Annotated in this window: 96 protein-coding genes, 1 tRNA gene and 1 pseudogene; 51 read left to right on the plus strand and 47 right to left on the minus strand. The window is 64.7% G+C overall.

Features of this window, described 5'->3' with window-relative positions; translation table 11 throughout:
* Positions 1-72: 72 nt before the first annotated feature.
* Positions 73-849: pseudogene (locus tag ACQR10_RS19700) on the plus strand (B12-binding domain-containing radical SAM protein); the annotation flags it as partial.
* Between the two features lies 1 nt (position 850).
* Complete coding sequence (gene bchJ, locus ACQR10_RS19705) at positions 851-1,492, plus strand: bacteriochlorophyll 4-vinyl reductase (protein ID WP_316218900.1); 642 nt, start codon at positions 851-853, stop codon at positions 1,490-1,492.
* A gap of 48 nt (positions 1,493-1,540) precedes the next feature.
* On the opposite strand, the gene ACQR10_RS19710 is transcribed toward bchJ, so the two are convergent.
* Complete coding sequence (locus tag ACQR10_RS19710; RefSeq protein WP_316183325.1) at positions 1,541-2,461, minus strand: LysR family transcriptional regulator; 921 nt, start codon at positions 2,459-2,461, stop codon at positions 1,541-1,543.
* 146 nt (positions 2,462-2,607) lie between these two features.
* Between ACQR10_RS19710 and ACQR10_RS19715 the strand changes: the two genes are divergently transcribed.
* The 9 genes from ACQR10_RS19715 (at position 2,608) to ACQR10_RS19755 (ending at position 12,384) form a co-directional block, all read left to right on the plus strand.
* The gene (locus ACQR10_RS19715) at positions 2,608-3,663 is read left to right on the plus strand and encodes a class 1 fructose-bisphosphatase (protein WP_315803475.1); all 1,056 of its coding nucleotides are present in this window, start codon (positions 2,608-2,610) and stop codon (positions 3,661-3,663) included.
* A 35-nt stretch (positions 3,664-3,698) separates the two neighbouring features.
* Positions 3,699-4,574 (plus strand): phosphoribulokinase, encoded by an 876-nt coding sequence (locus ACQR10_RS19720; protein WP_315803476.1) that lies wholly within the window; start codon positions 3,699-3,701, stop codon positions 4,572-4,574.
* Positions 4,571-6,598, plus strand: coding sequence for a transketolase (gene tkt / locus ACQR10_RS19725; RefSeq protein WP_316218901.1), 2,028 nt, complete (start codon positions 4,571-4,573; stop codon positions 6,596-6,598). The genes ACQR10_RS19720 and tkt overlap by 4 nt, the downstream gene beginning before the upstream one ends.
* Positions 6,599-6,642: 44 nt before the next feature.
* A complete protein-coding gene (fba, locus tag ACQR10_RS19730) occupies positions 6,643-7,725 on the plus strand; it encodes a class II fructose-bisphosphate aldolase (protein WP_315803478.1) in 1,083 nt (360 codons plus the stop codon).
* 36 nt (positions 7,726-7,761) lie between these two features.
* Complete coding sequence (locus tag ACQR10_RS19735) at positions 7,762-9,222, plus strand: form I ribulose bisphosphate carboxylase large subunit (RefSeq protein WP_316218903.1); 1,461 nt, start codon at positions 7,762-7,764, stop codon at positions 9,220-9,222.
* A 75-nt stretch (positions 9,223-9,297) separates the two neighbouring features.
* A complete protein-coding gene (locus tag ACQR10_RS19740) occupies positions 9,298-9,717 on the plus strand; it encodes a ribulose bisphosphate carboxylase small subunit (RefSeq protein ID WP_316183328.1) in 420 nt (139 codons plus the stop codon).
* A 162-nt stretch (positions 9,718-9,879) separates the two neighbouring features.
* Positions 9,880-10,824, plus strand: a complete 945-nt coding sequence (cbbX, locus tag ACQR10_RS19745; protein WP_315803503.1) for a CbbX protein — start codon at positions 9,880-9,882, stop codon at positions 10,822-10,824.
* Entirely contained in the window at positions 10,821-11,543 is a 723-nt protein-coding gene (locus ACQR10_RS19750) for an HAD-IA family hydrolase (protein ID WP_316218904.1), read from the plus strand. Before cbbX ends, ACQR10_RS19750 begins: the two co-directional genes overlap by 4 nt.
* Positions 11,544-11,691: 148 nt before the next feature.
* Positions 11,692-12,384: a TetR/AcrR family transcriptional regulator gene (locus tag ACQR10_RS19755; RefSeq protein WP_315803482.1), complete on the plus strand. Its 693-nt coding sequence runs from the start codon at positions 11,692-11,694 to the stop codon at positions 12,382-12,384.
* 9 nt (positions 12,385-12,393) lie between these two features.
* Here ACQR10_RS19755 and ACQR10_RS19760 read toward each other — a convergent pair whose 3' ends face one another.
* Positions 12,394-12,981: a PepSY domain-containing protein gene (locus ACQR10_RS19760; RefSeq protein WP_315803483.1), complete on the minus strand. Its 588-nt coding sequence runs from the start codon at positions 12,979-12,981 to the stop codon at positions 12,394-12,396.
* A gap of 591 nt (positions 12,982-13,572) precedes the next feature.
* Between ACQR10_RS19760 and ACQR10_RS19765 the strand changes: the two genes are divergently transcribed.
* The gene (locus ACQR10_RS19765; protein ID WP_316218905.1) at positions 13,573-14,388 is read left to right on the plus strand and encodes a lytic murein transglycosylase; all 816 of its coding nucleotides are present in this window, start codon (positions 13,573-13,575) and stop codon (positions 14,386-14,388) included.
* A gap of 95 nt (positions 14,389-14,483) precedes the next feature.
* Here ACQR10_RS19765 and katG read toward each other — a convergent pair whose 3' ends face one another.
* Positions 14,484-16,661, minus strand: a complete 2,178-nt coding sequence (katG, locus tag ACQR10_RS19770) for a catalase/peroxidase HPI (RefSeq protein ID WP_316218906.1) — start codon at positions 16,659-16,661, stop codon at positions 14,484-14,486.
* Positions 16,662-16,890: 229 nt separating this feature from the next.
* On the opposite strand from katG, the gene ACQR10_RS19775 reads away from it, so the two are divergent.
* The 7 genes from ACQR10_RS19775 (at position 16,891) to ACQR10_RS19805 (ending at position 24,041) form a co-directional block, all read left to right on the plus strand.
* Positions 16,891-17,820: a hydrogen peroxide-inducible genes activator gene (locus ACQR10_RS19775; protein WP_315803486.1), complete on the plus strand. Its 930-nt coding sequence runs from the start codon at positions 16,891-16,893 to the stop codon at positions 17,818-17,820.
* 390 nt (positions 17,821-18,210) lie between these two features.
* Entirely contained in the window at positions 18,211-18,537 is a 327-nt protein-coding gene (locus ACQR10_RS19780) for a hypothetical protein (protein WP_315803487.1), read from the plus strand.
* A 657-nt stretch (positions 18,538-19,194) separates the two neighbouring features.
* A complete protein-coding gene (locus tag ACQR10_RS19785) occupies positions 19,195-20,397 on the plus strand; it encodes a C39 family peptidase (RefSeq protein ID WP_316217685.1) in 1,203 nt (400 codons plus the stop codon).
* Between the two features lie 20 nt (positions 20,398-20,417).
* Entirely contained in the window at positions 20,418-21,866 is a 1,449-nt protein-coding gene (locus ACQR10_RS19790) for a radical SAM/SPASM domain-containing protein (RefSeq protein WP_316217684.1), read from the plus strand.
* Between the two features lie 23 nt (positions 21,867-21,889).
* Positions 21,890-22,138, plus strand: coding sequence for a hypothetical protein (locus ACQR10_RS19795; RefSeq protein WP_315805369.1), 249 nt, complete (start codon positions 21,890-21,892; stop codon positions 22,136-22,138).
* A 287-nt stretch (positions 22,139-22,425) separates the two neighbouring features.
* Entirely contained in the window at positions 22,426-22,992 is a 567-nt protein-coding gene (locus ACQR10_RS19800; RefSeq protein WP_316217683.1) for an HPF/RaiA family ribosome-associated protein, read from the plus strand.
* Between the two features lie 56 nt (positions 22,993-23,048).
* A complete protein-coding gene (locus tag ACQR10_RS19805) occupies positions 23,049-24,041 on the plus strand; it encodes a ribose-phosphate diphosphokinase (RefSeq protein WP_316217681.1) in 993 nt (330 codons plus the stop codon).
* 10 nt (positions 24,042-24,051) lie between these two features.
* Here ACQR10_RS19805 and ACQR10_RS19810 read toward each other — a convergent pair whose 3' ends face one another.
* Entirely contained in the window at positions 24,052-24,990 is a 939-nt protein-coding gene (locus tag ACQR10_RS19810; protein WP_434848697.1) for a hypothetical protein, read from the minus strand.
* Positions 24,991-25,231: 241 nt separating this feature from the next.
* On the opposite strand from ACQR10_RS19810, the gene ACQR10_RS19815 reads away from it, so the two are divergent.
* The gene (locus ACQR10_RS19815) at positions 25,232-25,894 is read left to right on the plus strand and encodes a phosphoribosyltransferase (RefSeq protein WP_316217679.1); all 663 of its coding nucleotides are present in this window, start codon (positions 25,232-25,234) and stop codon (positions 25,892-25,894) included.
* A 12-nt stretch (positions 25,895-25,906) separates the two neighbouring features.
* On the opposite strand, the gene ACQR10_RS19820 is transcribed toward ACQR10_RS19815, so the two are convergent.
* Complete coding sequence (locus ACQR10_RS19820) at positions 25,907-26,269, minus strand: ChaB family protein (protein WP_410051442.1); 363 nt, start codon at positions 26,267-26,269, stop codon at positions 25,907-25,909.
* A gap of 20 nt (positions 26,270-26,289) precedes the next feature.
* On the opposite strand from ACQR10_RS19820, the gene ACQR10_RS19825 reads away from it, so the two are divergent.
* The 4 genes from ACQR10_RS19825 to ACQR10_RS19840 all read left to right on the plus strand — a co-directional run bounded on the left by ACQR10_RS19825 (position 26,290) and on the right by ACQR10_RS19840 (position 30,332).
* Positions 26,290-27,633 carry a nicotinate phosphoribosyltransferase gene (locus ACQR10_RS19825; protein WP_316217678.1) on the plus strand — a complete coding sequence of 448 codons (1,344 nt, stop codon included), beginning with the start codon at positions 26,290-26,292 and terminating at the stop codon, positions 27,631-27,633.
* Between the two features lie 67 nt (positions 27,634-27,700).
* Positions 27,701-29,416 carry a DNA polymerase/3'-5' exonuclease PolX gene (polX, locus tag ACQR10_RS19830; protein WP_434912048.1) on the plus strand — a complete coding sequence of 572 codons (1,716 nt, stop codon included), beginning with the start codon at positions 27,701-27,703 and terminating at the stop codon, positions 29,414-29,416.
* A 75-nt stretch (positions 29,417-29,491) separates the two neighbouring features.
* Positions 29,492-29,821, plus strand: coding sequence for a hypothetical protein (locus tag ACQR10_RS19835; RefSeq protein WP_315805376.1), 330 nt, complete (start codon positions 29,492-29,494; stop codon positions 29,819-29,821).
* Positions 29,822-29,984: 163 nt separating this feature from the next.
* Complete coding sequence (locus ACQR10_RS19840; RefSeq protein WP_315805377.1) at positions 29,985-30,332, plus strand: c-type cytochrome; 348 nt, start codon at positions 29,985-29,987, stop codon at positions 30,330-30,332.
* Positions 30,333-30,505: 173 nt separating this feature from the next.
* Here ACQR10_RS19840 and ACQR10_RS19845 read toward each other — a convergent pair whose 3' ends face one another.
* From ACQR10_RS19845 to mobA, 8 genes are all read right to left on the minus strand, one after another.
* Positions 30,506-30,931: a DUF2267 domain-containing protein gene (locus ACQR10_RS19845; protein WP_315805378.1), complete on the minus strand. Its 426-nt coding sequence runs from the start codon at positions 30,929-30,931 to the stop codon at positions 30,506-30,508.
* Between the two features lie 109 nt (positions 30,932-31,040).
* The gene (locus ACQR10_RS19850) at positions 31,041-31,895 is read right to left on the minus strand and encodes a universal stress protein (RefSeq protein ID WP_316217676.1); all 855 of its coding nucleotides are present in this window, start codon (positions 31,893-31,895) and stop codon (positions 31,041-31,043) included.
* 152 nt (positions 31,896-32,047) lie between these two features.
* Entirely contained in the window at positions 32,048-33,670 is a 1,623-nt protein-coding gene (groL, locus tag ACQR10_RS19855) for a chaperonin GroEL (protein ID WP_316217675.1), read from the minus strand.
* 717 nt (positions 33,671-34,387) lie between these two features.
* Positions 34,388-34,463 (minus strand) — tRNA-Ile (locus ACQR10_RS19860).
* Positions 34,464-34,639: 176 nt separating this feature from the next.
* Positions 34,640-35,611: a Bug family tripartite tricarboxylate transporter substrate binding protein gene (locus ACQR10_RS19865; protein WP_316217674.1), complete on the minus strand. Its 972-nt coding sequence runs from the start codon at positions 35,609-35,611 to the stop codon at positions 34,640-34,642.
* Positions 35,612-35,694: 83 nt separating this feature from the next.
* The gene (locus tag ACQR10_RS19870; RefSeq protein ID WP_316177696.1) at positions 35,695-36,906 is read right to left on the minus strand and encodes an ABC transporter substrate-binding protein; all 1,212 of its coding nucleotides are present in this window, start codon (positions 36,904-36,906) and stop codon (positions 35,695-35,697) included.
* 186 nt (positions 36,907-37,092) lie between these two features.
* Positions 37,093-37,683: a cation transporter gene (locus ACQR10_RS19875; protein ID WP_316177697.1), complete on the minus strand. Its 591-nt coding sequence runs from the start codon at positions 37,681-37,683 to the stop codon at positions 37,093-37,095.
* A 9-nt stretch (positions 37,684-37,692) separates the two neighbouring features.
* Positions 37,693-38,322: a molybdenum cofactor guanylyltransferase MobA gene (gene mobA / locus ACQR10_RS19880; protein WP_315805411.1), complete on the minus strand. Its 630-nt coding sequence runs from the start codon at positions 38,320-38,322 to the stop codon at positions 37,693-37,695.
* Between the two features lie 241 nt (positions 38,323-38,563).
* Between mobA and mobB the strand changes: the two genes are divergently transcribed.
* The 4 genes from mobB to ACQR10_RS19900 all read left to right on the plus strand — a co-directional run bounded on the left by mobB (position 38,564) and on the right by ACQR10_RS19900 (position 42,259).
* Positions 38,564-39,097, plus strand: a complete 534-nt coding sequence (gene mobB / locus ACQR10_RS19885) for a molybdopterin-guanine dinucleotide biosynthesis protein B (protein WP_316177702.1) — start codon at positions 38,564-38,566, stop codon at positions 39,095-39,097.
* A gap of 116 nt (positions 39,098-39,213) precedes the next feature.
* Complete coding sequence (locus ACQR10_RS19890; protein WP_315805442.1) at positions 39,214-39,453, plus strand: sulfurtransferase TusA family protein; 240 nt, start codon at positions 39,214-39,216, stop codon at positions 39,451-39,453.
* A gap of 732 nt (positions 39,454-40,185) precedes the next feature.
* Positions 40,186-41,841, plus strand: a complete 1,656-nt coding sequence (locus ACQR10_RS19895; RefSeq protein ID WP_315805413.1) for an OFA family MFS transporter — start codon at positions 40,186-40,188, stop codon at positions 41,839-41,841.
* 166 nt (positions 41,842-42,007) lie between these two features.
* Entirely contained in the window at positions 42,008-42,259 is a 252-nt protein-coding gene (locus ACQR10_RS19900; protein WP_434885733.1) for a hypothetical protein, read from the plus strand.
* Between the two features lie 25 nt (positions 42,260-42,284).
* Here ACQR10_RS19900 and dapA read toward each other — a convergent pair whose 3' ends face one another.
* From dapA to ACQR10_RS19920, 4 genes are all read right to left on the minus strand, one after another.
* Complete coding sequence (gene dapA, locus ACQR10_RS19905; protein WP_316177706.1) at positions 42,285-43,235, minus strand: 4-hydroxy-tetrahydrodipicolinate synthase; 951 nt, start codon at positions 43,233-43,235, stop codon at positions 42,285-42,287.
* Positions 43,232-43,507, minus strand: coding sequence for a hypothetical protein (locus ACQR10_RS19910; RefSeq protein WP_316177708.1), 276 nt, complete (start codon positions 43,505-43,507; stop codon positions 43,232-43,234). Before ACQR10_RS19910 ends, dapA begins: the two co-directional genes overlap by 4 nt.
* Before the next feature lie 136 nt (positions 43,508-43,643).
* Positions 43,644-43,928, minus strand: coding sequence for a hypothetical protein (locus ACQR10_RS19915; RefSeq protein ID WP_316177710.1), 285 nt, complete (start codon positions 43,926-43,928; stop codon positions 43,644-43,646).
* An 18-nt stretch (positions 43,929-43,946) separates the two neighbouring features.
* Positions 43,947-44,387 (minus strand): hypothetical protein, encoded by a 441-nt coding sequence (locus ACQR10_RS19920; RefSeq protein WP_316177712.1) that lies wholly within the window; start codon positions 44,385-44,387, stop codon positions 43,947-43,949.
* Positions 44,388-44,684: 297 nt separating this feature from the next.
* Here ACQR10_RS19920 and ACQR10_RS19925 point away from each other — a divergent pair, with 297 nt between their 5' ends.
* From ACQR10_RS19925 to ACQR10_RS19960, 8 genes are all read left to right on the plus strand, one after another.
* Entirely contained in the window at positions 44,685-44,840 is a 156-nt protein-coding gene (locus ACQR10_RS19925) for a hypothetical protein (RefSeq protein ID WP_316177714.1), read from the plus strand.
* Positions 44,841-44,850: 10 nt separating this feature from the next.
* Positions 44,851-44,940 carry a K(+)-transporting ATPase subunit F gene (locus ACQR10_RS19930; RefSeq protein ID WP_042340291.1) on the plus strand — a complete coding sequence of 30 codons (90 nt, stop codon included), beginning with the start codon at positions 44,851-44,853 and terminating at the stop codon, positions 44,938-44,940.
* A gap of 34 nt (positions 44,941-44,974) precedes the next feature.
* Positions 44,975-46,678 carry a potassium-transporting ATPase subunit KdpA gene (gene kdpA, locus ACQR10_RS19935; protein ID WP_316217673.1) on the plus strand — a complete coding sequence of 568 codons (1,704 nt, stop codon included), beginning with the start codon at positions 44,975-44,977 and terminating at the stop codon, positions 46,676-46,678.
* Positions 46,679-46,694: 16 nt separating this feature from the next.
* Entirely contained in the window at positions 46,695-48,815 is a 2,121-nt protein-coding gene (gene kdpB / locus ACQR10_RS19940) for a potassium-transporting ATPase subunit KdpB (protein WP_316217672.1), read from the plus strand.
* 114 nt (positions 48,816-48,929) lie between these two features.
* Positions 48,930-49,532 carry a K(+)-transporting ATPase subunit C gene (locus tag ACQR10_RS19945; protein WP_315805419.1) on the plus strand — a complete coding sequence of 201 codons (603 nt, stop codon included), beginning with the start codon at positions 48,930-48,932 and terminating at the stop codon, positions 49,530-49,532.
* A gap of 55 nt (positions 49,533-49,587) precedes the next feature.
* On the plus strand, positions 49,588-52,305 hold the full coding sequence (locus tag ACQR10_RS19950; RefSeq protein WP_316217671.1) for a sensor histidine kinase KdpD: 2,718 nt from the start codon (positions 49,588-49,590) through the stop codon (positions 52,303-52,305).
* Entirely contained in the window at positions 52,302-52,991 is a 690-nt protein-coding gene (locus ACQR10_RS19955; protein WP_316177718.1) for a response regulator transcription factor, read from the plus strand. Before ACQR10_RS19950 ends, ACQR10_RS19955 begins: the two co-directional genes overlap by 4 nt.
* 84 nt (positions 52,992-53,075) lie before the next feature.
* Positions 53,076-53,366 (plus strand): DUF6496 domain-containing protein, encoded by a 291-nt coding sequence (locus tag ACQR10_RS19960; RefSeq protein WP_315805422.1) that lies wholly within the window; start codon positions 53,076-53,078, stop codon positions 53,364-53,366.
* Between the two features lie 238 nt (positions 53,367-53,604).
* Here the strand turns inward: ACQR10_RS19960 and ACQR10_RS19965 are convergent, their stop codons facing one another.
* Positions 53,605-54,483: a Ku protein gene (locus ACQR10_RS19965; RefSeq protein WP_316217670.1), complete on the minus strand. Its 879-nt coding sequence runs from the start codon at positions 54,481-54,483 to the stop codon at positions 53,605-53,607.
* A 666-nt stretch (positions 54,484-55,149) separates the two neighbouring features.
* Here ACQR10_RS19965 and ligD point away from each other — a divergent pair.
* Positions 55,150-57,846, plus strand: a complete 2,697-nt coding sequence (gene ligD / locus ACQR10_RS19970) for a DNA ligase D (RefSeq protein WP_316217669.1) — start codon at positions 55,150-55,152, stop codon at positions 57,844-57,846.
* Between the two features lie 48 nt (positions 57,847-57,894).
* Here ligD and ACQR10_RS19975 read toward each other — a convergent pair whose 3' ends face one another.
* Positions 57,895-58,059, minus strand: a complete 165-nt coding sequence (locus ACQR10_RS19975) for a DUF3309 family protein (protein WP_006614022.1) — start codon at positions 58,057-58,059, stop codon at positions 57,895-57,897.
* A 170-nt stretch (positions 58,060-58,229) separates the two neighbouring features.
* On the opposite strand from ACQR10_RS19975, the gene ACQR10_RS19980 reads away from it, so the two are divergent.
* Complete coding sequence (locus ACQR10_RS19980) at positions 58,230-58,541, plus strand: polyhydroxyalkanoic acid system family protein (protein WP_315717996.1); 312 nt, start codon at positions 58,230-58,232, stop codon at positions 58,539-58,541.
* Here the strand turns inward: ACQR10_RS19980 and treY are convergent, their stop codons facing one another.
* The 5 genes from treY to treS are packed head-to-tail and all read right to left on the minus strand — an operon-like array spanning position 58,542 to position 70,629.
* The gene (gene treY / locus ACQR10_RS19985) at positions 58,542-61,343 is read right to left on the minus strand and encodes a malto-oligosyltrehalose synthase (protein ID WP_316217667.1); all 2,802 of its coding nucleotides are present in this window, start codon (positions 61,341-61,343) and stop codon (positions 58,542-58,544) included. It lies immediately after the preceding gene.
* Between the two features lie 2 nt (positions 61,344-61,345).
* Positions 61,346-63,112 (minus strand): malto-oligosyltrehalose trehalohydrolase, encoded by a 1,767-nt coding sequence (gene treZ, locus ACQR10_RS19990; protein ID WP_434863834.1) that lies wholly within the window; start codon positions 63,110-63,112, stop codon positions 61,346-61,348.
* On the minus strand, positions 63,109-65,184 hold the full coding sequence (gene glgX / locus ACQR10_RS19995; RefSeq protein WP_316217665.1) for a glycogen debranching protein GlgX: 2,076 nt from the start codon (positions 65,182-65,184) through the stop codon (positions 63,109-63,111). Before glgX ends, treZ begins: the two co-directional genes overlap by 4 nt.
* A 4-nt stretch (positions 65,185-65,188) precedes the next feature.
* Positions 65,189-67,327: a 1,4-alpha-glucan branching protein GlgB gene (gene glgB / locus ACQR10_RS20000; RefSeq protein WP_316217664.1), complete on the minus strand. Its 2,139-nt coding sequence runs from the start codon at positions 67,325-67,327 to the stop codon at positions 65,189-65,191.
* Entirely contained in the window at positions 67,324-70,629 is a 3,306-nt protein-coding gene (gene treS / locus ACQR10_RS20005; RefSeq protein ID WP_316217663.1) for a maltose alpha-D-glucosyltransferase, read from the minus strand. Before treS ends, glgB begins: the two co-directional genes overlap by 4 nt.
* 354 nt (positions 70,630-70,983) lie before the next feature.
* Here treS and malQ point away from each other — a divergent pair, with 354 nt between their 5' ends.
* Together malQ and ACQR10_RS20015 are read left to right on the plus strand one after the other, a co-directional pair.
* Positions 70,984-72,936 (plus strand): 4-alpha-glucanotransferase, encoded by a 1,953-nt coding sequence (gene malQ / locus ACQR10_RS20010; protein WP_434912049.1) that lies wholly within the window; start codon positions 70,984-70,986, stop codon positions 72,934-72,936.
* 39 nt (positions 72,937-72,975) lie between these two features.
* On the plus strand, positions 72,976-74,787 hold the full coding sequence (locus ACQR10_RS20015) for a glycoside hydrolase family 15 protein (protein WP_316217661.1): 1,812 nt from the start codon (positions 72,976-72,978) through the stop codon (positions 74,785-74,787).
* A gap of 23 nt (positions 74,788-74,810) precedes the next feature.
* Here ACQR10_RS20015 and ACQR10_RS20020 read toward each other — a convergent pair whose 3' ends face one another.
* From ACQR10_RS20020 to ACQR10_RS20045, 6 genes are read right to left on the minus strand one after another with little or no spacing between them, the layout of a single operon-like run.
* Complete coding sequence (locus ACQR10_RS20020) at positions 74,811-75,623, minus strand: HAD family hydrolase (RefSeq protein WP_316217659.1); 813 nt, start codon at positions 75,621-75,623, stop codon at positions 74,811-74,813.
* 19 nt (positions 75,624-75,642) lie between these two features.
* Positions 75,643-76,173 (minus strand): gluconokinase, encoded by a 531-nt coding sequence (locus ACQR10_RS20025; protein ID WP_316217658.1) that lies wholly within the window; start codon positions 76,171-76,173, stop codon positions 75,643-75,645.
* Entirely contained in the window at positions 76,160-76,909 is a 750-nt protein-coding gene (gene pgl, locus ACQR10_RS20030; RefSeq protein WP_316177740.1) for a 6-phosphogluconolactonase, read from the minus strand. Before pgl ends, ACQR10_RS20025 begins: the two co-directional genes overlap by 14 nt.
* Positions 76,910-76,911: 2 nt before the next feature.
* Complete coding sequence (gene zwf, locus ACQR10_RS20035) at positions 76,912-78,435, minus strand: glucose-6-phosphate dehydrogenase (RefSeq protein WP_315805434.1); 1,524 nt, start codon at positions 78,433-78,435, stop codon at positions 76,912-76,914.
* Complete coding sequence (gene gnd, locus ACQR10_RS20040) at positions 78,432-79,469, minus strand: phosphogluconate dehydrogenase (NAD(+)-dependent, decarboxylating) (protein ID WP_316217657.1); 1,038 nt, start codon at positions 79,467-79,469, stop codon at positions 78,432-78,434. The genes zwf and gnd overlap by 4 nt, the downstream gene beginning before the upstream one ends.
* Before the next feature lie 14 nt (positions 79,470-79,483).
* Complete coding sequence (locus tag ACQR10_RS20045) at positions 79,484-82,330, minus strand: bifunctional transaldolase/phosoglucose isomerase (RefSeq protein ID WP_316217656.1); 2,847 nt, start codon at positions 82,328-82,330, stop codon at positions 79,484-79,486.
* Between the two features lie 1,165 nt (positions 82,331-83,495).
* Between ACQR10_RS20045 and ACQR10_RS20050 the strand changes: the two genes are divergently transcribed.
* The 3 genes from ACQR10_RS20050 to ACQR10_RS20060 all read left to right on the plus strand — a co-directional run bounded on the left by ACQR10_RS20050 (position 83,496) and on the right by ACQR10_RS20060 (position 88,476).
* Positions 83,496-85,439 carry a PrkA family serine protein kinase gene (locus tag ACQR10_RS20050; protein ID WP_315805437.1) on the plus strand — a complete coding sequence of 648 codons (1,944 nt, stop codon included), beginning with the start codon at positions 83,496-83,498 and terminating at the stop codon, positions 85,437-85,439.
* A gap of 224 nt (positions 85,440-85,663) precedes the next feature.
* On the plus strand, positions 85,664-86,941 hold the full coding sequence (locus ACQR10_RS20055; protein WP_316217655.1) for a YeaH/YhbH family protein: 1,278 nt from the start codon (positions 85,664-85,666) through the stop codon (positions 86,939-86,941).
* Positions 86,938-88,476 carry a SpoVR family protein gene (locus tag ACQR10_RS20060; protein WP_315805439.1) on the plus strand — a complete coding sequence of 513 codons (1,539 nt, stop codon included), beginning with the start codon at positions 86,938-86,940 and terminating at the stop codon, positions 88,474-88,476. The genes ACQR10_RS20055 and ACQR10_RS20060 overlap by 4 nt, the downstream gene beginning before the upstream one ends.
* Before the next feature lie 29 nt (positions 88,477-88,505).
* On the opposite strand, the gene ACQR10_RS20065 is transcribed toward ACQR10_RS20060, so the two are convergent.
* A complete protein-coding gene (locus ACQR10_RS20065; RefSeq protein ID WP_316217688.1) occupies positions 88,506-88,916 on the minus strand; it encodes a VOC family protein in 411 nt (136 codons plus the stop codon).
* 277 nt (positions 88,917-89,193) lie between these two features.
* Here ACQR10_RS20065 and ACQR10_RS20070 point away from each other — a divergent pair, with 277 nt between their 5' ends.
* A complete protein-coding gene (locus tag ACQR10_RS20070; protein ID WP_316178439.1) occupies positions 89,194-90,459 on the plus strand; it encodes a TMEM143 family protein in 1,266 nt (421 codons plus the stop codon).
* A gap of 207 nt (positions 90,460-90,666) precedes the next feature.
* Here ACQR10_RS20070 and ACQR10_RS20075 read toward each other — a convergent pair whose 3' ends face one another.
* From ACQR10_RS20075 to pqqA, 10 genes are all read right to left on the minus strand, one after another.
* Positions 90,667-91,722 carry a 2-oxoacid:ferredoxin oxidoreductase subunit beta gene (locus ACQR10_RS20075; RefSeq protein WP_315805807.1) on the minus strand — a complete coding sequence of 352 codons (1,056 nt, stop codon included), beginning with the start codon at positions 91,720-91,722 and terminating at the stop codon, positions 90,667-90,669.
* Between the two features lie 196 nt (positions 91,723-91,918).
* Positions 91,919-93,769 carry a 2-oxoacid:acceptor oxidoreductase subunit alpha gene (locus tag ACQR10_RS20080; RefSeq protein WP_316217654.1) on the minus strand — a complete coding sequence of 617 codons (1,851 nt, stop codon included), beginning with the start codon at positions 93,767-93,769 and terminating at the stop codon, positions 91,919-91,921.
* Positions 93,739-95,538 carry an FAD-dependent oxidoreductase gene (locus ACQR10_RS20085; protein WP_316177756.1) on the minus strand — a complete coding sequence of 600 codons (1,800 nt, stop codon included), beginning with the start codon at positions 95,536-95,538 and terminating at the stop codon, positions 93,739-93,741. The genes ACQR10_RS20080 and ACQR10_RS20085 overlap by 31 nt, the downstream gene beginning before the upstream one ends.
* A gap of 460 nt (positions 95,539-95,998) precedes the next feature.
* Positions 95,999-96,667: a DUF4286 family protein gene (locus ACQR10_RS20090; protein ID WP_316177758.1), complete on the minus strand. Its 669-nt coding sequence runs from the start codon at positions 96,665-96,667 to the stop codon at positions 95,999-96,001.
* A gap of 151 nt (positions 96,668-96,818) precedes the next feature.
* On the minus strand, positions 96,819-97,808 hold the full coding sequence (pip, locus tag ACQR10_RS20095; RefSeq protein ID WP_315805803.1) for a prolyl aminopeptidase: 990 nt from the start codon (positions 97,806-97,808) through the stop codon (positions 96,819-96,821).
* Positions 97,801-98,994 (minus strand): pyrroloquinoline quinone biosynthesis protein PqqE, encoded by a 1,194-nt coding sequence (gene pqqE / locus ACQR10_RS20100; protein ID WP_316217653.1) that lies wholly within the window; start codon positions 98,992-98,994, stop codon positions 97,801-97,803. Before pqqE ends, pip begins: the two co-directional genes overlap by 8 nt.
* Positions 98,991-99,299, minus strand: a complete 309-nt coding sequence (gene pqqD, locus ACQR10_RS20105) for a pyrroloquinoline quinone biosynthesis peptide chaperone PqqD (protein ID WP_315805801.1) — start codon at positions 99,297-99,299, stop codon at positions 98,991-98,993. Before pqqD ends, pqqE begins: the two co-directional genes overlap by 4 nt.
* Positions 99,300-99,600: 301 nt before the next feature.
* On the minus strand, positions 99,601-100,356 hold the full coding sequence (pqqC, locus tag ACQR10_RS20110; RefSeq protein ID WP_409998002.1) for a pyrroloquinoline-quinone synthase PqqC: 756 nt from the start codon (positions 100,354-100,356) through the stop codon (positions 99,601-99,603).
* Between the two features lie 20 nt (positions 100,357-100,376).
* Positions 100,377-101,306 carry a pyrroloquinoline quinone biosynthesis protein PqqB gene (gene pqqB, locus ACQR10_RS20115; protein ID WP_316217652.1) on the minus strand — a complete coding sequence of 310 codons (930 nt, stop codon included), beginning with the start codon at positions 101,304-101,306 and terminating at the stop codon, positions 100,377-100,379.
* 215 nt (positions 101,307-101,521) lie between these two features.
* Positions 101,522-101,602: a pyrroloquinoline quinone precursor peptide PqqA gene (gene pqqA, locus ACQR10_RS20120; protein WP_012029362.1), complete on the minus strand. Its 81-nt coding sequence runs from the start codon at positions 101,600-101,602 to the stop codon at positions 101,522-101,524.
* 305 nt (positions 101,603-101,907) lie between these two features.
* On the opposite strand from pqqA, the gene ACQR10_RS20125 reads away from it, so the two are divergent.
* The gene (locus ACQR10_RS20125) at positions 101,908-102,165 is read left to right on the plus strand and encodes a DUF6894 family protein (protein ID WP_172111173.1); all 258 of its coding nucleotides are present in this window, start codon (positions 101,908-101,910) and stop codon (positions 102,163-102,165) included.
* A gap of 54 nt (positions 102,166-102,219) precedes the next feature.
* On the opposite strand, the gene ACQR10_RS20130 is transcribed toward ACQR10_RS20125, so the two are convergent.
* The 3 genes from ACQR10_RS20130 to ACQR10_RS20140 all read right to left on the minus strand — a co-directional run bounded on the left by ACQR10_RS20130 (position 102,220) and on the right by ACQR10_RS20140 (position 105,346).
* The gene (locus ACQR10_RS20130) at positions 102,220-102,654 is read right to left on the minus strand and encodes a group III truncated hemoglobin (RefSeq protein WP_316217651.1); all 435 of its coding nucleotides are present in this window, start codon (positions 102,652-102,654) and stop codon (positions 102,220-102,222) included.
* A gap of 218 nt (positions 102,655-102,872) precedes the next feature.
* Positions 102,873-103,976, minus strand: a complete 1,104-nt coding sequence (locus ACQR10_RS20135; protein ID WP_316217650.1) for a lactonase family protein — start codon at positions 103,974-103,976, stop codon at positions 102,873-102,875.
* A gap of 215 nt (positions 103,977-104,191) precedes the next feature.
* Positions 104,192-105,346 carry an IS4 family transposase gene (locus tag ACQR10_RS20140; protein ID WP_315800429.1) on the minus strand — a complete coding sequence of 385 codons (1,155 nt, stop codon included), beginning with the start codon at positions 105,344-105,346 and terminating at the stop codon, positions 104,192-104,194.
* 305 nt (positions 105,347-105,651) lie between these two features.
* On the opposite strand from ACQR10_RS20140, the gene ACQR10_RS20145 reads away from it, so the two are divergent.
* From ACQR10_RS20145 to ACQR10_RS20160, 4 genes are all read left to right on the plus strand, one after another.
* On the plus strand, positions 105,652-107,046 hold the full coding sequence (locus tag ACQR10_RS20145; protein WP_316217649.1) for an amidase family protein: 1,395 nt from the start codon (positions 105,652-105,654) through the stop codon (positions 107,044-107,046).
* Positions 107,046-107,522: a glutathione peroxidase gene (locus ACQR10_RS20150; RefSeq protein WP_316217648.1), complete on the plus strand. Its 477-nt coding sequence runs from the start codon at positions 107,046-107,048 to the stop codon at positions 107,520-107,522. The genes ACQR10_RS20145 and ACQR10_RS20150 overlap by 1 nt, the downstream gene beginning before the upstream one ends.
* Positions 107,519-107,767: a DUF3297 family protein gene (locus ACQR10_RS20155; RefSeq protein ID WP_009029378.1), complete on the plus strand. Its 249-nt coding sequence runs from the start codon at positions 107,519-107,521 to the stop codon at positions 107,765-107,767. Before ACQR10_RS20150 ends, ACQR10_RS20155 begins: the two co-directional genes overlap by 4 nt.
* A 402-nt stretch (positions 107,768-108,169) precedes the next feature.
* The gene (locus tag ACQR10_RS20160; RefSeq protein ID WP_316217647.1) at positions 108,170-109,222 is read left to right on the plus strand and encodes a hypothetical protein; all 1,053 of its coding nucleotides are present in this window, start codon (positions 108,170-108,172) and stop codon (positions 109,220-109,222) included.
* Between the two features lie 159 nt (positions 109,223-109,381).
* Here ACQR10_RS20160 and ACQR10_RS20165 read toward each other — a convergent pair whose 3' ends face one another.
* Complete coding sequence (locus ACQR10_RS20165) at positions 109,382-110,014, minus strand: hypothetical protein (protein WP_316177776.1); 633 nt, start codon at positions 110,012-110,014, stop codon at positions 109,382-109,384.
* A 423-nt stretch (positions 110,015-110,437) separates the two neighbouring features.
* Between ACQR10_RS20165 and ACQR10_RS20170 the strand changes: the two genes are divergently transcribed.
* On the plus strand, positions 110,438-110,848 hold the full coding sequence (locus ACQR10_RS20170) for an SRPBCC family protein (protein ID WP_316177778.1): 411 nt from the start codon (positions 110,438-110,440) through the stop codon (positions 110,846-110,848).
* 942 nt (positions 110,849-111,790) lie between these two features.
* Here ACQR10_RS20170 and ACQR10_RS20175 read toward each other — a convergent pair.
* Positions 111,791-113,140 (minus strand): malonyl-CoA decarboxylase, encoded by a 1,350-nt coding sequence (locus ACQR10_RS20175; RefSeq protein WP_316177779.1) that lies wholly within the window; start codon positions 113,138-113,140, stop codon positions 111,791-111,793.
* A 126-nt stretch (positions 113,141-113,266) separates the two neighbouring features.
* Entirely contained in the window at positions 113,267-114,073 is an 807-nt protein-coding gene (locus ACQR10_RS20180) for an AraC family transcriptional regulator (protein WP_316217646.1), read from the minus strand.
* 62 nt (positions 114,074-114,135) lie between these two features.
* Between ACQR10_RS20180 and ACQR10_RS20185 the strand changes: the two genes are divergently transcribed.
* Positions 114,136-115,329: an MFS transporter gene (locus ACQR10_RS20185; protein WP_316217645.1), complete on the plus strand. Its 1,194-nt coding sequence runs from the start codon at positions 114,136-114,138 to the stop codon at positions 115,327-115,329.
* Positions 115,330-115,343: the final 14 nt, after the last annotated feature.

Raw genomic sequence — 115,343 nt, forward strand, 5'->3', positions numbered from 1 at the left:
CCCTCTTGCTGCCACAGGTCATCCTCGGAATGCCTGTCACTGAGATTATCGTGTCTCACTTGAGGGGTGCAGTCCACCCGCGTCACCGACATCCTGCGCGACGAGGCGCTGCTGCCGCTGTATCGCAAGGCCGGCCTGATCCACGTCTCGCTCGGTACGGAAGCCGCCGCACAGATGAAGCTCGACCGCTTCAACAAGGAGACCACGGTCGCGCAGAACAAGAAGGCGATCCAGCTCTTGCGCGACGCCGGCATCGTCGTCGAGGCGCAGTTCATCGTCGGCCTCGAGAACGAGACCCGCGAGACCCTGGAAGAGACCTACCAGATGGCGCGCGACTGGAGGCCGGACCTCGCCAACTGGGCGATGTACACGCCGTGGCCATTCTCCGACCTGTTCCGCGACCTCGGCGACAAGGTCGAGATCTTCGACTACGAGAAGTACAATTTCGTCACCCCGATCATGAAGCCGGACGCGATGGACCGTGGCGAGCTGCTCGACGGCGTCATGAACAACTACCGCCGCTTCTACATGCACAAGGCGCTGTTCTCTTATCCCTGGGCCGGCTCCGGCGAGCGGCGCCGCTATCTGCTCGGCTGCCTCAAGGCGTTCCTCAAGTCCGGCTTCGAGCGCAAATTCTACGACCTCGGTCGCGTCAACTATTGGGGCCCGCAATCCAAGGGCAAGGTCGATTTCGGCTTCGATAGGTCGCGCAAGCGCGCCGAGCCCGGCAAGGTCGAGTGGAAGACGAGCCATAATCGCAAGCTGACCGGACCGCAGCAGGCGCAACTGATGGCCTGCGGCGGCGGCACCGAGCAGATGAGCGACGAGGCCGAGACGCCGGTGCATTGACATGCACGGCACGCGCGCCCAGCCCAATCTGCTACTGCGCGCTGCCGCTGCGTCTGGTCACGCCCCGGGCCGTATCGGCCCCAACGCGATCATCCAGACCGCCGAGGCCCTACGCCTGCTGCGGGGGGAGGACAGTGCGCGCCGCGTGTTCGCGGCCGCGCGGCTCGATTTCTATCTGAGCAGTCCGCCCGCCGAGATGGTCGATGAGGCCGAGGTCATGCGGCTTCATGACGCGCTTCGCACCGTGCTCGATGACGAGACCGCGCGTGCCGTCAGCACCAGGGCAGGGCGGCTGACCGGCGCCTATCTGCTTGCGCATCGCATCCCCGGCGCGGCGCAACGTGTGCTCCGGCTGCTGCCGGCCCGGCTCGCGAGCCGCGCGCTGACGCGGGCGATATCCGCGCATGCCTGGACGTTTGCCGGGACCGGCACCTTCACCGCACGCCCGGGCCGGCCCACCATCTACCAGATCAGCCATTGTCCGCTGTGCCGCGGCCATCACGGCGATCACGCCATCTGCGACTTCTACGCTGCGACCTTCGAGACGCTGTTCGCAACGCTCGTGCACCCCGACGCCCATGCGCGTGAGATCGCCTGCGAAGCCTGGGGTGACGAGGCCTGCCGGTTCGAGATCGATTGGTGAGACGGCGCCATGCGAGACGCGACGCCGCCTTGGCATCGGGTGCGGCGCTCAGCTCGGCAGAAATCGCGCGCCTTCCTTGCCGAGGAAGTCCAGCATCGCCTGCGCCGGCGGCAGCAGCAGCTTGTCGGCACGCCGCACCGCGTGCCACTGCCGGATGATCGGCAGGCCCGCGACCTTCAACGTGACCAGCCGCCCCTCGCTGAGCTCATGGGCGACCGTGTGCTGCGAGATGAAGGCGATGCCGAGGCCGGCGATGACGGCCTGCTTGATGGTCTCGTTGCTGTCCATCTCCATGCTGGTCTTTGGTTTCAGACCATGCTTCTCGAAGAATGTCTCCATCAGCAGACGGGTGCCCGATCCCGGCTCCCGGGTGATGAACACCTCGCCGGCGAGATCCCCGGCCGCGATCCGCTTGCGGCGCGCCAGCCGGTGGTTGGCCGGGGCGATGATGACGTGCGGGTGCTTGCCGAAGGGCCGCATATCCACGGGAACGTCGGCCGGTGGCCGGCCCATGATGGCAATGTCGAGATCATAGCCGCGCAGCGCCTCGCGCAGGCTGTCGCGGTTGCCGATCCGCAAGGTGACGTCGATCTTGGGGAAGCGCCGCGAAAATTCCGCGATCGCAAACGGCACGAAATATTTCGCGGTGCTGACCGCGCCGATCGCCACGCGGCCACCGCTGCGTCCGGCGAGAATGTCGAGCGCCTGCTCGCAATCCTGCAAGGCGGCCTCGACGCGTTCGGCCAGCGCCAGCACGCTGCGCCCGGCCTCGGTCAGGATCATGCCGTCGGTGGTGCGCTGGATCAGCGGCAGCCCGGCGAGCTCCTGAAGATTGCGGATCTGCAGGGTGACGGCAGGCTGCGTGAGGTTCAAACGGCCGGCCGCTGACGTCACCGACCCCGAGTTTTGCACGGCGGCCAGCGCCCGAAGCTGGCGGATGGTGAGATCGCGCGAGAAATGCCGGCTCATGGAACCCTCGATCAGATCGTTCACATAAGGAAAACTTTGGTCTATCCAAAGATATTGAAATTTCCCTAATTAGGCAAATCGAGTGTTGATAGCAGCGCGGCACGACGCATTCGTGCGGCTTCATCAAGTTCCCGGCAGAGGATCTGATGGCGAGGGAGTGGCCCATGGATCACCAGATGGATCATCATCAGACATTGCAGGCACATCTGGCGGCGCAGGGTGCCGACGCCGATTGCGCCGCGGTTATCGCGGCTCTGGCCGGGGCGGCGCGCGAGCTCGCGCGGCAGATCGCGGTCGCGCCGCTGTCCGGCGTCGACGAAGGCGCTGCCACCGTGAACGCCGACGGCGACGTCCAGAAGGCGCTCGACATCGTCGCCGACAACCTGATGCGGGATGCGCTGCGCCGGGCTCCAGTCGCCGGCATCCTGTCCGAAGAGGGCGACCGGCCGGAAACGGTCAATGCTGCTGCCCCACTTTGCGTGGCGATCGATCCGCTCGACGGCTCGTCGAACCTGCAGAACAACATCTCCGTCGGCACCATCTTCTCGATCCGCCCGCGGGGGCGCGACGTGCTCTCCAGCTTCTTCGAGCCCGGCACGGCACAGCTTGCCGCCGGCTTCTTCGTCTATGGACCGCAGACCTGCCTGGTGCTCGCGATCGACCATCGCGTCGATCTCTACGTCCTGCATCCGACCTTGCACGAGTTCATGCTCGCCAAGTCCGGGATCCGCATCCCGCAGGATACGCCGGAGTTCGCCATCAACGCGTCGAACCGCCGGCACTGGAGCGGGACCGTGCGCAACTATGTCGACGAATGCCTGTCGGGCGCCGCCGGCCCGCGCGGCCGCGACTTCAACATGCGCTGGATCGCCTCGCTGGTCGCCGAGGCCTATCGTATCCTGATGCGCGGCGGCGTGTTCCTCTATCCGGCCGACTCCCGCCCGGGCTATCGCGAGGGCCGGCTGCGGCTGGTCTACGAAGCGCATCCGATGGCGCTGATCATGGAATGGGCCGGCGGCTCGGCCTCGAGCGGCCGCGCGCGCATCCTCGAACTGTCGGCGCGCTCGCCGCATCAGCGCGCGCCGCTGATCATGGGCGACGTCCGCCTCGTCCGCGACGTCGACCAACTGCATGAGGGCATCGAGCCGCTGTTCGAAACCAGCGATGCGCCCCTGTTCGCGCGGCGCGGCCTGTTCCGCTGAGCCTGCCTGCCGAACGCGCCTTCCGGAGAAAGTTCATGTCACGTCGTCATCCCATCATCTCGATCACCGGCTCGTCGGGCGCCGGCACCACGTCGGTCAAGAAGACCTTCGAGAACATCTTCCGCCGCGAGAACGTCAAGGCGGCCTATATCGAGGGCGATGCCTTCCATCGCTACAATCGCGAGGAGATGCGCCGCAAGATGGTCGAGGAGGCCGAGCTCGGCAACAAGCACTTCAGCCATTTCAGCCCCGACACCAATCTGTTCGAGGAGCTCGAGAAGACCTTCCGCGACTACTCCGAGACCGGCACCGGCATGACGCGCCACTACGTCCACGACGAGGAGGAGGCGCGGCTCTACGACACGAGGCCCGGCAACTTCACCGAGTGGAGCCGGCTGCCGGAGGACTCCGACCTGCTGTTCTACGAAGGCCTGCACGGCGCGGTCGTCACCGAGAAGGTCAACATCGCGCAGCACGCCGATCTGAAGATCGGCGTTGTTCCGGTGATGAACCTGGAGTGGATCCAGAAGCTGCACCGCGACCGCGCGTCGCGCGGCTACACGACCGAGGCGGTCACCGACACGATCCTGCGCCGCATGCCAGACTACGTGAACTACATCATCCCGCAGTTCTCGGAGACCGACATCAACTTCCAGCGTGTGCCGACGGTCGACACCTCGAACCCGTTCGTTGCCCGCTGGATCCCGACGCCCGATGAATCGATGGTCGTGATCCGGCTGAAGAACCCGCGCGGCATCGACTTTCCCTATCTGCTCTCGATGATCCCGCAGAGCTTCATGTCGCGCGCCAATTCGATCGTGATCCACGGCGCCAAGCTCGATCTCGCGATGCAGCTCATTCTCACCCCCATGATCATGCAACTGATGGACCGAAAGAGGCGCACGCTATGACCGCCAACGCCGTGCAGACGCTGGCTCCGAAAGCCGATCCCAGCCATGCCGAGATGGCGAACGCCATCCGCTTCCTCGCGATCGACGCCGTCGAAAAGGCGAAATCGGGTCATCCAGGCATGCCGATGGGCATGGCCGACGTGGCAACCGTCCTTTTCTCGCGCTTCATGAAATTCGATCCCGCCGATCCGGCCTGGCCCGATCGCGACCGCTTCGTGCTGTCGGCCGGTCACGGCTCGATGCTGCTCTATGCGCTGCTGCATCTGACCGGCTACGAGGCCGTCACGATCGATGAGCTGAAGCGGTTCCGGCAATGGAGCGCCAAGACGCCGGGCCATCCGGAGTATGGCCACACGCCCGGCGTCGAGACCACCACCGGTCCGCTCGGGCAGGGCATCGCGACGGCGGTCGGCATGGCGCTCGCCGAGCGCCTGATGAACGCGCGCTATGGCGACGATCTGGTCGATCACTACACCTACGTGATCGCCGGCGACGGCTGCCTGATGGAGGGCATCAGCCACGAGGCGATCTCGCTCGCGGGTCATCTCAAGCTGAATCGCTTGATCGTGTTGTTCGACGACAACCGCATCTCGATCGACGGCTCGACCGATCTCGCCTGCTCGGATGATCAGCTCGGACGCTTCGCCGCGTCGGGCTGGGCGACGTCCCGCATCGACGGCCATGATCCCGAAGCCATCGAGGCTGCGATCGCTGCGGCGCGGCAGAGCAACCGCCCCAGCATGATCGCGTGCCGGACCACGATCGGCTTCGGCTCACCCGGACGGCAGGGCTCGGAGAAGGCGCATGGCGCGCCGCTCGGGCCGGAAGAGGTCGAAAAGACCCGCGCGGCACTGCACTGGCCGCACCGTCCGTTCGAGGTCCCGGCCGACGTGCTGGTGAGCTGGCGCGAGATCGGTGCGCGCGGCCGCAGCGTGCGCCAGGCCTGGAAGGAGCGTGCGCGCAGGCTGTGCACCGCGGACCGCTCGCCCTGCCATGACGCGCTGAACAGGAAGCTGCCGGCCGCCTATGCCGAGCGCATGGCGCAGTTCATCGCACAGCTCACGGCCGAGCGGCCGAAGATCGCCACCCGCCAGGCGTCGCAGAACGTCATCGATGTCATCGCGACGGTGCTGCCGAACCTGCTCGGCGGCTCGGCGGACCTGACCCACTCCAACCTGACCAAGGCGAAGACGCACAAATCCGTCACACCGGCCGCGATGGATGGCAACTACATCCACTATGGTGTGCGCGAACACGCGATGGCTGCGGCCATGAACGGCATCGCGCTGCATGGCGGCTTCATTCCCTATGGCGGCACCTTCCTTGCCTTTGCCGACTACAGCCGGCCGGCGATTCGCCTGGCCGCGCTGATGGGCATCCGCGTCATTCACGTGATGACGCACGATTCCATCGGCCTCGGCGAGGACGGCCCGACGCATCAGCCGGTCGAGCATGTCGCGAGCCTGCGCGCCATTCCGAACCTCCTGGTATTCCGCCCGGCCGACGCGGTCGAGACGGCGGAAGCCTGGGACTGCGCGCTGCGTGCGGAGGCCTCGCCGTCGGTGCTGTGCCTGTCGCGGCAGGGGCTGCCGGCGTTCCGTACCGAAGCATCTGATCAAAACAAGGTGGCGCTCGGCGCCTACGTGGTCGTCGAGCCCGAGGCTGGGCGCGACGTGACCTTGATTGCGACCGGCTCGGAGGTGGCGATCGCGCTGGAGGCGGCCAAGCTGCTGGCGGTCGAAGGCGTCCAGGCGGCCGTGGTGTCGGCCCCCTGCTTCGAGCTGTTCCGCAAGCAGTCCGCCGAGTATCGCGCCGAGGTGCTCGGCGCTGCGCCACGCATCGGAGTCGAAGCCGCGATCGAGGGTGACTGGGCGCGCTGGCTCGGCGATGCCGGCGAGTTCGTCGGCATGCACGGCTTCGGCGCCTCGGCGCCGGCCGAGGTGCTGTACCGCGAATTCGGCATCACGCCTGCGGCGGTCGCCGATGCGGCGATGCGCAACATCATCCGGGCGCGGGCGTCCTGAGCCGCGCCACCTTACAGAACATCGAAACAGGGACGGAGACCAACATGGCGCGGATCACGCTCAGACAATTGCTGGACCATGCGGCCGAGCGCGGCTACGGCGTGCCGGCGTTCAACATCAACAACATGGAGCAGGGGCTCGCGATCATGGAGGCGGCCGCGGCGGTCGATGCCCCCGTGATCATCCAGGCCTCGCGCGGCGCGCGCACCTATGCCGGCGACATCATGCTGTCGAAGATGATCGACGCGCTGGAGGAGATGTATCCGCAGATCCCGCTCTGCCTGCATCAGGACCACGGCAACGACGAGGCGACCTGCGCCACCGCGATCAAATACGGATTCACGTCCGTGATGATGGACGGCTCGCTCAAGGCCGATGCCAAGACGGCCGCCGACTACGACTACAACGTCGACATCACGCGCCGCGTGACCGACATGGCGCATTGGGTCGGTGCCTCGGTCGAGGGCGAGCTCGGCGTGCTGGGCTCGCTCGAGCATGGCGGCGGCGAGCAGGAGGACGGCCACGGCCTCGAAGGCAAGGTCAGCCGCGACCAACTGCTGACCGATCCCGACCAGGCGGTCGATTTCGTCCGCGCCACCAAGGTCGATGCGCTGGCGATCGCGATGGGCACCTCGCATGGCGCCTACAAGTTCTCGCGCAAGCCGGATGGCGAGATCCTCGCCATGAACGTCATCGAGGAGATCCATCGCCGGCTGCCGAACACGCATCTCGTCATGCACGGCTCGTCCTCGGTGCCGCAGAGCCTGCAGGACATGTTCAACCAGTTCGGCGGCGAGATGCCGCAGACCTGGGGCGTGCCGGTCGAGGAGATCGTGCGTGGCATCCGCCACGGCGTCCGCAAGGTCAACATCGACACCGACTGCCGGCTGGCGATGACCGCGATCTTCCGCAAGGTCGGCGCGTCGTCGAAGGTCGAGTTTGATCCGCGCAAGTTCCTGAAGCCGGCGATGGACTCGATGCGTGATCTCTGCCGCGAGCGGTTCGAGCAGTTCGGCGCCGCCGGCAACGCATCGAAGATCAAGGTGCTGCCGCTGTCGGAGATGGCCAAGCGCTACCGCTCGGGCGCGCTCGATCCGCGAATTGGGGGAATGACCGAAGCTGCGTGACGTGAACAGCCACAACGAAACAGCCAGGAGGAACACATGAACGACCAATCGATTACCGTCCGCGGCAAGGATCGCTACAAGTCCGGCGTGATGGAATACAAGAAGATGGGCTATTGGGAGCCGTCCTACCAGCCCAAGGACACCGATGTCATCGCGCTGTTCCGCGTCACGCCGCAGGATGGCGTCGACCCGGTCGAGGCGTGCGCTGCCGTCGCCGGTGAGTCCTCGACCGCGACCTGGACCGTGGTGTGGACCGACCGCCTGACCGCCGCCGAGAAGTATCGCGCCAAGTGCTACCGGGTCGAGCCGGTGCCGGGCTCGCCGGGCAGCTATTTCGCCTACATCGCCTATGATCTCGACCTGTTCGAGCCGGGCTCGATCGCCAACCTGACGGCCTCGATCATCGGCAACGTGTTCGGCTTCAAGCCGCTGAAGGCGCTGCGGCTCGAAGACATGCGGCTGCCCGTGGCCTATGTGAAGACGTTCCAGGGGCCGGCGACCGGCATCGTCGTCGAGCGCGAGCGGCTCGACAAGTTCGGCCGTCCCTTGCTCGGCGCCACCGTCAAGCCGAAGCTCGGCCTGTCCGGCCGCAACTACGGTCGCGTGGTCTACGAGGCGCTGAAGGGCGGACTCGACTTCACCAAGGACGACGAGAACATCAACTCGCAGCCCTTCATGCATTGGCGCGAGCGCTTCCTGTATTGCATGGAGGCGGTCAACAAGGCGCAGGCGGCGACCGGCGAGATCAAGGGCACCTACCTCAACGTGACAGCGGCGACGATGGAGGACATGTATGAGCGCGCCGAGTTCGCCAAGGAGCTCGGCTCCACCATCGTCATGATCGACCTCGTGATCGGCTACACCGCGATCCAGTCGATGGCGAAATGGGCACGCCGGAATGATATGATCCTGCATCTGCATCGCGCCGGACACTCGACCTACACGCGGCAGCGCTCGCACGGCGTGTCGTTCCGCGTCATCGCCAAGTGGATGCGGCTCGCCGGCGTCGACCACATCCATGCCGGCACCGTGGTCGGCAAGCTCGAGGGCGATCCCAACACGACCCGCGGCTACTACGACATCTGCCGCGAGGACTTCAACCCGATGCGGCTGGAGCATGGCGTGTTCTTCGACCAGAACTGGGCGAGCCTGAACAAGCTGATGCCCGTGGCCTCCGGCGGCATCCATGCCGGCCAGATGCACCAGTTGCTCGACCTGCTCGGCGAGGACGTCGTGCTGCAGTTCGGCGGCGGCACCATCGGCCATCCCCGCGGCATCGCCGCCGGTGCGACTGCCAACCGCGTCGCGCTGGAGGCGATGATCCTCGCCCGCAACGAGGGCCGCGACTACGTGCATGAAGGTCCTGAGATCCTGGCCAAGGCGGCACAGACCTGCACGCCGCTGCGCGAGGCGCTGGAGATCTGGAAGGACGTCACCTTCAACTACGAATCGACGGACTCGCCGGACTTCGTGCCGACCGTCACCCCTGCCGCTTGAACCACGTTCGATGCGTCGCCGTGCTGCGGGCCGGACATCGGCTCGCCCGGCAGCACAACATCAGGAGATTTCAACATGCGCGTGACCCAGGGTTGCTTTTCTTTCCTGCCCGATCTGACCGACGAGCAGATCACGGCCCAGATCCAGTACTGCCTCGAGAAGAACTGGGCAGTGAACATCGAGTTCACCGACGATCCGCATCCCCGCAACACCTATTGGGAGATGTGGGGCCTGCCGATGTTCGACCTGCGCGACGCCGCCGGCATCATGCGCGAGCTGTCCGAGTGCCGGAAGATCTACGGCGACCGCTACATCCGCATCTCGGCCTTCGACTCCAGCCATGGCTGGGAGTCGATCCGGCTGTCCTTCATCGTCAACCGGCCGCAGAACGAGCCGGGTTTCCGGCTCGACCGCCAGGAAACCGTCGGACGCAATCTGCGTTACTCGACGCGGTCCTATGCGGCCGAGCGCCCTGAAGGCGAGCGCTACTCATAAGAATACCGCGCTGAAGTCCCATCCCATCGGGGAGGGGACTTCAGCGCCGGCTCTGCCGCATTGATCAAGTCCGATTCGACGGCGTCCCCTGCTTGCCGGAGTTCGCGGGAGGATCTGCCGCCAGCGTGTGCGAACTTCGGCCAAGCGGAGCACCAGCCCATGATGCAGGCCACGCAGGCGGATGCCGACAAGGCCACGCCGGTCGACACCGTCGACCTGCGCCGCGAGTTCGAGAGCGTCGACATCGCACCCGTGCTGGAGCAGCTCGACCGCGAGCTGGTCGGGCTCACCCCGGTCAAGACGCGAATCCGCGAAATCGCCTCGCTGCTGATGATGGAGCGGATCCGCCGCAAGATGGGGCTGGCGACGACGTTTCCGACCCTGCACATGTCGTTCACCGGCAATCCCGGGACCGGCAAGACCACGGTCGCGCTGCGCATGGCCGGCATCCTGCATCGGCTGGGGTTCGTCCGTCGCGGCCACGTCATCAGCGTGACCCGCGACGATCTCGTCGGCCAATATATCGGCCACACCGCGCCAAAGACCAAGGAGGTGCTGAAGAAGGCGATGGGGGGCGTCCTCTTCATCGACGAGGCCTATTATCTCTACCGTCCCGAGAACGAGCGCGACTACGGCCAGGAGTCGATCGAGATCCTGCTGCAGATCATGGAGTCGCAGCGCGAGGACCTCGTGGTCATTCTTGCCGGCTATGCCGACCGGATGGAGAAGTTCTTCCAGAGCAATCCCGGCTTCCGCTCGCGCATCGCCCACCACATCGACTTCCCCGACTATTCGGAAGCCGAGCTGCTGACGATCTCCGAGATGATGCTGGAGGGGCAGAACTACCGCTTCACGCCGGAGGCCCGCGCCGCCTTCGAGAAGTATATCGCCGTCCGGCGCACCCAGCCCTTGTTCTCCAACGCGCGCTCGATCCGCAACGCGCTGGATCGGATCCGCCTGCGCCAGGCCAACCGGCTGGTGTCGCGGCTCGACCGCGTGCTGACGTCCGATGACGTGATGTCGATCGAAGCCAGCGACGTGCTGGCAAGCCGCGTGTTCGCCAAGGGGGCCGACGCGGGAGACGGCAGGGTGGAGGCGCAATCATGAGTCTGGCTCTGGTGAGGAACGCGCCGCTCGACGACCTCCGGCGCCGCATCGCCGACGCCGGCGCACTGATCTTCGACGTCGACGGCACGATGGCCGAGACCGAGGAGATCCATCGCGAGGCCTTCAATGAGGCGTTCGTCGCGGTGGGCATCGACTGGCACTGGGGCCGCCGCATCTACAAGGAGCTGCTGCGTGTCACCGGTGGCAAGGAGCGCGTCCGTGCGTTCGACCAGATGCGGCGCACGGGTCCGCCGCTCAGCGACGCCGTCGTTGCCCGGCTTCATCGCATCAAGACGGAGCGGTTTGCCGCGCTGATGGCCGACAAGGGCTGCCCGTTGCGCCCGGGCGTTCAAGCCTTGCTGGAGGCTGCCTCGGCCCGCGGGCAGCGGCTCGCGATCGCGACGACGACCACGCGCGGCAATATCGATGCCCTGTTGGCGCCCGTGCTGGGCGCCGACTGGGAGGCAGGATTTGCCGCCGTCGTGGCGGCCGACGATGTCGCGCGCAAGAAGCCCGCACCGGATGTCTACCTGGAGGTCTTGTCGCAGCTCGATCTACCCGCGGCCAGTTGCATCGCGATCGAGGACTCCGGTAACGGGTTGATGGCTGCGAGCCGCGCCGGCGTTCCCGTGCTGATCACGCGCAGCCTCTACTTTCACGACGACACGTTCGACGGTGCGCTCGCCGTGCTCGATGACCTCGGGGAGTTTGTTGCCTGAGGTATTTTGAGGTGTTTGTGGTGATACGTTGCCGATTATGTACGCCACCATGCGCATAGCCGCGTGGCGTGGTCGTTCTATTGCCGTCTCGACAAGAACGTGTAATCCCTTGACGACATGTCTTCATGTCGAGTCGAGGTCGTTGAGTATGGCCCGCACGCAGGCCAAATTGAAACGTACGGACGTTGCCCGCACGGAAGCGTTTCGCGGGCGGGTGGGACGGCCGCCGAAGGCGCTCGCTGGAAACATCGAGGAGCGTATTCTGGACGCTGCGCGCGCGGTGTTTCTCGAGCGTGGCTTCGACGGTGCCAGCATCGACGAGATCGCTGAACGCGCTCCCGCCAGCAAGCCGACGATTTATGCCCGATACACCGGCAAGGCCGCCTTGTTTGCCGCCGTCGTCGCGCGCTCCATCAACGACGTGATGAATCTGGGATCCTACACGCCGGTGGCCGGCACCGCACAGGAGAAACTGGTCGGACTTGCCATCGCCATCGTCGATCGGGCGCTGAAGGACTCGCTGGGATTGTTACGGGTCACGATCGGGGAGGCTTACCGGTTTCCCGATCTCAGTTGTCAGTTTCATGACGTCTCGCGCAAACGGGCGGCCCATGCCGTGGCGGTGCTGCTCGGCGAGACGATCGGCGCCTCGGCCACGACCGCCCGCCGGACGCCGTCGAAGGCGTCGGCCGCCTCTGCCGAGATCTTCATCGATCTGATCGTCATGCCGGTGATCATGCGCTCGCTCATGGGCGAGAGCGAAAGGACGATCCGCAGGGAGCTGCCCGGCTTCGTCCGTGACCGGGTCAAGACGTTCCTGACGCTTCAGCCGAAGGCGTGAGCGGCGCGATCAGCGTCGCCGCAGCGATGACGGTTCGAGCGTCACCTGCTTGAGATCGTTGCCGCTGACGACGACCACGACGAAGGCGAGCTTGCCGTCCTTGTTCATCAGGCCGCCACTGATCGCCCGGCCGGCCGCCGAGCGCTCGGCGATCCGAATCGCATCCGACATCTTGAGCCGGACCGTGGTGAGGGCAGCCAGGCTGTTACGGTCGCTTTCGCTCAGTCCATCCACGGTGGAGAACAGCACGCTGTTGCGCACCTTTGCCGTGGTGCCGTCGATGTCGGATTCCCAGATCCGTCCGCTCTGCAGGGTTCGGACCTTGTAGACGGGGGCGTCGAGCCCACCTTCGAAGCTGATGTCCGCGGTCTTGGAGCCCGGATGAATCCTCTCGGCGATCCGCAGCGCCTGGTGCAGTGACACCTCCGTCCGCCGGAACTTGTCGAGCTCGCGATCGATCGTCTCCTGACTCAGAGCCGGATCGGTGGAGACTTGTGGATCCCTCTCGGTCTGCATGCCGCTGCCGGTCCCGCCGACGGCGTGCGCCAGGGGAGTCCACGACAGCAGGATCACGCTCAAAAGAATGATTCGTTTCATGACGGCCTGCTGTCTCCGATCTCGGTCGGTGCTTGTAGAGCATTCCCTTGGGAAACGGTTGCGGTAAAACGAAACTGTATCGTTTTATAATGACGGCCGGGGGACCTGTCAAGGTTGGCTCCCCCGGGAGGTGTCTGGATCCAGAAGGGACCCATTCCTGCGCGGCTCTCGAGGCCGCGGACGAGCGGAGCGGAGATCGTCGTCGAGGCCGACGATCTCGACGCTGGTGACTCACCCGTCCATGCGCGAACGCGCCCGCGCGTCTCACGCCGCTCTCGCTAAACGAAACCGTATAATAATGCCGGGCGGGCCGAACTCCGATGCGGCCGCAGCCGGCATCGCGATTTCAGAAGGTGATCGTTGGAACCCGCATGGCGATCGGTTCCGCCAGCGGTGCTGGTGCGCACACAGGCGATGGTCGACGCTCGTTCATCTGCGGCTAATTCCCGCCCGGCTATGATTTTCTTCCATTTCCGATAGGTTGTCGCCGTTGCAAACCGGGGCAGCCGATATGACCGCCGCCAGCGGCATCCGATGTCCCGCAGGATAATGGTGCGAGCCGCATCGGCGGACGCGACCAGAGGAGTCTGAATGAGCAAACGCCGGGCCATGATCACCTTCACGTTCACCGCCGCGACGCTGCTCGCTGCCTGCGGCGGCGTTGCGCAGGCGGCACAGTGCGGCTCGTCGCCGGCGGGGTTCGAGGCGTGGAAGCGCGAGTTCAGCGAGGAGGCGAGGGCGAAGGGCGTCGGCGGCGCCGCGATATCCGCGCTGATGCAGACCAACTACGCCTCGGCGACGATCGCGGCCGATCGTGGCCAGCGTAGCTTCTCGCTGTCGCTCGATCAGTTCCTCGTCAAGCGCGGCGCTGCTGCGATCGTCGCGCGCGGGCGCCAGCTCAAGCAGTCGCAGGCCGCGATGTTCGCCTCGATCGAGCAGCGCTACGGCGTGCCGCCCGGACCGCTGATCGCGATCTGGGGCATGGAGAGCGCGTTCGGCAGCCAGCGCGGCAATCAGCACATGCTGTCCTCGATCGCGACGCTCGCCTATGATTGCCGCCGTCCGGAGTTCTTCACCGACCAGCTCTATGCCGCGCTCAAGCTGGTCGACCGCGGCATTCTGTCTGGCAACACCCGCGGCTCGATGCATGGCGAGGTCGGGCAGACCCAGTTCATGCCGAAGAACATCCTGGCCTATGGCGTCGGCAATCTCGACGTCGCCGCCAATGCGCTCGCCTCGACGGCGAACTTCCTGCGTGCCAATGGCTGGAAGGCGGGCGCCGGATATCAGCCGGGCGAGCCGAACTTCGCAGCCATCGAGGCCTGGAACGCCGCCGGCGTCTATCAGAAGGCGATCGCGCTGATGGGCCGCCAGATCGACGGCGGCGGCTCGGCCGCGGCGCGCTGACAGGCCCGCGACTGATAAGCCTGTTCCATCAAAAAAGCGGCGCTTCATCGCTGAAGCGCCGCTTCTCTGTATGAGCAGTCAGTCGGCGTCTCGCCTCAGGCCTTCAGCTCGAACCGGTCGAGGTTCATCACCTTGGTCCAGGCGGCGACGAAGTCCTTGACGAACTTCTGCTTGGCATCCGAGCTCGCATAGACCTCGGCCAGCGCGCGCAGTTGCGAGTGCGAGCCGAAGATGAGGTCGGCGCGGGTGGCCGTCCACTTGATCGCGCCGGTCTTGCGGTCGCGGCCCTCGAAGGTGTGCTCGCCCTGATCGACCGGACGCCAGGCCACGCTCATGTCGAGCAGGTTGGCGAAGAAGTCGTTGGAGAGCGTCTCGGTCTGCGCGGTGAACACGCCATGCTTGGAGCCGTTGGCGTTGGCGCCGAGCACGCGCAGGCCGCCGACCAGCACGGTCATCTCCGGCGCGGTCAGGGTGAGCAGTTGCGCCTTGTCGACCAGCAGCTCCTCGCCGGACAGCCACTGCTTGCCGCTGAGATAGTTGCGGAAGCCGTCATGGGTCGGTTCGAGCACCGCAAACGATTCGACGTCGGTCTGCTCCTGCGAGGCGTCGGTGCGGCCCGGCGCGAACGGCACCGTCACCTCGACGCCGGCCTTCTTGGCGGCCGCCTCGACACCGGCATTGCCGGCCAGCACGATCAGGTCGGCGAGCGACACCTTCTTGCCGCCGGCCTGCGCGTTGAACTCCTTCTGGATGCCCTCGAGCGTCGAGAGCACCTTGGCAAGCTCGGCCGGGTTGTTGACCGCCCAGTCCTTCTGCGGGGCCAGACGAATGCGCGCGCCATTGGCGCCGCCGCGCTTGTCCGAGCCGCGGAAGGTCGAGGCCGAAGCCCAGGCGGTCGAGACCAGCTGAGAGACCGACAGGCCCGAGGCGAGGATCTTTGCCTTCAGCGACGCGACGTCCCTGTCATCCACGAGCGGATGATCGACGGCCGGCACCGGATCCTGCCAGATCAGGTCTTCCTTCGGCACCAGCGGGCCGAGGTAGCGCACCTTCGGGCCCATGTCGCGATGGGTCAGCTTGAACCAGGCGCGGGCGAAGGCGTCGGCGAACTGATCCGGATTCTCCATGAAGCGGCGCGAGATCTTCTCGTAGTCCGGATCGAAGCGCAGCGCGAGGTCGGTGGTCAGCATCGACGGCGCGTGGCGCTTGGACTTGTCGTGTGCGTCCGGCACCGTGTTGGCGCCGGCGCCGTGCTTCGGCTTCCACTGGTGCGCGCCGGCCGGGCTCTTGGTCAGCTCCCATTCATAGCCGAACAGATTCCAGAAGAAGTTGTTGCTCCACTTGGTCGGCGTCGTCGTCCAGATCACCTCGAGGCCGGAGGTGATGGTGTCGCCGCCTTTGCCCGAGCCGTATTTGCTGGCCCAGCCGAGACCCTGCTGCGCGATGTCGGCGCCCTCAGGCTCCGCCCCGACCAGCGACGCGTCACCCGCGCCGTGGGTCTTGCCGAAGGTATGACCGCCGGCGATCAGCGCCACCGTCTCTTCGTCGTTCATCGCCATGCGGGCGAAGGTCTCGCGGATGTCGCGCGCGGCCGCCAGCGGGTCGGGGTTGCCGTTCGGGCCTTCCGGGTTGACGTAGATCAGGCCCATCTGCACGGCAGCGAGCGAGCCCGCGAGCTGACGGTCGCCGCTGTAGCGCTCGTCGGCGAGCCACTTGCCTTCGGGACCCCAATAGATGTCCTGCTCCGGCTCCCAGGTGTCGGCGCGGCCGCCGCCGAAGCCGAAGGTCTTGAAGCCCATCGATTCCAGCGCGACGTTGCCGGTCAGCACGAACAGGTCGGCCCAGGAGATCTTCTGGCCGTATTTCTGCTTGATCGGCCATAGCAGGCGGCGGGCCTTGTCGAGGTTGGCGTTGTCGGGCCAGCTGTTCAGCGGCGCAAAGCGCTGCTGACCGGTGCCGGCGCCGCCGCGGCCGTCGCCGATGCGATAGGTTCCGGCGGCATGCCAGGCCATGCGGATGAACAGCGGACCATAATGACCGAAGTCCGCCGGCCACCATTCCTGCGAATCGGTCATGAGCGCGTGCAGGTCCTTGATCACCGCGTCGAGATCGAGGCTCTTGAATTCCTTGGAGTAGTCGAACGTCTCGCCGAGCGGATCGGACAGGTTCGAGTGCTGATGCAGGACCGACAGATTGAGCTGGTTCGGCCACCAATCCTTGTTCGAAAATCCCTTCAAGCCGCCCGAAAACGGGCACTTGCTGACGTCATCCATGTTTGCCTCCTGACGTGATCGTCATGGTTCCCCCTGGGGTGGGAGCCGGGACCCTACGCGGCTACTTCGATCAGGGGAAATTGAGATTGATGATCATAACGATAAGATTATCTGATGAACGCGGTGTGACGCCCGTCCAAACGCAAAACGATGCCAGACGTTGGCGACACACCTCAGGCTTGTAGTCAGGGAAAATTGACTTCGCGTCGATGAGCGATAAGATAATCTGATGATACATCTGACGATGCGGCAGCTTCGCTATTTCGACGCGCTGGCGCGTCTGGGGCATTTCGGCCGCGCCGCCGAGGCCTGTGCGATCTCGCAGCCGGCGCTGTCGATGCAGATCAAGGAGATGGAGGAGGCGCTCGGCGGCGTGCTGCTGGAGCGCAACGCCCGTCAGGTCGTGCTGACCCGGTTCGGCGAGCAGCTCGCCGAACGCGTCCGCGAGATCCTGCGCTCGGTCGACGAGCTCGGCGACTTCGCCCGCGCCTCGCGCGACAAGCTCACCGGCCGGCTGCGGCTCGGCATGATCCCGACTGTCGCGCCTTATCTGTTGCCCAAGGTGATCGGGAACTTGACGCGCAAGCATCCCGAGATCGACATCCACGTCCGCGAGTCCAAGACGCCGACCTTGATCGAGGAACTGGTCGAGGGCCGCCTCGATGCGGCGATCGTCGCGCTGCCGGTCTCGGAGCCCTCGCTGACCGAGGTCGCGCTGTTCGCGGAGAACTTCCTGCTGGTGCGGCCGCCGGAATATGAAGGCGCTGACGTGCCGAGCAGCGAGATGCTGCGCGAGATGCGGCTGCTGTTGCTGGAGGAAGGGCACTGCTTCCGCGACCAGGCGCTGTCGTTCTGCAACATGCAGGCGCCGCGCGAGATGCTCGATGCCTCCTCGCTGTCGACCCTGGTGCAGATGGTCGGCGCCGGCATGGGCGTGACGTTGATTCCGGAGATGGCGGTCGGCGTCGAGACGCGCTCGGCGTCGGTGTCGCTGGCGCGCTTCGCCGATCCGCAGCCGCAGCGCACGGTCGGCATGGTCTGGCGCAAGACCAGCCCGCTCGCCAAGCAACTGATGCAGATTTCCGAGATCGTCGGCAGCGCGGCCGAGGGTCTGCGCAAGCAGGCCGCGGCAGCGCAGGGCCGCAAGCGGCGCGGCTGAGCACCGCGCGTGACGACGCTGGCTGACGCCATCCCTGCTGCGTCCCGCCCGCGCCGTGTAGGAACGACCCGTCGTCGTGGCCCGTCACGTGCGGCTTTCCATGGCATAAGTCTTGTATCGATCTCCGCGAGCGGTCGAACGTCCGACGCGCACGCGGGGTGGCGATGCCGCCGGATCGTGATCTCGGTCGGTTGGCTCGCCGCTCGCGCCGATTGCTGATCGAGGCTGCGCACCTGGAGAACGGTCCATGCCTGAGCCGCTTCGACATGAGGGCCTCCGTCATTGCGGGGAGCGACGCGACGAGGCAACCCAGAGTCACGCGATGGTTCTGGCTTGCTTCGCTGCGCTCGCAAGGAGAGAGCTCGTTCGGGGATGTGGCGAGGAGGTCGGGTGAAAATTGACGAGCGTGATGATGGCGTCCTGGCCTTTGTCGACACTGACGGCCGCATCTGGGCGCAATGTGCGCGTCCCTCTCAATATGCCGCCGACACCGACTACGTGATTGAAGGCCCGCTGAGCGGCTTTATCTACGAGGAGGGGACGTTCACGCCGGACAGCGAACAGGCGTTTCGCGCCTGGCTCGACGACCGCTTGATCAGCGACGGGATATTCCATGTCAAGGACAAGGAGACGGCGCTGTCCTTGTGTCGGCGGATCGCGGTGGCCGCGCGCGACATCCTGACCGACCGGTCGGCCTCGTCCCGTTGCCCGCGCTGATCTCTTGATCTTCCGGTAATAATAATTCTATTGCGTAATTTCAGAAATTGTGCTTATCTGTGCGTACCCCGCCTCGAGCAGAGGGACGTACGCGTCGTCACGATACGTTGAGGTGGGCTGCGATGGACGTGACGGCTGCGCCAGACGAGCGCGGTTGGCACGGACGGCGAAGTCGTGTGGTCCTGGCCTCTCGACGCTGAGGTCAAGTCTGCGGTGGTTGCCTGACGGCACGCGCGGGCGATGGGGGCAAGAAAGCCGATCCCCAGGGAGAGCACGAAGGACACCGTAAAGCCATCGCGCGGGGAAGGCCGGGTCTGTCCGGCTGTACCTGTGGTACCTGCCGCCTGCATTCTTTTGAGCAGGCGGGCCACGGGCCTCAGCCGAGGTCCGGCCTTCCCCGCGCCCTCTCGTTTCAGGGCGACATGACGAATGCATCACCTGGGCGTTGCGCGCCGCGGGAGCGTGAGATCGTGTCTCGCCGGAGGATCTGCGTGGCATGATGGATTGTCGACCCATCCGGTCGCGTCCGCCATGAGGCGAATCTGAAACAGCCATCGAGAGCGCAAGGAAATGATGACTCTATTTTGATTTGAATCAAATCATACATTCTACTTGTGATTTCAAATATCCGAGCGGTTAGACGGCGGGGGAGGCGAGATGGCGACCATTCCAGTTGAGCAGGCACGCTCGGTTGCGATGTTCCACGCCGCTTCGAAAAGCGCTCCGGATATCGCCGATCGACAAATGGCGCGGTTTTTCGGCTCGGACCTCGATCCAAACCCGATCATTATTTTTGATCTGACCGGCTCGCCGGCATTCTATGATTTCAGCTTCTATCAACAGGCTCAACTCGTCGGCGTCATCAGGTGCACGGCGGACACGAGGCTGCAATCCGCAGCCTGGGCGTTCGAGCCGCCGTCGCGGCAGCTGTCCGACACGAACGCACTCAAGATCGCGACGGAAGCGATGAACAAGATCGCACCGGACGCAACCCTCGTCAGCCATTCCTTCGTCGCATATTCGTACGCAAAGATCGGCGTTCGCGTTTCCTACGTCAAGGATGGTCACCCCGCATCGTTCATCGTCGACTACTATGATCGATCGGTTCTCACGCAGACCGATCTCGCTCCGAGTCCGCCGCCAGTCGATTTGCTGGATAGCATCGACGGGCTCATTCCCCACTCGATCTTGGACTCTCAGAAGCTCGGTTTTCTCGACGTGTCGGAGCCAGAGCCGCTACGTGGCCAGAGCGAGCGAGAGATGATTCGCAGCATCGTGTCTGGGATTCTGCCGGAAAGCGGTGATCTGCCGGACATCAAGTTTGACGATTCCGACTATAAGACGCTGCAGGCCTACTTTGCCGCGACGCCGCCGGCGATCGCATCCTCGATCCTGCCGGTTCCTCTCTTTGCGCAGATTACGCCTGTCTATTGCGCGGTCGCATCCGCGCAGATGATCCTGGCGTATTTCGGATTCGCGGCGACACCCGAGCAAATTGCCGAACAGATGAAGCCTGGCCCCAAGGGCGCCACCAACAAAGCCCAAGTCTCGGCGTATCAGTTTTTTGCGGGAGGGCGATTGGCGCCGACCTTTGATCAAGCTCCGAGTTTCGATCACGCCCTCGACGCGTTGCAGAAATTCATTCCGTTCAAGAGCGGTCTCCCGGGCCATGCGCGTGTCTGCCGCGGCTGGAAGCAATATTCCTTCGTATCGTCTCTCACCGGAAATGTGACGGGAACTGAGCACTATTTTCTGATCAATGATCCATATCCCGTGGGCGAGGGCAGCATTCGCTGGGAGAACCTCAAGAACCACAACTACGCCAATGCGATCAGCTTCAGCCGAATGGGAGGCACATGATGCCGTGTCCGGATTTGCGCGTGAGCAAGTACTGCATCTGGACGCCTGTGGACGGCGCGGTATTCGGCCTGCATGGTTACACCGGGGGCATGGTCCTCGTTTCGCAGGATCTGTTCGAGTCGTTGACCGGGAGAGGCTCCCTCGACCTGATACGTCAGAGATATCAGGACGAGTTTGATGCCTTATGGCTGCGCGGCTTCATCACGAGCCTTACCCCCTTGGAGGAGCGAGAGGCGGTGGTGGAGATCTCCAGATCCCTGCAGGCACGTCGCCGGCAACTTCATTTCGTTATCGCGCCAACCTTTGACTGCAATTTTCGCTGCAGTTACTGTTTTGAGCGGGATCTGCAGAACGACATCGATCGCCGACCAAGCCCGCTTTCGCAGATCGATCGTGCGACCAGCGATCGACCTGGTGCCGACTCCGGCGCTTGTTTCATGGGCCACGGCGACAAGGTGAGCATGTCGCGAGACGATGTCGATGCGGTGTTTGCCGGCATCGATGATCTGATCGAGCAGTCGGAGGCCAAACAATGGTCAAGGAACATCACCCTGTTCGGCGGAGAGCCGCTGTGGGTTTCCAATCTTCCGGTCATCGAACGGGCCGTCGAGCTCGGCAGCTCGCGAGGCTTCCGCTTCTCGGCGGTTACCAACGGCTATGACGTCGATCGGTTCATGGACGTCATCGGGGTCGACGCAATCCATTCACTCAACATCTCGGTCGATGGCACGCGGGCGATCCATGACAAGCAACGATTCCTGACCAACGGCGGAGGGACCTTTGACAGGATCGTGGACAATATCGATCTGGTCCTGAGGGAGCGGCCCGGCGTTCGCGTCGTTGTGCGCTTCAATTTCAGCCGCGCCAATTTCCACGAGCTCAGACCGTTGCACGAATTGTTCGGTTCGCGCGGCTTCCTGCAGAATCCGAATTTCGATCTCAATGCAAACATCATCTACGACAAGGCCAATGGTCGGAAGACACTGCGGTCCGATCGCGAGCTATTGGATATCGTGCTGGCGCAGGCGCCGAAAACGAATGTGTCGCTGGATTGCTTCAATGCGGGCGTCGCGGGCCGGATCGTGAGCGCGATCCGGAAGCGGGAAGAATTCCGGTTCTCCGGTTCTTATTGTGCGGCCAATGCGGGAATGTACATCTTCGCACCCGACGGCGGCCTCTACAAATGTTGGGAAGACATTGGCGCAGCTCGCTCGCTGGTCGGCAGCTATCGAGAGCGGCCGGTGGTGCTCAATGGCAGAGACGATCAGTGGAAGGGGCGCCAACTTGAAGGCATGGCAAAATGCCAGTCATGCCGTTTTGCGCTCATCTGTAGCGGCGGGTGCGCCCAGCATGCTCACCAGCAGATTGGAAGCATGAACGATAAATACTGCGACAATTTCGACAAGCGATATGCCGTTTCGGTGGCCAAGGTTGGCGACGAGATTCGTAAACTGGTCGTATGTGCGTAGCAAGGTGGAGAGAGGATCAAGTCATGTCTGACATCAAGATGCCCGAAGACAAGCTGGACGTCTTCAAGCTGATGACGACCCAGCACATCAAGGTTCTGAACCAGAAGGGAGCGAACCTGAAATACGAGAAGCTGACGGTCGGCCAGCTTCTCGAGATGCTCGGCTTCAAGCGACCGGAAGCCGGGGCAGCCGATGCGATCTCGGTCGACGAGGAGCCCGAGGGTTGGCTTTGCGGAGCCGACAGCGTCTGCGGCTTGAACAAGTCCGCGTGAGGGGCTCCGGCGAAGCCAATCGTCGGACCGCATGATCGGCAGCCATCACCTCGGCCAGGCGCGCGTCATTGCATCTGGCCGCGGTGTGCTGCGCGAAACACTGGCGGATCCGGAAGAAGTGCGATCGTTGGCGGAAGCTTGGACGGTGACACGGCCCTGCCAATACAGGTGGTCACGCTTGAGCGGTTCTGTGGCCGCAACATTCTTGCTTAAGGCAGGTTGATCTCGCTCAAAGCTGCTCCTCGCGCCCGTGGTCCAATAAGTTTGACACGGGAGAGGAGCCGGAAATGCAAACACCAGTTCAAATTGAATTTGAAGGGATCCGCGTGTCCGCTGAAATCCGGGCTGCCGTCGAGCAACATGTCGCGGAACTGGAGAGTCGCTTTGGCCGGATCACTGCGGCTCGCATCATGGTCAAAGGTCCGGGCGGTCATCACCAAACCGGCGGTCAATATCTGGTGAGCGTTCGGCTGGCGCTGCCTGACGGTCGGGAGGTCCACGTTGGACGTACCCCGAAGCTGGATGAACGGTACGACGACTTGACCTTCGCCATGGACAACGCATTCAAACGCGCGCGTCGACAACTGCAGGACCGGGCGCGACTGATGCGTGGCGACGTCAAGACGCACGAGCCTCAACCCATCGGAACCGTTGCGCGTATCGATCCAAGCGGCCAGTTCGGCTTTCTGGAAGCCGCGGACGGCCACGAAGTCTATTTCAACTGCAATAGCGTCGTTGAGGGTGGATCAAGCATCGTGCCCGGCGCCCGCGTCAGCTACGTTGAGGAGATCGGAGAGAAGGGACCGCAGGCGAGCACGGTCAGAATGCTCGGGAAACATGGGCTGCGGGCTTAGCTCGGCGGCTGAGCGGGGACGCGGACGACGGGCAGGTTTGACGTTGGAGGTAACCGATGATTGGTGATCGCCTGCGCTTGTTCTGTCTTCATGGCACGGAGGTGCTTGGCGAAAAAGTTGCTCATGCGCTTGGATGCCGTCTCGCCGCTGTCGAAGAACGCAGCTTCGAGGACGGCGAACACAAGGTGCGGCCGCTGGAGGTTGTCGCCGGCTGCGACGTCTACGTTCTGCATAGCCTCCATGGCGGTCCTGACGAGAGTCCGAACGACAAGCTGTGCCGGCTGCTGTTCCTCGTCGGGGCATTGAAGGATGCCGGTGCCGCGCGGGTGACGGCGGTCACACCGTATCTGTGCTATGCTCGAAAAGATCGTCGCACCAAGGCCAATGACCCGGTCACGATCCGTTATCTTGCGACCATGTTCGAGGCTATCGGTGTTGACGCGGTGGTGACCCTCGAAGTTCACAACGAGGCCGCGTTCGAGAACGCGTTCCGTTGCCCATCGGTAGCGTTGAGCACGGCGCCGCTCTTGATCGGCAGGATCAGGGCGATCGCAGCTGATCGGCCGATTGCCGTGGTTTCGCCGGATCTCGGAGGCGGCAAGCGAGCGGACCTGCTTCGCGAGGTTCTTGGGAAGGCGCTCGGCCGTCCGATCGGCAAGGCGTTCGTGGAGAAGCATCGCAGCTCCGGTGTCGTCTCGGGCGATTTGTTCGCCGGGGAGGTGGCGAACTCGCTGTGCGTGATCGTGGACGATCTCATCAGCAGCGGTGGAACCCTGGTGCGGGCGGCGAAGGCGGCCCGTGCCCATGGAGCCGAAGAGGTAATAGCTTGCGTCGCGCACGGCCTGTTCATGCCAGGCGCGGCAACGACGCTGGCCGATCCTGCGATCGACCGCATCATTGCGACCGACAGCGTGCCGCCGTTCAGGCTTCCGCCGGGCGCGGTTCGCGACAAGCTCGAGATCGTCTCGGCGGCGCCCCTTCTCGGAGAGACCATTCGTCGGCTGCACCACAACGAGCCGCTGACGGAGCTGCTTCCGTATCAGGATTGATCCCTGCAATTCAAATTCTGGCTCTCGCCGTGAGCTGCCGCTCGAGCTGCGCTGCGTCCGCCTTGGCAAGTTTGAGATAGGTGCGCGTCAGCCGCGGCCATTTTTCCGGCGTCCGTGGATGGGCGTCGGCGAGATGAGCGATGGATAGCCTGGCGCGGAGCATGGCCCGGCCAATCCGATAGAACAAGAACAGTCCGCTGGCCGGGTCATCATTGAGCTGGACGGCCAGATGCCGCCGAAGCCTCTCAGCGACCCACAGTCCTCCCAATCGGGCGCATTCCAAGTGCAGGAAGGCAATTTCGTCCAGAGCATCCGATGTCCGCAAGCAGGCATTGAACTCCAGGCAATCGATGATGGGGAAGGGAGGGCTCAACCAGATATGTTCCGGCCGCAGATCGCCATGGCCGTCAAGGACGTGCCGGTGATGCACCCGCTGCGCCAGCAGCTCGGTCCGCTGCCGCAGGAAACGGCATTGCAGGTCGGCAATGCGCTCGATGGTGCCGCGGGGCAGGTCGAAGGCCGGCTCGAGCAAACCTCGCCGATCCGCAAGAACTGCCTTTTGCAGGGTCACCATGTAGCTCTCCGGATTGATCATGATCCGGCGCGCATGCGAATAGAAGCGGCTCAAACGACTGGCCAAGCCATCGATCTGGCCCTGGGAGACCTTGCGATCGCGAAGCCCGGCTTCGAGCGTTCGGCCTTCATCGAGCCGGCGCATGACGACGAGCCAATCAACGATGTGTCCGCCGCCTCCGATGGCGTAGCCACCCGGCGCAGCCGTCAGCGGCACTACGCCGTGATAGACATCGGGCGCCAGCCTTCGGTTCAGCGAAACCTCAGCGCGGCAGGCGTCTGCGCGGCGCTCAAGGCTGGAGAAATCGAGATATGGAAAATGAACCGGCTTCTTGAGCTTGTAGACGCGCTCGTCAACCATGAAGACCCAGGACATGTGGGTCTCCCGCGTGATCACGGCGTGGGGCGTCGGGACATAGCTGTCCGGCCGGCTGAGAAACGCCACCTTGCGAGCAAGAGCTGTCGCGCTGCTATTCTCAGCGTCATCGTCCCAGGGTTCATTCTTCCATCCGGGCATATGATGCCTATCGCCAATCGCGGCTGTCGGCAGCTTGATACGGATCAATAGCAGTGGCTGTCCGGCTCATATCCTGCGCCTCTTCCGCGTGAGGTCTGCCATGCTGTTCCAGAACCGAACCGATGCCGGCCGGCAACTCGCCGAGGCGCTGCTCAAATACAAGGGGCGGCACCCGGTCGTTCTTGCGCTGCCACGGGGCGGCGTGCCGGTTGCGGCGGAAGTCGCAGCAGCCCTCGATGCGCCACTCGATCTGCTGCTGGTCCGCAAGATCGGGCTGCCGGGGCAGCCGGAGCTCGCAATGGGTGCCATCGCGGATGGGGAGGGCATGACCACCATTCGTAACCAGGACGTGATCGAGCTGTCCGGCGTCACTTCAGAAGAGTTTGAGGTCGTCTGCAAAAAGGAACGTGCTGAGATCGAACGGCGTCGCGAGCGCTATCTGGGCGATCGGGCTCGTGCCGAAGTCAAGGGGCAGGTCGCGATCATCGTCGATGACGGCGTTGCGACAGGGGCAACCACGCTTGCTGCCATAAAGGCTGTTCGGAAGCAGGAACCGAAAGAGCTCGTGCTTGCGGTCCCGGTCGCGCCGCTGGACACCATCAGGAAATTGCATGCGGAAGTCGATGCGGTCGTCTGTCTGCATGAGCCTCAGGAGTTTGGCGCGATCGGCTATTTCTATCGCGACTTTCATCAGGTCGGCGACGACGAGGTGATTGCCACTTTGAGACAGTTTCCATCAAACAGATCCATGCCCGCTTCCTGACGAGCCGGCGGTCTAATGATCGTGGGGCAGCGGTTCCCAGCGGTCGCCGACCTTCACGTAGGATCGCTTCACCGCCGCCCAGGCTATGCGGTGAGCAATCTCCTCCTGCCGTTCGTCTTCCGCATGGGAGGCAAAGGCGTGGTTGAACGCTTCGCGATAAATGTCCTGCGCGTGCGATGGGAGGTGAGCGCGAACAGGAGGGGGAAGATCGATATTTGTGCGATAGGGCATGGCTGGTGCCTCGGACGTAAACTGCCGCGCCTTGCTCGGGACGCCGCGGCGTTTCCACCAGAAAGGATAGACGCAACTTGCTTCCGCCTCTTGACCGGCGTCAAACAGGAAATGCGTATAAATCGACAGGATGACCGACGTCATGTGAGCGCCGAGGAACATCGATGGACCCGTCACCGAGCGCGCTGCTAACCGATCTGTATCAGATGACCATGATCGAGGCGTATCTTGAATCGGGCCAGACTGATACAGCCGTGTTTGAGTTCTTTGTACGCAAGCTGCCGCCGCAGCGCAGCTTCCTGATGGCGGCCGGACTGGAGCAGGCGCTCGACTTCCTGCAAAACATGCGGTTCTCGCAAGACGAACTCGGCTGGCTTGAGCGAACTGACAGGTTCAGCAAGTCGTTGATCGACTATCTCGCCAATTTCCGCTTCACCGGCGAGGTCCACGCGATGCCGGAAGGCACCGTGTTCTTTGGCAATGAACCGATCCTTAGGGTTACAGCTCCTTTGCCGGAGGCGCAGCTTGTCGAGACGCGCCTGATCAACATCCTGCATTTTCAGACACTGATTGCCTCCAAGGCCGCGCGCATGGTCTTACTCGCGCCAGACAAGCTCCTGATCGACTTCGGCTTGCGTCGCGCCCATGGTGCCGAGGCAGGGCTGCTGGCTGCCCGCGCGAGCTATGTCGCGGGATTTTCCGGCACGGCAACCCTCCTGGCCGAGAAGTCATTCGGCATTCCGACCTATGGAACCATGGCGCATTCGTTCGTTCAATCCTTTGATGACGAAGCTGCAGCATTCGAAGCGTTTGCGCGCGCCCGGCCGAAGAATCTCGTCCTGCTGATCGACACTTATGACACCGAGGCGGCCGCGAGGAAGGTCGTCATGCTGGCGCCCCGATTGAAGGAGCTTGGAATTGCCGTCAGCGCCGTGCGGATTGACAGCGGGGATCTGTCTGCGCTCGCCAGGAACGTGCGCTGCATTCTGGATGCCGGCGGACTCCATGACACCGGCATCTTTGTCAGTGGCGGAATAGAGGAGGGCACCCTGATTGCCTTCGCTCGGGACGCGGCGCCGATCGACGGTATCGGCATCGGCACGGGCCTCGTCACGTCGTCCGATGCGCCGGCACTCGACTGTGCCTATAAGCTGCAGGAGTATGCGGGCTTGCCGCGCCGCAAGCGCTCGACGGGAAAGGCCACCTGGCCCGGCCGCAAGCAGGTTTGGCGCCGGTATGACAGCGATGGCCGTATGCTCGCCGACATTCTTTCGACCGAGGAGGACCAACAGGAGGGGGAAGCGCTGATCCAAGCTGTGATGCTCGGCGGACGCCCTGTCGGCTCTCGACCATCACTTCACGACATCCGGGCTCACGCGCGCCGGCAACTGGATCAACTGCCTCCGGAGCTGAAAGCCTCCAAATCGGTTGCGCCCTATCCGGTTCAGATTTCAAGCCGTCTTGAACAGCTGGCAGCTGTCGCCGACCGGATAGGCTCGCGTCCCTGAATTCTGATCTGCATCAAGGGAAACAGCTCGATCCGTCTCTAGCCTGTCGAGCGACGGAGGTGCATCGATGCCGGTACAGAATGCCGAAATTGCAGAGATGTTCGACCAGACCGCCGAACTTCTCGAGATCAAGGGCGGCAATCCGTTTCGTTCGCGGGCCTATCGCAATGCTGCGCGGGTGATCGAGCGCCTTCCCAAGAACATCACCAACCTCTTGAAGGCGGGCGAGGATCTTTCCGAGCTGCCAGGTATCGGCAAGGATCTGGCAGGAAAGATCGAAACGATCGTCGCGACCCATCATTTCGATGTGCTGGACAAACTCAAGCGTGAACTGCCCGGCGATCTCGGTGAGATCGCGGCGCTCCCGGGCTTGGGTCCGAAGCGCGTCAAACTGCTCTACGACAAGCTGGGCGTGCGGTCACTCGAGGACCTCAGGCGCGCGGTGAAGTCGGGTCGGCTGAGAGAGCTTCGAGGCTTCGGTGCCAAGAGCGAGGAAAAGCTCGCCGCGGCGCTGGCCAAGCCTCGCGCCGAGAGGCGCTTCAGATTATCCGAGGCCGAAGCCGAAGCGGAAGCACTCCTCAGCCATCTGAGGCCGAACGCGAGCAACGGACGGGTGATCGTCGCCGGAAGCTACCGCCGCAGGCGCGACACCGTCGGCGATCTTGATATCCTGATGGTGGCGCGTGACGGCCACGCCGCCGGCGAGAGACTCTCTCGATATGACAATGTCGCTGATGTGCTTGCTCATGGCGATACGCGGACGGCGGTGGTGCTGCGCTCCGGGCTGCACGTCGACCTGCGCGTTGTTCCTGAGGCAAGCTACGGCGCCGCGCTGATGTATTTCACCGGATCCAAGGCGCACAACATCTCCTTGCGCGGACTCGCTAACGACCACGGCTGGAAGCTGAACGAATACGGCCTCTTCGCCGGTAAACGGCGCATCGCCGGAGCAACCGAGGAGGAGATCTACGGCAAGCTCCGGCTGCCCCTGATTCCGCCCGAGATGCGCGAGGATCGCGGCGAGATCGCGCTCGCAAAGGCAAAAAAGCTCCCGAAACTGATTACGCTGTCCGATATTCGAGGCGACCTGCACGTCCATTCCAAATGGACCGACGGCACCGCCGCGATCGCCGAGATGGCGGCTGCCGCCAAGGCAAGGGGCTATGCCTATATGGCTCTGACCGACCATAGCCAACACGTCACTGTCGCCCATGGTCTCGATGCCGGACGTCTGTCGCGTCAGATCGACGAGATCGATCGTTTGAACGACCGGCTGGATGGCTTTACGGTGCTGAAAGGTGCTGAAGTCGATATTCTGGCGGATGGACGGCTTGATCTGCCCGACAAGATCCTATCGCGGCTCGATCTGGTCGTTGCTTCCGTTCACTACAAATTCGAGCTCTCGCGCAAGATGCAGACCGAGCGCATCATCCGGGCGATGGACAATCGCCATGTCTCGATTATCGGTCATCCGACCGGACGGTTGATCGGGGACCGCGAGCCTTACGAGATCGACATGGAAGCCGTCATTGCGGCGGCGCGCGAGCGCGGCTGTCATCTCGAACTCAACGCCGACCCGGACCGGCTCGATCTCAACGATATCCATGCTCATGCCGCCAAGTCCGCGGGCGTCAAGCTGGCAATCTCGACGGACGCACATTCGACGGCTGGATTCGCCAACATGCGTTTCGGCGTCGATCAGGCGCGCCGAGGCTGGCTCGAAGCAGCGGACGTCATCAACACCCGACCCTTGTCGCGGGCGAAGAAGATGCTGAAGCGCTAGCCGCATTGTTTGATCCTTCGCAACGTTGCGCACGCGATGTTGCGTTCTGTTAGGTAACAGCGCAGGAGGAATGAAATGAGCTTCGAGAAGAAGATTGGCACGGTTGCGACCGCGGCTGTCCTGACCCTTGCGCTGCTTGCACCCACGGGGGCCGACGCTCGCAACGGGCGCGTTGCCGCAGGAATCGTCGGCGGCCTGGCTGCCGGCGCACTGTTCGGTGCGGCCCTCAGCGGCGGCTATTGGGGGCCGTATCCCTATTACGGCTATCCGGGGCCAGTCTATTACGACCCACCGGCACCGTATTGGGGGCCAGGTCCGTTTTGGGGACCGTACGGATACGGCGACTGCCATGTCCGGGCGGTCCGGCACAGGCGGCACGTGCACTACGTGCGGGTCTGCTATTGAATTCGCTTGCACTCGAGCAACGTGCAGGGCTGTCATGTTGCTGCGTCTCATGCGGACGAAGGACACGTGATTGGCTGTCGCGTGCTGGATGACGTGCAACGGGCGACGGTATGCGGATCGGTCAAGCCGGGCCAGTGCCGATCACTTGCGGAGAGTCGGACGCATGTCAGGGCGTTTCAAGGTTCGGGCTCTGGGCCTCCTGGTCGGGCTGCTCTCGTGTTGGCCGACAAACGTGGACGCCGCGAACCTCAGCAAGGCAGCGCAACGAGGCAGGGCCATCCTGCAGGAAAAATGCGGGCGCTGTCATGCGATCAGATCGGTTGGCGAAAGCCCGCTCGAGAATGCTCCGCCGATGCGCGATATCTACGCCCGGTTCAATCGGCGCGAGTTGCAGGCGGAGCTGTCGGAAGGCATGGTGTCGAGGCACAGGGATATGCCGCAAATTGAATTTTCCGACGAGGACGTTTACGCGATCATGAGCTACCTCTACGTTCTTGCAGTCAGGAAATGAATGCTCGTTGCCCAGGAAAGTGCTGATCCCTGCACATCGAAGTTCACGTGGTCGGGCTGCGTGGGTCCATTCGACGGTCTGACGGCATCGCCACTGGTCTGGCGGCACGCAGCTGGACCGGTATGAAGGCTTCCCGTCGGTGGGCGCTCGGCGGACGTGGCCAGATGCCCGGATTATGATTTCAATTCGCGGATCTGCGCCGGCAGATGGTGCATCAGTTTCTCAAATTCACCGGGATCGAGCTTCTCCCACGCGATCTCGAACACCCCGCGAATGACGCTCAGCGGCTCGATGGGAAATTGCTGGGGCAGCTCCATTGCGACGTGATCAGCAAAGTCGCTGGCATGTCGCTCCTTGGTCGGCGTTCCCGCCGCATGCCAGTTCTCGTAGTAAATCCCGCGCAGGAGGATCGGCAGCTGGGCGCCAAGCTTGGTCGCCACCTCCGGAGGTACGCGATCGCGCAACGCATGCAGAACAGCCCGGAGCGCGTTGTAGGCCTGTTGACGGCTGCCGAGTTCCAGCTGCTCCTCGATCGCCTTGAGCCAGAGATTCGTCTCCTGAATGGTGTGATCCAGCGCGGTAACACCTGTTACGCCCATGATGCGTTCTCCTAGATTGGCACATCAGAATAGCGGCATCCCGGATCGACGGCGTCACCGAAATCACGTCCATTGTCATGATCCGGTGAGCACGGATGCCGGCCTCGATTCAATGCGACAGCAGGGTCGGGATCGTCATTGTCTTCAGCATTTCACGGGTGACGCCGCCGAAAATGCCTTCCTGCAGGCGGGAATGCCCATATGCCCCCATCACCAGCATGTCGAGACTTTCGTCGGCGGCCAGGGACAGGATGGACGGCTGAATCTCGGAATGCTCCGCCGTCAGCTCAAGCAGCGTTGTCGTAAGTCCGGCACGAGCCATGTGTTCGGTCAATTTTCGCGCTGAAGCCTCGGTGGGAGCAACCTGCGCCTCATTGATCGAAATCGTGACCAGCGCTTCTGCCTGAGAGAGAAACGGTGTTGCGTCCTTGAAAGCGCGGGCGGCAAGGCGGCTTCCATCCCAGCAGATGCCGATACGGTTGGCCTTGAAAGTGCCGCGGAAAATATGCGGCACGAACAGGACGGGTCCGCCCGCCTGGAGCAGGATCTCGGTCGCAGTCCTATTGTCGTGACTGTCCTGTGTTGCGTCCGTCTGCAGGACCACCGTCAGCTCATAGAGCCTGGCCGCAGCGCCGAGCGCGGACGCGGCTTCACCGGGCAGGTCCTCGACCGAGCGGCTTGCGTGAGAGATGTTTGCATTCCGGGCTTCCGTCTCGAAAATGGCGAGTGCGGCCGCGCTGCGTTGGGCGGCGCGCTGCCGCTCCATTTCGAATATCTCTGAAGCGACGACCGCTGCGCCGGCGCCTCCATCGACCACATACGCGCTACCGGGCGAGATGTATCCGACTGCAATCGCATCGAGATGGGCGTCGAACCGGGCAGCCAACGAGACTGCGGCAGAAACGACAGGCTGCGGTGGCCGCTCGGTCGGAATGTAGACGAGAATGTCGTTGATCTTGATCATGACGACCTCCCTCCGGGACCAAATCCATACTCTCAGTCGGATGAAGCGGCATGTTGACTTGAATCAACAGTCAATGACCGGTCGTCACTCACCGGTCCCGCAAAGTTGTTGCTCCGCTCGGGGGGGCACAGCCCCGTCTTCATGGTTCAGCGTCACGCCGGCATTTCCGATTCCGCTAGCCGTTCGCGCTTTGACTCCGCGATTTCGGTCATCGTCGCCTCGGTGAGCAGGAGGATGCCGGCAACCGATACCGCGTTCTCGAGGGCTGTCCGAACGACCTTCGCGGGGTCGACAATGCCGGCCTCGACGAGATCGACATATTGCTTGCGCGCGGCGTCAAACCCGAAATTGCCGACGCCACTCAGCATGCGCGCCACGACCACGCCGCCATCCGTTGCGGAGTTCTCCGCGATCTGGCGAGCGGGGGCCTCGAGCGCGCGCTTCAAGATCTGTACACCGGTCTTTTCGTCGCCATCGCAGAGTGCTTCCTCCTTGCCGACGGCTTCGACGCATCGAAGCAAGGCAAGCCCGCCGCCTGGCACGATACCTTCTGCAACGGCCGCCTTTGTCGAACTGATGGCGTCGTCGAGCGCCTCTTTTCGTGATTTCATCTCGGCTTCAGTCGGCGCTCCGACACGGATAACGGCAACCCCGCCCGACAGCTTGGCGAGCCGCTCCTCAAGCTTCTCCTTGTCGTACTCGCTGGTCGTTTTCTCGATCTCGCGGCGAAGTTGTTGCATCCGCGCATCGATCTGGCTGCGTTCGCCTTTGCTGCCGATCAGCGTGGTGTTTTCCTTGTCGGCAACCACACGGGCGACATGCCCCAGCTGCTGCAAAGTAGCGTTTTCAAGCTTCGAACCAAGATCGTCGGAGACGACCTGGGCGCCGGTGAGGATTGCAATATCCTGCAACATGGCCTTGCGTCGCTCACCAAAGCCGGGCGCCTTGACGGCGCAGCCTTTCAGCACGCCGCGAAGCTGATTAACGATGAGCGTGGCCAACGCCTCGCCTTCGATGTCTTCGGCGATGATCAGGAGCGGTTGTGCCGATTTTGCGATCTGTTCGAGCAGCGGGATAATGTCGCGCAGAGCGCTGATCTTGTGGTCGCACAACAGGATGAGCGGCTCTTCGAGAACCGCTTCCATGCGATCGGCATCGGTCACGAAGTAGGGCGACAGGAAGCCGCGGTCGAATTTCATCCCTTCGACCACGTCGAGCGACGTTTCGATGGTCTTGGATTCCTCCACCGAGATCACTCCATCGCTTCCGACTTTCTCGAGCGCATCGGCGACCAGCGCGCCAATGGACGGATCATTATGAGCCGAGATGGTGGCGACCTGAGCTCTTTCCGCCTTTGTCCTGACGGGTCGCGCCATTGCATGGAGGGCCGCTATCGTCGCGCGGGCAGCGCGGTCGAGGCCCCGTTTCAGATCGATGGCACTGGCGCCGGCGACGACGTTCCTGACGCCGTCGGCAAGAATCGCATGTGCCAGGATCGTGGAGGTGCTTGTTCCGTCGCCAACGAGATCGCCGGTCTTCTCCGCGGCCTGACGCAGCACCTGCGCTCCGAGATTCTCCTCCGGATCCTTGAGGTCGAATTCCTTGGCGATCGTGACGCCATCGTTGCATACGATCGGGGTGCCCCAGCTCTTCTGGATCAGTACTGATTTTGATTTCGGGCCGAGCGTCACCCGCACTGCGTCCGCAAGCAGCGAGGCTCCGCGCAGGATCTTCTCGCGGGCCGCGGAATGAAACAGCACCTGCTTGTGAGGCATCAATCGCTCCTCAGAAGGACGGCTTTCATCAGACCAAAATAGAAGTGACGCCGTTTTGAACGCTTGATCCTGATCAAGGAGGAGGCACTGGTACGCCGATCGATCAGGCGCTAGGGTCGCAATGCTCGATTGAAGAGCCTTCGCAGAGGCAAAGCGCTCGGAGCACGGGATTGCGCCGAGATGGCGGACGTCCCGTTGGCGTCTGTGATCATATCCGTTTCTTGCTCGGCCTGCGCCGGAGCGGCCGTTCGGCGGTTCGAGGCAATTCTTGCTTGCGCCTGCGGCATCTTGGTGTCTCAAAGAATCCGCTGCGTTGCTGATCAGTCTCCCATCCAAGGAATGCACCGAGGCGTCCGACGACTGGCTCCGAGAACCGCTTCGAGACGGCTCGGCACGTCATACATGCAGCCGCCGCCGCACGATCACAGCAGGTCCGGTGCCGACACTCGGACGACTCTTGGCGCACATGTGGTGCTGGGGTCGCGGCGTCGCGCGTTCTCACTTTGCGGAATGGAACGGCCAGCCGGTCAAATCCGTGATGACCGGGCTCGCGACGGCCTGCCGGCCGTCAGGGCTCCCGCTGAAGGAGGGGAAGATCTCGCCGCACCCGCTGCGCCACATGGCGGCGACGTGCTCATACAGCTGCGCGCGATCCGTGGGAGGCCTCAGGCTTTCTCGGAATGTCGGTCAGCATACCCGCTAAGCCGTTGAGCTCATTGGTGGGCCCGGCAGGACTCGAACCTGCAACCAGACCGTTATGAGCGGTCGGCTCTAACCATTGAGCTACAGGCCCCCGCGACGCCGAGGTCTTGCCGGCGGCGGGCAGGAGCGGGCCTGTCCGGCGCGGCGTCGAAACCCCAACGACGGCTCGGGCTCCGTTTACAGCCTGGCCAGCCATCCGGCAATGCCGCTGCCCGATTGTTTTGGCGCGCTTCCGTCGCCGCCGGTCCGTCCAGGCGCGCCGCGACGCTAGTCCACCGAAACCCCGGCGAATTCCACCACCTTGCGCCACTTCTCGGTCTCGTCGACGACCAGCTTGCCGAACTCCGCCGGTGTCATCGCGCGCGGGATGCCGCCGGTCTCGGTGAGCCGCGCCACCAGCTTGGGGTCCTTCAGCGCCTCGCCGACGGCCTTGTTGAGGATCTCGACGATCTCGGGCGGCGTGCCCTTGGGCGCCGAGATGCCGTAGAAGCCGACCGATTCGTAGCCGGGCACGGTCTCGGCGATCGCGGGCACGTCCGGCACCGTCGGCCAGCGCTGCGGCGAGGTGACGCCGAGCGCGCGGACGCTGCCGCCGCGCGACTGTTCCAGCGCCGTCGGCAGGTTGTCGAAGATCAACTGCACCTTGTTGGAGATGATGTCGGGAAAGGCCAGCGCCGAGCCGCGATAGGGCACATGCAGCATGTCGCATTTGGTCATCGCCTTGAACAGCTCGGCCGCCATGTGCACCGAGGTGCCGTTGCCCGAGGAGGCGAAGGCGATCTTGCCCGGGTTGGCCTTGCAGTAGTCGATGAACTCCTTGACGGTCTTGGCCGGCACGTCGTTGCTCACCACCAGCATGTTGGTGAGCTGCATGATGCTGGCGACCGGCACGGTGTCGCGGATGAAGTCATAAGGCAGCTTCTTGTAGAGCGAGGTGCTGATCGCGTTGTTGGGCGCGACGAACAGCAGCGTGTAGCCGTCGGGCGGGGAGTTGATCGCGGCCGCGGCCGCGATGTTGCCGCCCGAGCCGGTGCGGTTCTCGACCACGACCTGCTGGCCCAGGTGGTCGGACAGCCACTGCGCCATGATGCGGGCGACGATGTCGACCGGCCCGCCGGGGGCGAAGCCGATCAGCCAGCGGATGGGACGGTCCGGATAGGCGGCGAGCGCCGGTCCCGGTTTGGCGGCGAGTCCCGCCGCGACGATCAGCCCGAACAGCAGCGCGCGCGCCAGCTTCATGCCCGTCTTCCCCCATTGATTGTTGTCGTTCAGCTCGCATGCGGCGGCCCGGTCGCCCCGGCCGCCGATCGTTCAATGCGCCGTCACTTCTTGATCAGCGGGCACGCGGGATCGGGCGGGCCGAACGCGTCATCGCCTTTGATGGTCGCGAGGATCTTGTAGTAGTCCCACGGATATTTGCTCTCCTCCGGCGATTTGACCTGCGCCAGCACGAGATCATGCACCATCAGATTGTCGGCGCGCAGCTTGCCGTTGCGGGCGAAGAAGTCCTCGACCGGCGTCTCACGCATCTTCGCGGCGACCGCGAGCGGATCGTCGCTGCCCGCCGCCTTGATGGCGTTGAGATAGTGCATGACGGCGGAATAGACGCCGGCCTGCCACATCGTCGGCATCCGGTTCATCTTGGCGAAATAGCGCTTCGACCATTCGCGTGTCTTGTCGTCCATGTCCCAGTAGAACGAGGTGGTGAGCAGGAGCCCCTGCGCGGCCGGCAGGCCGAGCGAATGGATGTCGGTGACCAGCGCGAGCAGCGCCGCCATCTGCTGTCCGCCCTTGAGCAGGCCGAACTCGGATGCGGTCTTGATCTCGTTCATGTTGTTCGGGGGACCTGCGGCAATGCCGATGATCTTGGCCTTGGAGGCCTGCGCCTGCAGGATGAAGGACGACAGATCGGGCGTCGCGAATGGCGGCCGCACCGCGCCCACGACCTTGCCGCCATTGGCGGTGACGACGCTCGAGGCGTCGCGCTCCAGCGAATGGCCGAAGGCGTAGTCGTCGGTGATGAAGAACCAGCTGTCGCCGCCGCGCTTGACGACCTCCTTCGCCGTGCCGGTGGCGAGCGCGCGGGTGTCGAACACCCACTGCATCGCGTAGGGCGAGCAGAACTTGCCGTGGAAATCGGCGGCGCCGGTCGACTGGGTGATGAACAGCTTCTTCTTCTCGGTGGCGATGGTCTGCACGGCGAGGCCCACCGCGGAGACCGGCACGTCGACGATGAGATCGACCTGCTCGGTGTCGTACCAGCGGCGCGCGATCGCAGCGCCGATGTCGGGCTTGAGCTGATGATCGCCGACGATGACGCTGATCGGCTTGTCCAGCACCTTGCCGCCGAAATCATCGACCGCCATCTGCGCCGCGGTGACGGATCCTTGTCCGGTCGGCGTCGAGGCCGGGCCGTTCATGTCGCTGAGCACGCCGATCTTGACGACGTTGTCGGAGATCTCGGCCTGCGCGGCGGTCGTGACCAGCAGCGCGGCTGCGGCCCACGCCGCCCGCTTCAAACAGCTGAGTTGCAATCAGTCCTCCACCGGTACCGGCGTGACGCCGTTGTTTGTTCCGGCTCTGCCGGCCGGTCCGCCTATCTGCAATCAATCCAGGGCGGCCGTCAATCATGCCGGACGGCGGAGCGGTGGAGCGGTCCTGTGCGCTGCAATGCCGCAAGGAGTGAGGTCGTCGCGCACGCGCGCGGGATGCTCGGCCGTTCAGGCCTTGGCGGTCTTTTGCTCCTCGTGCGCAGCCTCCCACACCTCGCGCGCGGCGTCCGCATTCATGAGCGCGATACCGACACCCACGATCAGGTCCGGCCAGATCGAGGGCCATACAAAGGCGGTCACGAGACCGACCGCGATGATCGCGATGTTGGCGAAGGCGTCGTTGCGTGCGGACAGGAAGGCGGCGCGGGTGAGGCTGCCCTGGTGGTCCCTGACCCGCGCCAGGATCAACGCGCAGCCGAGATTGACGATCAGCGCGCCGAGGCCGGTCACGGTGAGCGGCAGCGGTGCGGGTGCGATCGGCGTGAAGAACTTCTCGCCGGCGGTCCACAGTCCGGCGACCGCGGGCGCCAGCAGGATCAGCGCCAGCGCCTTGCCGAGCAGCGCCCGCTGCGGCGCGCTCCAGCGCAGCGCCAGCGCAATCAGGATGTTGACCGAGGCATCCTCCAGAAAGTCGACGCTGTCGGCAAACAGCGACACCGAGCCGATCGCCAGCGCCACGGCGAACTCGATGCCGAAATAGCCGAGATTGAGCGCGGCAACGACAAGCACGGCGCGGCGAACGATGGTTGTCGCGTCCATCAGGCGTCCTCAATCATCGAGAGCCGCGAGCCGCTCCGCCTCGGCGAGGTCGAGCGCGGTATTGGCATTGAAGAACGGATCCAGCGGAACCGACGGCCAGCTCACGGTCGCGACCTTGTAGCGCGCCGTGAAGCGGGTGACCTTCCGGATGTCCTCCGCGACCAAGGCGTGCCGGAGATCCTCGCGCAGCCCGACCGGCCACAGCCCGATCACCGGATGGGTCTGTCCGCCGGACGCCGCCACCGCCAGTTCGGCCTGCTCCGCCGCCCGCGCTGTCGCCAGCCGCGCGACCAGATCGCGCGGCAGGAAGGGGCAGTCGCCGGCGGCGCTCAGCATCCAACGTGCCTCCGGCATATGCGCCGCAACCCAGTCGAGCCCGGCGAGAATGCCGGCGAGCGGGCCCGGGAAGCCGGCGACGCCATCCGGCACGACGGCCAGGCCGTTGCCCGCGAAGCGCGCGGGGTCGCCGTTGGCATTGAGGATCAGCCGGCTGCACTGCGGCGCCAGCCGCGCGATCACGCGCTCCAGGATGGTGCGGCCGTCGACCATGCGCAACGGCTTGTCGCCGCCGCCCATCCGCTGCGCGCGACCGCCGGCGAGCAGCACGCCGGGGATCGAAGTCGAGGTCATGGCTGTCATCGCGGGCTCGTTACCACGACTGCTGCCAGGGCGTCAGCGTCGGCCCGCGCGCGATCCACCATTTGCGCCTGCGCGGCGGCCGTACCGGCATGCCCCTCCCTGACGAGCCCTTGCCTGGTCCGCGCGGCTGCTGGCATGACATCGCCAAGAGTCGATATGGCGTTCCACGGGGCCTTCGGGCCATCGATCGATCCCGCGCTCCTGGCTGTGCAAAAGCGCCGGGGCCTTTCTGGAGACTGCGATGAAAGTCATCGGCCTCGCCGGCTGGAGCGGCGCCGGCAAGACCACGCTGCTGACGCGGCTGATTCCTCATCTCAGGGGGCAGGGACTGCGCGTCTCGGTGATCAAGCACGCCCATCACAAGTTCGACGTCGACGTCCCGGGCAAGGATTCGTGGCGGCATCGCGAGGCCGGGGCCGAGGAGGTTCTCGTCGCGTCGGGCACGCGCTGGGCGCTGATGCACGAGCTGCGAGGCGCAAGGGAGCCGGCCCTCGCGGAGCTGCTGGCGAGATTGTCTCCCGTCGATCTGGTCGTCATCGAAGGCTACAAGGCCGGCCCGCATCGCCGCATCGAGGTGCATCGCGCAGCCAATGGCAAGCCGCTGATGTTTCCCGACGATCCGGGCATTGTCGGGCTCGTCAGCGACGGCGATGCCGAGACGGCGTTGCCGCGCGCTCATCTCGACGATATCCCGGCGGTCGCGGCACTCGTCCAATATCTGGCGATGCCGCGGGCGGACGTTCTCGCGCTGGGCGACAAACCTGGTGTTCCATGATGGAACTCGCGAGTTCGCACCCGCATCTTCTGGCATTCATGGAACCCAGTTCCGGGTTCCATGGGATGATGCGGCCCCGGTTGACGTGCCGGAACCGCTTCTCCATGGTCGCGCGCATGATGATGACGAGGCTGGATCTGACGGGCCTGAAGTGCCCATTGCCGGTGCTGAAGACCCGGAAGGCGCTGCAGACGCTCAAGGCGGGAGAGCGGCTCGAAGTGTGCTGTACCGATCCGCTCGCGGTGATCGACATCCCGAATCTGGTGCGGCAGACCGGGGATCGGGTCGAGAGCGTCGATCGCACCGAGCGCGGCATTCTGTTTCGGATCGAGAAGGCCGCAGAACCGGCCGGATGATCCGCGCGGCGACGACATCCTCTGCTGCTGGCTGCTCGAACTACGTAGTTCGCGCGATGTCTCGGCGCATCGATGTGTCAAGGGATCGTGCTGCTTCCTATCGTCGCAGGGGCGCCAACCCGAGCTCACAACAATGCCGCGTTCTCAGTCCAGGCTTGCGATGCTGTTGCCAGGCAAGGACAAGTTGTTCCTTCTTCACGTTTCCGCGAGCGCGCGCATGCGGCGTCGAGCCGTGTCCGTCGCTGATGGTCCGCACATCTCATTAGTTGATTCCATCAGGGATGGCCGTGACGCGTCGGGAAAGTAATCGAGAGCAACATGACTACAGCCGTGAGTGGCGGTCGCGTTGGTTGCACGTGAATTTGTGTGTTTGTTAGCAACACATTCGCGCTGCAGTGCGATCAATCCACCAAGATTGACCGATTATTACCATTTTACTATCGACAATTTGCCTCGGTTCTGCACCAATTGGGGCGCTTCCGCGGAGGTTGCGGGGGGCGAGTCATGCCCGCTGGGGAGCGGGCCAGGCAGAACAGCGGCACAAGCAAGAATGGTGACGGCATAACGTCTCGGGTGGGGTGTTATGCGCATCGAGGCAGTGATGAGCGTTTGTGCGTTGCAAGACTGCTCTGGTACGCGATAGCGGGCGGGGTGAGTGGGCGTATTGATTCTGATCAAGGGGACAGAACATGACGTTGTTGCGTTGGGCGAGAGTCCGTAGGGGAGGAATGCATGGCTACCATTGAAAGCGCGGGCACGCTCCCGGGCGCGCAGGCGGGGATCTTCGATCGTGAGCACACGGTCGCCAAGGCCGGGTTCAACCGCTGGCTGGTTCCTCCGGCTGCGCTGTGCATCCATCTGTGCATCGGCATGGCCTATGGCTTCTCGGTGTTCTGGCTGCCGCTGTCACGCGCGATCGGCGTGACCAAGACCCAGGCCTGTCCGGACATGTCCCTGGTGCAGGAGCTGTTCACGACGAGCTGCGACTGGAAGGTCGCGAGCCTCGGCTGGATGTACACCCTGTTCTTCGTGCTGCTCGGCGCCTCCGCGGCGATCTGGGGCGGCTGGCTCGAACGGGCCGGACCGCGCAAGGCGGGCGCCGTCGCGGCCTGCTGCTGGGGCGGCGGCCTGCTGTTCGCAGCGCTCGGCATCTACGTGCATCAGCTCTGGATGATGTGGCTCGGTGCCGGCGTCATCGGCGGCATCGGCCTCGGCCTCGGCTACATCTCGCCGGTGTCGACCCTGGTGAAATGGTTCCCGGACCGGCGCGGCATGGCGACCGGCATGGCGATCATGGGCTTCGGCGGCGGCGCGATGATCGGCGCCCCGCTCGCCAACCTGCTGATGAACTACTTCAAGACCCCGACCTCGGTCGGTGTCTGGGAGACCTTCGTCACGATGGGCGTGATCTATTTCGTGTTCATGATGATCGGCGCCTTCGCCTATCGCGTCGCTCCGGTCGGCTGGCAGCCCGAGGGCTGGACGCCGCCGGCAGTGAAGAAGGCGATGATCTCGGAGCACCATGTGCATCTCGACAACGCGCACAAGACTCCGCAGTTCTGGCTGGTCTGGTGGGTGCTCTGCTTGAACGTGTCGGCAGGCATCGGCGTGATCGGCATGGCCTCGCCGATGCTGCAGGAGATCTTCGCCGGCAAGCTGATCGGTTTGCCCGACGTCAGCTTCAACCAGCTCGACGCCACCCAGAAGGCGGCGATTGCGGGCATCGCGGCAGGCTTTGCCGGCCTGCTGTCGCTGTTCAACATTGGCGGCAGGTTCTTCTGGGCGTCGCTGTCGGACCACATCGGCCGCAAGAACACCTATTACTGCTTCTTCCTGATCGGCATCGTGCTCTATGCGCTGGCGCCGACCTTCGCAGCGATGGGTTCGAAGCTGCTGTTCGTGGCGGCCTTCGCCATCATCCTCTCGATGTATGGTGGCGGCTTCGCGACGGTCCCGGCCTATCTGGCCGACCTGTTCGGCACCCAGTTCGTGGGCGCCATCCACGGCCGTCTGCTGACGGCCTGGGCCACGGCCGGCATCATCGGTCCGGTGGTCGTCAACTACATCCGCGAGTTCCAGCTCGCCGCCGGCGTGCCGCGCGACCAGCTGTACAACACGACGATGTATATTCTCTGCGCCATGCTCCTGGCCGGCCTGATCTGCAACTTCCTGATCAAGCCCGTCGATGACAAGTGGAACATGAGCGCGGACGACGTCGCGAAGTACCAGGCGGAGCTCGCCAAGAACGAGTCGGCGATCCAGCACGGGTCGTTCGGCATCGGCAAGGGTGGCCTCGACGTCAAGGCCGGCTTGTTCTGGGCCTTCGTCGGCGTGCCGCTGGCATGGGGTGTCTGGAAGACGCTGGAAAGCGCGGTCAAGATCTTCTGATCCGAACCGGATCGGAGCGTGCGGGGCGGCCGGTTCGGCCGCCCCGTTTTTTTGGGCGACTTATGCTTTTCCTATGAGAGATGAAGTCAGCCCGTCTCGCATTCCTACGGCGAGGGGCTCCATCTTCCGCTTTGCCGGCCGGATGTCGCGCCGGCCTTGGCGGAGAATGAACATGAGCTCGGTCGAACCGTTTCGCGACGTCCGTGGCGCTTACGTCGCCTGGGCCCTGCGGCCTTCGCGCCTGATCAAGACGCTGCGCAAGACTGTCAGGGCCATCCGTGCGGCGATTGCCGTAGCCAAGCTCCGGCGCCTGCGCAACGAGTTGCTCTTCCGGCGCGGCTCTGGAGCGACGATCGAACTCGACGCCAGGCATCGGCCGCAAGCGCCTTTGCTTCTCGGCGACAAATGGGACTTCTGAGGCCTTCGGCCTGCGGATCGCCCTCTCAAAGCTGTGCTGCGTGCTTCGGAGACGTCGCGGCAGACGAGGCGCTCAGCCGCGCCATCGCTTGTCCGATCATTGTCTTCGCCGCCCCGTCAAGCTCGGTCAACGGCAAGCGCACACCGGCCGCAACAAGGCCCTGCAGGCTCAGGGCATATTTCAATGCCGCCGGCGCATCGCGATTGAACGCCTCGATCAGCGGCAGCAACCTGCCGTGCAGCCGTCGTGCCGCGCGCCAGCGCGCGCGCTGGCAGGTGGCGAACAGCACGTTGCAGAGCTCCGGCGCGACGTTGGCCGCCAGCGAGAAGCAGCCATCGCCACCAGCGGCCGCGAACGGCACCGCCGCCATATCGTCGCCCGACAACAGGCGAAAGCCGGGTGGCGTCAGTGATCGCAGATGAACGGCGCGCGCGGTATCACCGGTGCTGTCGCGCAAGCCGACGAATTGCGCCCATCGCGACAGGCGGATCAGCGTCTCGTCCGGCAGCGCGCGCCCCGTGCGCGAGGGGCAATCATGCAGGATGACCGGCAGTGTGGTTGAGTCTCCGACCGCGCGGAAGTGCGCGTAGATGCCCTCTGCCGTAGGCCGGTTGTAGTAGGGGACCACCGACATGATCGCATCGGCGCCCGCGGCCGCCGCCTGCCGGGTGTTTTGCACGGCCTGGAGCGTCGCGTTGGAGCCCGCGCCGGCAATGACGCGAACCCGATTGCAGGCCGCGGTCACAGCCGCGCGAATGACCGCTTCGCGCTCCGCTGCCGTCAGCGTGGACGCTTCACCCGCGGTCTCGCAGACCAGGATCGCACTGGCGCCGGCTTCGATCTGCCGCTCGCACAATCGGGCGAGTGCGGCGATGTCGACTGCGCCGGTCGCATCGAACGGCGTCGGAATGTCTGCGATCGTGCCGGTCAGCCATCGTGCGGCAGGTCCACGCGGCGGCGTCGGGGCGGCACTCATGCGATCGGCCGCCGGCTGCTGCCAAACAACAGTCCGACGGGCGCGAAGCGTCCGTTGGTGTCGAGCTCGATCGTGCGCGACAGCTCGACGATCGTCTCCGGATGATGGCCATTCTCGAACAGTGCATATTTCATCGCTTCGGCGCGGCTGACGAACAGGCCGCCATAGAGGCCGTTCTGCTCCTGGGCAACCCATTGGCCGCAGCTATTCCGACCGATGAGGACGAGGGCGGCAGCAGGCTTGTGACACGACGGAGGTTCGACGAGCTTCATGGACGTGGTCCTTCTGGTTCAAGCGCGCATCTCGTGAGATGACGTTGCGTTGGTTCATCGAATATCGCGGTGTACGGATAGGAATTCGAGGCGGCGGAGCGGTCGACGTCATAGGCGCCGCGTAGGCACGCGCCGGTCAGGATTCCGAGAGCTGGTTGAGTGCCATGACGCCGCAGTAGAGCGAGAGATAGCCGACCATCTCGTCCCAATGATTGAGGCTTGCGTTGAAGACGCGCTCACGGCGCAGCGTGGCGAGCACGGCACATAGGATGACGGTCATCCAGAGCAGGGCAGCGAGGCTGCGCCCGAAGCCGATGCTGCCGAACGTCGCGAACAGAACGAGGATCGCGGTTCGCAGCCCGAAGCGAAGCAATACTCTGGCCGGGGACAGCTCCACGGGCTCGCCGGCCGGGAGGATCATCGCCGCGCTCTCGTCCTCTCAGAAATTGTCGCAGCAGAGCAGGGTTGCGAGCACGGGCTCGGCGGAGCGTTCTCCGGAGACGGGCAGCGTCGGCTCGAGGCGACGCGCCTCGGCGGCTGCGTGGAGAATGGCGAGGGCGAGATCGGTGTGTCTGGCCTCGGCGCAATGGTCGAGCCAGTCCGGCAACTCGCGTCGTTGTGAGAGCGCGCAGTGCCATTCGCCGTCATCATAGGCGAGGCGGCGGAGCGACCATCGCGGCAATTGCAGCGCGATCAACTCCAGCGCGGCATCGATCCGGGCCTCCGCCTGCATCATCCGGCCGATCCGGATCCGGCGCCGTCCGCGCGCCGACAGCGGCGAGACGCCATCGTCCTCGCCGAGAAGGTCGGTCAGCAGCGCGGCTGTTTCCTGCGCGGCCTGCCGTGGCTCGGCGAAATCTCGGGGTGTCGTGACCGGCATGATGATGCTCCGTCGTGATTGAGCGACGGCCCGCACCGGGCCGTGCCAACAATCTGGCGGCAGCGGCCGTAGGAATGCGAGACGGGCGAGGCCAGGAAGAAATAAGCGGCGCATAAGCGTGCGGCGCCACCGTGGGCGCTCCCTATGCAGCGGCGCTCATCGTCGGCCGGCTTCGGCCGCGGAATGCCGCGATCTTTATGAGATTCCTATAACTTTGCCGGCGGCGCGGTCTCGAAAACCTATGGTTCCGAATGCTATCTGTGCCGATGCAACGGACCGCGGGGCGCGGATGGGGGTTTGATCCATCACAAGTTGCGCGCTCCCGCAGACCCTACGCTTTGCGCGCCTCGCGCGCATGAGGAGCACACCATGCTGGACATCCTGATGCTGGCGCTGGCCGCCGGCTTATTCGCCCTGGCGATCGGCTACACCTACGCCTGCGAGCGGCTCTAGGAGACGAGCCATGATCTTCGACTATTCGCTCGCCGGCGCGGTGTCGCTCGGCCTTCTGATCTACCTCACCTACGCGCTGTTGCGGCCCGAGCGGTTCTGACCGCCACCGTCGCACCTTCAAGGACAACATCCCCATGACCGTGATCGGCTGGATCCAGATCCTGCTCTACTGCGCCGTCATCGTCGCGCTCGCCAAGCCGCTCGGCTGGTACATGACGCGCGTCTTCAATGGCGAGCGCACCTTGCTGTCGCCGGTGCTGCGGCCGGTGGAGGCCGCGATCTACTGGATCGGCGGCGTCGACGAGCGCCGCGAGCAGCATTGGCTGACCTACACGGTCGCAATGCTGCTGTTCCATGTCGGCGGCTTCCTGATCATCTACAGCGTGATGCGGCTGCAGGCCGTGCTGCCGTTCAATCCCGCCGGACAGTCCGCGGTTGCCGAGGATCTCTCCTTCAACACCGCGATCAGCTTCCTGACCAACACCAACTGGCAGAACTACGGTGGCGAGAGCACGCTCTCTTATCTCGTCCAGATGCTCGGGCTCACGCACCAGAACTTCCTGTCGGCCGCGACGGGCATCGTGCTCGCGATCGCGCTGATCCGCGGCTTTTCACGGGCCTCGGCGCGGACCGTCGGCAATTTCTGGGTGGACGTCACGCGCTGTACCCTCTACGTGCTGCTGCCGCTCTGTATCATCTACACGCTGTTCCTGGTGTCCCAGGGCATGCCGCAGACGCTCGGGCCCTATGTCGAGGCGACCACGCTGGAAGGGGCGAAGCAGACCATCGCGGTCGGCCCGGTGGCCTCGCAGGTCGCGATCAAGATGCTCGGCACCAATGGCGGCGGCTTCTTCAATGCCAACGCCGCGCATCCGTTCGAGAACCCGACCGCGCTGTCGAACTTCATCCAGATGCTCTCGATCTTCGCGCTCGGCGCCGCCCTGACCAACGTATTCGGCCGCATGGTCGGCAACCAGCGCCAGGGCTGGGCGCTCCTCGCCGTGATGGGCGCGCTGTTCATCGCCGGCGTCGCCATCACCTACTGGGCCGAGGCCAACGGTACGACCACGCTGAACGCGCTGGGACTGACCGGCGGCAACATGGAAGGCAAGGAGGTCCGCTTCGGCATCGTCGCGTCGTCACTGTTCGCGGTGATCACGACGGCCGCCTCCTGCGGCGCGGTCAATGCCATGCATGACAGCTTCACCGCGCTTGGCGGCATGATCCCGCTGGTGAACATCGAGCTTGGCGAAATCATCGTCGGCGGTGTCGGCGCAGGCATGTACGGCATGCTGCTGTTCGTCGTGCTCGCGATCTTCGTCGCGGGCCTGATGGTCGGTCGCACGCCGGAATACGTCGGCAAGAAGATCGAGGCCCGCGAGGTCAAGATGGCGATGCTGGCGATCCTGATCCTGCCGCTGATGATCCTGGGTTGGACCGCGGTCGCCGTGGTGCTGCCCTCCGCCGTGGCGTCGATGGCCAATGCCGGCCCGCACGGCTTCACCGAGGTGCTCTATGCCTACACCTCGGCCACCGGCAACAACGGCTCGGCGTTCGCAGGCCTGACCGGCAACACCTTCTTCTACAATCTGACGCTCGCCTCTTCGATGTTCGTCGGCCGCTTCTTCATGATCATCCCGGCGATGGCGATCGCCGGCTCGCTCGCGCAGAAGAAGTCGATCCCGCCCTCGGCCGGCACGTTCCCGACCACCGGCGGCCTGTTCGTCGGCCTCGTCGTCGTCGTCATCCTGATCATCGGCGGCCTCACCTTCTTCCCGGCTCTCGCCCTCGGTCCGATCGTCGAGCATCTCGCGATGACCGCCGGCACCGTGTTCTGATTTCGGAGCGACCTCCATGGACACCATCAAACTGCAGAAGCGCTCGTCGATGTCGACGATGCTCGACCCGAAGATCGTGCTGCCGGCCATCAAGGCCGCGGTGGTCAAGCTCGACCCGCGGCTGATGATCAGGAACCCCGTGATGTTCGTGGTCGAGGTCGTCGCGGCGCTCACCACGGTAATCTTCCTGCGCGACGTCGCGACCGGCGGCGCGAATCTCGGCTTCACCTTCCAGATCATTCTCTGGCTGTGGTTCACCGTGCTGTTCGCCAATTTCGCCGAAGCCGTCGCCGAAGGCCGCGGCAAGGCGCAGGCGGATTCGCTGCGTAAGACGCGCACCGAGAGCCAGGCCAAGCTGCTGACGGGCACGAACCCGGCCGACCACACCTACAAGCTCGTGCCCGGAACCAGCCTGAAGGTCGGCGACCTCGTGCTGGTCGAGGCCGGCGACACGATCCCTTCCGATGGCGAGGTGATCGAGGGCGTCGCCTCGGTCAACGAGGCTGCGATCACCGGCGAGTCGGCCCCCGTCATCCGCGAATCCGGCGGCGACCGCTCGGCGGTGACCGGCGGCACGCAGGTGCTGTCGGACTGGATCCGCGTCAGGATCACCGCGGCCCAGGGCTCGACCTTCATCGACCGCATGATCAAGCTGGTCGAGGGAGCCGAGCGACAGAAGACGCCGAACGAGATCGCGCTCAACATCCTGCTCGCCGGCCTCACCATCATCTTCGTGTTCGCGACGGTGACGATCCCGAGCTACGCGGCCTATGCCGGCGGCTCGATTTCGGTGGTGGTGCTGGTGGCGCTGTTCGTGACCTTGATCCCGACCACGATCGGCGCGCTGCTGTCGGCGATCGGCATCGCCGGCATGGACCGCCTGGTGCGCTTCAACGTGCTGGCGATGTCCGGCCGCGCGGTCGAGGCCGCCGGCGACGTCGATACGCTGCTGCTCGACAAGACCGGCACCATCACGCTTGGCAATCGCCAGGCGACTGCGTTCCGTCCCGTTCGGGGCGTCAGCGAGCAGGAGCTGGCTGACGCGGCGCAGCTCGCCTCGCTCGCCGACGAGACGCCCGAGGGACGTTCCATCGTGGTGCTGGCAAAGGAGAAGTATGGCATCCGCGGCCGCGACATGGCCGAGCTCGGCGCCACCTTCGTGCCGTTCACGGCGCAGACCCGCATGAGCGGCGTCGATGCCGGCGGTTCCTCGGTGCGCAAGGGCGCGGTCGACGCCATCCTCAACTCCATCGGCGGCGGCGGCCCGACCCAGCCCGTCTCCGGCAACACGGCGCGCGCGGTCCAGCCGGTCGAGAGCGAGCTTGTCCGCGAGATCCGTGCAATCTCCGACGACATCGCCAAATCCGGCGGCACGCCGCTCGCGGTCGCCAGGGACGGGCGCCTGCTCGGCGTCATCCAGCTCAAGGATATCGTCAAGGGCGGCATCCGCGAACGTTTCGCCGAGCTGCGCCGGATGGGCATCCGCACCATCATGATCACCGGCGACAACCCGATGACCGCGGCGGCGATCGCCGCCGAAGCCGGCGTCGACGATTTCCTGGCGCAGGCGACCCCCGAGGACAAGCTCAAGCTGATCCGAGACGAGCAGGCCAAGGGCAAGCTGGTCGCCATGTGCGGCGACGGCACCAACGACGCGCCGGCGCTGGCGCAAGCCGATGTCGGCGTCGCCATGAACACCGGCACGCAGGCCGCGCGCGAGGCCGGCAACATGGTCGATCTCGATTCCAACCCGACCAAGCTGATCGAGGTGGTGGAGATCGGCAAGCAGCTCTTGATGACGCGCGGCGCGCTGACGACGTTCTCGATCGCCAACGACGTCGCCAAATATTTCGCGATCATCCCGGCGATGTTCCTGGCGTTCTACCCGCAGCTGAACGTGCTGAACGTCATGAACCTCGCGAGCCCGCAGAGCGCGATCCTGTCGGCGATCATCTTCAACGCGCTCGTCATCATCGCGCTGATCCCGCTGGCGCTGAAGGGCGTCGCCTACCGCGCCATCGGCGCCGGCGCGCTGCTCGGCCGCAACCTGATGATCTATGGCCTGGGCGGCATCATCATCCCCTTCATCGGCATCAAGGCAATCGACCTGATCGTGACCGCCTTGCACCTGGCTTGAACCACCACTGGCGTGATTGCGAGCGAAGCGACGCAATCCAGAGTCTCGTACACAGCCCTGGATTGCTTCGTCGCTTCGCTCCTCGCAATGACGCCGCGACACAGGAGATCTCCCATGCTCAAAGAAATCCGTCCCGCCATCCTGGTCCTGCTCGCGCTGACCTTGATCACCGGGCTGCTGTATCCGCTCGCCATGACCGTCGTCGCCGGCACCATCTTCCCGGCGCAGGCCGAAGGCAGTCTGATCACGCGCAACGGCCAGGTGATCGGCTCGGCGCTGATCGGGCAGGAATTCAAGGACGACAAATATTTCCACGGCCGTCCGTCGGCGACCTCGGCCGCCGATCCGAACGATGCGACCAAGACGGTGCCGGCGCCCTATAACGCCGCCAACTCCTCCGGCTCCAATCTCGGCCCGACCAGCAAGGCGCTGGCCGACCGCGTCAAGGAGGATGTTGACAGGCTGAAGGCGGAGAATCCTGGGCAGGCCGTGCCGGTCGATCTGGTGACGACCTCGGCGAGCGGGCTCGATCCGGACATCTCGCCGGAGGCGGCGCTGTTCCAGGTGCCGCGGGTGGCCAAGGCGCGCGGCTTGCCGGAGGCCAGCGTTCAGGGCCTGATCGCCCAGCAGACTAAGGGCCGTCTGCTCGGACTGCTCGGCGAACCCCGCGTTAACGTGCTTGCGCTCAATCTGGCGCTCGACGCTGCCAAGCCGTAGTGAGGCCTTAGAGGTCCCGGCCTTGGCGCCGAAGTTCCTCCGTCTATAATGCCGCATGGCCAGTCAACGCCGCGATCCTGACCAACGTCCCTCGCCGGAAGCCCTGCTCGAAGCGGCCCGGCGGGAGGACAGTCCTGCCGGCAAGCTCAAGATCTTCGTCGGCGCCGCCCCCGGCGTCGGCAAGACCTATGAAATGCTGTCGAGCGCGCATGCCAAGCTGAAGGCCGGCGTCGATGTCGTCATCGGCTTCGTCGAGACGCATGGCCGCGCCGAGACCGAGGCGCTGGTCCGCGGCCTGGAGGTCGTCCCGCGCAAACGTATTTCCTACAAGGACCAGATCGTCGAGGAGATGGATCTGGATGCCGTGATTGCGCGCCGCCCGAAGCTCGCCATCGTCGACGAGCTCGCGCACACCAATGCTGTCGGCAGCCGCCACCCCAAGCGCTATCTCGACGTCGAGGAGCTGCTGTCGCACGGCATCGATGTCTACACGGCGGTCAACGTCCAGCACATCGAGAGCCTCAACGACGTCGTCGCCCAGATCACCCATGTGCGCGTGCGCGAGACCGTGCCGGATTCGATCCTCGACCGCGCCGACGCCATCGAGCTGATCGACCTTACGCCCGACGACCTGATCCAGCGACTGAAGGAGGGCAAGGTCTATGTGCCCAAGCAGGCGGAGCGCGCGCTGGAGCATTATTTCTCGCCCGGCAACCTGACCGCGCTGCGCGAACTTGCGCTGCGTCGGACGGCCGAGCGCGTCGACGAGCAACTGCTCACTCACATGCAGGCCAACGCCATTGCGGGGCCCTGGGCGGCCGGCGAGCGGATCCTCGTCTGCGTGTCGGAGGATCCGCGGGCGACAGGGCTGGTGCGCTACACCAAGCGGCTCGCCGACCGTGTCCATGCGCCGTGGACCGCCGTGACCATCGAGACCCGGCGCAATCTGCAGCTCAGTGACAGGCAGCGCGACCGGCTCGCCGATACGCTGCGGTTGGCCGAGACCCTCGGCGGCGAGGCGCTGACGATTCCGGGCGTCGGCCGGCGTATCGCCGATGACCTCATCGGCTTCGCGCAGGCCAACAACGTCACCCAGATCATCATCGGCAAGTCGAGCCGCTCGCGCCTATTCGAGATCATCAGGGGCTCGGTGGTGCATGACCTGGTCAGGCGCGCCGGCAACATCAGCATCCACGTCATCGCCGGCGAGGAGGCGCCCGACACCGCGGGCAGCTCGGTGCAGACGCGGCCGCGCAGCGAGCCGCTGCAGCCGAAGCCCTATGTGATGGCGCTGCTGATCACGGCTGTCGGCCTTGGCCTCGCCGAGCTGATCCAGCCCGTCTTCGGCATCGAGAACGTCGATCTCGTGTTCCTCACGGCGGTGGTCGGCGTCGCCGCACGCTACGGCCTGGGACCGTCGCTGCTGGCGAGCCTCGCCGCCTCGCTCTGCTACAACTTCTTCTTCCTCCCGCCGCTGTATACGTTCACGATCACCGATCCGACCAACATCGGCGCGTTCTTCTTCTTCATGCTGATCGCGATCCTGGTGTCCAACGTCGCCGCGCGCGTTCGCGTTCAGGCTGACGCCGCCACCCACCGCGTCCGGACCACCGAGCAGCTCTATGCCTTCAGCCGCAAGCTTGCGGGCACCGCGACCCTCGATGACGTGCTGTGGGCCACGGCCTATCAGGCGGCGCTGATGCTGAAGGTGCGGGTCGTGCTGCTGTTGCCGCAGGACGGCAAGCTCACGGTCATGACCGGCTACCCGCCGGAGGATCAGCTCGACGACGCCGACCTCGCCGCCGCGAGCTGGGCCTGGAGCAACGACCGCGCCGCCGGCCGCGGCTCCGACACGCTGCCGGGAGCCAAGCGGCTGTTCCTGCCGATGCGCACCGGCCGCGGCCTGATCGGCGTCATCGGCATCGACGACGACCGCACCGGGCCGCTGCTGACCCCCGACCAGCGCCGGCTGCTCGACGCCCTGGTCGACCAGGGCGCCCTGGCGATCGAGCGCGTTCTGCTGGTCGAGGACATGGACAAGGTCAAGCGCACCATGGAGCAGGACCGGCTGCGTTCGGCGCTGCTCACCTCGATCTCGCACGATCTGAAGACGCCGCTCGCCTCGGTGCTCGGCGCGGCCTCGACGATGCGCGATCTCGCGGCCAGGCTGTCCGACAAGGAGAAGCTCGACCTGCTCGCCACCGTGATCGACGAATCCGAACGGCTGAATCGATTCATCGCCAACCTCCTGGACATGACCAAGCTGGAATCCGGCGCGATCGTGCCGAACGCCGCCCTCCATGACGTCGGCGAGATCGTCGGCAGCGCGCTGCGGCGTGCCGGCAAGATCCTCGCCGGTCATCATGTCTCGCTGGTACTGGCGCCCGATCTGCCGATGGTCGAGGTCGACGCGGTGCTGTTCGAGCAGGTGCTGTTCAATCTGCTCGACAACGCCGCCAAATATGCGCCTCCCGGGACCTCGATTGCGATCCGTGCGGCCCGCGACAGCAACTGGATCGTGCTCGAGATCCGTGACGAAGGCGACGGCATTCCCGCCGCGGAGGTCGAGCACGTGTTCGACAAGTTCTATCGCGTGCAGAAGGGCGACCAGGTGCGGCCCGGCACCGGACTTGGGCTTGCGATCTCGCGTGGCTTCATCGAGGCGATGCATGGCCGCATCTTCGCCGGCAACCGTACCGATCGGCGCGGTGCGGTCCTCACCATCCGCCTGCCGGTGCCGGCGCAGGCCAGACCGCTGGATACGGCCGCATGACCGGCGCTCCGATCAAGGTGCTCGTGATCGACGACGAGCCGCCGATCCGCAAGCTGCTGCGGATGGGCCTGACCACGCAGGGCTACGAGATTCTCGAGGCCTCCAACGGCAGGAACGCGCTGGAGCTGCTGAGCCAGGAGCCGGCGCTGATCATTCTCGACCTTGGCCTCCCCGACATCGACGGACTCGAGCTGCTGCGAACCATCCGTGGCCGCAACGAGGCCGTGCCGGTCGTGGTGCTGTCCAGCCGCGGCGACGAGGCGGGCAAGGTCCAGGCGCTCGATCTCGGCGCCGACGACTACATCACCAAGCCGTTCGGCATGGATGAATTGCTGGCGCGCCTGCGCGCGGCGCTGCGGCACCAGCTGCAGGTGCAGGGAGAGCGGCCGGTGTTTCGCACCGGCGACCTCTCGGTCGATCTCGTCCGCCGCATCGTCAAGGTCGGCGAGCGCGAGGTCAAGCTGTCGCCGAAGGAGTACGATCTGCTGCGCGTGCTCGTGCAGCACGCCGGCAAGGTGCTGACGCATCGCTTCCTGCTCAAGGAGCTGTGGGACGAATTGACCGACGCGCAATATCTGCGCGTCTATGTGCGCCAGCTCAGGCAGAAGATCGAGGCCGATCCCGAGCGCCCGCAATTCGTGTTGACCGAGACCGGCATCGGCTATCGCTTGCGTGCGCCGGATTAGCGCTTCTTCATGTGAGCCAGTCCCTCAAAGCGGAACCATCGCTCACCCTCGTGATTTCTGTGATATCACAGGGAGACCATGTTGATGGCACGCAAAACACGCAAATATTCCAAGGGCGCGTCCAAGGACGTCGAGCGCGCGATGAAGAAGCGCAAGGCAGGAACGTTGAAGAGCGGCGGCTCGGGCCGCAAGGTCAAGAGCCGCAAGCAGGCGATCGCGATCGGTCTGTCGGAGGCGCGCCGCGAAGGCAAGAAGGTGCCGCCGAAGAAGAGCGCCAAGTCATCGGCGAAGAAGTCCGCCAAGAAGGCGAGCAAGAAAAGCACGAAGAAGACTACCAAGAAAACGACGAAGAAGAAGTCGAAGAAGAAGAGCTGACGAGGCGATCATTCGGGCTACGATCATCGCGCACGCCATGACCCGCAGCCGTCGCAAAATTCTCCGCTGTCGTCCCGGCGAACGCCGGGACCCATAACCCCAGGGAGATGTTATTGCGCGGGATGTTGGACGAGTCTTGTCTTACAATACCCGCCGCAGAGTATGGGTCCCGGCGTTCGCCGGGACGACGGGGCGGTGGTGTGGAGGCCGCTTGCGCCACGCAGGCAGCTGCTGGCCTTCACCCCGCCTTCCTCTGCCGCGCCGCCGACCGATGCGCCTTCTTCGCGGGGCGTCGATGCGCGCTCGTCCGCCGTGACGCCGCACGCGCTGTCTTTTTTCCGCCCTTGCCCAGGCTCTGTTTCAGCGCGTCCATCAGGCTGACGACGTTGTCGGGCCGCTCCGCCGGCTCCGGCAGCTTAATCGGCTTGCCCGAGGCCTTGCGCTTGACCAGCGCCTTCAGCGCCGTCTCGTACTGGTCCTTGAACTCCGACGGCTTGAAGTGCGCGGCCTTGGTCTGCAGGATGTGGCCGGCGAGCTCCACCATGTCCTTGGTAATCTTCGGCGACTTGATGTCGTCGAAGAACTCGGTCTCGTCGCGCAGCTCGTAGGGAAAGCGCAGTGTGGTGCCGAGCATGCCCTTGCCCATCGGCTCGATGGCGATGACGTGCTCGCGGTTGGTCAGCACGATCCGCGCCAGCGCGACGCGATCCTGCTCCTTCATCGCGTCGCGAATGACCGCGAAGGCGTCGACCGCCGCCTTGCCGTCGGGAGCGATGTAATAGGGATGGTTGAGATAGCGCTGGTCGATCTCCTCGCGCGGCACGAAGCTGTCGATATCGATCGTATGGTTACTCTCGATCTGGACCGCCTCCAGCTCCTCCGGCTCGATCTCGACATACTGCCCCTTGGAGAGTTCGTAGCCGCGGCCCTTCTGCTCGCCTTCGACGATGTCGCCGGTCTCAGAGTCGACCATCTGCTGCTTGAGCCGGTTGCCGGTCTCGCGGTTGATCAGATGGAAGCGCGTCTTCTCGACCGAGGTCGACGCCGGATAGAGGACGACGGGGCAACTGACGAGCGAGAGTTTGAGCGAGCCTTTCCAGTAGGCGCGGGGGGCCATCGTGGTCTCCTTGGACAATCCGGACGAGGCTGCAACGGGCAAGCATCGGTGTGGGTTCCATGGGCCCCGGCGAGGGTCGCTTCGGGAAAAAATAATTCGCTTGACGACTTCGTAAAATCAGCATTATGGTCCGACCCATTCCGTTGCGTCGGAGGGGACGTATCGCGGTCGTCACGGACGTCGGCAGCGGAATGCGATGGGCGTGTCGGGTTGCAGCGTGATTGACGTTGCGCCGACGAACGATCTGGCACGCACGGTCAAGTCGCGCGGTCCTGGCCTCCCGACGCTGAGGTCAAGTTTGCGAGGATGCTTTGTGCATCGCGCGGATGACGGTGGCCAACAAGCCCGGCGCACCGGGGAGAACGCGAAGCAGCTGTTAAAACCGTCGCGCAGGGAGGGCCGGGATGACTCGGCTGCACCTGTGGTACCTGCCGCCTGCATTTCTTTCGCAGGCGGGCCATGGGGGCGGCGAGCTCCCGGCCTTCCCTGCGCCCTCTCATCGGCAGAGGGTGGACCATCGCAACACCCGGGCTTTCCTCAGCCGCGGGAACGCGGAACTTTGCCCGGTGTTATCAGGTGGATGCGAGCCGCGCCGGCGCCAGCGGCGGAGCCGGTTCCACGACCCTGCCGGCTTTGCTACGCTACCACTCAACACGAGGGATCACCGTGGCGCTCAGGAAGCTTTCCACCTATCGCAAGAAGCGCGATTTCGACAAGACGGCAGAGCCGTCCGGCGACGCCAAGGTCGCGCGTGCGGCGCGGCCGCGCTTCGTCATCCAGAAGCACGACGCGACGCGGCTGCACTACGATCTCAGGCTGGAGTTCGGCGGCGTGTTCAAGTCGTGGGCCGTGACCAAGGGGCCGTCGCTCGATCCGCACGACAAGCGGCTCGCGGTCGAGGTCGAGGACCACCCGCTCGACTATGGCGATTTCGAAGGTACGATCCCGGAAGGCGAGTATGGCGGCGGCACCGTCATGCTGTGGGATCGCGGCCATTGGGACAGCGAGCACCCGGAGCGCGGCTTCAAGAAGGGCGACCTCAAGTTCACCCTTGAAGGCGAGAAGCTGCATGGCAGCTGGGTGCTGGTACGGATGCGTCATGATCGCACGGGCGGCAAGCGCACCAATTGGCTGCTGATCAAGCACCGCGACGAGTTCGCCCGGGAAGGCGAGGCCAACGACATCCTGGAGGCGGACAAGTCGGTCGCCTCGGGCCGCACGATGGAGCAGATCGCGGCCGGCAAGGGCAAAGCGCCGAAGCCGTTCATGCTCGCCAAGACGCAGCGCATGAATGCCGACGCGGTGTGGCACTCCAACCGCGGCGACGGCAGTGCCTCTCCAGAGAAGGCGTCTCCCAAGAAGACGCCGAAGTCCAAGGCCGCGAAAGCGGCCGCTGCTCCGAAGACGGTCGCACCGCGAACCGTGTCGTCGCTGCCGGACTTCGTGCCGCCCGAGCTCTGTACTTCGGTCGCCCAGCCGCCGAGCGGTGAGGGCTGGGCGCATGAGATCAAGTTCGACGGCTACCGCGTGCAGATCAGGGTGGAGGACGGGAAGGCGACTTTGAAGACGCGCAAGGGCCTGGACTGGACGGCAAAGTTCGGTGCCATCGCCGAGGAAGCGGCTGAATTGCCGGACGCGATCATCGACGGCGAGATCGTCGCGCTCGACAAGGACGGCAATCCGAATTTCTCGGCGCTGCAGGCGGCGATCTCGGCGCGCGAAACCGACGAGCTGATCTTCTTTGCCTTCGACCTGATGTTCGCGGAGGAGTTCGACCTGCGCCGCCAGCCTTTGCGCGAGCGCAAGGCGCGGCTGGCGAAGCTGCTGAAGGCGCACATCAAGGGCAAGGCGCCGCGCATCCGCTATGTCGAGCACTTCGAGAGCGACGGCGAGGCCGTGCTGGAGTCGGCGCGCAAGCTGTCATTGGAGGGCATCGTCTCCAAGAAGCTGGACTCGGCCTATCATTCGGGACGGACGGAGAGCTGGACCAAAGCCAAGACCAGGCCCGGCCACGAGGTCGTCATCGGTGGCTGGAAGACCACCAACGGCAAATTCCGCTCGTTGATGGTCGGCGTCAACAAGGACGATCATCTCGCTTATGTCGGGATCGTCGGCACCGGCTTCGGCCAGGACACGGTGAAGGAGATCATGCCGGCGCTGAAGGCGGCGGCCTCCGACGAGAGCCCGTTCGGCGGCAAGAACGCGCCGCGCAAGACGCGTGAGGTGCATTGGCTGAAGCCGGAGCTGGTCGCCGAGATCGAGTTTGCGGGCTGGACCGCGGACAACAACGTCAGGCAGGCCTCGTTCAAGGGACTGCGCCAGGACAAGCCGGCCCGCGAGGTCGTTGCCGAAAAGCCCGTGGCTGCGGCCAAGGTGGCGAAACCTGTGGCGCGCGCGGCGGCCACGGCCGCGACCGTCGGCACCACGCTGCACAAGACGCCGTCACGCACGAAGGGCGCGGCGACCGTGATGGGCGTTGCGATCTCCAAGCCCGACAAGGCGCTGTGGCCGGACGCCGGCGACGGCGAGCCCGTCACCAAGCTCGATCTCGCCAACTATCTGGAAGCCGTCGGCGACTGGATGATCGATCATCTGAGGGGACGGCCGTGCTCGATCGTACGTGCGCCTGATGGCATCGGTGGCGAAAAATTCTTCCAGCGGCACGGCATGCAGGGCATGTCGGACCTGCTCGAGCTGGTCAAGGTCTCGGGCGACCGCAAACCGTATCTGCAGATCGACCGCGTCGAGGGATTGATCGCGGTCGCCCAGGTCGCCGCCGTCGAGCTGCATCCATGGAATTGCGCACCCGACGCCTATGACGTTCCGGGCCGGCTGGTGTTCGATCTCGATCCGGCGCCGAACGTCGCCTTCGAGGAGGTGATCGCGGCCGCCAAGGAGATGCGCCAGCGCCTGAAGAGCCTCGGTCTCGAGAGCTTCTGCAAGACCACGGGCGGCAAGGGTCTGCACGTGGTGACGCCGTTGCTGCACGGCGCGCGCGACGGAGTGAGCTGGCCCGAAGCGAAGGCGTTTGCGCAGGGTGTGTGCAAATGGATGGCGAACGACAGCCCGGAGCAATACCTGCTCAACATGTCGAAGAAGCTGCGCGGGGGGAAGATCTTCCTCGACTATCTGCGCAACGACCGGATGTCGACGGCGGTCGCCGTGCTGTCGCCGCGCGCCCGCGAAGGCGCCACCGTGTCCATGCCGCTGACCTGGACGCAGGTGAAGAACGGGCTCGAACCCAAGCGCTACACCATCCGCACCGTACCGGCGCTGCTGGCCAAGACCAGGGCGTGGGATGGTTATGAAGATGCCGCGGGCTCGATCAAGGCGGCCATCAAGAAGCTCGCAGAGACGTCGTAGTCGCTCGGGCAGACGTGGTGTCTGCCCGAGCCGATCGCCTCAGAAGGATCAGATACGTCCGAGCAGGACGAGGATCAGCACGATGACGATGATCAGGCCGAGACCGCCGCCGCCATAGTAGCCGGTGCCGTAGAACGGACCGCCGCCGATGCCGGAAAAGCCGCCGAGCAGGGCGATGATGAGAATGATCAGGATGATAGTTCCGATGGACATGTGCTTCCTCCAGTGCCCGGCAGCGGGGCGACAACGTGCTCTGCCTTCGCCGAGGAAACTGGTCGGAACTTCGAAAGTTCCGTGCGGGAAACAGGTAAAATTCGGAGCGTGTCTTTGCGGTCGTAACCAGCAATGACTACCTGAAGGCAGTTGTTAGTCAGGAGATCGCGATGTCAAGACCGCTTGTCGTTTCCATTCCGCATCGCCTCGGCAAGGACGAGGCCGTGCGCCGGCTCCAGGCCGGTCTCAGCCGCGCCGCGACCAGCGTTCCGGTCCTGAAGGTCGACGAAGAGCGCTGGGAGGGCGACAAGATGATCTTTCGCGTTCGCGCTCTGGGTCAAGCGGCGTCGGGCCATGTCGACGTCGCCGACGATCACGTGCGTGTCGAGGTCGTGCTGCCCTGGCTGTTGCAGCGCTTTGCCGAGGCGGCGCAGTCCGCGATCCGCAGCCGCGGCCAGCTGCTGTTGACGAAAAAGAGCTGATCAGCCCGGCGTCGATGCTGTCTGACGTCGACCAGCCGGGTGGGTTGCCGCATCGGTCCGCGCTGGGATCACTGCTGCAGGCAAATGTATGAAGACGGAGGACACCGCAAGGATGCCGTCCTGTATGTCCGCAGATGTGTAGCCGCGGGCATGAACCTCGGCTTCGAAACCATCCGGGTGGGGCCACACCCGGCCACCGTCGGTGAAGGGCGCAAAGTTGCGCGCAGTGACGACGACGACGGCGTCCCGCCCATGCCGCCGTGCGAAGGCAATGATGTGATCGGCATGACGTCCGCTCACCTCGAGCGGCTCATGGGAACCGTCGGTGAAGACCGCGGGCATCTCGTTGCGCAGCCGGAGCAGCCGCCGTGTCCAGGCGAGCTTGATGCGGCCATCCGGCCAGTGGTCCGCCAAGCGGGCCCAATCGGGACGCTCGCACTCGCGCAGCGCCCGTTCGCGCGCGGCGAAGTCCACCGGTCGGCGATTGTCGGGATCGACCATCGAGAGGTCCCAGAACTCGGTGCCCTGATAGATATCCGGCACGCCGGGCATCGTCGCCTTCAGCGTGAGCTGTGTCAGCGAGTTCAGCGCGCCGAGCAAAGCGGTCCGCCTGGAAAGCGTCTCCAACGACTGCAGGAACTCGGGCGAGCGGTCGCGATCCAGGATGCGGTCGATGAAGCTGCGCAGGCCGTTCTCATAGGCCTCGTTCGGATTGAGCCAGCTGGTCTCGTCCTTGCCCTCCCGCGCCGCCTTCAGCGCATAGGCCTGCAACCGCTCCGCAAGGCTCGGGTCGGCGCCAGTTGCGGGCCAGATGCCAACGAGCGTCTGGTACAGCATGTATTCGAACGCCGCCGAGGGCGCGCGCATCTTGCCATCGGTGATGACGTGCGGCGCGTTCAAGGTCTTCCAGCGCGCCATCGCGGACGTCCAATCGTTGGGCAACTCGGTGATGGCGGCCAGCCGCGTGCGGGCATCCTCGCCGCGCTTGGTGTCGTGGGTAGCGGTGGCGGTCATGCCGTGCGGCCAATGCCTGGCGCGATCGTGCATCAGCTTGTGGAAGTCGGCGATCGTCAGAGCATGCGCCGCCGGATCGCCGCCGACCTCGTTGAGCGCGAGCAGCCGGTGGAAGCGATAGAAGCCGGTATCCTCCAGCGACTTCGCCATCATCGGGCCGGTGAACTGCTGCACCTTCAGCGCGAAGCGGCGCACACGTGGGACGCTGTGGCTGGTGCTGCGGTCGCGCTTGATCAGATCCATGGTGAGCGTATCGCGCAGGAAGTCGAAGATCGAGCCGTCGGAGGCGAACCATTCGGCGCGGGCGCCGGCTATGGCGTGATCGATCAGCTTGCGATCGGCCTCGGTCGCCCCGGCCGCGGTGAGATAGGTGCGATAGACCGGGAAGTGAAGAACATACAGTTCGAGCGCCTGGCGCAGGCTGTCTTCCGAATAGTCGCGCGTCGAGTAGTGGCCGTTGGCGATGCGCGCCAGGAGGCGTGTCAGCACGGTGAACTCGCTGGTCAGCAGCGTTTCCAGCACGCGCCGCTTGGCCTCCTTGATGACGGGCGCGAGCTTCGGCGGCTTGTTGCTGATCTGGCGCCAGATCTCGTCCAAGGGCTCCAGGCCGTTGCCGTCGATGAGCAGCTGGGTGATGACGTTCATCCACTCGTAGCCGGTGGTGCCGTTCACGCCGGCAAAGCTCGGCAGCTTCTCGTGCTCGCAGAGAATCTTCTCGATGACGACGTAGAATGGCCCGGCCGCGGGCCCCCGAGCGTCGCGGATCAGCCGCCGCAGCCGCTGGAAATATTGTGCGGGATCGCGCAGGCCGTCGATATGGTCGAGCCGCAGACCCTGCAGCTGGCCATCCGCGATCAGCTTCTTGACCAGCCGGTGGATCGCTTCGAACGTGCCAGCATCCTCGACGCGCAGGCCGGCCAGCGTGTTGACGTCGAAGAAGCGGCGGTAGTTGATGTCGCTGGACGCAAGCCGCCAATGCCCGAGTTTGTAGTTCTGCCGTTCAAGCAGATGGTGTAGGGCCAGCGTCTGCGTCGGTCGGCCCTCGCCGGCCTGATACGCCGAGAGGCCTCGCGCGATAATGTCGCCAGCCCCGGGAATGGCCTTGAGTGCGGCCTTGAACGCCGGGGCTTCCTTGCGGTTCGGATGGCGCAGGCCGCGATAGCGCGACGCCAGGTCGAGGATCGCCTTGCCGGCCTCGCTGCTCTCCTCACCGGCCTCCTTTACGATGATGCGCAGCACCTCGCCATAGCGCTCCGGCGCGATCGGCAGGCGATGCTCGAAGTACCAGCAGGAGAACGAGCCTTCGTCCGGGTCGTAGCGCAGCTCGATCTCACCATGTTCGAGCGCATGGCCGTAGGACGTCCCGATGATCGGCAGCAGCACGCCGCCCCGGGCGCGATACGGCAATTGGTCCCAGTCGATGTCGAACGAGGCTGCATGCGGCGACGCCTGGCCCCATTCGAGCACATCGAGCCACCATGGATTGTCGTCGAAATGGACGCCGACATGGTTCGGAACGAAATCGAGGATGAGCCCGAGATCGTGCGACTTCAGCGCGGCGCTCAGCTTGGCGAAGCCGTCCTGACCGCCGAGCTCAGGATTGAGCTTGGTGTGATCCGTGATGTCGTAGCCATGCGTCGAGCCCTTGCGCGCCGTCATGAACGGCGAGGCGTAGACATGGCTGATGCCGAGCGCCTTCAGATACGGCACGACGCGCGCCGCTGCTTCGAAATTGAAGTCGGCGGTGAGCTGCAGGCGGTAGGTCGCGAGCGGAATGGCAGGAGGCATGATTATCCTCCGATGCTCCAGAACACCGACCAGGGTGGCAGGCGATCGCCCGGCGTGCCGCCCCAGATCGGCGTGCCCTCCGAGCCGCTGCGCGGCGCGGGCACCTCGTTGTCCGAAACGTTGGCGAGCAACCGCAGCGTCGCGCCGTCGCCCATCGTCCAGTGCGCAGTCAGGCAGCCATCCTCCGTCACGTCGGCCTTGCCGAAGGATGCGCCCGGCAGCCGCGGTGCCACCTCCCTGTGGCGCACGGCGAGGAGCCCGCGCACCAGCGTCAATCGCTCGCGTCCCGGCGATGCGTTGCGGGCGTCCCAATCGATGATCGCGGATCTGAACGTCTCGATGTCCAGCGGGTCCGGGACCTCGTCGCCATACTTGGCGTATGCCCACTCATATTCCTTGCGGCGCCCCTTGCGCACGGCGTGCGCGAGATCGCCCTGGAAATCGCAGAAGAACGGGAAGGGCTGCTTCGAGCCCCATTCCTCGCCCATGTACAGCATCGGCACGGTCGGTGCGAGCAAGGTGACGGCCAGCGCAGCTGCGATCCCTTCCGGCGGCGCCAGCGATTCCAGCCGGTCGCCGAACACGCGGTTGCCGATCTGGTCGTGGTTCTGCAGGAAGTTGACGAACGCCGCGGGGGCCAGATGACCGCTTGGTTCACCCCGGGCCATGCCACCCCAAAAGGCGGCCTGCTCGCCTTGATAGACAAAGCCCGAGGCGAGCGCGCGAGCAAGCCCGCGCCGCGGCGATTGTTGGTAGTCGCCGTAGTAGCCGCCGGTCTCGCCGGTCAGCATCACATGCCAGACGTGGTGATAATCATCGTTCCATTGCGCGCGAAACTTGCCCCGCGGCGGATCTTCTGCCGCGTCGAGCATGCTGGCCCGGTTATCACCGTTCTCGAGCACGAGATGGATGTGACGCCCTGTCTGCTCGACGAGCCTGCCGACGGCGGCGCTGAGATCATGCAGCATCGGGATCTCACGCTCGTTGGCGAGGATGTGGTTGACGGCATCGAAACGCAGCCCGTCGAAGCGATAGTCCGTCAGCCAATGCAGCGCGTTCTGAATCGCGAAGGCGCGCACTTCGGGGTGCCGGAAGTCGATCGCACTGCCCCACGGCGTGTGAGCGTCCGTGAAGAAGGTCGGTGCATACAGGCCGATGTAGTTTCCTTCGGGGCCGAAATGGTTGTAGACGACGTCGAGGAAGACCATCAGCCCGCGCAGATGCGCCTCGTCGATCAGTGCGCGCAGATCATCGGGACGCCCATAGACGCTGTCCGGCGCGTAGAGCAGGACGCCGTCATAGCCCCAGTTGCGGGAGCCGGCGAAGTCCGCCAGCGGCATCAGCTCGAGCGCGGTGATGCCGGTTTCGACGAGATGATCGAGCTTGTCGATCATCGCGCGGTAGGTGCCTTCCGTCGTGAAGGTGCCGACATGGCTTTCGAGGAACACGGCGTCCTGCCATGGACGGCCGCGCCATTTTTCGGAGCGCCAGGTGTAGGCGCGGTGGTCGATGATTTCGCTCGGGCCGGAGACATCCTCTGGCTGGAAATCCGAGCCGGGATCTGGAACGTCGAGCTCATCATCAATACGAAACTTGTACCGCGTGCCGGCGCCGACCCCGGCGACGTCGAGCGAATACCAACCACCATCCCCGCGCTGCATCTCATGCTTGACGTCGAGGATCAGATCGACGCGCTTGGCGGCGGGCGCCCACAGCCGGAACGTCGTGCCGTCCTGCGTGAGCCGAGGTCCGAATTGACGGCCGTTCATGACTGGCCCGCATACGCCAGCACGGAGCGGGGCGGGGCCTTGAGGTCCGTGCCCGACGCGAAGTCGATCGGCGTCTGCTGGGCTTCGGTGGTGTTCAGGACCTGTTGCCACGTCTTGTATTCGGCGAGCTTGGGCAATTTGAATCCGATCTCTTCGGGAGCCGCGTTCAGAACGATAAGGATCGGAGCCTGCTCCTGTTCCACCGGAGCGAGCACATAGGCGAGAAATCGTCCGTCAGGAAAGGTCCAGTCGGTTTGCGTCATCTCCTCCGCCGAAGGCGTCAGCCACAGCACGCCGAAGCTTCCGTCCGACCGGCGGCCGTCGAGCCAGCGGCGCGCGCGAATCTGGCCGAAGCGGCGGCGCAGCTCGGTCATGTGCGCGATGAAGTCGATGAGATCATCGCCCTCGCGGCCCATGCCGCTCCAGTCCACCCAGCCGACCTCGTTGTCCTGGCAATAGGCGTTGTTGTTGCCATGTTGCGAGTTGCCGACCTCGTCGCCTGCGAGCAGCAGCGGCAGGCCCTGCGCGAGCAACAGACAGGCGAGCTGGTTCTTGCGCGACTGCCGCCGCAGCGCTGTGATCGCCACGTCGTTGGTCGGCCCCTCATGACCGAAATTGTTGCTGAGGTTGTCGTTGGAGCCGTCGCGATTGTCCTCGCCGTTCGCCTCATTGTGCTTGCTGTTGTAGCTGAAGAGATCGGCCAGCGTGAACCCGTCATGGACGGTGACGTGATTGACGCTGGCGCGCTGGGTGCGGCCGTCATGGTTGAAGATGTCGGAAGAGCCGGTCATGCGGCTCGACACCTCGCCGATCAGGCTGCCTTCGCCGCTCCAGTAGCGACGCATGGCGCTACGATAGCGGTCGTTCCATTCGGACCATTGCGAGGGGAATGCGCCGACCTGATAGCCGCCGAGACCGACGTCCCATGGCTCTGCGACCAGTTTGACGCTCGCCAGCACCGGGTCCTGGCGGATCGCGGTCAGGAAGCCGCTGCGCCGGTCGAAGCCGTGCTTCTCGCGCGCGAGCGTGGTGGCGAGATCGAAGCGGAAGCCGTCGACGTGGCAGACTTCGACCCAATAGCGCAGCGAGTCCATCACCATCTGCAGCACGCGCGGATGGGTCAGGTTCACCGACGAGCCGCAGCCGGTGAAGTCGTCGTAGAAGCGCGGATTGTCCGGCTGCAGCCAGTAGTAGGATGCGTTGTCGATGCCGCGGTAGCACAGCGTCGGGCCGAGATGGTTGCCCTCGGCGGTGTGATTGTAGACGACGTCGAGCATGACCTCGATGCCGGCATCATGCAGCCGCGCCACCGTCGTCCGGAAGGCATCGAGCGGATTGTCCTGCGCGTAGCGCAGCTCCGGCGCGAAGAACGAGATGGTGTTGTAGCCCCAGTAGTTGACCAGCTTCTTCTCGACCAGCACGCGGTCGTCGATGAAGGCGTGGATCGGCAAGAGCTCGATCGTGGTGACGCCGAGCCGCTTCAGATGCTTGATCATCGCCGGCGACGACAGACCGCCATACGTGCCGCGCAGGTTGGGCGGCACGTCATCGCGCTTGTTGGTCAGGCCCTTGACGTGGGCCTCGTAGATGATCGTGTCCTCCCACGGGATCTGCGGCCGCATCTCGCGCCGGCCCCAGTTGAAGGTCTCGTCGATGACGACCGCCTTGGGCATGCCGCGCGCGTTGTCGCGCCGGTCGAACGAGAGATCCTCGCGCGGCGAGCCGGCGCGGTAGGCGAAATGGGCATCGCTCCAGACCAGCCGGCCGGCGAGCCGCTTGGCGTAGGGGTCGAGCAGCAGCTTGTTGGCATTGAAGCGGTGGCCGCGCTCCGGCTCGTACGGGCCGTAGACGCGGTAGCCATAGAGCTGCCCTGGCGAGACGTCGTTGAGATAGCCGTGCCAGACATCCTCCGTCCGCTCCGGCAATTCGATCCGCTCGATCTCGCGCCGGCCCTGGCTGTCGAACAGGCAGAGCTCGACCTTCTCGGCATTGGCGGAGAACAACGCAAAGTTGGTCCCCCGTCCGTCCCAGGTTGCTCCGAGGCGGGCGTGGCTCCCAGCGGCTAGGCGCATTGCGTCAGGCTTCCGGGAGGAGAAATACCGCTGCCATGGGCGGGAGGATGAGGTTGAACTGGTGTTCTTCAGAGGCATGGACCTGGCCGACATTGCCGACATTGCTGCCGCCATAATGCAGGGAGTCGGAATTGAAAGCTTCCCTCCATCTGCCGCCGAACGGCACGCGGACCCGATAATTGTAATACACGTTGGGCGAAAAGTTCACGACCACGACGCAGCGCGCGTGCTCATCGTAGCCCTTGCGCACCCAGGCGAAGACGTTGCGGTCGGAGTCGTCGGTGATCAGCCACTCGAAGCCGTCCGGCTCGCAGTCCCGCTCGTGCAGCGCCGGCACGTTGCGGTAGAGGTGGTTGAGGTCGCGGATCAGGGCCTGGATGCCGGCATATTTGGCGTCGCCGAGCAGGTGCCAGTCGAGCGAGGTATCGTGATTCCACTCGCGCTCCTGGGCGATCTCGCAGCCCATGAACAGCAGCTTCTTGCCGGGATGCCCGAACATGAAGCTGTAATACGCGCGCAGGTTGGCAAAACGCTGCCAGTCGTCGCCGGGCATCCGGCCGAGGATGGAGCGCTTGCCGTGCACCACCTCGTCATGCGACAGCGGCAGGATGAAGTTTTCCGAAAAGGCGTAGTGCAGGCCGAACAGGATCTCGCCGTGGTGATATTTGCGGTGGATCGGGTCCTTGCTGATGTAGCGCAAGGTGTCGTGCATCCAGCCCATGTTCCACTTGTAGCCGAAACCGAGCCCGCCCATGTCGACCGGGCGGGACACCTGCGGCCACGCCGTGGATTCCTCGGCAGCCGTAGTCGCCTGCGGGAAATGGCCGAACACCTCGATATTGGTCCGGCGCAGAAACTCGATGGCCTCGAGGTTCTCGCGCCCGCCATATTTGTTCGGAATCCAGCCGCCGGAGGGACGGCTGTAGTCGAGATAGAGCATCGAGGCGACGGCATCGACGCGCAGGCCGTCGACGCCGTAGCGCTCCAGCCAGAACAACGCGTTCGAGCGCAGGAAATTGGCGACTTCGGTGCGGCCGAAATTGTAGATCAGCGTGCCCCAGTCGAGATGCCGGCCCTGCATCGGGTTGGCGTGCTCGTAGAGCGCGGTGCCGTCGAAATGGCCGAGGCCGTGCGGATCATCCGGGAAATGGCCGGGCACCCAGTCGAGCCATACCGCGAGGCCCTCGCGGTGGCACGCATCGACGAGCGCACAGAAGTCCTCAGGACTGCCGAAGCGGCTGGTCGGCGCGAACAGGCCGGTCGGCTGATAGCCCCAGGAGCCGTCGAACGGATGCTCGCTGACGGGCAGGAATTCGATGTGGGTGAAGCCCATGTCGCGTGCATAGGCCGGCAGCTGCTCGGCGAGCTCGCGATAGGTCAGCCACTGGTTATTGTCCTTGCGCCGCCAGGAGCCGAGATGCACCTCATAGATCGAGACGGGCCTGTTCAGCTTGTTGATGTCATGCGGCGCCGGCCGAGGTCGCGGCAGGCTGGTCTCGTCGACCACGATCGACGCGGTCTTGGGACGCATCTCGGCCGCGAAGGCCATCGGGTCGGATTTCAGCGGCAGGTGCTCGCCCTGCGGACCGATGATGTCGAATTTGTAGTGGTCGCCGGCCCTGGCGCGGGGAATGAACAGCTCCCAATAGCCGTTGCCGCGCACGCGCATCGGGTGGCGCCGCGCATTCCAGAAGTTGAAGTCGCCGACCACGCTGACGCGGCGCGCGTTCGGCGCGAGCACGACGAAGCCGACGCCATCGACGCCGTCGATCACCATGGGATGCGCGCCGAGCTTGTCGTAGAGCCGCTCGTGGTTGCCTTCGCCGAGCAGGTGCAGGTCGAAGTCGCTCAGGATCGGCAGGAAGCGATAGGGGTCCTCGAGGTCGGTGACGTGGTCGCCGAATGTCGCCCGAAAGCGATAGCGCTGCAGCGATGGCATGGTCCCGGTGAACAGGCCGGCATCATGGATGCGCGTCAGCGGGGCGACGTCGCCGTGCTCGCCGACCACTTCGACGCGGGACGCCTCGGGCAGGAAGGCGCGCACGACAGCGCGCCCGTCGACATTGTGCTGACCGAGATAGCGAAACGGGTCGGCGTGCCGGCCCTCGATGATCGCAAACGCCTCGGGAGAAAGATGGGTCATGAGGACTCGCTGACTGATGCTGGCTCGGACAGGACGCGAAGCAGGTTGCTCAAAGCGATGCGCAACCAGTCCGGCCGGTGAGCCAGATCATATTCGAGCGCTCCGAGGGCTTTTTCCAGCATGAAAAAGTTAAGGAGCGCCTCCGCCGTATGCGGATCGTCCGGCCAGAGGCGCTGATTGGCCTTGATCTCGCGATAGCCGGCCAAAAAGGCCGTCGCGGCCTGGTCGCGCCATTCCGACAGCGCCGCGGCGATACGGCCGTGATCGTCCGGGCCCGCCCTCAGAGCGCGCTCCTGGGCGACGCGGACCGAGCAATCGATCGAGCGCAGGAAGCCTGCGATGTCGCGCGCCGGCGGCGCCTTGCGCCGACGCTCGGCGAGCGGCTGCTCCTCGTCCCCGTCGAAATCGATGATGAAGATATCGTCCTTGACGATGAGGATCTGGCCGAGATGGAAGTCGCCATGCAGCCGGATGTCGCAGCCGCCGATCTGGTGCGGAATCAGGCTGCTCAGGCGCTCCGATATCTCACCACGCCTCGCGAGCACCTGATCGGCCAGCCCTCGTTCCGGGTCCTTGAGGCGATCGCGGCGCTCGCTCAGGCCCGTCAGGACTCGGCTTGCCTGGGCGCGCAGCCGGTCGATCCAGTGATCGAGATGATCTGCGGTGGTCGGCTCCGGCGCAAAATCGGCGATGTCGTTGCGTGAGGCCAGGGCCGCATGCAGCTCTCCGGCCCGCCGTCCGGCTTGCGTCATGTAGCGCAGATAGGGCGGCAGCTCCTCGCTCTGGCGCGCGTCGCCGCTCGCGGCGAACACGCGCTGATCGTCGATGTAGCGGTCGAGATAGGCGGCGGTGACGGTCCAGCCGTCACCCTGGTTCTCGACAAAGCCATGGACGCAGCCGATCGTCTGCCGCTCACCGTCCTGGATCACTTCGACGCTGCCGAGCAGCGGCGGCACGTTGGCGAAGCCGACGGTCTCGGTCAGGAAGCGACCGACGTCGATCTCCGGATGCGATCCGGCCTCGAGCTCGCGATGGAGCTTGATGAAGAACTCGTTGTTGACGACAGCCTTGCTGCTGCAACGGTCGGTCTCGATGATGCGCACCTGTTCCGACTCGCGGATCGGCTTGTCGGGAAATCGCGACGTCGGACGGAATTCCAGTCGTATCCCGTTCTCTTCGACCACAAGTGACTGTGCAAGGTTGCGCAGCAGCAGCGCTAGAAAGATGGGATTGGTGGCGGCATCCAGCAGGGTGCCCTCGCGGGCGCCCTGGCGCACGGCGGCGAATGCCTGCGGATTATAGCGCTCGCGGTCGAAGCGGACCCACTCGATCTGCATCGGCAGCAGGTAGCGCTGCTCGTCCTTGCGCTCGGCCGACTTGAAGAAGATCAGCCACGGCCTGTTGTCGCCGATGTCACAGAACGGGATCGCGGAGGTCAACGTCGGATGGATCGCCTCAGGCGAGCGTTCGGGATACCAGCGCGTGCGCGCGAGGTGGCCGGGAAGCACGTCGCGCTCGAACAGGCTGCGGGTGCGCGCCAGCGACACCCAGGTCGAGCCGAGCGGGACGACCAGCGTCTCGAATTCCGGCACGGCGCGCTGAACGACCGGCTCGGACTTGTCGCGCTCCTTGAGCTGGAACCAGTAGAAGCCGTAGGGCGCGAGCGTGATCATGTAGGGCAGCTCGCCGATCGCGGGAAAGCGCGACCGGCCGAGCATCTCGATCGGCACGCGATCCTTGAACGGCGAAAGATCGAGCTCGGTCGCCTGTGCCGAGCGCGACAGGTTGGCGACGCAGAGGATCACCTCGTCCTTGTATTGCCGCACATAGGCCAGCACCGACCGGTTGGCCGGGCGGATGAAACTCATGGTGCCCCTGCCGAAGGCCAGCGTCGACTTGCGCACCGAGATCAGCTTCTTGGTGGCATTCAGCAGCGACGACAGGCTGCGCGACTGCGCTTCGACGTTGACCGCCTCGTAGCCGTAGACCGGGTCCATGATCATCGGTGCGTAGAGCCGTGCGGGGTCGGCACGCGAGAAGCCGCCATTGCGGTCGGGCGTCCATTGCATCGGCGTACGCACGCCGTTGCGATCGCCGAGATAGATGTTGTCGCCCATGCCGATCTCGTCGCCGTAATAGATGATCGGCGTGCCCGGAAACGACATCAGCAGCGAGTTCATCAGCTCGATCTTGCGCCGGTCATTGTCCATCAGCGGCGCGAGGCGGCGGCGAATGCCGACATTGATGCGCGCGCGCGGATCGTTGGCATAGGTCGACCACAGATAGTCGCGCTCGACATCGGTCACCATTTCGAGCGTCAGCTCGTCATGGTTGCGCAGGAACAGCGCCCATTGGCAGGTCGAGGGGATATCGGGCGTCTGGCGCAGGATGTCGGTGATCGGGAAGCGGTCTTCCTGGGCGATCGCCATGTAGAAGCGCGGCATCAGCGGGAAGTGATAGGCCATGTGGCACTCGTCGCCCTGGCCGAAATACTCCTGCACATCCTCGGGCCACTGGTTGGCCTCGGCCAGCAGCAGCTTATCCTTGGCGTAATTGTCGAGCTCGACACGCAGGCGCTTGATGATCGCATGCGTCTCCGGCAAGTTCTCGTTGTTGGTGCCGTCGCGCTCGCAGAGATAGGGAATGGCGTCGAGCCGGAAGCCGTCGACGCCGGCATCGAGCCAGCGCTTCATCACCTGGACGATCGCGTTGACCACGCGCGGATTGTCGAAGTTGAGATCCGGCTGGTGCGAGAAGAAGCGGTGCCAGTAGAACTGGCCGGCCTCGGGATCCCAGGTCCAGTTGGACTTCTCGGTATCGGTGAAGATGATTCGCGTGCCGAGATATTTCTGGTCGGTGTCGCTCCAGACGTACCAGTCGCGGGCGCTGGAGCCGGGCGGGCTGCGCCGGGCGCGCTTGAACCAGTGATGCTGGTCGGAGGTGTGGTTGACCACGAGCTCGGTGATCACCCGCAGGCCGCGCCGCTTGGCCTCCTGGATGAAGCGCTTGAACTCCTTCATGGTCCCGAAATCGGGATTGATGCTGCCGTAGTCGGCGATGTCGTAGCCGTCGTCGCGGCCGGGCGAGGGGTAGAACGGCAGCAGCCACAGTGTGGTGACGCCGAGGTCCTGCAGATAATCCAGCTTGTCCGTGAGGCCGGCGAAGTCGCCGACGCCGTCATTGTTGCTGTCGGCGAACGCCTTGACGTGCAGCTGGTAGATGATCGCGTCCTTGTACCAGAGACCGTCGCCGTCGGTCTCGGTCTGCAGGCTCGGCGAATCCAGGGATGACATCAGGTTCATGAGGCCCTCACCTAGGAGAGAGGATGATGATGCGGCTGCGATCGGAGGCGTCTCGAAAGATGTCTCGGCCTCGACAGATGCGGCTCTCCTCAAAAGAGGGCAGAATAGGGGAGAAAGCGTCTTTGAGGGCGACGCTCTCGAACGTGTGCGCAAATTTGTTCACGGTGATGCCATTGACAAGAAAACGGCGTCCCGGTTCGCTAGAAACCGAGACGACCCCCTTACAAGGCGGCAAGGCTCGTTTTGTTCCCTGGGGAACGACGGCCTTGGCGCGGCGTTAGAGGCTTATCCTCTTGCTGTCCCACAACAATTTTACGACGTACGACTTGCCGTTACGTCCAGATCGCGTGCCTAATGGATCTCTATAGCGAAGCTCATAGTCTCGGAATCCTGACAGAATTCTACGATGGTCAGGGGCAGCGTCGCGTGACCGACGAAGCGGCACTCAAGATCATCGTCGAGGCCTTTCCCAGGCCCACGCCGCATCGGCTGTTGAGCGGTGCGATCGTGATTCGGTCCGGACAGCCGGCGCGCAGCCGGCTGAACGAGGCGGCGAAGCTGCCGGTGAGGTGGACCATCAGGCATGGCGACGCCGAGATCGCGAAGGGAGACGCCGGCGAGGTCCTGGTCGAGTGGCCGGGCGATCTGCCGGTCGGCAGCTACCGCCTCGAGCTGGTGGATGCGTCGTCGTACCGCGAGGAGCTGCCGCTGCTGGTCGCACCGGCGAAGGCCTTCGCCGGCGATTTCGATCGCGTCTGGCTGCTGGCGGTCCAGCTCTACGGCATTCGATCCGGCCGCAACTGGGGCATGGGCGATTTCACCGACCTTGCCAATCTCATCACCCTGTGCGCCGAGCTCGGCGCCGATGGCGTCGGCCTCAATCCGCTGCACGCGCTGTTCGACGACCGGCCGGGCGATTTCAGCCCTTATGCGCCGAACAGCCGGTTGTTCCTGAATGCGCTCTACGTCGATGTGGAGCAGGCGCCGGGCTTTGCGAACGGGCCCGACAGCAAGGCGCTGGAGCCGCTGCGGCGGGCCGAGCTGGTGGACTACAAGGGGGTGGCGGCGTTGAAATGGCCGGCCCTGCGCGCCGCCTTCGACGCCTTCATGGCCGCGCCCGACGCCGCGGCCGCTGCGGAGTTCAAGGCCTATCGGGCCGAGCGCGGCGAGCTGCTGGCGCGCTTCTCCTGCTTCGAGGTGTTGCGGCATCGCTTCCAGAAGCCCTGGTGGGACTGGCCTGAGGAGTGGCGGCGGCCCGATGCCGCGCGCTGCGCGGCGCTGCTCAGCGGCGCCGACCGGAGGGAGGCCGAGTTCATCGCCTATGTGCAGTGGCTCGCCGAGCGACAATTGCGCCATTGCCGGGATCTCGCGCATCGGCTGGGAATGAAGGTCGGCTTGTATCTCGACGTCGCAGTCGGCGTTCAATCCGACGGCTTCGATGCCTGGAACGAGCAGGGCGCCATCTCGCGCACGCTGTCGGTCGGAGCGCCGCCCGATCCGTTGAACACGGTCGGGCAGAACTGGGGATTGGCCGGCTTCAACGCGCCGGGGCTGGCGCTGAGGAATTTCGAGCCGTTCCGGGAGATGATCAGGGCGTCGATGCGCCATGCCGGCGCGATCCGGCTCGATCACGTGCTCGGTTTGAAGCGGCTCTATCTGGTGCCGCACGGATTTCCGGCCAAGCAGGGCGCGTATGTGCAGATGCCGTTCGATGCGCTGCTCGCCGCGACCGTCATCGAGAGCGTGGCCAACGACTGCATCGTCATCGGCGAGGATCTCGGCACCGTGCCTGAAGGCTTTCGCGAGCAGATGGCCGATTGGGGACTGTGGTCCTACAAGGTGATGATCTTCGAACGCGACGACAACGGCCGCTTTCGCGACGTCGACTTCTATCCGCCGAATGCGCTGGTGACGCTGAACACCCACGACCTCTCGACCTATGCCGGCTGGCGCTCGTTCGGCGATCTCAAGACCAAACGCGGGCTCGGTATCGATCCCGGCGAAAGCGACCAGGATCGCTGGGACGCCTTGGGGCTGTGGGACGAGGTGCTCCGCCACAACGGCATTCAGGCCAACGACGTCCACTCGGCGATCGCCTTCCTGTCGCGGACACGGTCGCGGCTGCTGGTGATTTCCCTGGAGGATCTGCTGCAGGTGGTCGATCAGCCCAATATTCCCGGCACGATCGACGAGCATCCGAACTGGCGCCGCAAGATGCCGGTCAAGCTCGAGGACATCACGGGTGCGACCAGCGTCGCGGCGTTGAAGGCGGCGACCGCCGAACGGATCAGCCCGGCCGGCGTTTAGAATGCGGGGATCGAGGGGGCAATTGCACGCGGATGCCGAATGTCCTGCAGGATCGAAGACTACGCGCTGATCGGTGATTGTGAGACGGCTGCCCTCGTAAGCCGAAACGGTTCGATCGACTGGCTGTGCTGGCCGGCGTTCGATTCCGACGCCTGTTTCGCTTCCCTGCTGGGCGATCGCAGCCATGGCCGCTGGCTGATCGCGCCACGCGGCGATATCCGCTCGACGTCCCGCCGCTATCGTGGCGACAGCCTCATCCTCGAGACGCGGTACGAAACCGCGACCGGCACCGTCGAGGTGATCGATTTCATGCCGCCGCGGGGCAGCGCCTCCGACGTCGTCCGGCTGGTCCGCGGCGTCGCCGGCCGGGTCGCCATGCGGATGGAGCTGATCATCCGTTTCGGCTTCGGCATCGAGATTCCCTGGGTCAAGCGCTCCGAGGATCGCTCCGCGCTGCTTGCCATCTGCGGCCAGGACATGGCGGTGCTGCATACGCCGATCGCCACCCGCGGCGAGGACATGACCACGGTTGCGGAGTTCGAGGTCGCGGCCGGCGACACCGTGCCGTTCGTGCTGACCTACGGTCCCTCGCATCTACCGGTGCCCAAGGTGATCGATCCGCTTCAGGCGCTTGATGACACCGAGACCTTCTGGGCCGACTGGTCGCGCCGCTGCACCTATCAGGGCGAGCACCGCGAACTCGTGATGCGCTCGCTGATCACCCTGAAGGCGCTCACCTATGCGCCGACCGGCGGCATCGTCGCGGCGCCGACCACGTCGCTGCCGGAGAAGCTCGGCGGCCGGCGCAACTGGGACTATCGTTTCTGCTGGCTGCGTGACGCGACGTTCACGCTGCTCGCGCTGATGAACTCGGGCTACACCGAGGAAGCGCTGGCCTGGCACAACTGGCTGCTGCGCGCCGCCGCCGGCGCACCGGCCTATATGCAGATCATGTACGGCATCATGGGCCAGCGGCGGCTGATGGAGTGGGAGGCCGAGTGGCTGCCCGGCTACGAAGGCGCCCGGCCGGTGCGGATCGGCAACGCCGCGCACGCCCAGCTCCAGCTCGACGTCTACGGCGAGCTGATGGACGCCTTCCACCAGGCCCGCATGACCAGGCTCAAGCTGGAAGACGGCACATGGGACCTGGAATGCGCGGTGCTCGATCATCTCACCGACGTCTGGGACCAGCCCGACCACGGCATATGGGAACGCCGCGGCGACGGCCGTCACTACGTGTTTTCCAAGGTGATGACCTGGGTGGCGTTCGATCGCGCGATCAAGAGCGCGGAGAAATTCGGGTTCAAGGCGCCGCTGGAGCGCTGGCGGCGGCTGCGCGAGACCATTCATCGCGACGTCTGCGCCAAGGGTTATGACGAAAGCCTCGGCAGCTTCGTCGAGTCCTATGGCTCGCGGTTGCTCGATGCCAGCCTGCTGCTGTTGCCGGCGGTCGGCTTCCTCCCCAGCTCCGATTCGCGCATTCGCGGCACGGTGGACGCGATCGAACAGCATTTACTACGGGACGGCTTCGTGCTCCGGCACGATCCGCGCGATGTCCCTCCGGACGAGCAGCAGCCGATCGAAGGCGCGTTCCTTGCCTGCACGCTGTGGCTGGCCGACGCCCATGTCCTGGCGGGCGATACGGAAAAGGCCGAGACGCTGTTCCGCCGCGTGGTGAACATCGCCAACGATGTCGGACTGCTGGCCGAGGAGTACGACAGCGAGGCCCGGCGGCAGACCGGCAATTTTCCCCAGGCGCTGACGCATATCGCGCTGATCAACACGGCGCAGAATCTGAGCAGCGCCAGGAAGGCCAGCGACAAACCCGCAAGGCAGCGGTCGGAGGCCTGAGCTCCCGCACGTCAGCTTGCGGATCAGCCTTGCGCGTTTTCCGCCAGGATCATCTCCATGGCATTGGCAAAGCCTTCGTCCTGATTGGACGTGGTGATGCGCTTGGCTTTGCTCTTCACCTCGTCACTGGCATTGCCCATGGCGATCGACAATCCGCTCACCTCGAACATCGCGACATCATTGTGCATGTCGCCGATGGTCGCGACCTGGTCGAGCGGGATACCGAGCCGCTGAGCCATCGCGCTGACGAAGGTGCCCTTGTCATGTCCGGGCGGAGTGATGTCGAGATAGTAGCTCTGCGAGCGCACCGCTGTCGCTTCCGCGCCCAATGCCTGCTGCATCTGGCTCTCGCAGCCCGCCAGCAGCGCGAAATCGCTGCTCGCGCCGACGATCTTGCAGGCGTTCGCCAGATAGGGCGAGAAATCGCCGACGATCGTCGGCTCCGCGCGTATCGCGCGCCGCTCGTTCGGGACGTACTCACCGTCCGGATTGCGCGTCACCCAGGCGTCGTTGGTGAAGACCCAGATGTCGACGCCGGCTTGATGCAGCAGGTCGACGCAGCGTGCGGCGGCCGCGGGCGGGATCAGGCTCTGCTCGAGCGGGCGCATGGTGGCGTCGACGATTGAGCTGCCGTTGAACGGCCCCACCGGAAGGCTGATCTGCAGCGGCTCGATCAGAAAGCGCATTCCGATCGCGGGGCGGCTCGAGGTGAGCGTGAAGGCAACGCCGGATTCGTGCAGCCGCCGCGCCGCCTTCGCGGCCCGTTCGGTCAGAACCTTGTCCTTGGTCAGCAGCGTGCCGTCGACGTCGGATACGACGAGAGCGATGCGGGTCATGAGCCCTTCCTGTTTGCGGTCAGGCTCGTCCCTGACCGCTGTGAAGCTGTTGCAGGATGTCGTCCACGATCGCCGCGACCGGCGCGTCGACCGAGACCGTGATGGGATGCTCGGGGGCGCCAGGCGGTTCCAGGGTGGCGAACTGGCTGGTGAGCAGGCCCGGCGGCATGAAGTGCCCGGCGCGATGCTTCATCCGCTCGCCGATCAGCTCCTGAGTGCCTTGGAGATAGACCATGCGGACATCGTCGCGGCCGCCGACCAGGATATCGCGATAGGCCTTCTTGAGCGCCGAGCAGGCGATGATGATGTGCTGGCCCGCGCTGCGGCATTGCGCGATCTCCGTGGCAATGGCATGCAGCCAGGGCCAGCGATCCTCGTCGGTGAGCGGGTGGCCCGCGCTCATCTTGGCGACGTTCGCGGGCGGGTGAAAGCTGTCGCCATCCTCGAAGCGCCAGCCGAGGCGTTGGCCCAATGCTTGCCCGATCGTGCTCTTGCCGGAGCCGGAGACGCCCATGATAATGAGCGCATGGGGCAGGTCAGATGTCGCCACTTTGCCTCTCCGGCCAGGCCTCGCTGTCGATCAGCAGGATCGTCTCCCGAATCGAGCGGGCGCGATTGGCGGGCAGGTCTTCGCCGGCCAGCACGCGCGTCATGATCGCGCGCTTGTCGGCGCCGGCGACCTCGAACAGCATGGTTCGGCAGGAGGCGAGCGCAGGCAAGGTCAGGCTGATCCGCGGCACGAAGGGTGCGACGTGAGCCTTGTCGACGCCGACAACCCAGCGATCGGCGATATCAACAGCGGGAAAGCCGGGGAATAGCGACGCGACATGGCCGTCGGAACCGATTCCGAGCAGCACGAGGTCGAACAGCGGCCGCGCAGAGTCGAGCCGCGCGGCGCCGTAGAACGCTTCCAGCGCGCGCTGATAGTCGCAGGCACTGGCCTCCGGGTCCGATCTATCGGTCGCGATCGGGTGGATGTTGGCGGCCGGCGCGCAGGCATCGAGGAACGCGTGGCACGCCATGGTCATGTTGTGCAGGGGATCGCCGGGCGGAACATATCGTTCGTCACCGATGAACCAGTGCACGCGCGTCCAGGGAATCCGCTCGCGATACGCGTCCGTCGCCAGCAGCTGATAGAGCTGCTTCGGGCTCGATCCCCCGGTGAGGCAAACGGCTATCGTCGCCGGATTGGCATCGATCCGGGCCAGGAGATGTTCGGCCGCGACCCTCGCCATCGTCGCCCGGTCGGCGACGCGCACGAGGTTGCAGTCCTGCGGTCCGACCACGGCTAAACCAGCTTGCGCCAGCTGCGGCCGTCGCGGGCCAGCAGATCGGCCGCCGCCTCAGGTCCCTCGCTGCCGGCCGCGTAGGAATGCAGGCCATCGCGGCCGGCCTTCTTCCAGGCCTCGATGAATGGCTCGACGGCCTTCCAGCCGGCCTCGACGCTGTCGGCGCGCTGAAACAGGATGTTGTCGCCGATCATGCAGTCATAGATCAGCGTCTCGTAGCCGGTGGCGGGCTCGGCCTGGAAATAGTCCTTGTAGTTGAACTTCATCTGCACGCCGTCGGTGCGGATGGTCGGCCCCGGGATCTTGGTGTTGAACTGCAAGGTGATGCTCTGGGTCGGCTCGATGCCGATGACGAGATAGTTCTCGGCCAGGGTCTCGATCGGGGTGCAGCTGAACATCGCGAACGGCGCCTGGCGGAACTTGATCGCGACCTCGGTGCGCTTGGCGCCGAGCGCCTTGCCGGTGCGCAGATAAAACGGTACGCCGGCCCAGCGCCAATTATCGATGGTGAGCTTGAAGGCCGCGTAGGTCTCGGTGGTGCTGTCGGGGCGAACGTCCTTGCTCCTCACATAATCCGGCAGCTCGGCGTCGCCAATCATGCCGGCCGTGTACTGGCCGCGCACCGAGTTGAGCAGCGCCTCCCGTTCGCTCAATGGCTGGATCGCCGACAGCACCTCCGCCTTCTCGGAGCGGACGGTATGCGCATCGAACCGCGCCGGCGGCTCCATCGCCACCAGCGAGAGCAACTGGAAGAGATGGTTGGGGACCATGTCGCGCAGCGCGCCGGTCGCGTCGTAGAAGCTGCCGCGCGTGCCGACGCCGAGCTTCTCCTCGACGGTGATCTGAACGTGGTCGATGTGATGCCTGTTCCAGATCGGCTCGAACATGCCGTTGGCGAAGCGCAGCACCAGGATGTTCTGCACCGTCTCCTTGCCGAGGTAATGATCGATCCGGTAGATCTGGTGCTCGGTCACGAGTTGCAGCAGCGTGTCGTTCAGTTTTTTGGCCGAGGCGAGATCGGTGCCGAACGGCTTTTCCACCACAAGGCGGCGCCAAGCCTTGCCGTCCTCGCGAAGCAGCCCGACGCGCCCGAGCTGTTGCGCGATCGGCGCAAAGGCGCTCGGCGGCGTCGCCAGGTAGAACAGCCGGTTGCCGTGGGTCTCGCGCGCGGCCTCGAGCTTTTCCAGTCGCTCCTTCAACTGATCGAAGCTCTCCGGCTCCTTCGGATCGGCCTCGATCGCGGTCACGCATTGCAGGAGGCGCTGGGCGATCTCGTCCTCGATCGGACGCGTCGCATATTTGCGCAGGCCCTCCATCAGGTTGTCGCGCAGTTGCTCGCTCGACATGCCCTTGCGGGCAATGCCGACGATGCAGAACCTGTCAGGCAGCAGATGATTGGCCGCGAGATTGTAAAGCGATGGCAGAACGAGCCGATGGGTCAGATCGCCGGTCACACCGAAGATCACGAAGGCGCAGGCGTCGGGCTTCTGATGTCGCGGCTGGTGCGGATACAGCGGGGTCACGCGCGGTCGTCCCTGGGCTTGACGATCCCAGGCGCGCTCTGGCGCGCCGGATCTGGGTGCTGTTCGGGCTCCTTGTGCCCGCCGAAGCCTTCGCGCATCGCCGAGAGAATCTTCTCAGCAAAGGTGTGCTCCTGGCGCGAGCGGAAACGCGCGAACAAAGCGGCCGTCAGCACCTCGGCCGGCACGGCCTCGTCGATCGCCGCGTTCACGGTCCAGCGGCCTTCGCCGGAATCCTCGACATAGCCGGAATATTTCTCCAGGCCGGGCTGCCGCGCCAGCGCGCTGGCGGTGAGGTCGAGCAGCCAGGACGGAATGACGCTGCCGCGGCGCCACACCTCGGCGACGTCAGCGAGATCGAAGTCGAAGCGATGTGCCTCGGGCAGCGCCTCGCTGTTCGCGTTCCTGAGGATGTCGAAGCCCTCGGCATAGGCCTGCATCAGGCCATATTCGATGCCGTTGTGGATCATCTTGACGAAGTGGCCGGCGCCAGTCGGCCCGGCATGGATGTAGCCCTGCTCGACGCGCGGGTCGCGGCCGTCACGGCCCGGTGTGCGCGGGATGTCGCCGATGCCTGGCGCCAGCGTCGCGAAGATCGGATCGAGCCGGTCGACGACCGGCTTGTCGCCGCCGATCATCATGCAGTAGCCCCGGTCAAGGCCCCAGACTCCGCCGGAGGTGCCGACGTCGACATAGTGCAGACCGCGCTCCCTCAGCGCCTTGCCGCGGCGGACGTCGTCCTGCCAGAAACTGTTGCCGCCGTCGATGACGACGTCGTCTTGGCTCATCAGCTTGGTGAGCTGCTCGACGGTGGCTTCCGTGATCTTGCCGGCCGGCAGCATGATCCACGCGTGCCGCGGGGGAGCGAGCTTGCCGACGAATTCCTCAAGGCTCGCGGCGCCCACCGCACCCTCGGAGACCAGCGCAGCGACCGCCTTTGCGTCGCGATCATAGACCACGCAGGCGTGTCCCGCGCGCATCAGGCGGCGCACGATGTTGCCGCCCATCCGCCCGAGACCGATCATTCCCAATTGCATCGACGACGCCCTTCCTAGCTCAGCGCTTCACTGATCGCGCTGTCGAGCATCTTCAGGCCCGATTTCAGATTGCCCTTGAGATGGACCCGAAGAGCCCGGCGCCCGCGCTCGGTGAGCACGTCGAAATCGCCGCGCGCCTGCGCCGCCTTGATCACGCCGAAGCTCGCCTTCTGCCCGGGGATGGGCAGATCCTCGGCGTCGTCAGCCGTGATCTGGAGAAACACGCCGCTGTCCGGACCGCCCTTGTAGGCCTGGCCGGTCGAGTGCAGGAAGCGCGGACCGAACTCGGCGCAGGTGGCGAGGTGCTTGGCATCGCGCAGCCTCAGCCGGATCCGCTGTAGCGTGTCGATATTGCCGGCGTTGCGGTCGACATAGCCGAGCAGGGCGATGTAGTCGCCGGCGCCGGCGCGGCCAAGATGCGCCTTCAGCCAGGACGCGAGCGTGCCGTCGGCGCCATGCTCGCGCAGGCTCTCGGCGTTCTGAGCATCGGTGTAGAGCTCGCAGCCCTTGATCGATGCAACCGGCTGCTCCTCCGGCAGCGCGCCGCTCCGCTCGAACGCCGCCGTCAGCTCGCGGGTCTTGATCTTGGCGGCTTCGACGTCGGGCTGGTCGAACGGGTTGATGCCGAGCACGGCGCCGGCGACGGCGGTCGCCATCTCGAAGCGGAAGAATTCCTGCCCGAGCTGGTCGATCGACGTCATGACGATGCGCACGACCGGATGGCCGGCCTCCTCGAGCGCGGCGAGCTTCGCATCATGGCCGGTCACGTCGTCGCCGTCGACCTTGATATCGATGAAGAAGCGGTCGCTGCCATAAAGCTCAGGCGACGCCACCGGTTCGCCCTCGATCGGGACCAGGCCCTTGCCCTCCTTGCCCGTGGACTCCGCGATCAACTGCTCGGCCCAGGCGCCGAAATCGGCGATCTTGGGCGAGGCGAAGATCGTCACCTTGTCGCGGCCTTCGAGGCCGGCAAGACCCATTGCCAGACCGAGCTGCACGCCCGGGTTCTGGAGCGGCGGCACGTCGGGCCCGCAGGAGCGCACCATCGACAGCGCCTGCGTGATCAGCTTGCGCACGTCGATGCCCGCGGTCGCGGCCGGCACCAGGCCGAACGGCGACAGCACTGAATAGCGGCCGCCGATGCTCGGCTCGCCATGGAAGATGCGGGCGAAGCCTTGCGCCTTGGCCGCCTTCTCCAGCGACGAGCCGGGATCGGTCACGGCAATGAAGCGGTGGCCGGCCTTGTTCGGCCCGATCGCCTCGGACACACGCGCGAAGAAATAGTCCTTCATCGCGTTCGGCTCGGTGGTGCCGCCCGACTTCGAGGAGACGATGAACACCGTCCTGGTGATGTCGATCGCCTTCTCCATCGCGCGCACCTGCGCGGGATCGGTGGAGTCGAGCACGTGCAGCCTGGGGAAGCCGGCCTTGCGCGGAAAGGTCTCGGCCAGCACCTCCGGCCCGAGGCTGGAGCCACCCATGCCGAGAACCACGGCGTCGGAAAACTTCTGTCCCTTCACCCGCTGCGCATAGTCCTCATAATCGGCGATATCGGCCTTGTCAGCGCTGGTCAGCCAGCCCAGCCATTTGTGCTCGTCATGGCCGGTCCAGACCGTCGCATCCTTGTGCCAGAGCCGGCGGATCCTGGCGTCCTTGCGCCAGTCCTCGGTAGCGGAGGCGACCTTCTTCTCAAGATCAGCAGCAATGGCGATCGTCTGCTGCCCAAGTCCTGCTCCCAGCACGACGGCGCGCTTGTGCGCAACCGCGCCGTAGAGCTTGTCGGCGGCGTCCGCGAACTGCTTGACGCCGTCGACCACGAGATCCGCGGTGATGTCGTCGAGGGATATGCCGGTCTTCGCCAGATCCTCCAGGGCGGCCCGGGCGGCGTCGACGTCTTCCTCCAGACTGTCGCGCACCTCTCCGTGATCGCGGAAGGCATCCAGCGTGGCCGGCGGCACGGTGTTGACGGTGTTCGGTCCGATCAGCTCCTCGACATAGAGGACGTCGCGGTAATCCTTGTTCTTGGTGCCGGTGGAGGCCCAGAGCAGTCGTTGCGGCTTGGCGCCGTGCGCGGCCAGCCGCTCCCAGCGCGCGCCGGCGAACAGCCGCTTGTAGTCCTGATACGCCATCTTGGCGTTGGCGATGGCGATCCTGCCCTTGAGCGCGGCCAGCCGCTCCTTCTCCGAGGGATCGTTGGCCTGGGCGATCTTCGCGTCGAGCTGCTTGTCGACCACGCTGTCGATGCGGCTGACGAAGAACGACGCCACGCTGGCAACATGCGACGGATCACCGCCGGCGGCGACATAGGCTTCGAGGCCGGCAATGTAGGCTTCGGCGACCTGCCGGTAGACTTCTTGCGAAAACAGCAAGGTGATGTTGACGCTGATGCCCTTGGCGATCAGGTGCTGGATGGCCGGCAGGCAGGCGTCGGTCGCCGGCACCTTGATCATCAGATTCCTGCGGTCGACCGCCTTCCAGAGCTGCTCTGCCTCGGAAATGGTGCCCTTGCTGTCCATCGCCAGATAGGGCGAGACTTCGAGGCTGACGAAGCCGTCATTGCCATCGAAGTGGTCGTAGACGGGCCGCAACACGTCGGCGGCATTCTGGATGTCCTCGACGGCGACGGCCTCGAACAGCTGCGTCGGCGATCGATCGCCGTTCTTCAGCGCCGCGGCGATCGGCGCGTCATATTCATCGGAGCTGCCGATCGCCTTCTCGAAAATCGCGGGATTCGAGGTGACGCCCTTGACGCCATCCTCATCGATCAGCCGCTTGAGGTCGCCCCTGGCGACGAAGCCGCGTGCGAGGAAATCGAGCCAGACCGCCTGGCCGTGTTCTTCGAGAGCTTTGACCGGATTCATGATGCCTATCTATGTGCGTCGGCTTGCTTTTTCGGGTTCCCGCCTGGCGGCCTGCCAGGTCGTGGACCTCACATGAACAACTATGCGCCAGCCCACAGGAGAACGCCATTCATAATGGATTGATCCCTCTGGAATCCCAAGAGCTTCGTACCGGGTGCGACGTGCCGGCGGCGTGCGCTCGGCGGGAGACTTGCAGGCACTCTGAAGCAGGCACTCTGAAGCAGGCAGTCTGAAGCCTGCGGCCGGCCGTACGACCAAGGCGGGGGAAAGGCCCGCCAAGCGCGGCCGGTGTTCGGCTCGCGTCGGTCTCTGCGACTCCCGCGCCGGAGGTCTCCCATCGTGGGCGAGCAAATGCCGTCGATCAAACCTTCTCCGCCTTGCAATGCTGGAAAGGGGCCACATGTGTTCTGGGTAATGGTGCCTCACGTCACAGATCAAGGCGAGCGTGTTGCGATTGTCGCCTCGGCTGCGCCTCGTGATTGGCGGATAACCCATGATGCTTTCTGCTTGCAGACATTCGGTGGCGAGCCGCACCCTGATCATGGCAATGATCAGCATCGAGTGATCCGTCCGGCTTCGGCGGTGCGTTGCGTCACGACATTCGGTTCTAGCGGTGAACATGTGTGCGGATGGCGCTGTGAGATGCGCGCGTTCATCGCTCGCTGGGTCATGATGACATCGTATGAGCGCTGGCCGACGCGCTTGCAGCTTGGCTGTGTCTGTTTGACCAGCCGTGGCTGGCGCGCATCACGTCGCGCCACGAATGAGACATTCGCTGCCTGGCGCAGATGCGCGACGATTGGCGTTCACTCGCGGTTCACTTCCGGAAGGGAGACTGATTGCGGAGCTGTCACGCCACCAGTTCACGCGGCTTCACAACACCTTGTGCGGCGCAGGAAGACTACGGTGCCGGGGTATTGCGGATGTTGCGAAGCAGAGACAATGAGGTACAAATGGGGAGAGTCGGCCGGCTTTTGCCGAACTATTGAGCGAAGTGCATGTTGATAGGGCATATGCTGCATGCACTTTGCGTTGCGGAAAAGGACGAAGACGGTGCCCAATGGGGGCTAGCGCGCTTCACTCTGAGTCGGTTCGGGATCAGCAGGAACGTACTTAGATCTCGGCCCGTTGCAGCAGTGCGGCGGAACCTACGTGGAGAGGGATCATGTACAACGATTCGTTGTTCAACGCGTTCGCAAGGTCGTTCGAGGCACGCAGCCAGACCGACATGTCGATGCAGGAATATCTAGAATCGTGTCGAACCGACCCGATGCGATACGCGAACGCCGCTGAACGACTACTAGCTGCGATCGGTGAGCCTCAGATGATCGACACGGCCAAGGACCCACGCCTTGGCCGTATTTTTTTGAACCGGACGGTTCGGCTGTATCCCGCGTTCGCCGGCTTCTATGGCATGGAAGACACGATCGAGCGCATCGTCGGCTTCTTCCGCCACGCCGCGCAAGGTCTCGAAGAGCGCAAGCAGATCCTCTATCTGCTCGGACCGGTCGGCGGCGGCAAGTCGTCGCTCGCCGAACGGCTGAAGCAGTTGATGGAAGCTCATCCGATCTACGTGCTCAAGGCCGGTGATGAGCTGAGCCCGGTCTTCGAATCGCCGCTCGGCCTGTTCGATCCCGACACGCTGGGCCCGATGCTCGAGGAGAAATACGGCATTCCGCGCCGCCGTCTATCCGGTTTGATGAGCCCGTGGTGCTACAAGCGACTCGAGGCCTTCGGCGGCGACATCTCGCAGTTCCGCGTCGCCAAGATCCAGCCGTCGCGGCTGCGGCAGATCGCGATCGCCAAGACCGAACCGGGCGACGAGAACAACCAGGACATCTCCTCGCTGGTCGGCAAGGTCGATATCCGCAAGCTCGAAACCTACGCCCAGAACGATCCCGACGCCTACTCCTATTCGGGCGGCCTCAACCGCGCCAACCAGGGCATCCTCGAATTCGTCGAGATGTTCAAGGCGCCGATCAAGATGCTGCATCCGCTGCTGACGGCGACGCAGGAGGGCAACTATATCGGCACCGAGAACATCGGCGCCATTCCCTACAACGGCGTGATCCTCGCCCACTCCAACGAGGCGGAGTGGCAGAGCTTCAAGACCAACAAGAACAACGAAGCCTTCATCGACCGCATCTGCGTCATCAAGGTGCCGTACTGCCTGCGCGTCACCGAGGAGCGCAAGATCTACGAGAAGCTGATCCAGGGCTCCGAGCTCGCCACCGCGCCCTGCGCGCCGGCGACCCTGGACACCCTGGCCCGCTTCTCGGTGATGTCGCGCCTGCGCAAGCACGAGAACTCGACCTTGTACGCCAAGATGCGGGTCTATGACGGCGAGAGCCTGAAGGAGTCCGATCCGAAGGCGCGCAGCGTGCAGGAATATCGCGACGCCGCCGGCGTCGACGAGGGCATGGACGGCATTTCCACCCGCTTTGCCTTCAAGGTCCTGGCCGCGACCTACAATCACGACACGGCGGAAGTGTCCGCCGATGCCGTGCATCTGATGTACGTGCTGGAACAGTCGATCAAGCGCGAGCAACTGCCCGAGGAGGTCGAGAAGCGCTACCTCGAATTCATCAAGGCGGATCTCGCGCCGCGCTACGCCGAGTTCATCGGTCACGAGATCCAGAAGGCGTATCTGGAATCCTACTCCGATTACGGCCAGAACCTGTTCGACCGCTACGTCGACTACGCCGACGCCTGGATCGAGGATCAGGACTTCAAGGATCCCGATACGGGACAGCTGCTCAATCGCGAGCTGTTGAACCAGGAGCTGACCAAGATCGAGAAGCCGGCCGGGATCGCCAACCCGAAGGACTTCCGCAACGAGGTTGTCAAGTTCTCGCTGCGCTCCCGGGCCCAGAACGGCGGAAAAAATCCGTCCTGGACCTCCTACGAAAAGATCCGCGAGGTCATCGAAAAGAGGATATTCTCGCAGGTCGAGGATCTGCTTCCGGTGATCTCGTTCGGGACCAAGAAGGACGGCGAGACCGAGAAGAAGCACGACGACTTCGTCGCGCGCATGGTCGAGCGCGGCTACACCGAGCGGCAGGTCCGCCGGCTGGTCGAGTGGTACATGCGGGTGAAGCAGGCGGGTTGATCGTGGTCCGGCGCCGATGTTCACTGCATGTGCTGCAGGCCATCGGCGGATGTTGGCGCCGGGACAACGAGGCGAGCGGAACGTTCGACGCTGAACTTTGATGGGACGCGTCGGGCAGCGAATGATGCGGGTCCGGTATCGGGTCTGATACTGCACCGCGGCATCGCGGCGGGGGAGAGCAGGAGTCGAAACCGCTGCAGCAGGAGGCGTATGGAAACGTGGTCATGCATATCATTGATCGGCGCCTGAATCCGGGCGGCAAAAGTCTCGAAAACCGTCAGCGATTTTTGCGCCGAGCCAAGGCGTTGGTTCAAGGGGCCGTGAAGAAGACGTCGCAGGACCGCGACATCAAGGACGTGCTCGAGGGTGGTGAGGTCTCCATCCCGCTCGATGGCATGGACGAGCCGCGCTTCCGCCGTGAGGGCGGCACCCGCGACATGGTGCTGCCCGGCAACAAGAAGTTCGTCGAGGGCGATATCCTGCCGCGCTCCGGTGACGGCAGCGGCCGCAAGTCGGCGCCGGGGCAGGGCGACAGCGAGGACGCCTTCCGCTTCGTGCTGAGCAAGGAGGAGTTCGTCAACCTGTTCCTCGACGATCTCGAGCTGCCCGATCTCGCCAAGCGCAAATTCGCCGAGGCCGAGAGCGAAGGGTTGGTGCGCGCGGGCTATTCGACGTCGGGTTCGCCAGCCAATATCTCGATCAGCCGCACCGTCACCCGCGCCTTGGCCCGCCGCGTCGCGCTGCGCCGGCCGCGGCCGGAGGCGATTGCCGAGCTCGAAGCCCAGCTGGAGCAGGAGACCGACGACGACAAGCGCGCCGCGCTGCTGGCCGAGCTCGAAGCGCTGAAGGCGAAGGCCAAGCGCATCCCCTTCATCGATCCGATCGACATCCGCTACCGCCGCTTCGAAGCGGTGCCGAAGCCGATCGCGCAGGCCGTGATGTTCTGCCTGATGGACGTGTCCGGCTCGATGTCGGAGCACATGAAGGACCTCGCCAAGCGGTTCTACATGCTGCTCTACGTGTTCCTGACCCGGCGCTACCGCCATGTCGAGATCGTGTTCATCCGCCATACCGATCGTGCCGAGGAGGTCGACGAGCAGACCTTCTTCTACGGACCGGCATCCGGCGGCACCCTGGTGTCGAGCGCGCTGCAATGCATGCACGACATCGTCCGCTCGCGCTTCCGGCCCTCGGACTGGAACATCTACGCGGCGCAGGCCTCCGACGGCGACAACGCCACCTCGGATTCCGAGAATGTCGCGCGGCTCCTGGCCGACAACATCCTGCCGGTGTCGCAGTTCTTCGCCTATCTCGAGGTCGGCGAGTCCGGCACCTATTCGTTCGAGATGCCGGACTCCGCGCTGTGGTCGCTGTATGAGCGGCTGCGCGCCAATGGCGAGCCGCTGTCGATGCGCAAGGTGCGCGACCGGAGCGAGATCTTCCCGGTGTTCCACGACCTGTTTCAGCGTCGCGGCACCACGCAGGAGAGGGCGGCGTCATGAGCGGACTGCTGTTCGAGGGCGCCGACTGGAATTTCCTCACCTTGCAGCGCATTCACGATACCTGCGAGAGGGTGGCGCACAAGGAGCTCGGGCTCGACACCTATCCCAACCAGATCGAGGTGATCACGGCCGAGCAGATGCTCGACGCCTATTCCTCGGTCGGCATGCCCCTGTTCTACAAGCACTGGTCGTTCGGCAAGCACTTCGCCTATCACGAGGCCTCGTACCGCAAAGGGCTGATGGGCCTCGCCTATGAGATCGTGATCAACTCCTCGCCCTGCATCTCCTATCTGATGGAGGAGAACACGGCGACGATGCAGACCCTGGTGATCGCGCATGCCGCGTTCGGTCACAATCACTTCTTCAAGAACAACTACCTGTTCAAGCAGTGGACCGATGCCGACGGCATCCTCGACTATCTCGACTTCGCCCGCGGCTACATCGCGCAATGCGAGGAACGTTATGGCCGGCTCGCGGTCGAGCATACGCTCGATGCCGCCCACGCGCTGATGTCGCATGGCGTCGACCGCTATCCCGGCAAGAAGAAGCTCGACTTCCGCGAGGAGGAGAAGCGCGCCGGCAAGCGCAGGCTCTATGAGGAGGGCCAGTTCAACGATCTCTGGCGCACGGTGCCGACCGGCCCGGTCAAGACCAATGCGATGCTGAACGTCGAGCGGCGCCGCGCGCTGCTCGGCCTGCCGCAGGAGAACCTGCTTTATTTCCTGGAGAAGACCGCGCCGCGGCTGGCGCCCTGGCAGCGCGAGCTGCTGCGCATCGTCCGCCACATCGCGCAGTATTTCTATCCGCAGGGCCAGACCAAGGTCATGAACGAGGGCACGGCGACCTACGTGCATTATCGCATCATGAACCGTCTGCACCAGGAAGGACGACTCACCGACGGCAATTTCCTGGAGTTCCTGCAGTCGCACACCAATGTCGTGTTCCAGCCGGAGTTCGACGATCCGCGCTACTCCGGCTTCAACCCCTATGCCCTTGGCTTTGCGATGATGCAGGACATCGAGCGCATCGTGAAGGATCCGACCGACGAGGATCGCGAATGGTTTCCGGACATCGCCGGCACCGGCGACGAAATGGCGGTGCTGCGTGACGTCTGGGCGAACTATCGCGACGAGAGCTTCATCAGCCAGTTCCTCAGCCCCAACCTGATCCGGCAGCTCAGACTGTTCCACCTGCATGACGATCCGGCCGAGCGCGCCGGCATTCTTGTCGATGCCATCCATGACGAGCGCGGCTATCGCCGCATCCGCCGCGAGCTGTCCAAGCAGTACGACGTCGGCTACATCGACCCCAACATCGAGGTGGTCGATGTCGATCTCGCCGGCGATCGCCGCCTGATGCTGCGGCATACGGTGGTCAAGGGCGCCCAGCTCAACGAGACCGACACCAAGCGCGTGCTGCAGCATCTCGCCGATCTCTGGAGCTACGACGTGTCGCTGGTCGAAGTCGATGCCGCCACCGACAAGGTGCTGAAGGAGTACGTGCTCAATCCCCGGATACAACCGGCGGCCGCCTAGCGCGGCCGCCAAGCCTTAGATATCAGCTGTTAGATCTCCGCGTACACTTCGAGCAGATTGCCGTCCGGGTCCCTGAAGAACAGGGTCCGGTGCCCGAAGGGCTGGTCCGTCGGCGGCTCCATGAGAGCGACGCCCTTGCTGGTCAATTCTGCCGCGCAGCGGTCGACATCGTTACGGCCCACCTTGAACGCGAGCTGCAGCGAGGCGGCGCCTCGGGGCGTCAGCTGGTCCGATGCGAGCCGCTTCGGTTGCGCCAGCGCCAATGTATTGGCGCCGATCCGGTATTCGATCCAGCCCTGCGACAGCTCGCGCGTGATCGGGAAGCCCAGCACGTTCTCATAGAAGCCGCGCATCGCCGTCCAATCGCGGACGAGGATGATCGTATAGTCGATGGCGCGAATGGCGTTGAAGGCGGACTTGATCTCCGGGGTGCCGGTCATCGGGTTCTCCCTCCTGTCAGCCCACTCTAGACCATGAAGATGATGAGCGTGTCCAAACCTCGCTTCGTCATGGCCGGGCATGACGAGCGCGAGAACAGCAACCGCCGTCGACTTGGCGTTATGCATACGGGCATCGTCTTGCGTCACTGAGGAGCGCGCGCAATCCGGTCCCCGGCGAGTAGCGCAAGTCGGCTGAGCTCGCTATGTTACGGGGGAGCCGCCCGGCAGCAGCAGCGGGATCGGCTGTTGAGAACGTGGCAAGTCGGGCGTGACACGCGTGGTTGGACCAGGGGAGACGACGAGCCGGCGGGACCGGTTCATTCCGATACGCAAGTCCGAGGTCCTCGACGCCGTGATTTCGCACGGTGGACTGGACGACACGCAATCGGCCGACCTGCGCCGGCTCGCCCAGATGCTCGGTGCCATCCTGCATCACGAGTATTTCGACGAGCTCGATCGCCTGCGCGACGCCTATTTCGACTTCGATCCCGAAGTGCCGGTCGGGCGCCATCGATCGCCCGAGGAGCTCGACGCGGCCTATCGCAGCCTCGCCGACGAAGTCGTGCAGGTGCTCGGCGAGGCCAATTTCATCGAGATCAGCCATGCCGAGATCGAGCGCGCGTTTGCCGAGCATGCGCTTGTCAGGGTCAAGCTGAAGGCGTCGATCTCGGACTACCGCGCCGTCCGCATGTTCCGGCGCGGCCAGCATCAGGAGACGATCGAGGTCCCCATGTTGTATGGGCTGCGCCGGCGCAAGCATGAGATCGAGGTCTATGACGACATCATCCTGATGGTCGCGACCAGGCCCGACGAGCCGACCCGGACGAAGCGCAAGACTGCCGCCTGGCGCGGCCGCAACAAGATCCGCGGCGGGGCGGTGCTGTTCAAATATTTCCGTCACATCGCGCGCTTCGATCTCGAGGCGCTGCTGCCGAACGTCCGTGTCGTCATGGGGCTGCGCGAGCAACTGACGTTGGGCGTGCCGGCGCTGGTCGGCGGCGTGCCGATTCTGCTCAAGCTGGCCTCGACGCTCACCGTGCTGTTCATCGTCGCCGGCTTCTATCTCGGCCTCAGCGGCACCGTGCACGACAACGATACCGAGCAGGCGCTGGCGGCGCTGTCGGGCCTGTTCGCGCTCGGCGCCTTCATTCTCAGGCAATGGGGCAACTTCCATCGCCGGTCGCTGATCCATCAGAAGCAGGTCACCGACAACATCTACTTCCGTAACGTCAACAACAATTCCGGCATCTTCAACTACCTGATCGGCGAGGCCGAGGACCAGGACTGGAAGGAGGCCGTGCTGGCCTATGGCGGCCTGCTGCTGGCGTCGGTGCCGCTCTCGCGGGCTGCATTGGGCAGTCATGTCGAGGAGTTGCTGCAGCAGATGTTCGGGCTGGGTCGGGCGTTCAATATCGATGAGGCGCTGATCAGGTTGCGCGAGTTCGGCCTTATCAGCGGCGGTGATGATGCGCTGTCGGCGCTGCCGTTGCCCGATGCGATTGTGCAGCTCGAACGGGTGTGGGCGAATGCGCTGCGGTCATGAGATCGGGGCCTCATGGTTCGAGACGCGCCGTCAGGCCGGCTGTTGACGATGGCGCGACCGGTGGCGCGGCGCTTCTCACCATGAGGGGGGACGGCGAGGCGCCCTTGAAGGAGGGGCGCCACACATTCAGACCTCGTCCTGAGGAGCCCGCCGAAGGCGGGCGTCTCGAAGGACGGCTATGGGGAAGCTGTCAACGTAGCGATCAGCCTAGCGCAGGCTCGCGTTGATCTTGTCGAGCGCCGCCTGTCCCGGGCAGAGATCCGCGGCCTCCAGCCGGTTCAGCGGCTGCTCCACGGTGTTGAGATGGCTGTGCAGATCGTCGGCCTCAGGGTCGACATAGAGCAGCCCGGTCACGATCTGGCCCTGCGCCGCATGCTTCTGGAGGAAGGTCATCGCGCCCAGCCGATCGTGCGGGTCGTAGTCGGCGTCGATCTTGCGTAGCGCCAGCCGCGAGCCGTCGTGCTGCTCGACGATCTGCACCGTGCCCGGATCCTGGTCGATCTCGATCGGGTCGCGCCCGGTCAGCACGTCGAGCCGGTTCACGGCGTCATTGTGCTCGCGGACGTAGTCGAAGCTCTTGGTCGAGCCTGCGTGATTGTTGAAGGCGATGCACGGGCTGATCACGTCGATGAAGGCGGCGCCCTTGTGCTGGATCGCGCCGGCGATGATCGGCACCAGCTGCTTCTTGTCGCCGGAGAACGAGCGCGCGACATAGGTGGCCCCAAGCTGCAGCGCGATGCCGACGAGGTCGATCGGGTTGTCGGTGTTGGTGACGCCCTTCTTGGACTTCGAGCCGCGGTCGGCGGTCGCCGAGAACTGACCCTTGGTCAGGCCGTAGACGCCGTTGTTCTCGACGATGTAGGTCATGTTGACGCCGCGCCGGATCGCATGGGCGAACTGACCGAAGCCGATCGAGGCGGAATCGCCGTCGCCGGAGACGCCGAGATAGATCAGCTCGCGGTTGGCGAGGTTGGCGCCGGTCAGCACCGACGGCATGCGGCCATGCACGGTGTTGAAGCCGTGCGAATTGCCGAGGAAATAGTCCGGCGTCTTCGACGAGCAGCCGATGCCGGAGATTTTTGCCACGCGATGCGGTTCGATCGACAGCTCGAAGCAGGCTTCGATGATCGAGGCCGTGATCGAATCGTGGCCGCAGCCGGCGCACAGGGTCGAGATCTTGCCCTCGTAGTCGCGATGGCTGTAGCCGAGCGCGTTCTTCTTGATGCCGGGATGCTGGAATTTCGGCTTTGCGATGTAGGTCATGAGAGCACCATGGATCTCGAATTCGTCATGGCCGGGCTAAAGCGCGGGGCGCGTCTTCGCCAAGATGTCCCGGCCATCCACGTGGGAGCCCGGAAAATGAAAGACGTGGATGCCCGGGCCTTCGCCGCGCCGAAGCGGCCACGGCCGCGCAGGCGGGTCAAGCCCGGGCATGACGAAGGAGAGAGCCGAGGCCGCATCACGACACGGCCTTCCGCAGCGGGGTGACCTTGATCTGGTCCTGATGGGTCCCGATCGCATCCGCGATGAAGCGCGCGGTGATCGGGGTGCCGTCATAGTGCAGGATCGGCACGAGACGGACCGGATCGATGCCGTTCTCGGTGACGATCAGCTGGCGCAGCTGGGCGTCGCGGTTCTGCTCGACCACATAGACGAAGTCGTGCTCGGCGATGAAGCTCGCCACGCTCGAATGGAACGGGAAGGCGCGGATGCGCAGCCGGTCGAGCTGGTGGCCGCGGGCCTCCAGCAATTCGATCGCCTCGTCCATCGCCGGCGCGGTCGAGCCGAAATAGATCACGCCGTATTTGGTCGGCTTGGCGGCGTTGGCCTGCAGCGGCCGCGGCACCATGTCCTGCGCGGTCTGGAACTTGCGCAGCAGGCGCTGCACGTTGTCGGCATAAACGGCGCCTTCCTCGGAATAGCGCGCGTAGCGATCACGTGACGTACCGCGGGTGAAGTAGGAGCCCTTCGTCGGATGCGTGCCGGGGTAGGTGCGGAACGGAATGCCGTCGCCGTCGACGTCGAGATAGCGGCCGAAGTCGCGGCCTTCGTCGAGCATCTCGGCCGTCATCACCTTGCCGCGGTCATACTGCTTGGCATCGTCCCACTTCAGCGGCCGGCACAGCCGCTGGTTCATGCCGATGTCGAGGTCGAGCATCAGGAAGATCGTGGTCTGCAGCCGCTCGGCCAGATCGAACGCTGCCGCCGCGAATTCGAACGCCTCCGCCGGATCCTCCGGGAACAGCATCACATGCTTGGTATCACCATGCGAGGCGTATCCGCAGGCGATCAGGTCGCATTGCTGGGTGCGGGTCGGCATGCCCGTGGAAGGGCCGGCGCGCTGCACGTTCATGATCACGGCCGGAATCTCGGCGAAGTAGGACAGGCCGATGAACTCGGTCATCAGCGACACGCCGGGGCCTGATGTCGTGGTGAAGGCGCGGGCTCCGTTCCAGGAGGCACCCACCACCATGCCGATCGAGGCGAGCTCGTCCTCGGCCTGCACGATCGCGTATTTGGCCTGTCCGGTTTCCGGATCGTGCCGCAGCTTCTTGCAGTGGTTGCTGAACGCTTCGGCCAGCGACGACGACGGCGTGATCGGGTACCAGGCGCAGACAGTCGCGCCGCCATAGACGGCGCCGAGCGCGGCGGCGTTGTTGCCCTCGATGAAGATGCGGTCGCCGACCTTGTCGGCCTTCCTGATGCGCAGGCCGATCGGGCATTTCAAATTCTGCAGCGCCCAATCGCGCCCGAGATGCAGCGCATGGACGTTGGAGGAGAGCAGCTTCTCCTTGCCCTTGTACTGCTCGCCGATCAGTTGCTCGATCAGCTTCGGGTCCATGTCGAGGAGGGCGGAGAGCGCGCCGAGATAGATGATGTTCTTGAAGAGCTGGCGCTGGCGCGGATCCGAGTAGGTCGAGTTGGTGATCGCCGTCAGTGGCACGCCGATCACGGTGATGTCGTCGCGGAACTTGGTCGACGGCATCGGCTTCGTCGAATCGTAGAACAGGTAGCCACCGGGCACGATGCCGGCGACGTCCTTGTCCCAGGTCTGCGGATTCATCGCGACCATCAGGTCGGTGCCGCCGCCTCGCGCGCCGAGATGGCCCGCTTCGGTGACGCGCACCTCGTACCAGGTCGGCAGGCCCTGAATGTTCGACGGGAAGATGTTGCGGGGGCTGACCGGCACGCCGTGACGAAGCACGGCGCGCGCGAACAATTCGTTGGCGCTGGCCGAGCCGGAGCCGTTGACGTTGGCGAAGCGGACGACGAAGTCGTTTACGCTGCTGAGCGGCGCTTGCTGGGACATGCGTTACCTGCGTGGGTCGTCTCGATGAAATATTTCTGCATGTCCCACGCACCGGTGGGACAGCGCTCGGCGCACAGGCCGCAATGGAGGCAGACGTCCTCGTCCTTCACCATCACGCGCCCGGTCTTCAGATCCGACGACACGTAGAGGCTCTGGTCGGGATGAACAGACGGCGCCTTCAGCCGCGCGCGCAGATCGGCCTCCTCGCCATTGTCGGTGAAGGTGATGCAGTCCATCGGGCAGATGTCGGCGCAGGCGTCGCATTCGATGCACAGCGTGTCGGAGAACACCGTCTGCACGTCGCAGTTCAGGCAGCGATGCGCCTCGCCGAGCGCGAGCTTGACGTCGTAGCCGAGCTCGACCTCGGCGCGGATGTCCTTCAGCGCGACCACCTTGTCGCGGTGCGGCACCTTGAAGCGCTTCTCCGGCGAGACGTCGTTGTCATAGCTCCATTCGTGGATGCCCATCTTCTGCGAGGAGACGTGCACCTCGGGCAGCGGCCGCTCGGTGATGTCCTCGCCGGAGAGCAGGCGGTGGATCGACAGCGCCGCCTCGTGGCCTTGCGCGACAGCCCAGATGATGTTCTTCGGGCCGAATGCGGCATCGCCGCCGAAGAACACTTTCGGGTTCGTTGAAACGAAGGTGGCCGGGTCGACCTTCGGCATGTGCCATTTGTCGAACTCCACGCCGCAATCGGCCTCGATCCAGGGGAAGGCATTCTCCTGGCCGACTGCGACCAGCACGTCGTCGCACTCATAGGTCACGTCGGGCTCGCCGGAGGGCACCAGCGAGCGCCGGCCCTTGTCGTCATATTCGGCTTTCACCTTCTGGAAGGTGACGCCGGTCAGCCTGCCATTGTCGTGAGTGAACGCGACCGGCACGAGATAATTGAGGATCGGAATGTCCTCGTGCAGCGCGTCCTCCTTCTCCCAGGGAGAGGCCTTCATCTCCTCGAAGCCGGAGCGCACGATGACCTTGACGTCCTCGCCGCCGAGCCGCCGCGCGGTCCGGCAGCAGTCCATCGCGGTGTTGCCGCCGCCGAGCACGATCACGCGCCTGCCGATCTTGTCGGTATGGCCGAACGACACGCTGGACAGCCAGTCGATGCCGAGATGGATGTTCGCGGCGGCTTCCTTGCGGCCGGGGATGTTCAGCTCGCGGCCGCGTGGCGCGCCGGAGCCGATGAAGATGGCATCGTAGTTCTCGGCCAGCAGCGTCTTGAGGCTGTCGACGCGATGGCCGGCCTTGTAGTCGACGCCGAGGCTGAGCACGTAGCCCGTCTCCTCGTCGATGACGCTGTCGGGCAGACGGAACTTTGGAATCTGCGAGCGCATCATGCCGCCGGGCTTGGGATCGGCATCGAACACGGTGCAGTGATAGCCGAGCGGCGCGAGGTCGCGTGCGACGGTCAGCGAGGCCGGGCCGCCGCCCACCAGCGCGATGCGCCGGCCGTTCTTCGGGGCCGGGCGCGGCATGCGCTGGTGCACGTCGTCCTTGAAATCGGCCGCAACGCGCTTCAGGCGGCAGATCGCGACCGGGCTTTCCTCGACACGCCCGCGTCGGCAGGCGGGCTCGCAAGGGCGATCGCAAGTGCGTCCGAGAATGCCCGGGAATACATTCGATTTCCAATTGATCATGTAGGCGTCGCTGTAGCGACCCTCAGCGATCAGGCGGATGTATTCAGGGACCGGAGTGTGTGCGGGACAAGCCCATTGGCAATCGACCACTTTGTGAAAGTAGTCGGGGGCCGAGATATCAGTCGCTCTCATTCATACCCTGTCCGCGCGGCGAACCATGAGCGCGCGGCCTTCCTGACGTGAGGACGACTGTTTGTTCAGGATCGGCTGGGGATCGATGTGGGTCCGGAGCAGGTCCTGTTCGTCGCCCTTCTGCTTTTTGAATGGCTCAATTGAATAGTCTTATCAGACTAGAGCCATTCCAAGGCGCACACAAAGGCAAATTTGCAACGCTGCCCCTCATGCACAGTGTGCGCTGCCGCATTGCAGGCGCGATGCCGCCGCGTGCTGCGATGCGGGAGGTGGTGCGACAAACGATGACGGACTGGTGACGATGGTGGCCTTTACAGAACGAATGAGCGGACACGCGAGTTGCTCCGCACTCGGTCGTCATGCCCGGGCTTGACCCGGGCATCCACCTTTCCAAGATCTCCGAAGAGGATGGATGGCCGGGTCAAGCCCGGCCATGACGGCGGGGAATCAGACTGGCCAACTAACGCGCCGCAATATCAGCGCGGCTGAGGTCCCACATCAGGCGATAGATCCCGGCGGAAATCTGCGTCGCCAGCGGGCCGTCGACAGCCGCAAAACGCGTCGTCATCAAGGTCGCGATGGCGTGGCCGTCGGTGCCGTCGATCAGGATGAACCAGTCGGCGTCGCGCGAGCTCGCTGGAACGCCAGCGGCGGGGCCGGACAGATCCGCATCGCCTTCGAGCAGGTGCATCGAGATCACGCCCTTGAGGTCGTACGGGTCAAGCTCGATCTGCAATGCCTCGCGCAACGCCTTGTCCTGCTCCGGCTTCGGGCGCAGCCGGATGATGCCGAGCACGGCGCCGCGGCCGGCCCCTTTCGAGATCGTGATGCGTGCGACGCTGCGGATCATGTTCTTGAACCGCGCCATCACCGCCTTCGACCATTCTGTCGGCGACTCCAGCCGGGCGCGATAGGCCGGACTGTCGAGCACGCCGATCGTCTCGGCGGAGTACAGGCACAGATATTTCGGGCTGCCCTGCTCGGCGACATAGCGTCGCGCCTCGATGAAGCCGGGAATGGCGACGCGCTCTTCGAGATGCTCGCTGTCGTACCAGTGGTTGAAGTCAGCCTCGTGAGCGGCATCGATGTTCATCGACGTCAACAACATGCCTTTCCCGGCGATGGGCATCTCGAGCCTCCTGGTGCGTGTGGCTGATCCTCATGCTGAGGAGGCCGCCAAAGGCGGCCGTCTCGAAGCATGAGGCCCGAAGCGTCGCGGGCCTCATGCTTCGACACGGCGCTGGCGCGCCTCCTCAGCATGAGGGGAATGAGTGATGTGTTTAAGGCGCTGTCGTGCGCGTCGCCAGATCGCAGATGGCTTTCATGACCGCATCGCGGATGCCGGGGTCATAAAGATTGTGACCTGCGGCTTCGACGACACGGATTTCGGCGTCGCGCCAGATGTCCGCGAGCCTTGCCGAGGTGGAGGGCGGACAGAGCAGGTCGTAGCGGCCCTGCACGATGATTCCGGGAATCCCGCTGAGCCTGCTCGCATCACGCAGCAACTGGTCTTTCGCCATGAAGCTGTCCTGAGAGAAGTAATGCGCCTCCATGAACGGCGTCGCCGGCAGCGCGCTGCCGGAGCGGATGGCGAGCCGATCCAGATGGGCGCGCGCCGGTTTGATCTCGGACAGCGCCCGCTCGGTGTCGTGCCAGGCGCGCGCGGCCGGACCGTGGATCGCCGGATCGGGATCGAGGATGCGGCGGAAATAGGCCTCGCAGGGGTTGGCGCGCTCGTTCTCCGGTAGCATCTCCAGGAAGTCGCGATGCAGGGCAGGGTGAAAGCGCGCCAGCGTCTCGCCGAACGCCGTCTCCACCTCCGCGCGGGTGCCGAGAAAGGTCGCGCGCAGCACCAGGCCGCTCACGCGCGCTGGATGCGCCTGGGCGTAGGCCAGCGCCAAGGTCGCGCCCCAGGAGCCGCCGGCGACGATCCATTTCTCAAAGCCGAATTTCGTGCGGATCGCCTCCATGTCGGCGATCAAATCGTGCAGAGTGTTGTTGTCGCGGCTGCGCGCGGGACGCGAGCGGCCGGCGCCGCGCTGGTCGAACAGCACGGCGTGGAAGCGCTCGGGATCGAACAGCCGGCGGTGATCCGGCTGGCAGCCGGAGCCGGGTCCACCGTGCAGGTAGACGGCGGGTAGGCCGCCGACTCGCCCGGCGCTCTCGACATAGATCTGATGGCCGCCAGAGACGTCGAGCCATTCCGACGTCAGCGGCGCGAACGGATCGCTGCGGCGCGCGGAGGCGCGGCCGGCTTCGGCGTCAGGCATCATTGCTCTCAGGCGTGCCGCCGGCGAAGTTGCGATACAGGAAGCGGTCCTGGCCGGAGGCGGCATCGCGCTCGGCCTGCTTGAAGATGCTCTCGTGCAGCGGCGACAGCGTGCAGGCCGGATCGGTGTTGGCGGCGTCGCCGGTCAGCGCAAAGGCCTGGCAGCGGCAGCCGCCGAAATCGATCTCGCGGAACTCGCAGGATTTGCACGGCTCCTTCATCCAGCCGGTGCCGCGATAGCGGTTGAAGGCCTCCGAGTTCTGCCAGATCCAGGCGATCGAATGGTTCGAGCGCACCGACATGAAGTCGAGCCCGGTGATGCTCTCGGCGGCGTGGCACGGCAGGATCTTGCCCGACGGCGAGATGTTGAAGAACTGCCGGCCCCAGCCGCCCATGCACTTCTTCGGCCGCAGCGCGTAGTAGTCCGGGACGACGTAGTCGATGGTCAGCGTGCCCTTCAGCCGCTCGCGCGCCTCCTCGACCAGGCGGTCGGTCTCCTCCAACTGGGCGTAGGTCGGCATCAGGCTGGCGCGGTTCTTCAGCGCCCAGCCGTAATATTGCACGTTGGCGACCTCGAGCCGGTCGGCATCGAGATCGACCGCCATCTGGATGATGTCGGGCAGCTGATGCAGGTTCTGCCGGTGCATCACGGCGTTCACCGTCAGCGGCAGGTCGAGCTCGCGGGTCCAGCGCGCCACCTCGAGCTTCTTGGCGTGGCCGCCCTTGTAGCCGCCGACGCGGTCGGCGACATCAGGCTCATTGCCCTGGAAGCTGATCTGGACATGGGACAGCCCGGCATCGGCCAGCTCCTTCAGCCGCTCGCGCGTCAGCAGCACGGCCGAGGTGATCAGGTTGGTGTAGAGTCCGACGTCGTTGGCATGCTGCACCAGTTCGACCAGATCCTTGCGCGCCGTCGGCTCGCCGCCGGAGAAGTGGATCTGCAGCACGCCGATCTCGGCGAGCTCGGACAGCACCTTCTTCCACTCTGCCGTGGTCAATTCCTGGCCTGCGCGGTCGAGCTCCAGCGGGTTGGAGCAATAGGGGCATTGCAGCGGACAGCGATGCGTGAGCTCGGCCAGCACGGCGAGCGGAATGCCGTAGGTTTCGGCCACGGAGCCGCGCCGCTCCAGCACGGCGAGGCCGTCATTGCTGTCGCTGGGCGGTGAGGTGTCGGTCAGCTCGGTCATGATGTCGTCTCCCGAACCTCGGTCAGGAATCCCTTGTCGGCGAGATCCTGCAGCATGGCGACGACGTCGATCGCGATCACGTCACGCGGCGCGGCGTATTTCGCCGCCAGCTCGTCGATGATCCCGGCGACGCTGCGCGTACCGTCGCACAGCTTGAGCACCTCGACCGCGATCTCATCCGGCGCCAGCACCCGCTCGGGGGCGAGGATCACCCAGACCTGGCGCGTCTCGTCGAACTTCAACTTCGTATGCCGCGGCAGCACCACGCGGCTGGTCTCGGTGACTTGGATGTGACGCGGGGCCATGGTGGGGTTCTCTAGCAGCAGCTGTGATCAAACGGCGAGATCGCGCAGATTTGGAGTTCGGAGCCGCCGCCGCGCCTGCCAGCGTCCTTCGAGACGCCCGCCTGCGGCGGGCTCCTCAGGACGAGGGCGGAACTTGCGGCGATATCCTGAACCCTCTCCATGAACACGCTAACAGCGTGTTCATGGTCCCGTATGCAGCGGCCGCTCCGCCGCTTGCCCCTCATGGTGAGGAGCGCCGCTTGCGGCGCGTCTCGAACCATGAGGCCCCCCGGACCAGGCGGCGTTGCTCCGATGCAACCACTCACCCCTCCTTCGGCACGAACGCACCCGGCGGAATGTGCCCCTCGACATACGCATGATACAGCGCGTCGAGCTGCACCCACAGCACGTTGGTCTTGAAGATCAGCGCGTTGCAGACCGCGGCGCGCTGCTCCGGCGTGGTGGCGTGCTCCTTGACGTAATGCAGCGCGAAATTGGCATCGCGCGGCGCCTGGGTGAGACGCCGCTTGAAGTAGCTCATGGTGTCGTTGTTGACGAAATCGTAGTGCTCGAGCATGCCCGAGATGCGCTCTTCATGGATGCTCGGCGCGAACAATTCGGTCAGCGACGAGGCGATCGCCTCCAGCGGCGAGCGGTCGCGGCAGAAGTGCACATAGGCCTCCACCGCGAAGCGCGTGGCCGGCAGGATGCCTTCGGTGGATTCGACATAGGCCGTGTCGAGGCCGAGGCCTTCGGTCAGCTTGATCCAGCGCTCGATGCCGCCCTCGCTGCCGACATCGCCGTCATGATCCTCGATGCGGTGCCGCCATTCCAGCCGCGTGGCGCGGTCGCGGAAGCGCGTCATCACCATCGCATCCTTCAGCGGGATCGTCGACTGGTAGTAGTAGCGGTTCAGCGCCCAGGCCTGCACTTGGCCCTTGTTGAGCTTGCCGCCGTGCAGCAGCTTATGAAACGGGTGGTGGTTGTGATAGCGCGTCGCCCCGATATGGCGCAGCGCCGCTTCCAATTCGCTCGCATTGTTCAGCGTTACGCCGCTGCCGATCGACAGCGCCGTCATTCCGCTCAGATTGACCTCACTCACAGTACGATCTCCATCCCTTCAGCGGGGATTTCCCATCCCTCGCGCTCCAACGTTTGCCGCTCGGGTGAGGCGTGCAGCCACGCCGGATTGGAGTTGTTGATGTGCAGGAAGACCTTCCTGCCGATCGCGAGGTCCGCCAGCTGCTTGATCGCACCGCTTTCTCCGGACATCGCGATATGTCCCATGCTCTGCCCGGTCTTGTTGCCGAGTCCGGCCTGGATCATCTCGTCGTCGCGCCACACCGTGCCGTCGAACAGCACCAAGGGCGCGCCCCTCAATCTCGTTCTCAGATCATCGTCCACGCCGGCGCAGGCGGCGATGACGTAGCAATATTGCCCGCCTTCGAGATCGGCGATCTTCAGGCCCAGCGTGTCGCCGGTCGAGGAGCTGCCGCCGGGATGCTGCTTGTCGCGCAGATACCACGCGCTCGTTCCCGAGACGGCGAAGGCCGTGATCTCCAGGCCCGAGGGCCTGCCGTCCTGCAGCAGCGGCCGGAACGGCACGTCGATCACGATCGGCACGCGCTTGACGGTCTCGTCCTTCAGCACATCGAAGATGTTGTTCGAGCGGAGGATCGCAAGCACCTTGGGGTGCGCATGGATCGAAAATGGCGAGCTCTCGCGCATCGACAAGAGGCCGGTCACCGCATCGATCTCGCCATTGGTCAGGATCACGCCGGCGATCGGACTGTGGCGCAGGGCGCCTGGCTTCGGATGCAGCTGCGGCGTGCGGGTGACCTGCTGACGCAGATCGGGCGAGGCGTTGATCAGGAACCAGTTGGCGCCATCTGCGCTGACCGCGACCGAGGCCTGACTGTTGCTGATCTCGGGATGTGAGGTGCGCGCGGCACGACACACCGCGCAGCCGCAATTCCACTGCGGCACTCCACCGCCCGCGGCGGCGCCCAGGACGACGAGGCGAAGCATGAGCCGTCTCCTGGAATTCAGCTGTGGTGGCGCACGCGATTACCAGCGGCAGGATCACCGACGGACACGCTGACCGACGGTCAGGATCGCCCGCAGGGAAGGTGACGAGGGTGGGACATCCGACCAGCGCACGGGCTGGCACATACGCGGTCGCTGATCCCCACCCTCAAGCGTCGACGTCCTGATCGCCGAGACCTGGACGTCACACCCGCGAATTATTTGCGAGCCGCGCAGGCGTACATGTTGATTTCCATGCCGACCGGCACTTCAACGATCTTCGGTGCTTTCCAGGCCATTGTCCTCTCCTTCAAGACGGGACGGTTATCGTCCTCAGCAATAAACTACCGTGCTACGAAAAGTTCGCCAGTGGAATCTTTTTGTTTGAGCCTCTCAGGCCTGTTTATTGCAGTGCGAAGTTGCAGATGCGAGTTGCTGCCGTTTTCGTCGGATTGAGCCGTGAAAACAACGAATTCGTGATCGATGGCTTCGCAACGCCGTACATTTCAGCCCCTAGCTTGAGGGGCTGAGCTGGCCGGATAAAGCAGTCGTGAGATGTTCGAGACTTCAAAACCCCAGCGCGCGACCCCATTGGAAGCTGATGATGCCTAGATATTTCTTCAACACACGGATCGGCGAGGAACTGGTCTCCGACACCGACGGCGAGGTGCTGCGCAATCCCGACCGCGCCTGGGAAGTCGCGCGCGACATGATCAAGGAACTGCTGCGCACCGAAGGTGGCAACGCGGCGCTGATGACGGCCGTCATCGAGGTCACCGACGAGGACGGCGAGATCGTGCTCGAGTTCCCGTTCTCCGAAGCGATCTTCAACATGCCGGCGCAGTCGATGACGCGCCATTGAGCGCAGGACGGCCGCATCGCCGCTTCCCGAACGCCGGCTTGCTTGCGGCCGAGGTCAGACCGAATGGCGCGGGCGCGCGATGTCGCCGCGCGTGCTGGCGATGCCCATCTCGAAACTGTCGGCGATGCGGCGGGCGCGGACGATGAAGAGCTCCGCGAGCTCGGGCGCGAACAGGTCCTTCGCCGTCGTCTCGAACAGCCGCAGCCAGCGGTCGAAATGCCCGCCTTGCAACTCCAGCAGCAGATGCGGCCGCATCGGCGCGCCGCTGTAGCGGCCCGTCTTCAGGAACATCGACGACCAAAAATCACTGATCCTGCCGATATGTTCGTCCCAATCCTCCACCGTACGGTTGAAGATCGGGCCGATCAGCTCGTCCTCCCGTGCGCGGCCGTAGAAGGTCTCGACCAGCAGGCGGATCGAGGCGTCGTCGAGTTCCGGATGTTGAACGGCGAGGGGATGGCGGTCGGGCTGGGCGGCAGGCATGGTCATGGCGTTGGATATAGGCACTCGCAGCGCGGATGGAAACGCCGGAGCCATCCGGGCCTCATGGTTCGAGACGCCCGCCCCCGGCGGCCTCCTCACCATGAGGGGAGGCATCACAACGCGCGGAAGAATTCCTGCGGCACCCTCAGCCCCTCATCCTGAGGAGCCCGCCGGGGGCGGGCGTCTCGAAGGATGGCCGCAACAGCGGTGTTGCAGCCCGCCGGTCACGGCAGGCTGACGAACTCCACCCAGTTCGGCTTCTTGCCGACCGCGTACGACTTCGTCTTCTCCAGCACGCCGCTGGCCGGGTCGATCCGATACACCGTCATCCCATTCGACACTTCGCCGACGGCGGCGAGGTAGCGCCCGGTGGGATCGATGGCAAAGCCGCGCGGCTGGGTTTCGGTCGGCACGCTGCCGATCGGGCTCAGGCGCCCGCTGGCCGCATCGACCTTGAAGCCGGCAATCGTGTTCGAGCCGCGCTCCGAGGCGTAGAGGAACTTGCCATCGGGCGTCGCATGAAGATCCGCCGCCCAGGGCTTGCCGGTGAAGCCCGAGGGCAGGGCGGTCGTGCGCTGCTGCTCGCTCCAGGTGCCTTTCTCGGCATCATAGGCGTAGACCGCGAGATCAGCGTTGAGCTCGTGCAGAAGGTAGATGAACTTGCCGTTCGGGTGGAAGATGAAGTGCCGCGGCCCGGACTTCTCCGGCGTCTTCACCGTCAGCGCCTCCTTGGCCGTCAGCGTGCCGGTGGCGGCGTCGAACGCGAAGCCGAGCACCTGGTCGGAGCCGAGATTGGTCGCGAACACGAAGCGGTTGTCGGGCGAGGGCAGGAAGGCATGCGCGTTCAGCCCGGTCGGGATCACCTGGCCAGGTGCGGCGACCACGCCGTTCGGCTGGACCGGATTCACCGCCACCTTGTTGCCGCCATAGGAGGCGCTGAACAGCACCTTGCCGGTGCGGTCGAAGGCGATGTTGGCCATGCTGTCGGCGAGCGGCCCGTTGCCGATGTGGCTGAGCCGCCCGGTCTTGGCGTCGATGGCGAAGCTCTCGGCGACGAATGGCTGCGAGCGGACGCCGGCGATCAGCACCCGCTTGTCCGGGCTGACCGCGAGCGGGGTCGACGAGCCCGGCTTCTCCACGCCCACGAAGGCAGCCGTCTGCACCGGGGTCATCTCGCCCGAGGCGGCGTCGAACTTGAACACGCTGATGTCGTTGCTGTCGGCGTTGCCGACATAGGCGTAGGTCTCGGCCTGGCCGGCGCGCGGCGCCAGCGTTGCTGCAGCGGCGAGAACGAAGGTTGCGGCCATGATGGTGCCCGGTCTGATCATCTGTTTCCCCCTTTGTGATGTTGTTGCTTCAGCTCTTAAAGTCGAATGTGAAGCTTGACCAAGCCTGATTCCGGATCGATCGATGCAGGTTGGGTATTGATCGCGGAGGCCGATCCAGCGCGCGGCCCGTGATTGAAGAGGGCACCTCGAGCCCACAGGCTGCGCGGCTGATTTGTTTCTCCGTCATGCCCGGGCTTGACCCACGGCTGTCCGGTTCAGCTTCCGCATATTGCGAGGCTCAACTGTTGTGGGTTTTTGGCAAGTTGGGGTGGCCCCGTGAGCAATTGATCGATGGGGCGGCGATGCATGAGGTTGGTGCGGACCAATCTGGCAAAGACCAAGGGGCTTTGGATTGCCTTCTGAAGGTCTTGCGCGAGGCGAAGCAAGAGGAAGGCGATCAGGGCAACGGCGATCTGGATACGAACGGCGTTCTCAGAAGTCCCGAGGAACCTGGTGATCTTGAGGGTCTGCTTGACCCAACGAAAGAACAACTCGATGGCCCAGCGGCGACGATAGAGGTCGGCGATCTCTTGAGCGCTGGCATCGAGGTCGTTCGACAGGATGCGCAGGATCTTTCCCGTTTCCAAGGTGACGCGCACTTCGCGCACCGCAGTCTGCATTGGATTGCGGCGGCTGTAGGCTTGGCGTTGTGGAAGGAAGCCGATGCGGTCGGAGAGGATGTTGCCATCCGCGATGACAGGCAACTCCTCCACGACCCGCAGCGGCGTATTGGATTTGAACCGGGTCACGATTCGACAACCGGCGGCGTCCAGTTGAGCCCACCAAGCATATTCATAATAGCCGAGATCGAAGACGTAGGTTGCTCCCGGCTCGATGGGCATCTGATGCGCTGCAGTATTGTCGTTGACGTTGGCTCCGCTGATTGCCGCATAAATCGGCCGGTCGGCGTCGGCATCATAGATCACATGCACCTTGGCACCGCAGACACCGGTAGAGAACCGTGCCCAGCCAGCGCTGGCTTCTGTCAGCCGTACGCTGGTCGAATCAATCAAATACGTCGTCTCGGCAAGCTTGCGGCGTAACCGGCGATGGGCCTGCTTCATCATGATGGCCAACAGGGCGGCAAACATCTCCGCAGGCCGATTCATATTGGCGTCCGCGAAAGTCGAGCGGCGGACAGGGCCCCCACCCAGGTGATAAAGCCGCGCGGTGTGGCTCGACAGCCCGGTGACAATCTCACGCAGACTGGAAGCCCCCGAAAGCTGACCGTACAGCAGCGCCACAAATTGGTCTTTGGTGGAAAGCCGTCGAATCCGCGCGTCCGTGCCATGCTCGTCCACAAGCGCCTCGAAGCGATGCCAGGGGACCAACTTCAGAATGTCTCGGAATACTGTATTCTGATGCGGCATGGCGGGACCTTCCTGGTGTGTCTCGAACATTTGGCGATGCTCAAGACCGCAGAAGAATCCACGCCATGCACCATGTCCAGTCTGTCTGAACCGGACAGCCGTGGGCTTGACCCGGGCATCCACGTCGGTCCGCGGGTGCCGGGCGACGTGGATGGCCGGGTCAAGCCCGGCCATGACGAGGAGGAGAGAGCAGGGCCGACACACCCATGCGCTTTGCTGAGGGACCATTTCGTTGGGCCGCGCCCAGACCGCTTTCTCAGTGCTACCCGCCGCGCTAAGAACGCTGGACCACCACGGAGCTCCCCATGACCGATCTCTGGCGCCTGCCGGCTGCCGACCTCGCCGCCCTCATCAAGTCGAAGCAGGTCTCCGCGCGCGAGGCCGCGACATCAGCGCTGGCGCGGCTCGATGCGGTGAACCCCGCGATCAACGCCGTGATCGATCACCGTCCAGACGAGGTTCTGAAACAGGCCGACGCCATCGACGCCCGGCTGGCGAACGGCGAGGACCCCGGGCCGCTCGCCGGCGTGCCAGTGACGATCAAGGTCAATGTCGACCAGACAGGCTTCGCCACCACCAACGGCCTCAATCTGCAGAAGGACGCGATCGCCTCGGCCCACAATCCGGTCGTCAACAACTTCGTCAAGGCCGGCGCCGTGCTGCTCGGCCGCACCAACACGCCTGCGGTGTCGTATCGCTGGTTCACCAGCAACCTCATCCATGGCCACACCAGGAATCCCCGCGACCCCGGCATCACCCCGGGCGGCTCCTCCGGCGGCGCCGGCGCGGCGACCGCCGCCGGCATCGGCCATATCGGCCACGGCACCGATATCGCCGGCTCGGTGCGCTATCCCGCCTACGCCTGCGGCATCCACGGCCTGCGCCCGACGGTCGGCCGCATCCCCGCCTTCAACACCTGCCTGCCGGAGCGCCCGATCGGCCCGCAGATCAGCGCCGTCTCCGGCCCGCTCGCCCGCACGGTCAACGACGTCAGGATCGCGCTGGCAGCGATGTCGGCGCGCGACGTCCGCGATGTCTGGTGGATGCCGGTGCCGCTCGAGGGCCCTCCCTTGCCGAAGCGCGTCACGCTCTGCGTCAACCCCGACGGCCTCAACCCGGTGCCGGAAGTCGTCGCCGCGCTGCGCGATGCCGCCAGGCGGCTCGAAGCCGCCGGCTGGGCCGTCGAGGAGATCGCGGACACGCCGCCGCTGCAGGAGGCCGCGCTGCTGCAGACCCGGCTCTGGCTCGGCGACGGCTACGAGGCGCAGCTCGCCGCAGCCGAGAAGGAAGGCGATCCCGGCGCGCTGGCCTGCCTGCGCGGCGTCAGTGACAAGGTTCATCCGTTCGACCTCTCGGCGACGCTGGCCCGCCGCGCCGCGCTGACCCGGCAATGGCTCCTGTTCATGGAGCAGCATCCGCTGCTGCTGATGCCGGTCTCCGGCATGCTGCCGTTCGCCGACCAGCTCGACCGCAAGGACGAGGAGTCGTTCAGGCAGGTCTGGCATGCCCAGCTCACGCAGATCGCCATTCCCTTTTTCGGCCTGCCGGGCCTCGTGGTCTCCACTGGCATGGTCGGCCGCGTCCCCGTCGGCGTGCAGCTCGTCGGCCAGCGTTTTCGCGAGGACATGTGCCTTGCCGCGGGCGAGGCCATCGAGGCCGACGGCACGCCGCCGTCACCGATCGATCCGGTGCTGGGCTGATGGCCAGCATCTACGATTTCACCGCGACCTCGCTGAAGGGCGAGGAGGTGCCGCTGCAGCGCTTCGAGGGCCAAGTGCTCCTGATCGTCAACACCGCCAGCGCCTGCGGCTTCACGCCGCAATATCGCGGCCTGGAGGCGCTGCACCGCGCCTATGCGGACAGGGGCTTTGCCGTGCTCGGTTTTCCCTGTAACCAGTTCGGCGCCCAGGAGCCCGGCACGGCCGAGGAGATCGGCGCGTTCTGCGCCGGCAAGTACGACGTCACCTTCCCGCTGTTTGCGAAGATCGACGTCAACGGCGCCGACGCGCACCCGCTGTACAGGTTCCTGAAGGGCGAGAAGACGGGCCTCTTGGGCTCGGCGATCAAATGGAATTTCACCAAATTCCTGGTCGATCGCACCGGCCACGTGGCATCGCGCCATGCGCCGACCACCACGCCCGAGGCGCTGAAGAAAGAGATCGAGGCACTGCTGTGAGCGACAACGAGACCTTCACCTTCCCCGACCGTCTCTCGGTCGATCCGAAGAGCCCCTATTACAACGCGGAGATCCTGTCGCGCGACGTCGGCATCCGCTTCAAGGGCGCCGAGAAGACCAATGTCGAGGAATACTGCATCAGCGAAGGCTGGATCCGCGTCGCCGCGGGGAACGCCAAGGACCGCCACGGCAACCCTCTGACCATCAAGGTGCATGGGCCGGTCGAGCCGTATTTCAAGGATTGAGGATAGGGTCGAGCGCCGCCTCTTGCGCCAGTCCTCAAGTCTGAGGCATCGGCCCCTCAACGATCGTCCGCCCTCAGGATGGGGCACCCTGCCAACCCCATCGTCATGCCCGGGCTCGTCCCGGGCATCCACGTCGGCCTTCTGGGCTCGGACGTGGATGGCCGGGACAAGCCCGGCCATGACGAGTGGAGAGAGCGTGAGCCAACGAGGGCACGGCGCCCGGCGCCAAACAGCAACCCTTCACTCAAAAACATGAGCGACGCTCAGAATTTTCTTGAACGTCGCTCAAGTTCCGTTAGACTACCCCCTGTTCGCACCGGCATCCGCGTATCGCGACGCGCAACGCAATAGCGTTCGCGCGAACGCCACGGGCATGTCCGGCGCGCCCATGAGGTGACGACCATGTCCTATTCCGACCACGATCTCCGTGCTGCCGAAACTGCCGGCGCGATCGGTCACGACGAGCTGCAGCGCCTGCTCGCCTTCCTGCACCAGCGCGTCGCAACGGCAGCCCCCCGCGCCAAGTTCGATGCCGCGCATCTGCTCTGGTACGCCGGCGCGCTGATCGTGATCGGCGCCATGGGCCTGTTCTCGACGGTGGCGTTCTCGCAGCTGGGCGGCCGCGCCCTGACCGCCTGCGCGCTCGCTTACGCCGCCGCTTTCGGTCTCGCCGGCAACCACCTCTGGCGCCGCGACCTGCGCGTCCCCGGCGGCCTGCTGATCGCGATCGCCGTGTCGATGGCGCCGCTCGCCGTCTACGGCGTGCAGGAGGAGCTCGGCTGGTGGGGCAGGTTCGGCAAGCCCGGCACGGTCCAGGACTTCTACGTCTGGATCAAGGGCAGCTGGCTGTTCATGGAGCTCGCCACCCTCGCGGCCGGCGCGATCGCGCTACGCTTCTATCGCGTGCCCTTCATCGTCGCGATCATCTCGGTCGCGCTGTGGTTCATGTCGATGGACCTCACGCCCTGGATCTTCAACGTCAGCCACATCGACTGGGAGATGCGCCGCATCGTCTCGATCTGGTTCGGCCTCGGCATTCTCAGCGTCGCCTGGATCGTCGACTACAACAGTCACAGCCGCGACTTCGGCTTCTGGCTGCACCTGTTCGGCCTGATGGCCTTCTGGGGCGGCATCAGCGCCACCGAAGGCGCGACCGAGCTCGGCAAGGCGGTCTACTGTCTGCTCAACGTCGGCCTGCTCGCCATCGCCGTCATCATCGTCCGCCGCGCCTACGCCGTGTTCGGCGCCATCGGCATCACGATGTATCTCGGCCACCTCGCCGACGTCGTGTTCAAGAACTCGCTGCTATTCCCGTTCGCGCTGTCGCTGATCGGCGTCGCGGTGGTGGCAGTGGGGCTGGCGTATCACAGGAAGCAGAAGGTGATTGCGGCGTGGCTCACGGCCAATCTGCCGGCAGCGGTGCTGCGGCTGCGGCCGCAGCAAGCCGCGGCCTAAAGCCTGCGCTACGGCCCTTCTTCGCGACGCCCGCCTTCGGCGCGCTCCTCAGGACGAGGTTCGTATCCGCTGAGACGGCTTCGTTCCTCATGGTGAGGAGCGCCGCTCGCGGCGCGTCTCGAACCATGAGCCCCGAGCGGTTGGCGCCTGGGCGCGACGCTACGATCCGAGCGGTGCGATGCCATGGATTTTCAGCATCGCATCGACATATTGCGGGTAGCTGACAGAGAGATCGGCGCTGACAGGGCGCTCCCGGTTGGCAGCGACGTATTGACGAAGGGTATCGAGCTGGCCGAGCTTGATGAGGAAGATCGGCACATACATCACGAAGGCAGGTGATGCCCTTCGTTCAGCCACGGCTTCGCGCCACAAGGACTCTATGTTGGTGTGCGCCTGAATGTATGGGTACCCGCAGGTCCGGATGCAGTGAACGATGTCGTCCGCAACGGTTGGCTCCAACGCTTTGCCGCGATAAGTCCAAGAAATCCTAGCCCGATTGTCAGCGTCCTGTTCGGCAAGTTGCTGCAAGTTGATCATGATCAGTGGCGGTCCATTCTTGCCGTATCGCCATGGAGCACCCGACATCTTCAGCGCTTCGCTGCTGGCCTTCAGGAACTCGTCGTTGAACACGCCGACAACCGGGCCCAGGCTGTAACGTCCGGAGTCCACACCGATCCATCCTCGCCACGCGTTGGTCCATGGCTTCACATAGATCCCGCGGGAAGGCTGCCGAAAGCCATCTTCCGAGAGCAATTCGGATATGCGTTTCGAAATCTCCGCTGAGGTGCTCATGAATATCTCTCGGTGTCGGAATGTCTTCGGAGTTCCGGTGTCTGCTTCTCCCGGAGCAAGAATTTTGCCGCTGTCACGCCCGCCCAAATTCCAAGGAGGCCGCCCAGACCTATGCCAACCACGACACCCAACAGCGCCAGCATGCTCCAGTCGCTGTGAATGCCCCTAGGCGCGAAACTGAGAGCAAAGAAGCCGGCTGCCAAGGCCGTGTAGCCGAGACCGACCGCTCCAAGCGCGCCGCCAATCAGCGCGGTGGCGGCAACGAATGACGCTCGTATCGCTTTTCCCATCGCAAGCCTGCGGCATCCCTGGAGGCAAGATTGTTCTACGGTCTGTCGGCATCTGCCAGTCTGTATCGTCCTTCGAGCACAAACTCCTGCACGTCTGCAGCGAGCCGTCAAATCGAACCAAGGAGCAATGGTCATGCGGATCACCGTCGAAACCACCGTCGCAGCCCCGATCGATCAGGTCTGGCGCGCCTATACGACGCCGGCCGATATCGTGAAGTGGAACGCTGCCTCGGACGACTGGCATACGACCAAGGCCACGATCGATCTGCGGGAGGGCGGAGATTTCTCCTCTCGCATGGAGGCCAAGGACGGCAGCATGGGCTTCGACTTCGCCGGGACCTACACGAAGATCGTCGAGCACAAGCTGATCGCCTACGCCTTCGGCGACCGGAAAGCGGACGTCCATTTCGAGACCGGTCCGAACGGCGTTCTCGTTCGCGTTGTCTTCGATCCTGAAACGACGCACCCGGTCGAGATGCAACAGCAAGGCTGGCAGGCCATTCTCGACAATTTCAAACGGCACGTGGAGGCGAAGGCGTCCTGAGCGTGCCGGGCGCACGGCGTCCCGATGGGGGGCGTCGTGAACGGCCTGAATCTTCTCCCTTGACAAATTCCGAAAATCAGCAATATTGCTGATATCCTGCCTCATCGCAGAGGGGCGTACGCGTCGTCACGAACGTCGGGGCAGGGATGCGGTGGCTGTGAGGATGTCGGCAGACGACCGGCGTCCTTGCGGACGGAGAAGTCGTGTGGTCCTGGCCTCTCGACGCTGAGGTCAAGTCTGCGTTGTTGCTTGACGGCACGCGCGGGCGATGGGGGCAAGAAAGCCCGATCCCCAGGGAGAGCACGAAGGACACCGTAAAAACCATCGCGCAGGGAAGGCCGGAATGCACCGGTCGTACCTGTGGTTCCTGCCCCGTGCATTTTTCTCGCACGGGGGCCATGGGTGTGGCCAGCACCCGGTCTTCCCTGCGCCCTCTGTATCTGATCAGAGGGACATGAGCGATGCAGCACTCGGGCCCGATGCGCCGCGAGGCTACGGTCGCACGTCCCTGAGCTGTTTGAGATGTGAATCCGGTCTAGCCCCATCGTCGTCCCGGCGAACGCCGGGACCCATACGCCGCGGCGGAAGTGGCTTGGCGAGGTCCAACGACGAGCCTGCCTCAAACGAGGTCCTGTGGTTATGGAGCCCGGCGTTCGCCGGGATGACGCGGTGGTTGTTGCAAAAGCGCGCTGCCTCATGGACGCCATTGAGAGCTACCGACGCAGCCGTTTTCCTCCGCTGTCGTCCCGGACAAGCTGTGACGCGCAAGGCGCGTCGCGGCGCCGATCCGGGACCCATATGCCGCGGCGGATGTGGCTTGGCGAGGTCTAACGACTGGCCTGCCTCAAGCGGCGGCCTGTGGTTATGGATCCCGGCGTGCGCCGGGATGACATTGACTTTGTAGCTTGAGCGTTCCGTCTCATGAGCCTTGTGAGTGCAAGGCTACGACGACAACCTCATATCCAGCAGCCGCCGGCCTTCGCCGCGCAGCAGCTTCTTCACGGCGCTGGAGGCGACGACCTCGCCGTCATTGGCGTAGGCCTCGTGGTTCTTCTCGATGTCCTCGAGCCGGTACAGGTAGTTCACCATCACGGTTGCGGATTCGCGCTGGCCCTTGGAGGAGAGGTCGCCGAGCCAGTTGATGCGCTCGAGTCTGGCGCCATTGCCGAGATGGAAGCGGGCGACGGGATCGATCACCTTGCCCTTCGACGTGCGCGCTTTGAGGAAGTAGTGCGCGGCGAGCGGCTCGATCACCGGGCGCAGCTCGGCGGTCATCTCGGCATCCTCGACCCAGCGCGGCTCGTTGAGCAGCTTCAGCACGTTGCGATCCTCTTCGGTCGCATCAGGGGTCGACTTCAGCCAGTTCATGAAGCCGGGCACCGGCGACAGCGTGACGAAGGTGTCGAGCTTCGGCAGCTCGCGCCGGAGCTCCTCGACCACCTGCTTGATCAGGAAGTTGCCGAACGAGATGCCGCCGAGGCCGCGCTGGGTGTTGGAGATCGAATAGAACACGGCGGTACGGGCGCGGTCGGCGGGCACCGGCGGACGGTCGACCGCGAGCAGCGGCGCGATGGCGCCGGGGATGGTCTCGGTCAGCGCGATCTCGACGAAGATCAAGGGCGCGTCGGGCATCGCCGGATGGAAGAAGGCGTAGCAGCGGCGATCGACCGGATCGATGCGGCGGCGCAGGTCGTCCCAGTCGTGGATCTCGTGCACCGCCTCGTAGCGGATGATCTGCTCCAGAATGTTCGCCGGCGTCGACCAGTCGATCTTACGCAGCACGAGAAACCCCCTGTTGAACCATGAGCTCAAGAGATGCACGACGTCGCGATCGAGCGCGGCGAGTTCCGGATTGCCCTTGATGAGATCCAGGAGATCGGTGCGCATCGCCACCAGTTCGGGCGTGCCGCCCGGCGCGCGGTTGAGCCGGCGGATCAATTCCTGCCGGCGCGGCTCGGAGGCGAAATGCAGCGCGCTCGCGCCTTCGTCCGACGGTGCCGCGCGCCAATCATCGATCGCCTTGGCGAGCTTGGCCTTGTCGGGCCCGAAATCATGCACCAGCGCGGTGAAGAACGCCTTGCGGCCCTCGGGGTCGAGATCGTGATAGCCGTCGAGCACGTCGCGGGCCATCGCCGTGCCCGAGGCCTCGCCGGCGCCGGACACCAGCGCCTCGCACAGCTCGGCCAGGCTTTTCGCATCATGCTTGTCGGTAGGGGCGCCGCCGCCGCGCAGCAGCGTCCGGCCTCGCTCGGAAATTGTGGTGATCAGGTCGGTGAAAAAGGCGTTGGCCATCTGATGTCGGTCGAATCCCGGAGCGTGATGAGGGCGATGTTACATGGATTTATGGCAAAGCTGGCGACATTCAAACATAACAAATCGTCAACGCCGCCGTCGCGGCGTGCATATGCGGCCGGCGTGTCATGCACCTGTCTGCTCCGCGAATTCGGTCGGAGTGCGGCCGGTGACCTGCCTGAAGGCATGCGAAAACGCCGGCACGCTGGCATAGCCGAGATCGGCGGCGAGCTGCTTGATGGAGAGCTGACGGTCGGTGGACAGCCGCTCGATCGCGGCCGCGATCCGGGCGCGCTGGCACCACGCCTTGAAGCTTAGCCGCGTCTCCGCCGCGAACAGCCGCGACAGAGTGCGGGCCGAGCTGCCGACCTTGCCCGCCAGGGTCGCCAGATCCTCCTCACTCGCGGGAGAGGCGAGGACGAGCTGGGCGGCGCGGCGTGCGCGCGGATCCTGCGGCAGGGGGATGAAGGTCGAGGAATCCTCGGCGCGGCGCAATTCGATCAGCGCGAGCCGCACCAGCAGCGCGGTGCGCGCACGGTCGCCGTCGGCGGCGAACAGCGCCAGGATCGCCTGGTGCAGCAGCGGCGAGACCTGCACCACGAACTCGCGGTCGAGCGGAACGCCGCGCGATTCCCGCTTGAGCCAGTCCTGCTCGAAATACAAGGTCCGCATCTGGCTGTCGGCCAGCATGTCGATGGCATGGCCGTGACGCGCCGGAACCCAGACGGCGCGGTCCGGCGGCACCAGCCAGCGTCCACGCGGCGTCGTCACCTGCATCGTGCCGCGCGAGGCGTAGATCAACTGGGACTCGCGGTGCATGTGCGGATCGAGCCGGGCGCCCTTGTGATAGAGGCGCGCGATCAGGTGGACGCCGGGCTCGGTGGTCACCCGGTCGGCGCCGAGCGGCTTCAATGGCGTGTCCACGATGGTCATTGGCGGCTTCTCGTTGGTCGCGTCGACTATAACCGATCTGTCAGGAATCGAGGACAGCTCCCATGAACAGCCCCCGCCGCGTCATCGGCTTCGTCAACGCGGCCCATTTCATCGACCACTATGCGATGCTGATCTTCGCAGCTGCGGTCATCATCATGGGCCCCGCGCTCGGCATGGCCTATGCGGACCTGCTGCCCTATGCGACGCCCGGCTTCATCGCCTTCGGCGCCGGCTCGCTCCTGACCGGCTGGCTCGGCGACCGCTGGAGCCGGCGGCACATGATGCTGATCTTCTACATCGGCATCGGGCTGTCGATGATCTCGGTCGGCCTGGTGCAGACGCCGTGGCAGCTCGGCGCGGCGCTGCTCGCGATCGGCCTGTTCGCCTCGATCTACCATCCGGTGGGAACCGCGATGCTGGTGTCCTATGCCGACCGGCTCGGCCGCGACATGGGGCTGAACGGCGTCTTCGGCAATCTCGGCGTCGCCTCCTCGGCGCTGGTGACCGGTGTGGTCGGGCAGTATCTCGGCTGGCGCTTCGCCTTCATCGTGCCCGGCGTGATCACGATCGGCATCGGCTTGGCCTTCGCGATGCTGGTCGCGCATGAGGATCGTCGCGGCTCGAAGCAGGCGGCGGCGCAGGCCCGCGTGGCGCGCGAGCAGATGTGGCGCGTGGTGCTGGCGCTGCTGCTGGTGGTGATCGCGATCTCCACGACGTTCAACGCGATCACCGTGGCGCTGCCCAAGCTGTTCGCGGAGCGGCTGGCGGGGCTGACGCAGAGCCCGGCGCTGCTTGGCGTGATCGCCGCAGGTGTCTACGTGTTCGGCGCGATGACGCAGTACACGATCGGGCGGCTGCTCGATCGGCATGCGCTGAAGACGATCGCGCTGCCGCTCTCGCTGGTGCTGGCGCCGCTGCTGTATCTCGCCGCCGATGCGCGCGACTGGGCGCTGATCCTGGCCTCGATCGGCATCGTCATGGGCGCGTTCGGGCAGGTTACGGTGAACGACGCCATGGTCGGCAAGTACACCGCCGAGGAGTGGCGCTCGCGCGCCTATGCGGTGCGCTATTTCATCGGCTTCACCGCGGCCGGCGCCTCGGTCGGCCTGGTCGCCTGGCTGTATGAGCGCGGCGGCTTCGTCACCATGTTGCAGGCCTTCGCCGCGCTCTGCCTGGTCGCGGTCCTCGCCGCGCTGATCCTGCCGCCGGAGCTTCCGGCGGCGCAGCCGGCGCTGCGGGAGGCGCCGGCGGAGTGAATATGCGATCCACC

It is taken from the genome of Bradyrhizobium sp. HKCCYLRH2060, assembly GCF_051168135.1.
Lineage (GTDB): Bacteria > Pseudomonadota > Alphaproteobacteria > Rhizobiales > Xanthobacteraceae > Bradyrhizobium.

Coding starts and splice junctions, on each gene's coding strand:
- ACQR10_RS19815 (WP_316217679.1), top strand. CDS start 25,232: ATGCTGTTCCAGAACCGAACCGATGCCGGCCGGCAACTCGCCGAGGCG.
- ACQR10_RS20130 (WP_316217651.1), bottom strand. CDS start 102,654: ATGACCATGCCTGCCGCCCAGCCCGACCGCCATCCCCTCGCCGTTCAA.
- pqqD (WP_315805801.1), bottom strand. CDS start 99,299: ATGGCCCCGCGTCACATCCAAGTCACCGAGACCAGCCGCGTGGTGCTG.
- kdpA (WP_316217673.1), top strand. CDS start 44,975: ATGACCGTGATCGGCTGGATCCAGATCCTGCTCTACTGCGCCGTCATC.
- groL (WP_316217675.1), bottom strand. CDS start 33,670: ATGCCTCACAAGCAGGTGCTGTTTCATTCCGCGGCCCGCGAGAAGATC.
- fba (WP_315803478.1), top strand. CDS start 6,643: ATGGCGCGGATCACGCTCAGACAATTGCTGGACCATGCGGCCGAGCGC.
- ACQR10_RS19825 (WP_316217678.1), top strand. CDS start 26,290: ATGGACCCGTCACCGAGCGCGCTGCTAACCGATCTGTATCAGATGACC.
- ACQR10_RS20185 (WP_316217645.1), top strand. CDS start 114,136: ATGAACAGCCCCCGCCGCGTCATCGGCTTCGTCAACGCGGCCCATTTC.
- ACQR10_RS19795 (WP_315805369.1), top strand. CDS start 21,890: ATGTCTGACATCAAGATGCCCGAAGACAAGCTGGACGTCTTCAAGCTG.
- ACQR10_RS19960 (WP_315805422.1), top strand. CDS start 53,076: ATGGCACGCAAAACACGCAAATATTCCAAGGGCGCGTCCAAGGACGTC.
- ACQR10_RS20085 (WP_316177756.1), bottom strand. CDS start 95,538: ATGAGAGCGACTGATATCTCGGCCCCCGACTACTTTCACAAAGTGGTC.
- mobB (WP_316177702.1), top strand. CDS start 38,564: ATGAAAGTCATCGGCCTCGCCGGCTGGAGCGGCGCCGGCAAGACCACG.
- ACQR10_RS19920 (WP_316177712.1), bottom strand. CDS start 44,387: ATGCCGGTCACGACACCCCGAGATTTCGCCGAGCCACGGCAGGCCGCG.
- treS (WP_316217663.1), bottom strand. CDS start 70,629: ATGAACCTGATGTCATCCCTGGATTCGCCGAGCCTGCAGACCGAGACC.
- ACQR10_RS19980 (WP_315717996.1), top strand. CDS start 58,230: ATGTCAAGACCGCTTGTCGTTTCCATTCCGCATCGCCTCGGCAAGGAC.
- ACQR10_RS20045 (WP_316217656.1), bottom strand. CDS start 82,330: ATGAATCCGGTCAAAGCTCTCGAAGAACACGGCCAGGCGGTCTGGCTC.
- ACQR10_RS19975 (WP_006614022.1), bottom strand. CDS start 58,059: ATGTCCATCGGAACTATCATCCTGATCATTCTCATCATCGCCCTGCTC.
- ACQR10_RS20060 (WP_315805439.1), top strand. CDS start 86,938: ATGAGCGGACTGCTGTTCGAGGGCGCCGACTGGAATTTCCTCACCTTG.
- treZ (WP_434863834.1), bottom strand. CDS start 63,112: ATGAACGGCCGTCAATTCGGACCTCGGCTCACGCAGGACGGCACGACG.
- malQ (WP_434912049.1), top strand. CDS start 70,984: ATGGATCTCTATAGCGAAGCTCATAGTCTCGGAATCCTGACAGAATTC.
- ACQR10_RS19930 (WP_042340291.1), top strand. CDS start 44,851: ATGATCTTCGACTATTCGCTCGCCGGCGCGGTGTCGCTCGGCCTTCTG.
- ACQR10_RS19715 (WP_315803475.1), top strand. CDS start 2,608: ATGGCGAGGGAGTGGCCCATGGATCACCAGATGGATCATCATCAGACA.
- ACQR10_RS19765 (WP_316218905.1), top strand. CDS start 13,573: ATGAGCAAACGCCGGGCCATGATCACCTTCACGTTCACCGCCGCGACG.
- ACQR10_RS20145 (WP_316217649.1), top strand. CDS start 105,652: ATGACCGATCTCTGGCGCCTGCCGGCTGCCGACCTCGCCGCCCTCATC.
- ACQR10_RS19760 (WP_315803483.1), bottom strand. CDS start 12,981: ATGAAACGAATCATTCTTTTGAGCGTGATCCTGCTGTCGTGGACTCCC.
- ACQR10_RS19945 (WP_315805419.1), top strand. CDS start 48,930: ATGCTCAAAGAAATCCGTCCCGCCATCCTGGTCCTGCTCGCGCTGACC.
- gnd (WP_316217657.1), bottom strand. CDS start 79,469: ATGCAATTGGGAATGATCGGTCTCGGGCGGATGGGCGGCAACATCGTG.
- ACQR10_RS20175 (WP_316177779.1), bottom strand. CDS start 113,140: ATGGCCAACGCCTTTTTCACCGACCTGATCACCACAATTTCCGAGCGA.
- mobA (WP_315805411.1), bottom strand. CDS start 38,322: ATGACAGCCATGACCTCGACTTCGATCCCCGGCGTGCTGCTCGCCGGC.
- ACQR10_RS20080 (WP_316217654.1), bottom strand. CDS start 93,769: ATGTCCCAGCAAGCGCCGCTCAGCAGCGTAAACGACTTCGTCGTCCGC.
- ACQR10_RS19845 (WP_315805378.1), bottom strand. CDS start 30,931: ATGGGCGTAACAGGTGTTACCGCGCTGGATCACACCATTCAGGAGACG.
- kdpB (WP_316217672.1), top strand. CDS start 46,695: ATGGACACCATCAAACTGCAGAAGCGCTCGTCGATGTCGACGATGCTC.
- ACQR10_RS19955 (WP_316177718.1), top strand. CDS start 52,302: ATGACCGGCGCTCCGATCAAGGTGCTCGTGATCGACGACGAGCCGCCG.
- ACQR10_RS19865 (WP_316217674.1), bottom strand. CDS start 35,611: ATGAAGCTGGCGCGCGCGCTGCTGTTCGGGCTGATCGTCGCGGCGGGA.
- ACQR10_RS19755 (WP_315803482.1), top strand. CDS start 11,692: ATGGCCCGCACGCAGGCCAAATTGAAACGTACGGACGTTGCCCGCACG.
- pqqA (WP_012029362.1), bottom strand. CDS start 101,602: ATGGCCTGGAAAGCACCGAAGATCGTTGAAGTGCCGGTCGGCATGGAA.
- ACQR10_RS20050 (WP_315805437.1), top strand. CDS start 83,496: ATGTACAACGATTCGTTGTTCAACGCGTTCGCAAGGTCGTTCGAGGCA.
- ACQR10_RS19710 (WP_316183325.1), bottom strand. CDS start 2,461: ATGAGCCGGCATTTCTCGCGCGATCTCACCATCCGCCAGCTTCGGGCG.
- ACQR10_RS20160 (WP_316217647.1), top strand. CDS start 108,170: ATGTCCTATTCCGACCACGATCTCCGTGCTGCCGAAACTGCCGGCGCG.
- ACQR10_RS19840 (WP_315805377.1), top strand. CDS start 29,985: ATGTCAGGGCGTTTCAAGGTTCGGGCTCTGGGCCTCCTGGTCGGGCTG.
- treY (WP_316217667.1), bottom strand. CDS start 61,343: ATGCCTCCTGCCATTCCGCTCGCGACCTACCGCCTGCAGCTCACCGCC.
- ACQR10_RS19895 (WP_315805413.1), top strand. CDS start 40,186: ATGGCTACCATTGAAAGCGCGGGCACGCTCCCGGGCGCGCAGGCGGGG.
- pip (WP_315805803.1), bottom strand. CDS start 97,808: ATGCCTGACGCCGAAGCCGGCCGCGCCTCCGCGCGCCGCAGCGATCCG.
- ACQR10_RS20150 (WP_316217648.1), top strand. CDS start 107,046: ATGGCCAGCATCTACGATTTCACCGCGACCTCGCTGAAGGGCGAGGAG.
- pqqE (WP_316217653.1), bottom strand. CDS start 98,994: ATGACCGAGCTGACCGACACCTCACCGCCCAGCGACAGCAATGACGGC.
- ACQR10_RS20140 (WP_315800429.1), bottom strand. CDS start 105,346: ATGCCGCATCAGAATACAGTATTCCGAGACATTCTGAAGTTGGTCCCC.
- ACQR10_RS19805 (WP_316217681.1), top strand. CDS start 23,049: ATGATTGGTGATCGCCTGCGCTTGTTCTGTCTTCATGGCACGGAGGTG.
- ACQR10_RS19720 (WP_315803476.1), top strand. CDS start 3,699: ATGTCACGTCGTCATCCCATCATCTCGATCACCGGCTCGTCGGGCGCC.
- katG (WP_316218906.1), bottom strand. CDS start 16,661: ATGGATGACGTCAGCAAGTGCCCGTTTTCGGGCGGCTTGAAGGGATTT.
- glgB (WP_316217664.1), bottom strand. CDS start 67,327: ATGACCCATCTTTCTCCCGAGGCGTTTGCGATCATCGAGGGCCGGCAC.
- ACQR10_RS19890 (WP_315805442.1), top strand. CDS start 39,214: ATGATGATGACGAGGCTGGATCTGACGGGCCTGAAGTGCCCATTGCCG.
- bchJ (WP_316218900.1), top strand. CDS start 851: ATGCACGGCACGCGCGCCCAGCCCAATCTGCTACTGCGCGCTGCCGCT.
- ACQR10_RS19785 (WP_316217685.1), top strand. CDS start 19,195: ATGGCGACCATTCCAGTTGAGCAGGCACGCTCGGTTGCGATGTTCCAC.
- dapA (WP_316177706.1), bottom strand. CDS start 43,235: ATGAGTGCCGCCCCGACGCCGCCGCGTGGACCTGCCGCACGATGGCTG.
- ACQR10_RS19820 (WP_410051442.1), bottom strand. CDS start 26,269: ATGACGTCGGTCATCCTGTCGATTTATACGCATTTCCTGTTTGACGCC.
- ACQR10_RS19850 (WP_316217676.1), bottom strand. CDS start 31,895: ATGATCAAGATCAACGACATTCTCGTCTACATTCCGACCGAGCGGCCA.
- polX (WP_434912048.1), top strand. CDS start 27,701: ATGCCGGTACAGAATGCCGAAATTGCAGAGATGTTCGACCAGACCGCC.
- pqqC (WP_409998002.1), bottom strand. CDS start 100,356: ATGACGGCGCTGTCGATCGGCAGCGGCGTAACGCTGAACAATGCGAGC.
- ACQR10_RS20055 (WP_316217655.1), top strand. CDS start 85,664: ATGCATATCATTGATCGGCGCCTGAATCCGGGCGGCAAAAGTCTCGAA.
- ACQR10_RS20015 (WP_316217661.1), top strand. CDS start 72,976: ATGTCCTGCAGGATCGAAGACTACGCGCTGATCGGTGATTGTGAGACG.
- ACQR10_RS19775 (WP_315803486.1), top strand. CDS start 16,891: ATGATACATCTGACGATGCGGCAGCTTCGCTATTTCGACGCGCTGGCG.
- ACQR10_RS19900 (WP_434885733.1), top strand. CDS start 42,008: ATGAACATGAGCTCGGTCGAACCGTTTCGCGACGTCCGTGGCGCTTAC.
- ACQR10_RS20180 (WP_316217646.1), bottom strand. CDS start 114,073: ATGACCATCGTGGACACGCCATTGAAGCCGCTCGGCGCCGACCGGGTG.
- ACQR10_RS20090 (WP_316177758.1), bottom strand. CDS start 96,667: ATGCCCATCGCCGGGAAAGGCATGTTGTTGACGTCGATGAACATCGAT.
- ACQR10_RS19750 (WP_316218904.1), top strand. CDS start 10,821: ATGAGTCTGGCTCTGGTGAGGAACGCGCCGCTCGACGACCTCCGGCGC.
- ACQR10_RS19915 (WP_316177710.1), bottom strand. CDS start 43,928: ATGATCCTCCCGGCCGGCGAGCCCGTGGAGCTGTCCCCGGCCAGAGTA.
- ACQR10_RS20165 (WP_316177776.1), bottom strand. CDS start 110,014: ATGAGCACCTCAGCGGAGATTTCGAAACGCATATCCGAATTGCTCTCG.
- ACQR10_RS20075 (WP_315805807.1), bottom strand. CDS start 91,722: ATGACCTACATCGCAAAGCCGAAATTCCAGCATCCCGGCATCAAGAAG.
- ACQR10_RS19735 (WP_316218903.1), top strand. CDS start 7,762: ATGAACGACCAATCGATTACCGTCCGCGGCAAGGATCGCTACAAGTCC.
- pqqB (WP_316217652.1), bottom strand. CDS start 101,306: ATGCTTCGCCTCGTCGTCCTGGGCGCCGCCGCGGGCGGTGGAGTGCCG.
- ACQR10_RS19810 (WP_434848697.1), bottom strand. CDS start 24,990: ATGTCCTGGGTCTTCATGGTTGACGAGCGCGTCTACAAGCTCAAGAAG.
- ACQR10_RS19965 (WP_316217670.1), bottom strand. CDS start 54,483: ATGGCCCCCCGCGCCTACTGGAAAGGCTCGCTCAAACTCTCGCTCGTC.
- glgX (WP_316217665.1), bottom strand. CDS start 65,184: ATGCGCCTAGCCGCTGGGAGCCACGCCCGCCTCGGAGCAACCTGGGAC.
- ACQR10_RS19950 (WP_316217671.1), top strand. CDS start 49,588: ATGGCCAGTCAACGCCGCGATCCTGACCAACGTCCCTCGCCGGAAGCC.
- ACQR10_RS20020 (WP_316217659.1), bottom strand. CDS start 75,623: ATGACCCGCATCGCTCTCGTCGTATCCGACGTCGACGGCACGCTGCTG.
- tkt (WP_316218901.1), top strand. CDS start 4,571: ATGACCGCCAACGCCGTGCAGACGCTGGCTCCGAAAGCCGATCCCAGC.
- ACQR10_RS20065 (WP_316217688.1), bottom strand. CDS start 88,916: ATGACCGGCACCCCGGAGATCAAGTCCGCCTTCAACGCCATTCGCGCC.
- ACQR10_RS20170 (WP_316177778.1), top strand. CDS start 110,438: ATGCGGATCACCGTCGAAACCACCGTCGCAGCCCCGATCGATCAGGTC.
- ACQR10_RS19910 (WP_316177708.1), bottom strand. CDS start 43,507: ATGAAGCTCGTCGAACCTCCGTCGTGTCACAAGCCTGCTGCCGCCCTC.
- ACQR10_RS19835 (WP_315805376.1), top strand. CDS start 29,492: ATGAGCTTCGAGAAGAAGATTGGCACGGTTGCGACCGCGGCTGTCCTG.
- ACQR10_RS19740 (WP_316183328.1), top strand. CDS start 9,298: ATGCGCGTGACCCAGGGTTGCTTTTCTTTCCTGCCCGATCTGACCGAC.
- cbbX (WP_315803503.1), top strand. CDS start 9,880: ATGCAGGCCACGCAGGCGGATGCCGACAAGGCCACGCCGGTCGACACC.
- ACQR10_RS19800 (WP_316217683.1), top strand. CDS start 22,426: ATGCAAACACCAGTTCAAATTGAATTTGAAGGGATCCGCGTGTCCGCT.
- ACQR10_RS20125 (WP_172111173.1), top strand. CDS start 101,908: ATGCCTAGATATTTCTTCAACACACGGATCGGCGAGGAACTGGTCTCC.
- ACQR10_RS19875 (WP_316177697.1), bottom strand. CDS start 37,683: ATGGACGCGACAACCATCGTTCGCCGCGCCGTGCTTGTCGTTGCCGCG.
- ACQR10_RS20135 (WP_316217650.1), bottom strand. CDS start 103,976: ATGATCAGACCGGGCACCATCATGGCCGCAACCTTCGTTCTCGCCGCT.